This window comes from Corynebacterium sp. KPL4015, from assembly GCF_040225725.1.
Classification (GTDB): Bacteria; Actinomycetota; Actinomycetes; order Mycobacteriales; family Mycobacteriaceae; genus Corynebacterium; species Corynebacterium rhinophilum.
The window spans coordinates 1-105,549 of sequence record NZ_JBEHGF010000006.1 but is presented as its reverse complement, the minus strand read 5'-3'; the positions used below and the strand labels follow the sequence as shown (position 1 = coordinate 105,549).

Annotated in this window: 101 protein-coding genes, 4 tRNA genes and 8 pseudogenes; 78 read left to right on the top strand and 35 right to left on the bottom strand. The window is 59.1% G+C overall.

The features are described from left to right. From ABRP64_RS03950 to ABRP64_RS03940, 3 genes are all read left to right on the top strand, one after another. A partial coding sequence (locus ABRP64_RS03950; RefSeq protein ID WP_349865484.1) for a DUF3592 domain-containing protein occupies positions 1 to 359 on the top strand: 359 nt, incomplete at its 5' end. Between the two features lie 67 nt (positions 360 to 426). Further along, positions 427 to 1,626 carry a glycosyltransferase family 4 protein gene (locus ABRP64_RS03945; RefSeq protein WP_284770886.1) on the top strand — a complete coding sequence of 400 codons (1,200 nt, stop codon included), beginning with the start codon at positions 427 to 429 and terminating at the stop codon, positions 1,624 to 1,626. 11 nt (positions 1,627 to 1,637) lie between these two features. Further along, positions 1,638 to 2,342 (top strand): demethylmenaquinone methyltransferase, encoded by a 705-nt coding sequence (locus ABRP64_RS03940; RefSeq protein ID WP_023016699.1) that lies wholly within the window; start codon positions 1,638 to 1,640, stop codon positions 2,340 to 2,342. A gap of 13 nt (positions 2,343 to 2,355) precedes the next feature. On the opposite strand, the gene ABRP64_RS03935 is transcribed toward ABRP64_RS03940, so the two are convergent. Beyond that, positions 2,356 to 3,624, bottom strand: coding sequence for a geranylgeranyl reductase family protein (locus ABRP64_RS03935; RefSeq protein ID WP_284770887.1), 1,269 nt, complete (start codon positions 3,622 to 3,624; stop codon positions 2,356 to 2,358). Between the two features lie 98 nt (positions 3,625 to 3,722). Here ABRP64_RS03935 and ABRP64_RS03930 point away from each other — a divergent pair, with 98 nt between their 5' ends. The 4 genes from ABRP64_RS03930 to ABRP64_RS03915 all read left to right on the top strand — a co-directional run bounded on the left by ABRP64_RS03930 (position 3,723) and on the right by ABRP64_RS03915 (position 6,060). Next, entirely contained in the window at positions 3,723 to 4,727 is a 1,005-nt protein-coding gene (locus tag ABRP64_RS03930; protein ID WP_284831023.1) for a polyprenyl synthetase family protein, read from the top strand. Positions 4,728 to 4,836: 109 nt separating this feature from the next. Then, positions 4,837 to 4,918, top strand: a tRNA-Tyr gene (locus ABRP64_RS03925). A gap of 170 nt (positions 4,919 to 5,088) precedes the next feature. Further along, on the top strand, positions 5,089 to 5,532 hold the full coding sequence (locus ABRP64_RS03920; RefSeq protein WP_349865481.1) for a hypothetical protein: 444 nt from the start codon (positions 5,089 to 5,091) through the stop codon (positions 5,530 to 5,532). Positions 5,533 to 5,763: 231 nt separating this feature from the next. Then, entirely contained in the window at positions 5,764 to 6,060 is a 297-nt protein-coding gene (locus ABRP64_RS03915; protein ID WP_284849909.1) for a hypothetical protein, read from the top strand. 1 nt (position 6,061) lies between these two features. On the opposite strand, the gene ABRP64_RS03910 is transcribed toward ABRP64_RS03915, so the two are convergent. The 5 genes from ABRP64_RS03910 to ABRP64_RS03890 form a co-directional block, all read right to left on the bottom strand. Beyond that, positions 6,062 to 7,639: a phospho-sugar mutase gene (locus ABRP64_RS03910; protein ID WP_349865479.1), complete on the bottom strand. Its 1,578-nt coding sequence runs from the start codon at positions 7,637 to 7,639 to the stop codon at positions 6,062 to 6,064. Positions 7,640 to 7,642: 3 nt separating this feature from the next. Next, positions 7,643 to 8,302 carry a deoxyribose-phosphate aldolase gene (deoC, locus tag ABRP64_RS03905; RefSeq protein WP_284819192.1) on the bottom strand — a complete coding sequence of 220 codons (660 nt, stop codon included), beginning with the start codon at positions 8,300 to 8,302 and terminating at the stop codon, positions 7,643 to 7,645. 11 nt (positions 8,303 to 8,313) lie between these two features. Beyond that, the gene (locus ABRP64_RS03900; protein ID WP_284819194.1) at positions 8,314 to 9,669 is read right to left on the bottom strand and encodes an MFS transporter; all 1,356 of its coding nucleotides are present in this window, start codon (positions 9,667 to 9,669) and stop codon (positions 8,314 to 8,316) included. Between the two features lie 28 nt (positions 9,670 to 9,697). Then, positions 9,698 to 10,423 (bottom strand): purine-nucleoside phosphorylase, encoded by a 726-nt coding sequence (deoD, locus tag ABRP64_RS03895; RefSeq protein ID WP_349865476.1) that lies wholly within the window; start codon positions 10,421 to 10,423, stop codon positions 9,698 to 9,700. A 92-nt stretch (positions 10,424 to 10,515) separates the two neighbouring features. Further along, positions 10,516 to 11,472, bottom strand: a complete 957-nt coding sequence (locus ABRP64_RS03890) for a sugar-binding transcriptional regulator (RefSeq protein WP_349865474.1) — start codon at positions 11,470 to 11,472, stop codon at positions 10,516 to 10,518. 174 nt (positions 11,473 to 11,646) lie between these two features. Between ABRP64_RS03890 and ABRP64_RS03885 the strand changes: the two genes are divergently transcribed. The 7 genes from ABRP64_RS03885 (at position 11,647) to rplA (ending at position 14,962) form a co-directional block, all read left to right on the top strand. After that, a tRNA-Thr gene (locus tag ABRP64_RS03885) sits at positions 11,647 to 11,722 on the top strand. Positions 11,723 to 11,770: 48 nt separating this feature from the next. Then, a tRNA-Met gene (locus ABRP64_RS03880) sits at positions 11,771 to 11,842 on the top strand. A gap of 137 nt (positions 11,843 to 11,979) precedes the next feature. After that, positions 11,980 to 12,052 (top strand) — tRNA-Trp (locus ABRP64_RS03875). A gap of 173 nt (positions 12,053 to 12,225) precedes the next feature. Then, positions 12,226 to 12,558 carry a preprotein translocase subunit SecE gene (gene secE, locus ABRP64_RS03870; RefSeq protein WP_284770896.1) on the top strand — a complete coding sequence of 111 codons (333 nt, stop codon included), beginning with the start codon at positions 12,226 to 12,228 and terminating at the stop codon, positions 12,556 to 12,558. A 129-nt stretch (positions 12,559 to 12,687) separates the two neighbouring features. Further along, positions 12,688 to 13,575: a transcription termination/antitermination protein NusG gene (nusG, locus tag ABRP64_RS03865; protein WP_284770897.1), complete on the top strand. Its 888-nt coding sequence runs from the start codon at positions 12,688 to 12,690 to the stop codon at positions 13,573 to 13,575. A gap of 170 nt (positions 13,576 to 13,745) precedes the next feature. Next, positions 13,746 to 14,189: a 50S ribosomal protein L11 gene (gene rplK, locus ABRP64_RS03860; RefSeq protein WP_023016714.1), complete on the top strand. Its 444-nt coding sequence runs from the start codon at positions 13,746 to 13,748 to the stop codon at positions 14,187 to 14,189. A gap of 68 nt (positions 14,190 to 14,257) precedes the next feature. Continuing rightward, a complete protein-coding gene (rplA, locus tag ABRP64_RS03855) occupies positions 14,258 to 14,962 on the top strand; it encodes a 50S ribosomal protein L1 (protein ID WP_284770898.1) in 705 nt (234 codons plus the stop codon). Between the two features lie 110 nt (positions 14,963 to 15,072). Here rplA and ABRP64_RS03850 read toward each other — a convergent pair. Then, positions 15,073 to 16,410 (bottom strand): annotated as a pseudogene (locus ABRP64_RS03850) (cryptochrome/photolyase family protein). Between the two features lie 286 nt (positions 16,411 to 16,696). On the opposite strand from ABRP64_RS03850, the gene rplJ reads away from it, so the two are divergent. The 15 genes from rplJ to tuf all read left to right on the top strand — a co-directional run bounded on the left by rplJ (position 16,697) and on the right by tuf (position 36,445). Next, on the top strand, positions 16,697 to 17,218 hold the full coding sequence (rplJ, locus tag ABRP64_RS03845; protein WP_023025159.1) for a 50S ribosomal protein L10: 522 nt from the start codon (positions 16,697 to 16,699) through the stop codon (positions 17,216 to 17,218). 88 nt (positions 17,219 to 17,306) lie between these two features. Further along, positions 17,307 to 17,696 carry a 50S ribosomal protein L7/L12 gene (rplL, locus tag ABRP64_RS03840; RefSeq protein ID WP_005276856.1) on the top strand — a complete coding sequence of 130 codons (390 nt, stop codon included), beginning with the start codon at positions 17,307 to 17,309 and terminating at the stop codon, positions 17,694 to 17,696. Between the two features lie 173 nt (positions 17,697 to 17,869). Next, complete coding sequence (locus ABRP64_RS03835; RefSeq protein ID WP_284642670.1) at positions 17,870 to 18,148, top strand: type II toxin-antitoxin system RelE/ParE family toxin; 279 nt, start codon at positions 17,870 to 17,872, stop codon at positions 18,146 to 18,148. Then, complete coding sequence (locus tag ABRP64_RS03830) at positions 18,123 to 18,467, top strand: HigA family addiction module antitoxin (protein ID WP_349858651.1); 345 nt, start codon at positions 18,123 to 18,125, stop codon at positions 18,465 to 18,467. The genes ABRP64_RS03835 and ABRP64_RS03830 overlap by 26 nt, the downstream gene beginning before the upstream one ends. A 67-nt stretch (positions 18,468 to 18,534) precedes the next feature. After that, positions 18,535 to 19,548 carry a cell envelope lipid trafficking protein PgfA gene (pgfA, locus tag ABRP64_RS03825; protein ID WP_349865471.1) on the top strand — a complete coding sequence of 338 codons (1,014 nt, stop codon included), beginning with the start codon at positions 18,535 to 18,537 and terminating at the stop codon, positions 19,546 to 19,548. A gap of 375 nt (positions 19,549 to 19,923) precedes the next feature. Continuing rightward, entirely contained in the window at positions 19,924 to 23,418 is a 3,495-nt protein-coding gene (rpoB, locus tag ABRP64_RS03820) for a DNA-directed RNA polymerase subunit beta (protein WP_349865470.1), read from the top strand. A 132-nt stretch (positions 23,419 to 23,550) separates the two neighbouring features. Then, positions 23,551 to 27,546, top strand: coding sequence for a DNA-directed RNA polymerase subunit beta' (locus tag ABRP64_RS03815; protein WP_349865469.1), 3,996 nt, complete (start codon positions 23,551 to 23,553; stop codon positions 27,544 to 27,546). Positions 27,547 to 27,910: 364 nt separating this feature from the next. Then, the gene (locus tag ABRP64_RS03810; protein WP_284770904.1) at positions 27,911 to 28,525 is read left to right on the top strand and encodes an ECF transporter S component; all 615 of its coding nucleotides are present in this window, start codon (positions 27,911 to 27,913) and stop codon (positions 28,523 to 28,525) included. A gap of 13 nt (positions 28,526 to 28,538) precedes the next feature. Further along, entirely contained in the window at positions 28,539 to 29,966 is a 1,428-nt protein-coding gene (locus ABRP64_RS03805; protein ID WP_349836970.1) for an ABC transporter ATP-binding protein, read from the top strand. Next, positions 29,959 to 30,729: an energy-coupling factor transporter transmembrane component T family protein gene (locus ABRP64_RS03800; RefSeq protein ID WP_284770906.1), complete on the top strand. Its 771-nt coding sequence runs from the start codon at positions 29,959 to 29,961 to the stop codon at positions 30,727 to 30,729. Before ABRP64_RS03805 ends, ABRP64_RS03800 begins: the two co-directional genes overlap by 8 nt. Positions 30,730 to 30,755: 26 nt before the next feature. Further along, entirely contained in the window at positions 30,756 to 31,307 is a 552-nt protein-coding gene (locus tag ABRP64_RS03795; RefSeq protein ID WP_284770907.1) for a nucleoside/nucleotide kinase family protein, read from the top strand. A gap of 263 nt (positions 31,308 to 31,570) precedes the next feature. After that, on the top strand, positions 31,571 to 31,942 hold the full coding sequence (gene rpsL / locus ABRP64_RS03790; protein WP_005276879.1) for a 30S ribosomal protein S12: 372 nt from the start codon (positions 31,571 to 31,573) through the stop codon (positions 31,940 to 31,942). Between the two features lie 6 nt (positions 31,943 to 31,948). Further along, entirely contained in the window at positions 31,949 to 32,416 is a 468-nt protein-coding gene (gene rpsG, locus ABRP64_RS03785; protein ID WP_023025169.1) for a 30S ribosomal protein S7, read from the top strand. A gap of 318 nt (positions 32,417 to 32,734) precedes the next feature. Beyond that, entirely contained in the window at positions 32,735 to 34,864 is a 2,130-nt protein-coding gene (gene fusA, locus ABRP64_RS03780; RefSeq protein ID WP_023016729.1) for an elongation factor G, read from the top strand. A 390-nt stretch (positions 34,865 to 35,254) separates the two neighbouring features. After that, positions 35,255 to 36,445, top strand: a complete 1,191-nt coding sequence (gene tuf, locus ABRP64_RS03775; protein WP_005276884.1) for an elongation factor Tu — start codon at positions 35,255 to 35,257, stop codon at positions 36,443 to 36,445. Positions 36,446 to 36,987: 542 nt separating this feature from the next. Here tuf and ABRP64_RS03770 read toward each other — a convergent pair. The 4 genes and pseudogenes from ABRP64_RS03770 to ABRP64_RS03755 form a co-directional block, all read right to left on the bottom strand. After that, on the bottom strand, positions 36,988 to 38,688 hold the full coding sequence (locus ABRP64_RS03770; RefSeq protein ID WP_349865467.1) for an ABC transporter family substrate-binding protein: 1,701 nt from the start codon (positions 38,686 to 38,688) through the stop codon (positions 36,988 to 36,990). A gap of 146 nt (positions 38,689 to 38,834) precedes the next feature. After that, the gene (locus ABRP64_RS03765) at positions 38,835 to 40,718 is read right to left on the bottom strand and encodes an ABC transporter ATP-binding protein (RefSeq protein ID WP_349865465.1); all 1,884 of its coding nucleotides are present in this window, start codon (positions 40,716 to 40,718) and stop codon (positions 38,835 to 38,837) included. Next, complete coding sequence (locus ABRP64_RS03760; RefSeq protein WP_349865464.1) at positions 40,715 to 41,707, bottom strand: ABC transporter permease; 993 nt, start codon at positions 41,705 to 41,707, stop codon at positions 40,715 to 40,717. The genes ABRP64_RS03765 and ABRP64_RS03760 overlap by 4 nt, the downstream gene beginning before the upstream one ends. After that, positions 41,708 to 42,691: pseudogene (locus ABRP64_RS03755) on the bottom strand (ABC transporter permease). 347 nt (positions 42,692 to 43,038) lie between these two features. Between ABRP64_RS03755 and ABRP64_RS03750 the strand changes: the two are divergent. Beyond that, positions 43,039 to 43,737, top strand: a complete 699-nt coding sequence (locus ABRP64_RS03750) for a hypothetical protein (protein ID WP_284770912.1) — start codon at positions 43,039 to 43,041, stop codon at positions 43,735 to 43,737. On the opposite strand, the gene amaP is transcribed toward ABRP64_RS03750, so the two are convergent. From amaP to ABRP64_RS03720, 6 genes are read right to left on the bottom strand one after another with little or no spacing between them, the layout of a single operon-like run. Then, on the bottom strand, positions 43,726 to 44,301 hold the full coding sequence (gene amaP, locus ABRP64_RS03745) for an alkaline shock response membrane anchor protein AmaP (protein WP_284770913.1): 576 nt from the start codon (positions 44,299 to 44,301) through the stop codon (positions 43,726 to 43,728). The genes ABRP64_RS03750 and amaP overlap by 12 nt on opposite strands. Further along, on the bottom strand, positions 44,294 to 44,860 hold the full coding sequence (locus tag ABRP64_RS03740) for a DUF6286 domain-containing protein (RefSeq protein WP_284770914.1): 567 nt from the start codon (positions 44,858 to 44,860) through the stop codon (positions 44,294 to 44,296). Before ABRP64_RS03740 ends, amaP begins: the two co-directional genes overlap by 8 nt. After that, positions 44,853 to 45,983, bottom strand: a complete 1,131-nt coding sequence (locus ABRP64_RS03735; RefSeq protein WP_284770915.1) for an Asp23/Gls24 family envelope stress response protein — start codon at positions 45,981 to 45,983, stop codon at positions 44,853 to 44,855. The genes ABRP64_RS03740 and ABRP64_RS03735 overlap by 8 nt, the downstream gene beginning before the upstream one ends. Beyond that, positions 45,983 to 46,177 (bottom strand): hypothetical protein, encoded by a 195-nt coding sequence (locus ABRP64_RS03730; RefSeq protein WP_023025176.1) that lies wholly within the window; start codon positions 46,175 to 46,177, stop codon positions 45,983 to 45,985. The genes ABRP64_RS03735 and ABRP64_RS03730 overlap by 1 nt, the downstream gene beginning before the upstream one ends. 2 nt (positions 46,178 to 46,179) lie before the next feature. Continuing rightward, positions 46,180 to 46,527, bottom strand: coding sequence for a hypothetical protein (locus tag ABRP64_RS03725; RefSeq protein ID WP_284770916.1), 348 nt, complete (start codon positions 46,525 to 46,527; stop codon positions 46,180 to 46,182). Positions 46,528 to 46,532: 5 nt separating this feature from the next. Further along, positions 46,533 to 47,012 carry an Asp23/Gls24 family envelope stress response protein gene (locus ABRP64_RS03720; protein ID WP_005276899.1) on the bottom strand — a complete coding sequence of 160 codons (480 nt, stop codon included), beginning with the start codon at positions 47,010 to 47,012 and terminating at the stop codon, positions 46,533 to 46,535. Between the two features lie 711 nt (positions 47,013 to 47,723). Here ABRP64_RS03720 and rpsJ point away from each other — a divergent pair. The 11 genes from rpsJ to rpsQ are packed head-to-tail and all read left to right on the top strand — an operon-like array spanning position 47,724 to position 52,898. Beyond that, positions 47,724 to 48,029: a 30S ribosomal protein S10 gene (gene rpsJ, locus ABRP64_RS03715; RefSeq protein WP_003848085.1), complete on the top strand. Its 306-nt coding sequence runs from the start codon at positions 47,724 to 47,726 to the stop codon at positions 48,027 to 48,029. Between the two features lie 23 nt (positions 48,030 to 48,052). Next, a complete protein-coding gene (gene rplC, locus ABRP64_RS03710; RefSeq protein WP_284781928.1) occupies positions 48,053 to 48,709 on the top strand; it encodes a 50S ribosomal protein L3 in 657 nt (218 codons plus the stop codon). Continuing rightward, positions 48,706 to 49,359 carry a 50S ribosomal protein L4 gene (gene rplD, locus ABRP64_RS03705; protein ID WP_349865462.1) on the top strand — a complete coding sequence of 218 codons (654 nt, stop codon included), beginning with the start codon at positions 48,706 to 48,708 and terminating at the stop codon, positions 49,357 to 49,359. Before rplC ends, rplD begins: the two co-directional genes overlap by 4 nt. Next, positions 49,359 to 49,661, top strand: coding sequence for a 50S ribosomal protein L23 (gene rplW, locus ABRP64_RS03700; RefSeq protein WP_005276934.1), 303 nt, complete (start codon positions 49,359 to 49,361; stop codon positions 49,659 to 49,661). Before rplD ends, rplW begins: the two co-directional genes overlap by 1 nt. 35 nt (positions 49,662 to 49,696) lie before the next feature. Next, complete coding sequence (rplB, locus tag ABRP64_RS03695; protein WP_005276935.1) at positions 49,697 to 50,533, top strand: 50S ribosomal protein L2; 837 nt, start codon at positions 49,697 to 49,699, stop codon at positions 50,531 to 50,533. Positions 50,534 to 50,546: 13 nt separating this feature from the next. Then, positions 50,547 to 50,825, top strand: coding sequence for a 30S ribosomal protein S19 (gene rpsS / locus ABRP64_RS03690; protein ID WP_005276936.1), 279 nt, complete (start codon positions 50,547 to 50,549; stop codon positions 50,823 to 50,825). Between the two features lie 3 nt (positions 50,826 to 50,828). Continuing rightward, a complete protein-coding gene (gene rplV / locus ABRP64_RS03685; RefSeq protein WP_005276938.1) occupies positions 50,829 to 51,191 on the top strand; it encodes a 50S ribosomal protein L22 in 363 nt (120 codons plus the stop codon). Continuing rightward, positions 51,191 to 51,937, top strand: coding sequence for a 30S ribosomal protein S3 (gene rpsC, locus ABRP64_RS03680; RefSeq protein WP_005276941.1), 747 nt, complete (start codon positions 51,191 to 51,193; stop codon positions 51,935 to 51,937). The genes rplV and rpsC overlap by 1 nt, the downstream gene beginning before the upstream one ends. Before the next feature lie 3 nt (positions 51,938 to 51,940). Further along, positions 51,941 to 52,357: a 50S ribosomal protein L16 gene (gene rplP / locus ABRP64_RS03675; protein WP_005276943.1), complete on the top strand. Its 417-nt coding sequence runs from the start codon at positions 51,941 to 51,943 to the stop codon at positions 52,355 to 52,357. Then, entirely contained in the window at positions 52,357 to 52,587 is a 231-nt protein-coding gene (gene rpmC, locus ABRP64_RS03670) for a 50S ribosomal protein L29 (protein WP_005276944.1), read from the top strand. The genes rplP and rpmC overlap by 1 nt, the downstream gene beginning before the upstream one ends. Before the next feature lie 2 nt (positions 52,588 to 52,589). After that, positions 52,590 to 52,898 carry a 30S ribosomal protein S17 gene (gene rpsQ / locus ABRP64_RS03665; protein ID WP_349865460.1) on the top strand — a complete coding sequence of 103 codons (309 nt, stop codon included), beginning with the start codon at positions 52,590 to 52,592 and terminating at the stop codon, positions 52,896 to 52,898. Between the two features lie 71 nt (positions 52,899 to 52,969). On the opposite strand, the gene ABRP64_RS03660 is transcribed toward rpsQ, so the two are convergent. Beyond that, entirely contained in the window at positions 52,970 to 53,764 is a 795-nt protein-coding gene (locus ABRP64_RS03660) for a siderophore-interacting protein (protein WP_349865453.1), read from the bottom strand. A gap of 128 nt (positions 53,765 to 53,892) precedes the next feature. Between ABRP64_RS03660 and ABRP64_RS03655 the strand changes: the two genes are divergently transcribed. The 4 genes from ABRP64_RS03655 (at position 53,893) to ABRP64_RS03640 (ending at position 57,864) form a co-directional block, all read left to right on the top strand. Continuing rightward, positions 53,893 to 54,840: an ABC transporter substrate-binding protein gene (locus ABRP64_RS03655; protein ID WP_349865451.1), complete on the top strand. Its 948-nt coding sequence runs from the start codon at positions 53,893 to 53,895 to the stop codon at positions 54,838 to 54,840. Between the two features lie 75 nt (positions 54,841 to 54,915). Further along, positions 54,916 to 55,914, top strand: a complete 999-nt coding sequence (locus ABRP64_RS03650) for a FecCD family ABC transporter permease (RefSeq protein WP_349865458.1) — start codon at positions 54,916 to 54,918, stop codon at positions 55,912 to 55,914. A gap of 3 nt (positions 55,915 to 55,917) precedes the next feature. Then, positions 55,918 to 56,952, top strand: coding sequence for a FecCD family ABC transporter permease (locus ABRP64_RS03645; RefSeq protein WP_349865456.1), 1,035 nt, complete (start codon positions 55,918 to 55,920; stop codon positions 56,950 to 56,952). An 84-nt stretch (positions 56,953 to 57,036) separates the two neighbouring features. After that, entirely contained in the window at positions 57,037 to 57,864 is an 828-nt protein-coding gene (locus ABRP64_RS03640; protein ID WP_349865486.1) for an ABC transporter ATP-binding protein, read from the top strand. A gap of 42 nt (positions 57,865 to 57,906) precedes the next feature. On the opposite strand, the gene ABRP64_RS03635 is transcribed toward ABRP64_RS03640, so the two are convergent. Continuing rightward, positions 57,907 to 58,302 carry a multidrug transporter gene (locus ABRP64_RS03635; RefSeq protein ID WP_284771288.1) on the bottom strand — a complete coding sequence of 132 codons (396 nt, stop codon included), beginning with the start codon at positions 58,300 to 58,302 and terminating at the stop codon, positions 57,907 to 57,909. Next, a complete protein-coding gene (locus ABRP64_RS03630; protein ID WP_284852594.1) occupies positions 58,299 to 59,183 on the bottom strand; it encodes a carbohydrate kinase family protein in 885 nt (294 codons plus the stop codon). Before ABRP64_RS03630 ends, ABRP64_RS03635 begins: the two co-directional genes overlap by 4 nt. A gap of 20 nt (positions 59,184 to 59,203) precedes the next feature. Here ABRP64_RS03630 and ABRP64_RS03625 point away from each other — a divergent pair, with 20 nt between their 5' ends. Then, a complete protein-coding gene (locus ABRP64_RS03625; RefSeq protein ID WP_284852593.1) occupies positions 59,204 to 60,412 on the top strand; it encodes a glycoside hydrolase family 32 protein in 1,209 nt (402 codons plus the stop codon). Positions 60,413 to 60,535: 123 nt separating this feature from the next. Further along, positions 60,536 to 62,563 (top strand): sucrose-specific PTS transporter subunit IIBC, encoded by a 2,028-nt coding sequence (locus ABRP64_RS03620; protein ID WP_284771291.1) that lies wholly within the window; start codon positions 60,536 to 60,538, stop codon positions 62,561 to 62,563. A 67-nt stretch (positions 62,564 to 62,630) separates the two neighbouring features. On the opposite strand, the pseudogene ABRP64_RS11690 reads toward ABRP64_RS03620, so the two are convergent. Beyond that, a pseudogene (locus tag ABRP64_RS11690) lies at positions 62,631 to 62,993 on the bottom strand (ABC transporter permease subunit); the annotation flags it as partial. 4 nt (positions 62,994 to 62,997) lie between these two features. Next, positions 62,998 to 63,234 carry an ABC transporter permease family protein gene (locus ABRP64_RS11685; RefSeq protein WP_410755986.1) on the bottom strand — a complete coding sequence of 79 codons (237 nt, stop codon included), beginning with the start codon at positions 63,232 to 63,234 and terminating at the stop codon, positions 62,998 to 63,000. A 403-nt stretch (positions 63,235 to 63,637) separates the two neighbouring features. On the opposite strand from ABRP64_RS11685, the gene rplN reads away from it, so the two are divergent. From rplN to rplE (ABRP64_RS03600), 3 genes are read left to right on the top strand one after another with little or no spacing between them, the layout of a single operon-like run. Further along, on the top strand, positions 63,638 to 64,006 hold the full coding sequence (gene rplN, locus ABRP64_RS03610) for a 50S ribosomal protein L14 (RefSeq protein ID WP_121910625.1): 369 nt from the start codon (positions 63,638 to 63,640) through the stop codon (positions 64,004 to 64,006). Between the two features lie 4 nt (positions 64,007 to 64,010). Further along, entirely contained in the window at positions 64,011 to 64,325 is a 315-nt protein-coding gene (gene rplX, locus ABRP64_RS03605) for a 50S ribosomal protein L24 (protein ID WP_005276967.1), read from the top strand. Positions 64,326 to 64,327: 2 nt separating this feature from the next. After that, positions 64,328 to 64,879 carry a 50S ribosomal protein L5 gene (rplE, locus tag ABRP64_RS03600; protein WP_023025194.1) on the top strand — a complete coding sequence of 184 codons (552 nt, stop codon included), beginning with the start codon at positions 64,328 to 64,330 and terminating at the stop codon, positions 64,877 to 64,879. A 698-nt stretch (positions 64,880 to 65,577) separates the two neighbouring features. Here rplE (ABRP64_RS03600) and ABRP64_RS03595 read toward each other — a convergent pair. The 4 genes from ABRP64_RS03595 to ABRP64_RS03580 form a co-directional block, all read right to left on the bottom strand. Next, positions 65,578 to 66,153: a hypothetical protein gene (locus ABRP64_RS03595; RefSeq protein ID WP_284771292.1), complete on the bottom strand. Its 576-nt coding sequence runs from the start codon at positions 66,151 to 66,153 to the stop codon at positions 65,578 to 65,580. Positions 66,154 to 66,457: 304 nt separating this feature from the next. Beyond that, complete coding sequence (locus ABRP64_RS03590) at positions 66,458 to 69,946, bottom strand: choice-of-anchor M domain-containing protein (RefSeq protein WP_349865454.1); 3,489 nt, start codon at positions 69,944 to 69,946, stop codon at positions 66,458 to 66,460. 485 nt (positions 69,947 to 70,431) lie between these two features. Further along, a complete protein-coding gene (locus tag ABRP64_RS03585; RefSeq protein ID WP_284771294.1) occupies positions 70,432 to 70,581 on the bottom strand; it encodes a hypothetical protein in 150 nt (49 codons plus the stop codon). Between the two features lie 165 nt (positions 70,582 to 70,746). Continuing rightward, a complete protein-coding gene (locus ABRP64_RS03580) occupies positions 70,747 to 71,541 on the bottom strand; it encodes a siderophore-interacting protein (protein WP_349865453.1) in 795 nt (264 codons plus the stop codon). Positions 71,542 to 71,669: 128 nt separating this feature from the next. On the opposite strand from ABRP64_RS03580, the gene ABRP64_RS03575 reads away from it, so the two are divergent. From ABRP64_RS03575 to ABRP64_RS03560, 4 genes and pseudogenes are all read left to right on the top strand, one after another. Next, positions 71,670 to 72,617, top strand: coding sequence for an ABC transporter substrate-binding protein (locus ABRP64_RS03575; RefSeq protein WP_349865451.1), 948 nt, complete (start codon positions 71,670 to 71,672; stop codon positions 72,615 to 72,617). Then, a pseudogene (locus tag ABRP64_RS03570) lies at positions 72,618 to 72,992 on the top strand (iron chelate uptake ABC transporter family permease subunit); the annotation flags it as partial. Further along, positions 72,979 to 73,323, top strand: a pseudogene (gene rplE / locus ABRP64_RS03565) (50S ribosomal protein L5); the annotation flags it as partial. The pseudogenes ABRP64_RS03570 and rplE (ABRP64_RS03565), both read left to right, overlap by 14 nt. 126 nt (positions 73,324 to 73,449) lie before the next feature. After that, a pseudogene (locus tag ABRP64_RS03560) lies at positions 73,450 to 74,232 on the top strand (formate/nitrite transporter family protein). 55 nt (positions 74,233 to 74,287) lie between these two features. On the opposite strand, the gene ABRP64_RS03555 reads toward ABRP64_RS03560, so the two are convergent. Genes ABRP64_RS03555 through ABRP64_RS03545 form a run of 3 tightly spaced genes read right to left on the bottom strand, consistent with a single transcriptional unit; the run spans position 74,288 to position 79,635 of the window. Then, positions 74,288 to 76,756 (bottom strand): GNAT family N-acetyltransferase, encoded by a 2,469-nt coding sequence (locus tag ABRP64_RS03555; protein ID WP_349865450.1) that lies wholly within the window; start codon positions 76,754 to 76,756, stop codon positions 74,288 to 74,290. Next, positions 76,756 to 78,105 (bottom strand): lysine N(6)-hydroxylase/L-ornithine N(5)-oxygenase family protein, encoded by a 1,350-nt coding sequence (locus tag ABRP64_RS03550; RefSeq protein ID WP_284770196.1) that lies wholly within the window; start codon positions 78,103 to 78,105, stop codon positions 76,756 to 76,758. Before ABRP64_RS03550 ends, ABRP64_RS03555 begins: the two co-directional genes overlap by 1 nt. 36 nt (positions 78,106 to 78,141) lie before the next feature. Continuing rightward, entirely contained in the window at positions 78,142 to 79,635 is a 1,494-nt protein-coding gene (locus tag ABRP64_RS03545; protein ID WP_349865448.1) for a pyridoxal phosphate-dependent decarboxylase family protein, read from the bottom strand. 406 nt (positions 79,636 to 80,041) lie between these two features. Between ABRP64_RS03545 and ABRP64_RS03540 the strand changes: the two genes are divergently transcribed. Beyond that, entirely contained in the window at positions 80,042 to 80,404 is a 363-nt protein-coding gene (locus ABRP64_RS03540; protein ID WP_284849838.1) for a hypothetical protein, read from the top strand. 18 nt (positions 80,405 to 80,422) lie between these two features. On the opposite strand, the gene ABRP64_RS03535 is transcribed toward ABRP64_RS03540, so the two are convergent. Both ABRP64_RS03535 and fdhD read right to left on the bottom strand, forming a co-directional pair. Further along, on the bottom strand, positions 80,423 to 80,806 hold the full coding sequence (locus ABRP64_RS03535) for a hypothetical protein (protein WP_284849839.1): 384 nt from the start codon (positions 80,804 to 80,806) through the stop codon (positions 80,423 to 80,425). 154 nt (positions 80,807 to 80,960) lie between these two features. Further along, positions 80,961 to 81,779 carry a formate dehydrogenase accessory sulfurtransferase FdhD gene (fdhD, locus tag ABRP64_RS03530; protein WP_349865446.1) on the bottom strand — a complete coding sequence of 273 codons (819 nt, stop codon included), beginning with the start codon at positions 81,777 to 81,779 and terminating at the stop codon, positions 80,961 to 80,963. 453 nt (positions 81,780 to 82,232) lie between these two features. Between fdhD and rpsH the strand changes: the two genes are divergently transcribed. From rpsH to rplO, 6 genes are read left to right on the top strand one after another with little or no spacing between them, the layout of a single operon-like run. Further along, positions 82,233 to 82,616, top strand: a complete 384-nt coding sequence (rpsH, locus tag ABRP64_RS03525) for a 30S ribosomal protein S8 (RefSeq protein WP_005276990.1) — start codon at positions 82,233 to 82,235, stop codon at positions 82,614 to 82,616. Positions 82,617 to 82,631: 15 nt separating this feature from the next. Further along, positions 82,632 to 83,168, top strand: coding sequence for a 50S ribosomal protein L6 (gene rplF / locus ABRP64_RS03520; protein WP_284849840.1), 537 nt, complete (start codon positions 82,632 to 82,634; stop codon positions 83,166 to 83,168). Positions 83,169 to 83,171: 3 nt separating this feature from the next. Beyond that, positions 83,172 to 83,573: a 50S ribosomal protein L18 gene (gene rplR, locus ABRP64_RS03515; protein ID WP_023016753.1), complete on the top strand. Its 402-nt coding sequence runs from the start codon at positions 83,172 to 83,174 to the stop codon at positions 83,571 to 83,573. Between the two features lie 40 nt (positions 83,574 to 83,613). Continuing rightward, positions 83,614 to 84,237: a 30S ribosomal protein S5 gene (rpsE, locus tag ABRP64_RS03510; RefSeq protein ID WP_005276995.1), complete on the top strand. Its 624-nt coding sequence runs from the start codon at positions 83,614 to 83,616 to the stop codon at positions 84,235 to 84,237. A gap of 3 nt (positions 84,238 to 84,240) precedes the next feature. Next, on the top strand, positions 84,241 to 84,426 hold the full coding sequence (gene rpmD / locus ABRP64_RS03505; protein ID WP_005276997.1) for a 50S ribosomal protein L30: 186 nt from the start codon (positions 84,241 to 84,243) through the stop codon (positions 84,424 to 84,426). A gap of 3 nt (positions 84,427 to 84,429) precedes the next feature. Beyond that, a complete protein-coding gene (gene rplO / locus ABRP64_RS03500) occupies positions 84,430 to 84,876 on the top strand; it encodes a 50S ribosomal protein L15 (protein WP_284770192.1) in 447 nt (148 codons plus the stop codon). A gap of 236 nt (positions 84,877 to 85,112) precedes the next feature. On the opposite strand, the gene ABRP64_RS03495 is transcribed toward rplO, so the two are convergent. Both ABRP64_RS03495 and ABRP64_RS03490 read right to left on the bottom strand, forming a co-directional pair. Continuing rightward, the gene (locus ABRP64_RS03495; RefSeq protein ID WP_284770191.1) at positions 85,113 to 86,615 is read right to left on the bottom strand and encodes an FAD-binding oxidoreductase; all 1,503 of its coding nucleotides are present in this window, start codon (positions 86,613 to 86,615) and stop codon (positions 85,113 to 85,115) included. A 12-nt stretch (positions 86,616 to 86,627) separates the two neighbouring features. Then, complete coding sequence (locus tag ABRP64_RS03490; RefSeq protein WP_284770190.1) at positions 86,628 to 87,935, bottom strand: class I SAM-dependent methyltransferase; 1,308 nt, start codon at positions 87,933 to 87,935, stop codon at positions 86,628 to 86,630. 377 nt (positions 87,936 to 88,312) lie between these two features. Between ABRP64_RS03490 and secY the strand changes: the two genes are divergently transcribed. The 12 genes from secY to eccB all read left to right on the top strand — a co-directional run bounded on the left by secY (position 88,313) and on the right by eccB (position 98,311). Continuing rightward, positions 88,313 to 89,638 carry a preprotein translocase subunit SecY gene (gene secY, locus ABRP64_RS03485; protein WP_284770189.1) on the top strand — a complete coding sequence of 442 codons (1,326 nt, stop codon included), beginning with the start codon at positions 88,313 to 88,315 and terminating at the stop codon, positions 89,636 to 89,638. Next, positions 89,638 to 90,183 carry an adenylate kinase gene (locus tag ABRP64_RS03480; RefSeq protein WP_284770188.1) on the top strand — a complete coding sequence of 182 codons (546 nt, stop codon included), beginning with the start codon at positions 89,638 to 89,640 and terminating at the stop codon, positions 90,181 to 90,183. The genes secY and ABRP64_RS03480 overlap by 1 nt, the downstream gene beginning before the upstream one ends. After that, positions 90,183 to 90,977: a type I methionyl aminopeptidase gene (map, locus tag ABRP64_RS03475; protein WP_284770187.1), complete on the top strand. Its 795-nt coding sequence runs from the start codon at positions 90,183 to 90,185 to the stop codon at positions 90,975 to 90,977. Before ABRP64_RS03480 ends, map begins: the two co-directional genes overlap by 1 nt. Before the next feature lie 66 nt (positions 90,978 to 91,043). Then, entirely contained in the window at positions 91,044 to 91,835 is a 792-nt protein-coding gene (locus ABRP64_RS03470; protein ID WP_284770186.1) for a L,D-transpeptidase, read from the top strand. Between the two features lie 259 nt (positions 91,836 to 92,094). Then, entirely contained in the window at positions 92,095 to 92,313 is a 219-nt protein-coding gene (gene infA, locus ABRP64_RS03465; RefSeq protein ID WP_003854422.1) for a translation initiation factor IF-1, read from the top strand. A gap of 182 nt (positions 92,314 to 92,495) precedes the next feature. Then, complete coding sequence (gene rpsM, locus ABRP64_RS03460) at positions 92,496 to 92,864, top strand: 30S ribosomal protein S13 (protein ID WP_005281309.1); 369 nt, start codon at positions 92,496 to 92,498, stop codon at positions 92,862 to 92,864. A gap of 3 nt (positions 92,865 to 92,867) precedes the next feature. Beyond that, positions 92,868 to 93,272, top strand: a complete 405-nt coding sequence (rpsK, locus tag ABRP64_RS03455) for a 30S ribosomal protein S11 (protein WP_005277076.1) — start codon at positions 92,868 to 92,870, stop codon at positions 93,270 to 93,272. 21 nt (positions 93,273 to 93,293) lie between these two features. Beyond that, positions 93,294 to 93,899 (top strand): 30S ribosomal protein S4, encoded by a 606-nt coding sequence (gene rpsD / locus ABRP64_RS03450; RefSeq protein WP_023016758.1) that lies wholly within the window; start codon positions 93,294 to 93,296, stop codon positions 93,897 to 93,899. Positions 93,900 to 94,013: 114 nt separating this feature from the next. Next, positions 94,014 to 95,024, top strand: a complete 1,011-nt coding sequence (locus tag ABRP64_RS03445; RefSeq protein WP_349865444.1) for a DNA-directed RNA polymerase subunit alpha — start codon at positions 94,014 to 94,016, stop codon at positions 95,022 to 95,024. Positions 95,025 to 95,091: 67 nt separating this feature from the next. Continuing rightward, positions 95,092 to 95,604 (top strand): 50S ribosomal protein L17, encoded by a 513-nt coding sequence (gene rplQ, locus ABRP64_RS03440; protein ID WP_284784405.1) that lies wholly within the window; start codon positions 95,092 to 95,094, stop codon positions 95,602 to 95,604. Positions 95,605 to 96,052: 448 nt separating this feature from the next. Beyond that, complete coding sequence (truA, locus tag ABRP64_RS03435) at positions 96,053 to 96,934, top strand: tRNA pseudouridine(38-40) synthase TruA (protein ID WP_349865442.1); 882 nt, start codon at positions 96,053 to 96,055, stop codon at positions 96,932 to 96,934. Positions 96,935 to 97,027: 93 nt separating this feature from the next. After that, positions 97,028 to 98,311: a type VII secretion protein EccB gene (eccB, locus tag ABRP64_RS03430; protein WP_349865439.1), complete on the top strand. Its 1,284-nt coding sequence runs from the start codon at positions 97,028 to 97,030 to the stop codon at positions 98,309 to 98,311. On the opposite strand, the gene ABRP64_RS03425 is transcribed toward eccB, so the two are convergent. Together ABRP64_RS03425 and ABRP64_RS03420 are read right to left on the bottom strand one after the other, a co-directional pair. After that, the gene (locus tag ABRP64_RS03425) at positions 98,308 to 99,558 is read right to left on the bottom strand and encodes a S8 family serine peptidase (protein ID WP_349865438.1); all 1,251 of its coding nucleotides are present in this window, start codon (positions 99,556 to 99,558) and stop codon (positions 98,308 to 98,310) included. The two genes, eccB and ABRP64_RS03425, sit on opposite strands and share 4 nt — an antisense overlap. After that, on the bottom strand, positions 99,558 to 101,009 hold the full coding sequence (locus tag ABRP64_RS03420) for a ubiquitin family protein (protein WP_349865436.1): 1,452 nt from the start codon (positions 101,007 to 101,009) through the stop codon (positions 99,558 to 99,560). Before ABRP64_RS03420 ends, ABRP64_RS03425 begins: the two co-directional genes overlap by 1 nt. Positions 101,010 to 101,161: 152 nt before the next feature. On the opposite strand from ABRP64_RS03420, the pseudogene ABRP64_RS03415 reads away from it, so the two are divergent. The 5 genes and pseudogenes from ABRP64_RS03415 to ABRP64_RS03395 form a co-directional block, all read left to right on the top strand. Next, positions 101,162 to 102,478: pseudogene (locus ABRP64_RS03415) on the top strand (type VII secretion protein EccC); the annotation flags it as partial. 228 nt (positions 102,479 to 102,706) lie between these two features. Beyond that, positions 102,707 to 103,006: a hypothetical protein gene (locus ABRP64_RS03410; RefSeq protein ID WP_349865433.1), complete on the top strand. Its 300-nt coding sequence runs from the start codon at positions 102,707 to 102,709 to the stop codon at positions 103,004 to 103,006. Between the two features lie 83 nt (positions 103,007 to 103,089). Next, positions 103,090 to 104,433 (top strand): IS256 family transposase, encoded by a 1,344-nt coding sequence (locus tag ABRP64_RS03405; RefSeq protein WP_349865431.1) that lies wholly within the window; start codon positions 103,090 to 103,092, stop codon positions 104,431 to 104,433. 36 nt (positions 104,434 to 104,469) lie between these two features. After that, positions 104,470 to 105,072 (top strand): annotated as a pseudogene (locus tag ABRP64_RS03400) (transposase family protein); the annotation flags it as partial. A 79-nt stretch (positions 105,073 to 105,151) separates the two neighbouring features. Beyond that, positions 105,152 to 105,549: terminase gpP N-terminus-related DNA-binding protein (locus ABRP64_RS03395; protein WP_502880508.1), on the top strand; the 398-nt coding region annotated here is incomplete at its 3' end.

Below are 105,549 nucleotides of genomic sequence, written 5' to 3'. Positions count from 1 at the left end.
CGGTGGGCCTCGTGGTGGGGCCATTCCTCAATGACCGCGCCATTTCCGCACAGCCTAACCGGGCCTTGGCAACGGTCAAGGACGTCGGCGTGCTGCGCACCACCGTGGATTTTCAAGATAGTGACGGGATCTACCATGCCCCGCGGCAAGGATTGCTCTATCCCACCGACCTGGGCGAGGGACAGCAGGTATGGGTGCAGTACGCCGAAGATAACCCGGATTTGGTGAAGGTAGAAGGCCGCGAGTGGACCTTGGCGGTCATACCGGCGCTGTCCGTGGCCATCGTGTCGACGCTTGGCGCAGTGGGGTTGTGGCGGCTTATTAACCTGACCACCCGCCGCGCTGAAAAATCCCGCTGAAAAATAATTTACCTAGATTTTTCATTGGATTCACCAAAGGCCGAGAAAAATAAGCCATTATGGTGGCATGCGAGTTGCAATCGTGGCCGAATCGTTCCTTCCCAATGTCAATGGCGTGACAAACTCGGTGCTGCGCGTTTTGGAGCACCTGCACGAAACCGGACACGATGCGATTGTCATCGCCCCCGGTGCCCGCGAGGGCCAAGAAGAAATCCCCGATTATTTGGGCTTTCCCATCTACCGCGTGCCCACCGTGCGCGTGCCGCTGGTGGATTCGCTGCCGGTGGGCGTGCCTACCACGGCCGTGGATGACGCGCTGCGGAAGTTCAAGCCCGATATCATCCACCTAGCCAGCCCGTTTGTGTTGGGTGCAGCGGGCGCATTTTCGGCCCGCCAACAGCGCATTCCGGCAGTGGCGCTCTATCAAACCGATGTCGCCGGGTTCGCCACCAAGTACCACGCCTCCGCATTGGCCTATGGCGTGTGGGAGTGGCTGCGTACCATCCACAATTCCTGCCAGATGACCCTGGCACCGTCCTCGCTAACCATCCGGGACTTGGAAAAACACCACATCAAGCACGTGCGCCACTGGGGCCGCGGCGTCAATGCCGAGCTATTCCATCCCGAAAAGCGCTCTGCATCCCTGCGCCGCAGCTGGGACCGGAGCGGAAAGAAGAACATAGTCGGCTTCGTCGGCCGCTTGGCCGCGGAAAAGGGCGTGCACCGCCTATCGGCACTCAATGACCGCGAGGATATTCAGCTGGTTATTGTCGGTGACGGCCCCGAGCGCCCGCTATTGGAGGCGCAGCTTCCCAGCGCCGTGTTCACCGGCGCGCTGAGCGGTGAGGAGCTAGCGCAGGCCTATGCCTCGTTCGATGTCTTTGTGCACGCCGGCGAATTTGAAACCTTCTGTCAGTCCATCCAAGAGGCCCAAGCCTCTGGCGTGCCCACCATCGGCCCGCGGGCAGGCGGGCCCGTGGATCTTATCCAGGAAGGCTATAACGGCCTGCTTTTAGACGTGGATAGCTTTGTCGAGGACCTGCCCAATGCCGTCGATGCACTCTTAAACCCAGAGGTGCACGCGGAATTGCGGGATAATGCCCGCGCATCCATTTCTTCGAAGACGTGGACCGCGCTGTGCGAGCAGCTGGTGGGCTACTACGAAGAGGTGCTGGAAGATACCCGGCGGGTGCCGCTGACCATTTTGGGGCAGCGCCCGGAGCTGCCGCGGTGGGCGGCTCGTGCCCTTGGGGCCCGCGTAGCCTAGACTAGGCATTTGTGTCTAAGGCAGATCTGGATAAAAAGCCCTTCGACGTCGCGCGCATGTTTGACGCCGTCGGCGAAAAATACGACCTCACCAATACCGTCTTGTCCTTTGGGCAGGACAAGCGCTGGCGCAAGCGCACCCGCGAGCGCCTGAACCTGCAGCCGGGGGAGAAGGTCCTCGACCTCGCGGCCGGAACCGCGGTATCCACAGAAGAGCTGTCCAAATCCGGTGCATGGTGCGTAGCCTGCGACTTTTCGCGCGGCATGCTCGCCGCCGGAAGCGAGCGCGACGTGCCCAAGGTGGCTGGCGATGGCATGAAATTGCCTTTTGCGGATAATACGTTTGACGCCGTCACCATCTCCTATGGCCTGCGCAATATCCACGATTACGAGCTGGGGCTGCGGGAAATGGCGCGCGTGACCAAGCCGGGCGGGCGCCTGGCGGTGGCGGAATTTTCCACGCCCATCGTCCCGGTATTTGGCACCGTGTACAAGGAATACCTCATGCGCCTGCTGCCCCCGGTTGCGCGCGTGGTCTCCTCCAACCCGGATGCCTATATTTACCTCGCGGAATCCATCCGCGCTTGGCCTGGACAAGAGGAGTTGGCGGCGGCCATCAACCGCAATGGTTGGGCCAACGCGGGCTGGCAAAACCTCACCCTGGGTATCGTTGCCTTGCACTCGGCAACGAAGCCGCTTGCCGATGCCCCACAGTAACCCCTGAAGCTCCCTAGACCGCCGCAGTGGAGGCCCACAGGGGCGTATCGCGCCGGACGGTGCCAACGGTGCGGCCGGCCGTGCGCCACAGGCGGGCGATAAGGTCGCGGTCCTCCTCCGTGATGAGGTTGCCCATAAGGCGGGCTGCCGCGGGCATCAGCAAGCGGCCCACCGGACCGCGCAGCGCCAACGGGCCCGCCACGGGCAGGAATTGCGGGTAGGTCAACAGGCGGGCGGCCGTGCGCGCAAGCAGGAAGGATTCGCCGTAGTGCTCGCGCAGGGTAGCTGGCCACGCGAGGGTGAAATCTTTCGGCCCGAGCATGCCCACCGCGAGCGCTGCGGTCTCGAGGCCGTAGTCGATGCCCTCGCCGTTTAAGGGGTTGACGCAAGCGGCGGCATCGCCAATAAGCATCCAATTGGCCCCCGCCACATTAGAGACCGCCCCGCCCATGGGCAGCAGGGCAGAGGTGACGTGTTCGATGTCCCCAAGGCCCCACTCCGCGCGCTGCTGGGCGGCGTAGAATTCCAGCAACTTTTTGGTATTAATCTTGGCCGGCCGCTGCGCGGTCGAAAGCGCGCCGACGCCGATATTGACCTGCCCAAGCTCTGCTCCCAACGGGAAAATCCACCCGTAGCCGGGCTGGACGGAATCGTCTTCGTCTTTTAATTCCACGTGCGAGTGCATCCACGGCTCGGTTGCCTGAGGGGAGGCGGCATAGGAGCGCGCGGCGATGCCATAGACCTCATCGCGGTGCCAGGTGCGGCCCAATTGCTTGCCAAAGGCAGAACGCACGCCATCGGCCACGATGAGCCATTTCGGCCGAATAATCTGCTCGCCAATGCGAAACGAGGTCACCCGGTTGCCCTCCATCACCGGGGCGCTCGCGGGGGTACCGGATATGAGCGTGGCACCTGCGGCGGTGGCGGCCTCTACCAGCTGCGCATCAAGCCTAAAGCGCGGCAGGGCAGTGCCTGCCTGCGAAGGGTAGGTCTGCGGCCACGGGGCGGTGACGTCCCCGCCGTAGCCGTGCAGTTTAAGCCCGCGATTGCGGTAGGAGGCGTTAACGGTAATGCCGAGCTTATCTAGCTGGTGCATTGCCCGCGGGGTGAGGCCATCGCCGCAGGTTTTATCGCGGGGGAAGGCGGATGAATCAATGAGGACAGTCTCATAGCCAGCGCGGGCGGCGTGGGTGGCCGCGGCACTTCCTGCGGGTCCTGCACCGATGATGGCGACTTCGACAGGGCGGGGGGAATCGATCTGTTCCGACATAGGGACTATCATTGCACTAGTTCAACCCCTCAAGTGTGTTAAGGGGGCTGGTTTGGACTACGGTAGATAAACGATTATCTCTGGCTTTTAATTGCAAGGAACGCTATTTAATGACTCACGGCCACTCGCATGCCACTCACGTGGATCTTGGTGATCCACAGCTTAATGAACGCATTGGCGCGGGCATGGAAGCAGTAGAAGAAAAGCTGCGCAGTGAAACTGACCGCGGCCAGGACTTCTTGAAGGACAAAGTAAGCCATCTGTCCAAGGCAGGTGGCAAGCGCTTTCGTCCGATGATGGCACTGCTTGCCTCTGAGTACGGCGCCAATCCGGGCTGTGAAGAGGTTATTAAGTCCGCCACCGTTGTGGAGATGGTGCACGTTGCTACCCTGTACCACGATGATGTGATGGATGAGGCGGATCGCCGCCGCGGCGTGGAATCCGCCAACTCCCGGTGGAATAACTCTGTGGCCATCCTTGCCGGCGATGCCCTCCTCGCACACGCCTCCCGCCTGATGAGCCAACTAGATACCCATACCGTAGGCCACTTCGCGGATACCTTTGAAGAGCTGGTGACCGGCCAGATGCGCGAGACCATTGGTGCTGGCGAAGCCAACCCCGTGGACCACTATATGGCCGTTATTCAGGAAAAGACCGCGGTGCTTATCGCCTCTGCCGGCTACCTCGGCGCGTACCACTCGGGCGCTTCTGCAGAATACGCTGCTGCGTTGAGCCGCATTGGCGGTGCCATCGGCATGATTTTCCAGATTGTGGACGATGTCATCGATATCTTCTCCGATCCAGAAGAGTCCGGAAAGACTCCGGGCACCGACCTGCGCGAGGGTGTCTTTACCCTCCCCGTCCTCTACGCCTTGGAAGAGGACGGCGAGGTGGGAGACCAGCTGCGTGAGCTGCTGACAGGCCCCCTAGAAACCGATGCTGAGGTCGAGCGTGCCATTGAGCTCCTGCGCCAGTCTGGCGGCCGTCAGCGGGCGCTAGAGGACATTAACGCCTACCTCCGCACGGTAGAAGAACAGCTTTCCGTACTGCCGGAAAATTCCGCTAGCCAAGCGCTGCGCCAGCTCGCGGATTACACCGTTCGCCGCGTGGGCTAGCTGCTTGCCTGCACCCCTCCTACACACCCCATTTCTCCCCGCTGCGCTGGCGATTTGGAGGTAGGTGGGTGCTTCATAGTAAAGTACATACACGCACCACAGAGTGCATGCCAGGTTGCCCGAGCGGCCAAAGGGAGCGGACTGTAAATCCGCCGGCATTGCCTTCAGAAGTTCGAATCTTCTACCTGGCACAACACAGAGCCCCACAAGCACAGGCTTGTGGGGCTTCGTCGTTTTCTCCTGCAGGGCGGATCTGAAAGCTCTATGGGACGCGGCACACCTTGAATAGGACTAACAGATGCTCGTGATAGCCCAGAATAAGGTTAGTTTTCAGTACGTGAACGATTGATAGGGTGTCTGCATGCGGTTGAATAAGCTTGCTATCAGTACTGTTTGCTTACCTTTAATGCTCGTAGGTTGTGGTGTGCAAGACCCTGAGCCCTCTGCAGAATCTGAGGCACCGAATAATGGCGATACTTCTCTGGAGAGTTTTGAGCCCCGTCCCTCAGACGCTCCAATACTTGGGAATGTTACGGCTGAAGGGGAGTGCGATTCGCAAGTGGTGAAAATGGATAACGAGAAGAATACGCCCCACATTCACTATGAAGGTCAACCCGGTGATGAATTAACCATCAAATATATGAATGGCGACGAAGTTGTGCAGGAGGATAGCGTTGAACTGTCCAGCACAACAACTAGTATCCAAACTGGAGCCAGTACCTATAACGGGGATTTGGACCGTGCTGAAATCGTTGCCAAAGGTCGCTCTGGTACCGATGGCACGTGTCATATCACCATTAAATAGTTGATATTCGCTGTTGAGGGAATTCTCTACTCTTGATCTCTTAGCAATCGATAAACCCAGATCCCGGAGTATCGGAATATTGAACATCTCTTGTGCTTGTTCAAGTAGTCGGTTTGGCTCGTCTAATGCTTTTTGAATCGGCTTTTCGTGCCCATTGAGAAGTATCAGGCACCGTCTCATCTTGGGAGAGAGGAGTCTTCCAGCGTTTTATTTTCGCATACGATGAAGGGCATGGAAGAAAGGCGGCTAACAACACTATTTTTTGGCAATGTAGTGCTTGAATCCCAAATCTCGGGTACGTTTCCCAAAATTTACGCTGCGGATATGCAGTCTTATTGGATGAGGCCGAGCAGAGATGTTGCCATTGCTGTTCCACTAGATGATCTTCGCGGACAAATTACTGCGGATAGGGCTAAGGCACTTTCTGAGAAAATCTTTGAATCGGTTGCCTTAGAACTAGAGAAGAATTATGCAGGAGGCAAAAGCCAAGCAGTACAAGAGCTTACTGCTTGGCTTTTGCAAGAGTAGCTTAGAGCCCAAAATAATCGCGCAGGTCGGCCGCGATGGCATCGAGGCGACCGGCGTCGGGGGACTCTAGGTAGCACTTGAGCTTGGGCTCGGTGCCGGAGGAACGAACGATGACGCGGTCATCGTTATCGGTGAAGAACTTCGAGCCTTGTGCGAACTTTTCCACCTTGGACACTGGGGAGCCGGCGAGCTCGGTCGGCGGGGTAGCAGAGACCTTGTCCATTGCTTGGGTAATCAGGCTCAAGTCCTCGACGCGGAAGGTCAGCGGCTGCGTGTGCAGGGCGCCGACCGTGGCGTAGATATCATCCAAGCGGCCTAGGAGGCTGCTTCCGGCTGCCTTGCATTCGGCGGCGAGGCTGGCGAGCACCACGGAGGTAGAGATGCCGTCTTTATCGCGCACTGCGTTGGGATCGGGGCAGAAACCAATAGCTTCTTCGTAGCCGAAGGCCAGTTCCGGGGTGCGGGCGATCCACTTGAAACCGGTCAGGGTTTCCTCGTGGCCGAGGCCGTAGTGCGCGGCGATGCGCCCGAGTAGCCTGGACGATACGAGGGAGTTGGCGAAGTTGCCGGTAGCGCCGCGGCGGGCGAGGTAATCGCCAAGCAAAGCGCCGGTCTCATCGCCACTGAGCTGGCGCCAGGTGCCATCGGTAGGCACGGCGGCGGCGCAGCGGTCGGCGTCGGGATCGTAAGCGATAAGGATATCGGCACCGATTTTCTCGGCATGCTGAATTCCAAGATCAAGCGCGCCGGGCTCTTCCGGGTTGGGGAAGGACACCGTGGGGAAATCTGGGTCAGGAGCGGCCTGTTCTGGCACCAGCGAGACGGAAAAGCCGCAGCGAGACAGCAGTTCCTTACCCAGTTCGGCACCCACGCCGTGCATGGCGGTCAGCGCGATGGTGATATCGGTATTGTCACCGACCAACGTGGCGGCGCGGTCGAGGTACTCCGCGCGGGTATCGACGTCCTCGATGTGATCGGAGGTCAGCGGGATCTCATCGGCGTAGGGGGCCTCAGCGATGGCGGCGGCGATTTCTTTATCGGCTGGGGAGATGAGCTGCACGCCCTCGCCCGGGCCGGTGGCAACGCGGCCACCCAGGTACACCTTGTAGCCATTATCGGCAGGCGGGTTGTGGGAGGCGGTAACCATAATGCCGGCATCCGCGCCCAAAGAACGGACCGTGAAGGCGGTTAGTGGGGTCGGGTTTTGCGCGGGCAGGGCCAGTGCCTTACCACCGGCGGCGGAGATAACCTGCGCGGCATCGCGCTGGAACTGTGCGGATCCGTGGCGGGCATCGCAGCCGATGACAACGACCGGGGTATCGACCTGCTGCTTGAGCCAGGTAATAAGACCGTAGGTGGTGCGAATGACCACCGCGCGGTTCATGCGGGATTCGCCCGCACCCACGGCGGCGCGCAGGCCCGCGGTACCAAAGTTCAGTGGGCCCGCGAAGGCGGCGGCGAGTTCTTCGGAGTTATCTTCCTCGATCCACGTGAGCACCTGACGGGCGGTGTCCGCATCCGGATCGTGTTCGGCCCAGGTGCGGGCGTAGTTGATGTCGAAGGTCTTATCCACAGACATGGCTTAAAGCTCCTCGAGGATCTTGGCAGAGGAGGACAGCCCCAGGCGGCTGGCGCCGGCCTCGATCATGGCGAGAGCATCCTCGGCGGTGCGGATGCCGCCGGAGGCCTTCACGCCCAGCTTGTTGCCTACGGTCTCGCGCATGAGCTTGACTGCGTGGGTGGAGGCACCGCCGGCGGGGTGGAAACCTGTGGAAGTCTTTACAAAGTCCGCCTGAGCGGCAGCGGCGGCCTGGCAGGCGAGGACAATGGAGGCATCGGAAAGCGCGGCAGACTCGATGATGACCTTGAGCACCTTGCCTGGGATGGCATCGCGCACGGCCTGGATTTCTGCCTGCAGCTCCTCGGCGCGGCCCTCGATGGCCAGCGGGATGTTGATGACCATGTCTACTTCCTCGGCGCCATCGGCAACCGCGCGGGCTGCCTCAGCAGCCTTGATTTCCGGCTTGACGGCGCCGGAAGGAAAGCCCACGACCGTGGCGACGTGGAGGGACTCTGGGGTCTCGAGCGGCAGGGCGGAAGGGGAGACGCACACGGCATAGGTGCCAAGCTCGGTGGCCTCTTCTGCCAAGGCGCGGAACTGCTCCGGGGTGGCCTCTGGCTTGAGCAGGGTGTGGTCGATATAGGAGGCAACGTCTGAGCGGGTGAGGTTCTGGGAAGTCATGATTTTCTCCTTTAGGAAACTGGGGCGGGTTCGTTTTTAGCCATCTTCAGATCCGAAATGATGTACAGCGCGGAACCGAAGAGAGCGATGACGGTGAGAATGAGCAGGGTGGTGGTGTAGCTGGTGGACTCCATCAGCTTGGCGGTGTACGCAATGCCCAGCGGGATGGCGATATTGATGGTGAGGTTATAAAAGCCGATGGCGATACCGGACTTGGCTGCGGTGATATTGCGCAGTGCAGTATTGACCAGTGGTGCGTACATCAGGGAAAAGCCGCTGGCAAAGGCAATAATGGTGATAACAAGCACAGCCACGTGAACCTGTGCAAACAGCGCGGCAATGAATAAGGAACCTGCAACCAAAGCAAAAGCGGTATAGATGGTGGCTCGAGACGAGAGCACCGTGCCGATCTTGCCGGACAAAATACCGACGAGCACGGCGCAGGCATAGCCAGGAATGAGCAACAACGAAGCACGGTCCAGGCTCATACCGTGCATGTCTTGGGCTGCATAGGGAAGCAGGAAGATAAAGCCCAGCTGGGTGGAATAGACAAAGAGCACCATGACGATGGTCCACACGTAGCGTCCATTGGTGAAGAATTCCGGGGTGACCACGGGGTTCTTTGCGTTCTTGATGTGCACGATGAACAGGACTAAGCCAATGGCTGCCAAGACGAGCCAGTACCAGGCGTAATCCTGCATAAACATGATGAGAGCGCTGGCGAAGACGGCGACAAAGAACAGGCCAAGTGCGTCCAGGTGGCCCTCCACGGCCTCATCTTCCGGCACATTTTTAATGATGGGCGGAATGGTGAGCAGGAGGATAAGGGGGATGAGGAACATCGCCGTCCAGGACACGTAGGTGGAGATGAACCCAGAGGTCAGCGCACCAATGAGCAGGCCGGCCTGGAAGGCAGCGGTGGAAAAGCCGAGGTAGGTCTTTTGATCATCCTCACTCAAGTGCTTGGTCACGTAGATGACATAGAGCGTCTCAGCGGCGGCCAAACCGGTGGTCTGAATCAAACGCCCAGTCAACACCATGGCCCACGAACCAGAGAAAATGAAAGCCAGGATGGAACCCACGGCCACAAACCCGATACCGGTAAGCATGAGCTTCCGAATAGAGATGGAGTCCGCCAAGGCGGCGTAGACGACGGCGCCGATACCAATGATGACGCCGGCCAGCGAGGCCTGCAGCGAAGCGGTTTTATCGGAGATCTCCAGCGCTTCCGCGATCGGCATGGTCATCGTCTTGAATCCATTGTCAATGATGAGGGAGAAGACGAAGACGAAAAGGAGGATAGGGACGGCCGCCTTGGGGTTAACCTGGGTGCGATCCCCCGGCATGGCCTTAACTTTTTTCAGCATGGAAGTTGTCCTTTGTGGGAAGAGGAGCTTAGTCGACTGCGTTAAGTGGCAAGGCGAGTTTCATCATGGTGTGGAATGCGCTCTGGCGGTCCTCGGCAGAAAGCTGGGTGCCGTTGACCACATTGTCTGAGACAGTGAATAGGCCCAAGGCGTCGACACCGGCCTCGGCGGCGGTGGCATAGAGTGCGGCGGATTCCATTTCCACACCAAGCACGCCCATGTGCGCCCAGCGGCCGTTGACGGTCTTATCCATGTGGTAGAACATGTCAGAACTTAGGATATTGCCCACGTGAATCGGGGTATCTTGGCGCTCGGCCTCATCTACCAGCGCCTTGAGTAGCTTCCAGGATGCGGTGGGGGCGTAGGTGCCCGGCAGGTCATACTGTGACAGGAAGTTGGAATCGGTAGAAGCAGAAGATGCCACGATGACATCGTGCAATTCGATGTCTTCTTGCATAGCACCGATGGAGCCGACGCGGATGAGCTTTTTCGCACCGAACTTATGGATCAATTCCCAGGAGTAGATACCGATAGAGGGAATTCCCATACCGGTGCCCATAACGGAGATGGGCTTGCCGTTGTAGGTGCCGGTAAAGCCCAGCATGTTGCGGATTTCATTGAATTGGACGACATCTTCCAAGAAGGTATCCGCGATGAATTTGGCGCGGAGGGGATCGCCGGGCAGCAAAACGGTCTCTGCGATGGGGGCGCCGTGCGGGTTGATGTGCGGGGTGGAAATCTCGGTCTGAGACATGGAGTACTCCTCAACGTGGACTGGTGGACTGTGTCACCAGTCAGTTTAGCCCCCGTGGCACCAATGTCAATGAAATAATTAACAAATGTGCATTAATGGTGAGGAAGGCGACTCTCTGTAGAGTTCACCAGTTTGTGCGCCGTGGTTTGATCCGTGACTAGGTGGGTGGCAAGGCCCATATCCAAGGCGACCTGTAGTGCCTCGGCCTTCTGGGCACCGCCGGCTACTAAGACGCGGGTGGGACGCGTTGCTAAATCGCTCAGGCTAATGCCAACGGTGCGCTCATCCACCGCCTGGCTGGCAACATCGCCATGGGTGGTGAAAAAGCGCGAGCATACATCTCCCACCGCATTGGTGAGCAATTCTTCCTCTTCGCTTTCGGTGAGGTATCCCAAGTTAAGCGCGAGCGATTCTTTCTTCATCGCGCCGACGGTAAATACCGCCACGCTTACTGATGCCCCCATCTGCAAAATCTTGGCAATATGCCTATCGCGGGAGACCCACTCTTTGGCCTCGACGGAATCGAAGATCACCGGGAGGGGAAGCAGGTGTGCCTCGGCATTAAAGGCCTGGGTAAATGCCTGCATAGTCTGCAGATCCTTGGTGGAGCGCTCCGAGTGAGAATGCCCGCCCTTGAGCTGGATGATGTCCACACCCTCCAGTGGCCGCTTGCGCAAATGGGAGGCCACCGCGGACATGGTTTCGCCCCAGGACAAGCCCACCGAGGTGTGATCGGTAATGAGCTCCTCCAATAGGGCGGCGCCAGCGCTGCCCAAATCCGCGAGCAGGGATCCGCCGGGAGGGGTGGCGGTGACGCGGGCATCGGCTAGCGAAAAGCGCTCGCAGAGCGCAGAAACCAGCTCATCGGACTGCTCGCGGGGATCGGTAATACTTACGGTGACAAAGCCGCGCTCGGCGGCATGAGTGAGCAATTTGGAGACCGTCGGCCTGGAAATCCCCAGGTGAGATGCCACCTCCGCCTGTGAAAACCCGGAGTTGTAGTAGAGCTTCGCGGCGTCGATAGAAAGACAGTCTTTATGATCCAGCATGCCTTTCATTCAAACACACCGGGTGGCGAGGACCAGCATCGAATAAGCCCCGGAAATTTCTTCACTTATGGGTGCTGACGTGGCGATTTGTGCAAAGTGGAGGTGTCAGGTTACATTATTGAAGTCCGCAACGGAGAGCACAACGAAATATTGATGTGCTTGATGCTGGGATGTGCCCCCTTAGCTCAGTCGGCAGAGCGTTTCCATGGTAAGGAAAAGGTCGACAGTTCGATTCTGTCAGGGGGCTCCATTCATGTCTGGAGGAAATATCTTCCTGCAGGATGAAGGTGTTCACCATGGCGGTGTAGCTCAGTGGTAGAGCAAGCGACTCATAATCGCTGTGTCGCGAGTTCAATTCTCGCCATCGCTACCGGGAAAGAAAAGCGCCATTACGGCGCTTTTTTACTACCGTGCCTATGGCCTTAGCGGTGTACTGGTTTCCGTGAGGAATTAGGTATCTGGTAAGGTCATCGGCGCGTGACGTTCTAGAGTCACGAAAAATAAAATAGGGGCGTGGCGCAATTGGTAGCGCAACGGTCTCCAAAACCGTAGGTTGCAGGTTCGAGTCCTGTCGCCCCTGCAAGGATCCCCGGCATCTGCTTTCCAGATGGCGGGGATATTTTTGTCACAGATGCGGCTCACCCGCCCTGGCATGCTTTCCTGCCCGTGCACCTTTTGCTAGGGTTGACAAAGTTATGTCTGGGCGGAGGTTCATGCCTAGAAAAAGATTTCACTTCCCAAGGAGGGTTAGCTGTGAGCGATGAGCAGCAGCCGAAGGACTCGGCGGCCCCGCGTCCTACCGGTAAGCGCCAGCTTTCTGGTGCGGCTTCCACGACCTCCACGGACTCGGCGAAGAAGAACGTGGTCCGCGTTGAGGATAAAAACAGCACCGAGAGCCCGGGTGGCGGCGTCGCCGCATTCCCCGGCGAGGTTGTCTCTGAAATGAAGAAGGTGGTCTGGCCCACCCGTGGAGAGATGCTGCAGTACACCCTCATCACGTTCGCCTTCTTGATCGTCATCACCGCGCTTGTTTGGGGCGTCGATACCCTGGCTGGCCTCGGAGTTGAGAAGATTCTGACTAATTAGCTAGAATGACCCCACAATCTTTTATCCCGCTGTTTCCGCACTCCGGAACGGCGGGATACTTTTTGCCCACACGCGCCGCGGGTAGGCTGGTTCTACAACACGCGCCGATGACATTTTGGAGTACCACTCATGAGCGACGAAAATAACGTCGAAAACCCAGGAACCTCCCTAGAGGAGGCCATGCAGTCCAACGTGCAGGAGCAGGCTGCAGAGCACGCCAGCGCAGTCGAGGACGCCCAAGAGGAGGCCGCAGCACCGGCTCAGGCTGACATCGCTGGCGCAGAAGACGCTGCGCTTGCCGATGCCCCCGCGGCGGAGGCCGAGTCCGCCGAAGAGAGCGCCGCCGAAACCGAGGAAGAAGCTGAGGACGCCGCTTACCGCAAGCGCCTGCGCGAATTCACCCGCGAGCTGAAGAAGCAGCCGGGCCAGTGGTACATCATCCAGTGCTACTCCGGCTACGAAAACAAGGTGCGCACAAACCTCGACATGCGTGCGCAGACCCTTGAGGTGGAAGACTCCATCTTCGAGGTCGTCGTCCCCATCGAGCAGATCATGGAAAACAAGGACGGCAAGAAGAAGATTGTAAAGCGCAAGCTGCTGCCGGGCTATGTTCTGGTACGTGCTGAGCTTAACGATGCCGCCTGGTCGGTCATCCGCGAAACCCCCGGCGTGACCTCCTTCGTGGGCAATGAAGGCAACGCGACGCCGGTGAAGACCCGCGACGTGGCTAAGTTCCTCATGCCGAATGAAGCTCCCGCCACCAAGGGCGAGGCCGCCCCGAACGAGCAAGAGGGCGAGCAGGTCGTTGAAATGCCGGAGAAGGAAGTGGCCAAGAAGTACGCCCACGACTTCGAGGTGGGCGAGGCCGTTACCATCCTGTCCGGCCCGCTGGCTGCCGTGTCCGCTACCATCTCCGAAATTGACCCGGAGACCGGCAAGATGCAGGGCCTAGTCTCCATCTTCGGCCGCGAAACCCCAGTGGAGTTGTCGCCGACGGAAATCGAGCGCATTTCTTAAAAAATGATTTTGTGCAGGGCGTACGGTGTTCTAGACTGGAACGCCGTGCGCCTTTTGCGTGCGCACACGTAAATCGTTTCATCCTCCGGTGGCCCACTGAGGTGAGCATCCGGACGGGCCGCGTTATTCATCGTGACGCAGGTTCGGTACCACAGGAAAGAGGTAATTCGATGGCTCCAAAGAAGAAGGTATCTGGCTTCATCAAGCTGCAGATCGAGGCTGGCGCCGCTAACCCGGCACCGCCAGTTGGCCCGGCACTGGGTGCCCACGGCGTCAACATCATGGAATTCTGCAAGGCTTATAACGCCGCTACCGAGAACCAGCGTGGCAACGTGGTTCCTGTTGAGATCACCGTCTACGAAGACCGCTCCTTCGACTTCAAGCTGAAGACCCCGCCGGCAGCCAAGCTGCTGCTGAAGGCCGCTGGCGTCCAGAAGGGTTCCGGTGTTCCGCACACCGATAAGGTCGGCACCGTCACCTGGGATCAGTGCAAGGAAATTGCACAGACCAAGTTCGAGGACCTCAACGCCCGCGACATCGAGGCCGGCGCACACATCATCGCTGGTACCGCCCGTTCCATGGGCCTTAACATCGATGGCGCACCGGAGAAGTAAAAACTTTATGTGGTAGGGCCAGCTTCGGCCCGCCAAATACCACGCCAATCCAGAAAAGGAATTGTTAAATGAGCACCAAGTCTAAGGCTTATAAGGCCGCTGCGGAACTTGTAGATAAGTCCCGCCTGTACCGTCCGATCGAGGCCGCAAAGCTGGCCAAGGAGACCTCCTCCAAGAACTTCGACGCCACCGTTGACGTCGTCTTCCGCTTGGGCGTTGACCCACGCAAGGCTGACCAGCTGGTGCGCGGCACCGTTTCCCTGCCTAACGGCACCGGTAAGGACGTTCGCGTCGCCGTTTTCGCAGAGGGCGAAAAGGCTACCGCAGCTCAGGAAGCTGGCGCTGACATCGTCGGCACCTCCGAGTTGATCGAGCAGATCAACGAGGGCAACCTGAACTTCGACGTTGCCATCGCTACCCCCGACCAGATGGCCAAGGTTGGCCGCGTCGCCCGCGTCTTGGGCCCACGTGGTCTGATGCCTAACCCGAAGACCGGTACCGTGACCAATGACGTTGCTAAGGCAATTAGCGAGGTTAAGGGCGGTAAGATCTCCTTCCGCGTGGACAAGGCTGCAAACCTGCACGCCATCCTTGGTAAGGCTTCCTTCGATGCTGAGAAGCTCGCTGAGAACTACGGCGCCCTCATGGATGAGATCCAGCGCCTGAAGCCCGCTTCCGCTAAGGGCATCTACATCAAGCGTGCCACCATCTCCACCACCTCCGGTCCAGGCATTCCTGTGGACGGCTCCGTGCAGAAGGGCTACACCGACTAAGACGGTGATAGCGCATAGCGCGTGAATGAAGACCCCGAGGATTTTCCTTGGGGTCTTTTGCATCGTTCAACAGGCCTTGCGGTGTGAACGAAAAGTCTAGGTATTGAGCGTTAGTCTGCGCCTTTGATCTCGGCGTAGGCATCTAGGGCCGCCTGTCGCGACTGCCTGAGATCCACGATGGGTGGGGCGGATAACGTGGGAGCTCAGCGGCGGATATAGGCGCCTTCGGGGTCGAAGCGCTGTGCCTGGGTTTCAGGGTTGAAGATGCGGAAGAAGGGCGCGGCATCATCGCCGCAGCCGGCCACCCATTGCCAGTTAAATGGGTTGGACGCGGCATCGGCATCCACCAGGGTGTCCCAAAACCATTCCTCGCCTAGGCGCCAATGGATTCCCAGGTTCTTGGTAAGAAACGAACCCACCACCATGCGCACGCGGTTGTGCATGTAGCCGGTGTGCCAGAGCTCGCGCATACCGGCATCGACAAGTGGGATGCCCGTCGTACCCTCCTGCCAATCCTTTAGCCGCGGGTCATCCCAGGATCAGTCGAAGCGGTTGAATTTTTTCCGCACGTTGCGGGTGGCCAGATCGGGCAGGTGGTAGAGCCGGTGCCAGGCAAAGTCGCGCCGCAGCAACTCGGACTGAAATTTCTCCGCGTCGGGCTCCTCGGCGGCGGCCACCCAAACTTCGCGTGGGGATACCTCGCCAAAGCGCAGGTGCGGCGATAGCAGAGAGGTGGCGTTGTGCGCGGGTATATCGCGTTCTCTGGCATAGTGAGTTAAGTCGAGCTGGGCTAGGCGTTCGCGCGCACCTGCCTCCCCTGGCGTCCAATACTGGGCGAGCGACGCAGCCCACTGCGGTTCAGCGGCGCTGGGATCGGGCCAGCTGCTGCTTGCCGATGCCCCCATCTCCCGCCGCGACAGCAATTCCGGCACGGGCAGCGGTTCGTCATCAGCGAGTTGGGACCGCGCGGCGGCCCCAAAGGGAGTAAAGACCTTATAAGGCTTGCCCTGGCCATTAGTTACCTCCCATGGCTCCACGAGGGTGAAACCGGGGTAGGAGGTGGCGTTAATTCCGGAATCTGCGAGCGCTGCTTTTACTGTGGCGTCGACTTCGCGCAGCGGGCCGTGGTAGCGGCGGGTCCAGGTGACGGTATCGGCGCCAACCTCGTGGGCGATACGGGGAATGACGGTGCGGGCATCGCCGGTAGCGCGCAGAAGCTTCACCCCACGGGAGGCAAGCTCCTGCGCTAGGGCATGGAGCGAACGCTCCCGCCACCAGTGAGTGGCGCCACCGAGCGGCCGGGTGCTGGGGTAGGCGGGCTCATCGAGGACAACGGCCACTAACTCTGGCTTTGAACCGTTTTTATCGGTGGCGGCCTCCGCGGCGCGGGTAAGGGCCTGGTTATCGGATAAGCGCAGGTCATCGCGAAACCACATGAGGGAAGTCATACTAGATAGCCTATGCGGCTGGGCAATTTGGGAATACGAGGAAAGCACGGTATTATCCCTTATGAAGTTTGAACGGCCTTGTGGCCGAGTCAAAGTTCACCGAAGACCGTTGGTTATCCATTAAGGATTGAAAGTTCTCCACCATGGAGGCGGCCCACGCAGGAGACACTTTGCGCATTCCGCGGCATTTCTCATGTCGCACGCCCTGTGCTCTTGCACGGGGCTTTTCTTTTTGGAAGGCCCCGGCGGAAAATAAAAGAGATGTTTTGGAAGGAGGCGAGAGACAATGGCAAACCCAAAGAACACTGCAGACTTGGCAGAGCTGAAGGAAAAGCTGGCCGATTCTAGCTCCGTCGTTTTGACTGAGTACCGCGGCCTGACCGTATCCCAGCTGCAGGAGCTGCGTAACAACCTGGGCTTTGACGTTGACTACTCCGTCGCCAAGAACACCCTCTTCAAGATCGCTGCCAACGAAGCTGGCATCGAAGGTCTTGATGATTTGCTGACTGGCCCGACCGCAATTGCGTTCATCAAGGGCGAGGCAGTGGATGCTGCGAAGGTCATCACCAAGTTTGCTGATGACAACAAGGCACTCGTCATCAAGGGTGGCTACATGGACGGCGACGCATTGTCTGCGGAGCAGGTTCAGGCCATCGCCAAGCTGGACAACCGCGAGACCACCCTCGCAAAGCTGGCTGGCGCTATGAAGGGTTCTATGGCGAAGGCAGCCGCTGTCTTCAACGCTCCTGCAACCAAGGCGGTTCGTACCGTTGTTGCTTTGCAGGACAAGAAGGAAGCAGAAGCTTAAGTCGTCACAACAGACGCACACATAAAACACCGTGTTTGCTACCTCATTACCGGGGAACAAGCACACAACACAGAAAGGACTTGCCATCATGGCTAAGCTCACCAAGGACGAGCTCATTGAAGCTTTCAAGGAAATGACCCTCATCGAACTGTCTGAGTTCGTTAAGGAATTCGAGGACGTCTTCGACGTTGAGGCTGCTGCACCGGTTGCCGCTGCTGCACCGGGCGCCCCGGCTGAGGGCGGCGCTTCCGCTGCTGAGGAGCAGACCGAGTTCGACGTCGTTCTGACCGACGCTGGCGCTAAGAAGATCGGCGTTATTAAGGCTGTCCGCGAGCTCGTCTCCGGCCTGGGCCTGAAGGAAGCTAAGGAAATGGTTGAGGGTGCACCTAAGGCCATCATCGAAGGCGCTTCCAAGGACGACGCTGAGGCTGCTAAGACCAAGCTGGAAGAGGCTGGCGCTTCCGTCGAGCTCAAGTAATTTTACTGAGCTTCACGCTTTCGAAGCCCCCACTCTTACCGCGCTATACGCGGTGGGAGATGGGGGTTTCTCCCGTTTTACGGGTTCCTTGGATTCAAGGGGGCGTTGCGACGACTCTAATAAGGGTGGTCTCAGCGGTAGACTCAAGTTTCAAAGTGTGACACTATAGGATTGTGGAATTTAGGAGAGATAGCTTAGAGCTGTTTCACATTAATGGTAAATCGCCCAAGTACGTACCTCCTGAATTACGGAAAGTATTACGCCGGAAGTTGATCATGATTGATCGATCTGCGACAGTTTCTGATTTAAGAGTTCCACCAGCGAATCACCTGGAAAAGCTCAGAGGTCAGTTCGAAGGCTTTTATTCGATTCGAGTGAATGCACAGTGGAGGATAATTTTCCGGTGGACAGAGAAGGGAGCTATCGATGTTGACTTCATCGATTACCACTAATGACTCAGAAGGAGCACTGGATACAGTCCCTGTGCCGCACCCAGGAGAGGTATTAAGCGAAGAGTTTTTGGCGCCTTTAGGCATTACTCAATATCGCTTGGCGCAGGACGTTTTCAGCAGCAAATCCCAGATTTCGAAGCTTGTCCGAGGGCGAATCGGATTGAGCGCGGATATGGCTTTGCGTCTTTCGGCGTATTTTGGCAATTCCGCCGAATTCTGGTTGGGATTGCAAGAAGAATATGACCTTTGGTGTGCTCGGTGCACGACGGATACGAGCGGCATTATCGCGTGGGATAAGCACACGGCGGAGGAATCTTAGGCTTAGTCCGCTCGAGCCCGCCTTTAGAAACTAGGATTCGAGGGCTAGCGCTGTAGAATTAGCCCCCATGCTGCCCAAGTCCCGCATCTTTTCCGTCCTTTTACTAGGTCTCGGTGTAGCGCTGGTGGCCGCCGGAATAGCGGCGCCGGCGTTTTTGAATTTCTCGCCGCGGTTGCCGTTGGAACTCAAAAACACCACGTGGACCCTTAAGGATGACTCCGCTGATTCCAAAGTGGTTAATAAAGATGGAACGTCGCCGTATTCCGGGCCGATGACCTACCAGATTAATGCGGGCATCCAAGAGCCTTCGGATGAAGATACTGCGACGCTGCGCATAGGGGAGACGCGCCTGCGCGGCGATGGCCAAGGGTTCGACGATTTAAGCCAAGCGCAGGTCTGGACCTATCCCATTGACCGCCTGAGCGGTGAGGCAGAGGCAGAAGCTAGCCTCAGTCACACCTTGGCCAGCCCCGAAGAGAAGGTTGCTATCGATGGCTACTGGCTGAAATTCCCGGCGGATGCGGAGAAAACGAATTACCCGGTCTTTGACCCCACCCTACGTAAGGCGGTGGACGCGGTCTTTGAAGAAGAGACCGAAGTAGAAGGCCGCACAGTGTATCGGTATCACCAGGAAATCGAGCCGACGAACGTAGCGCAGCTTTATGCGGCCGATGGCAATACCACCTCCTTTCCCAAGGAAGATGGGGGCCAGGAACCTGGTTATTTGATGCATTCGGGCAGCCGGGACTTTTATGTTGACCAAGCCACGGGCCTGGTGGTGGGCATGGATATGGATATCGATGATTACTATGCGGACCGCGAGGGGGTAGAGCGCGAGCGGGCCTTCGTCTTTAATGGTGCTACCTCAGAGGAAAGCCGCGCAGCTCTCATCGCGGAAGCGAAATCGTTCCCACGCAACCACGTCGCGGAGATCGCGCGCTGGGCGGCCCTGGGCATCGGGATCGTGCTCACCTTTATCGGAGTCATTGGGGCGCTTGGAATATGGGACCGCAAAAACAAGCATGTTCGCCGGCGAGGCAAGAAGGACAAAGCCAAAGTCAATAGCGAAAGTGCCAGCTAAAAGCCTTAAGCGCGGTTCGGGTTGCGGTGGAATGACTTTTTAGTGGTACGGTGCTTGTGGTTGCCCCGATAGATGCGGCGCAACATTATTGCCGCGTTGGCGCAGCGGCGAGCGAGAGCTTGCCCCCGAACGCGGAATGAAAAAGCCTTAAGAGTGGTGTGTCTTTACATACCTGAGTTTTTCCTATACACTAATTCGTTGCGCTGGAATCTGGATCTTCGGTGCACATTTAGCCTTTCGGGTTGGTGATGGCAAAACCGACTTGACAAGGTGATTTTGTGCATTCTGAACCCAGACACTCCACAGCAGACCGAATGCTAAAATTACCAGCGGTTTTGCTGCTCGTCGGCCAGGGCGAGTAGCAATCCGCGTGAGGTGCTGGAAGGACCCATCTTGGCAGTCTCCCGCCAGACCAAGTCAGTGGCCAATATCCCCGGAGCCCCGAAGCGATACTCGTTTGCGAAAATTAGCGAGCCTATCGCCCTGCCGGGCCTCCTTGACGTACAACTCGATTCCTTTGCTTGGCTCGTCGGCTCGCCGGAATGGCGCGAGCGTGAGCAGGCTGAGCGCGGCGATGACGCACGCGTGACGAGTGGCCTTGAGGATATCCTCGAAGAGCTCTCGCCGATTCAGGACTACTCGGGCAATATGTCCCTGTCCTTGTCGGAGCCACGCTTCGAGCCGGTGAAAAACACCGTCGATGAGTGTAAAGAAAAGGACATCAATTACTCCGCGCCGCTGTACGTGACCGCAGAGTTTATTAATAACGACACCCAAGAGATTAAGTCGCAGACCGTCTTCATCGGCGACTTCCCGATCATGACGGATATGGGTACCTTCATCGTGAACGGTACCGAGCGCGTCATCGTCTCCCAGCTGGTGCGTTCCCCGGGCGTGTATTTCGATCGTTCCATCGATAAGTCCACCGAACGCCCGCTGCACTCCGTGAAGATTATTCCTTCCCGCGGTGCTTGGCTGGAGTTTGACGTGGACAAGCGCGATACCGTCGGCGTGCGCATTGACCGCAAGCGCCGCCAGCCGGTGACCGTCCTGTTGAAGGCGCTGGGTTGGACCGAGGAGCAGATCAGGGAGCGCTTCAGCTTCTCTGAGCTCATGATGTCCACCCTGGAATCTGACGGCGTTTCCAATACCGATGAAGCGCTGCTGGAGATCTACCGCAAGCAGCGCCCGGGCGAGCAGCCTACCCGTGAGCTGGCGCAGTCCTTGTTGGATAACTCCTTCTTCCGCGCTAAGCGCTATGACCTCGCCAAGGTTGGCCGCTACAAGGCCAACCGCAAGCTGGGCCTTGGCGGCGACCACGACGGTCTGATGACCCTGACTGAAGAAGACATCGCCGTCACCTTGGAGTACCTGGTACGCCTGCACGTTGGCGAGCGTGAGATGAAGGCGCCAAACGGCGAGATGATCTCACTGAACACCGACGATATCGACCACTTTGGTAACCGTCGTCTGCGCACCGTGGGTGAGCTCATCCAGAACCAGGTCCGCGTGGGCCTGTCCCGCATGGAGCGCGTCGTGCGCGAGCGCATGACCACCCAGGACGCCGAGTCCATTACGCCGACGTCCCTGATTAACGTGCGTCCGGTCTCTGCTGCCATCCGCGAGTTCTTTGGTACCTCGCAGCTCTCGCAGTTCATGGACCACAACAACTCCCTGTCCGGCCTGACCCACAAGCGCCGCCTGTCTGCGCTGGGCCCAGGCGGTCTGTCCCGTGAGCGCGCCGGCATTGAGGTGCGAGACGTGCACGCTTCGCACTACGGCCGCATGTGCCCGATTGAGACCCCTGAGGGTCCGAACATTGGCCTGATTGGTGCGCTGGCGTCCTACGCCCGCGTGAACTCCTTCGGCTTCATCGAGACCCCGTATCGCAAGGTCGTTGACGGCAAGGTTACGGATCAGGTTGAGTACCTCACCGCTGATGAGGAGGATCGCTTCGCTATTGCTCAGGCCGAGGTGGAGCAGGACGAGGAAGGCCGTCTGATCGGTGAGCGCATCGAGGTCCGTTTGAAGGAGGGTGACATCGGAGTGACCGATGCCTCCGGTGTGGACTACGTTGACGTTTCCCCGCGCCAGATGGTCTCCGTTGGTACCGCCATGATTCCGTTCTTGGAGCATGACGATGCTAACCGTGCCTTGATGGGTGCGAACATGCAGAAGCAGGCGGTTCCGCTGGTTCGTTCCGAGGCCCCACTGGTGGGTACCGGTATGGAGCAGCGCGCTGCTTATGACGCTGGCGACGTCGTCATCACGCCAAAGGCCGGTGTGGTGGAAAACGTCACCGCTGATGTCATCACCATCATGGACGATGAGGGCCAGCGCGATACCTACATCCTGCGCAAGTTCGAGCGCACTAACCAGGGCACCAACTACAACCAGACCCCGCTGGTGTCCATGGGTCAGCGCGTAGAGGCCGGCCAGGTTTTGGCCGATGGCCCGGGTACCCACAACGGCGAGATGTCGCTTGGCCGCAACCTGCTGGTTGCGTTCATGCCGTGGGAAGGCCACAACTACGAGGACGCCATCATCCTCAACCAGCGCATCGTGGAAGAGGACATCCTGACATCCGTCCACATCGAGGAGCACGAGATCGATGCTCGTGACACCAAGCTGGGCGCCGAGGAAATCACCCGCGAGATTCCAAACGTCTCCGAGGACGTCTTGAGCGACCTCGACGAGCGCGGCATCATCCGCATCGGTGCTGACGTCCGTGCCGGCGATATCCTGGTGGGTAAGGTCACCCCGAAGGGTGAGACCGAGCTGACTCCGGAAGAGCGCCTGTTGCGCGCCATCTTCGGTGAGAAGGCCCGCGAGGTTCGCGATACCTCCATGAAGGTTCCGCACGGTGAGGTGGGCAAGGTCATTGGCGTTGCTCGCTTCTCCCGCGATGATGATGACGACTTGGCACCTGGCGTCAACGAGATGATCCGCGTCTATGTTGCGCAAAAGCGCAAGATCCAGGACGGCGATAAGATGGCCGGCCGCCACGGCAACAAGGGTGTTGTGGGCAAGATTTTGCCGCCAGAGGATATGCCGTTCATGGAGGACGGCACCCCGGTGGACATCCTGCTGAACACCCACGGTGTGCCGCGCCGTATGAACATCGGCCAGGTGCTTGAGCTGCACTTGGGTTGGTTGGCTCACGCCGGCTGGAAGGTCGATACCGAGGATCCGGCTAACGCTGAGCTCCTCAAGACCTTGCCGGAAGAGCTTTACGATGTCCCAGGGGACTCCCTGACCGCCACCCCGGTCTTCGATGGTGCTACCAACCACGAGATCGAGCGCCTGTTGGCATCGTCCCGCCCGAACCGCGACGGCGACGTCTTGGTCAACGAGCACGGTAAGGCCACGCTTTTCGATGGCCGCTCGGGCGAGCCGTACAAGTACCCCATCTCTGTGGGCTACATGTACATGCTCAAGCTGCACCACTTGGTGGATGAGAAGATTCACGCTCGTTCCACTGGTCCTTACTCCATGATTACCCAGCAGCCACTGGGTGGTAAGGCTCAGTTCGGTGGCCAGCGCTTCGGCGAGATGGAGGTGTGGGCAATGCAGGCTTATGGTGCTGCTTACACCCTGCAGGAGCTGCTGACCATCAAGTCCGATGACGTGGTAGGCCGCGTGAAGGTCTACGAGGCCATCGTGAAGGGCGACAACATTCCAGATCCGGGCATCCCTGAGTCCTTCAAGGTGTTGCTCAAGGAGCTGCAGTCCCTGTGCCTGAACGTGGAAGTTCTTTCCACCGACGGCACCCCGATGGAGCTGTCTGGCTCTGATGACGATGACATGGATAGCCCATCGCTTGGCATTAACTTGTCCCGCGATGAGGGTTCTTCCGCTGACATCGCCTAAATAGATTCTCGGTCCACCGCGGAATGCACGGTTTCGGTGTTTATCACCGGGGCCGCCGCGAGCGGGCAATAAAGATTAATTCATTAAAAGCCATCAATTCCTCATAAAACGAGGATGAAAGGGAGACATTACGTGTTTGACGTAAATCTCTTCGACGAGCTCCGCATCGGTCTGGCCACTGCTGACGATATCCGTCGCTGGTCTAAGGGCGAGGTTAAAAAGCCCGAGACCATTAACTACCGCACGCTGAAGCCGGAAAAGGACGGCCTGTTCTGCGAGCGCATTTTCGGACCCACCCGTGACTGGGAGTGTGCTTGCGGTAAGTACAAGCGCGTCCGTTACAAGGGCATCATCTGTGAGCGCTGCGGCGTTGAGGTCACCAAGTCCAAGGTGCGCCGTGAGCGCATGGGCCACATCGAGCTGGCTGCTCCGGTAACCCACATCTGGTACTTCAAGGGCGTTCCTTCCCGCTTGGGCTATCTGCTGGACCTGGCTCCGAAGGACCTTGAGCGCATCATCTACTTCGCTGCCAACATCATCACCTCCGTTGATGAAGAGGCTCGCCACAACGATCAGTCCACCCTGGAAGCGGAAATGCTGCTGGAGAAGAAGGACGTTGAGGACGATACCGAGTCCGAGATCGCAGAGCGCGCTTCCAAGCTCGAGTCCGACCTGGCTGAGCTGGAGGCAGCCGGTGCGCGTGCCGATGCCCGCAAGAAGGTACAAAACGCTGCCGATAAGGAAATGCAGCACATCCGCGAGCGCGGCGAGCGCGAAGTCGCACGCCTGGATGAAATCTGGACCACCTTCCTGAAGCTTGCTCCGAAGCAGATGGTCATCGATGAGACCATCTACGAAGAGCTGGTTGACCGCTACGAGGATTACTTCACCGGCGGCATGGGTGCAGAAGCCATCCAGACCTTGGTACGCAACTTCGACCTCGAGGCAGAGGCCGAGGAGCTGCGTGAGATCATCAACAACGGCAAGGGCCAGAAGAAGATGCGCGCGCTTAAGCGCCTCAAGGTTGTTGCCGCATTCCTCAACTCCGGCAATGACCCGGCAGGCATGGTGCTGGACGCTATTCCGGTTATCCCGCCTGAGCTGCGCCCGATGGTGCAACTGGACGGTGGCCGCTTCGCCACCTCGGACCTGAATGACCTGTACCGCCGCGTTATCAACCGCAATAACCGCCTGAAGCGCATGATCGACTTGGGTGCACCAGAGATCATCGTGAATAACGAGAAGCGCATGCTGCAGGAGTCTGTGGACGCGCTCTTCGATAACGGCCGTCGTGGCCGTCCGGTTACCGGCCCGGGCAACCGCCCGTTGAAGTCTCTGTCTGACTTGCTGAAGGGTAAGCAGGGTCGTTTCCGCCAGAACCTGCTGGGTAAGCGCGTGGACTACTCCGGTCGTTCCGTTATTATCGTCGGCCCCCAGCTCAAGCTGCACGAGTGTGGTCTGCCGAAGCTCATGGCACTCGAGCTGTTCAAGCCCTTCGTTATGAAGCGCTTGGTCGAAAACGACTACGCCCAGAACATCAAGTCTGCAAAGCGCATGGTGGAGCGCCAGCGCCCAGAGGTGTGGGACGTGCTGGAGCAGGCCATTTCTGAGCACCCTGTGATGCTCAACCGTGCACCTACGCTGCACCGCCTGGGTATTCAGGCTTTCGAGCCGAAGCTGGTTGAGGGTAAGGCTATTCAGCTGCACCCGCTGGCCTGTGAGGCCTTCAACGCCGACTTCGACGGTGACCAGATGGCAGTTCACCTGCCGCTATCCGCAGAAGCACAGGCAGAGGCTCGCGTGCTGATGCTGGCTTCCAACAACATTCTGTCCCCGGCATCCGGTAAGCCGCTGGCTATGCCGCGTCTGGACATGGTGACCGGCCTGTACTACCTCACCATGGACAAGGCAGAGGACGAGATCGGCGGCAACGGTCGCTACCGCGAGGCTGGCGAGGATTACCCGGCTACTGGCGTGTACTCCTCCTACGCCGAGGCCCTAATGGCCTACGACCGTGGCACGGTTGGTCTTCAGGCACCGATCAAGGTCCGCATCGATCACCTGCGCCCGCCAGAGGACATCGAGGCAGAGCTCTTCCCCGATGGCTGGTCCAAGGGCCAGGCATGGTTGGGCTACACCACCATCGGCCGCATCATGTTCAACGAGCTGCTGCCGTGGAACTACCCGTACCTTGAGGGCATCATGGTCCGCAAGGGCGGCGGCACCGACGGCAAGGTGCTCATTGGTGACGTGGTCAATGACTTGGCCACCAAGTACCCAATGATCACCGTGGCCCAGGTTCTGGACAACATGAAGGACGCTGGCTTCTACTGGGCAACCCGTTCCGGTGTGACCATTACGATGTCTGACGTGCTGGTGCTGCCGAATAAGACCGAGATCCTCGAGTCTTATGAGAAGGAAGCAGAGCGCATCGAGCGTAAGTACTGGGAGCAGGGTGCTCTCACGGAGCGCGAGCGTTATGACCGCCTGGTTGAGCTGTGGAAGGATGCTACCGACACCGTTGGTGAGGCCGTCGAGAGCATCTACCCGGATTACAACCCAATTCCGATGATTGTGAAGTCGGGTGCTGCCGGTAACATGCGTCAGATCTGGACGCTGGCCGGTATGAAGGGCATGGTTGTGAACTCGCACGGTGATTACATCACCCGTCCGATTAAGACCTCCTTCCGCGAAGGCCTGTCCGTGCTGGAGTACTTCAACAACTCCCACGGTTCCCGCAAGGGTCTGGCCGATACCGCGCTGCGTACCGCTGACTCTGGCTACCTCACCCGTCGTCTGGTGGACGTCGCTCAGGACGTCATCGTCCGCGAAGAGGACTGTGGCACCCGCCAGGGCGTGCGCGTTCCTATCGGCGAGGTATCAGGCGACAAGGTCGTCCTCTCCGAGCTGTGGGAGACCTCCGCTTCCGGTCGCGTGCTTGCCACCGACGTCAAGGACGAGAACGGCGAAGTCGTCGCAGAGGCTGGTGCAGACTTGACCGAGGAGCTTACGCAGAAGCTTCTCGATGCCAAGGTCACCGACGTCAAGGTTCGCTCCGTGCTGACCTGCCAGACCCCGGCTGGTGTCTGTGCTAAGTGCTACGGCAAGTCCATGGCATCTGGTCAATTGGTCGACATCGGCGAGGCCGTCGGCATCGTGGCTGCACAGTCCATTGGTGAACCTGGTACCCAGCTGACCATGCGTACCTTCCACCAGGGTGGTGTCGGTGGCGACATTACCGGTGGCCTGCCGCGTGTTCAGGAGCTCTTCGAGGCCCGTAACCCGAAGAACCGCGCACCGATTGCCGCCGTGGACGGCACCGTGTCCCTGTCCGATGAGGGTAACTTCTGGACCATGACCATCACCCCGGATGACGGCTCTGATGACGTGGTTTACGAGAAGCTGTCCAAGCGCCAGGGCCTGGCCCAGGTGCGTCGCCCGATGGAGTCCAACCCGGATGCGATGATCGAGCGTTCCTTGCGGGACGGCGACCACGTTGAGACCGGTGACCGGTTGATGCGTGGTGCGGCTGACCCGCACGACGTGCTCGAGGTCCTGGGCCGTCGCGGCGTGGAGCAGCACCTCATCAACGAGGTGCAGGCCGTGTACCGCACCCAGGGTGTGGCCATCCACGACAAGCACATTGAGATCATCATCCGCCAGATGCTGCGCCGCGGTACCGTCATCGACGCCGGTACCACGGAGCTGCTGCCGGGTAACCTGATCGACCTTTCTGAGGCCAAGCAGATGAACGCTGCACAGGTCGCAGAAGGCGGCGAGCCGGCACAGCTGCGCTCGGAAATTATGGGTATTACCAAGGCCTCCTTGGCTACCGAGTCCTGGCTGTCCGCAGCTTCGTTCCAGGAGACCACGCGTGTGCTTACCGATGCCGCTATTAACAAGCGCTCCGATAAGCTCATCGGTCTCAAGGAGAACGTCATCATCGGTAAGCTGATCCCGGCCGGTACCGGTATCTCGCGCTACCGCAATATCTCCGTCAAGCCGACCGAGGCTGCGCGCAACGCCGCATACTCGATTCCGACTTACGGCGATTCCATCTACGGCGATGATGGCTTCGGTGAATTCACCGGCGCTTCCGTCCCGCTAGATGAGGACTTCACCTTCTAAGTCCTAGAGCGCGTGTGCCCCGCGGTACCGCGTCCAGTCAGAGCCCCCGCTTCCGTGCGTAACGGTAAGCGGGGGCTCGTGTCGTTGAGGTTCGTTGTCGCGGTTGCGTATGCCAATTCGGCCGCGGAATCGATTGCGGGGACTGGTATATGTGCCTGCTAGTATGAGTAAAGCCTGTGGCCCAGATAAGTAAAATATGGGCCTTGGACTACTTGATTTACACCATTACACGGGAGCTTTCAGAATCTGTGGGCCCGCGGGCGCACAAGCCGCACAGGCACAGAAATGAAGGCTGAGATACTGCGATATAACGCGGTGAACCGTTGAACCTGATCCGGGTAATTCCGGCGAGAGGGAGAAAACAATGACTGCTAATACTGCTGGGGCCGCAACACCAAAGCGCAACTTGGACTGGCGCGTGGTGGATATTGTGGTGGCATCCGTCTTGGGTGTTGCCTGTGGTTTCGTATTCTTGGGCTGGAATGCCGTGGGCTATGCCTGGTACGAGGCCATGGATGCGCTCACGCCGGGGCTTGGTGGCTTGGCCACCGGTATCTGGCTGCTTGGTGGCATTCTGGGTGGATTGGTCATCCGCAAGCCGGGTGCAGCGGTGTACGTGGAGGTTCTCGCCGCTACCGTGTCTGCCGTCTTGGGTTCGCAGTGGGGCATTAGCACCCTGTACTCGGGCCTGGCGCAGGGTATTGGTGTGGAAATCATCCTCGCTATCTTCATGTACCGCCAGTTCAACCTTGGCGTTACCATCCTGGCCGGTATGGCAGCAGGCTGGGGTGCCTTCGTCCTAGAGCTGTTTACCTCCGGTAACCTCGCGAAGTCCTTCGAGTTCAATGTGATCTACTTGGTCACGTTGACCATTTCCGGTGCCATCTTGGCCGGCGCCCTGGGCTTTTACCTGGTGAAGGCATTGGCTAAGACCGGTGCCCTTGACCGCTTTGCAGTAGGCCGCGAACAGCGCGCTTAGGGCTTAGACCGCTGTGACTGATTTTTCACACTTCACGGGAAATGCCACAAAAATCTCGGCTCGCGGCTATGGGTGGACCCACGCTGGGCGCTCCCAACCGGCGCTGCAGGACATAGACCTCGTCATCGATCCCGGTGAGAAGATCCTGCTTTGCGGGGACTCCGGTTCCGGTAAGTCGACGCTATTGGCGGCGATGGCAGGTGTCTTGGGCTCTGATGAGGAAGGCACGCGCACCGGCGAGATTACCTTGGAGGATTCTGCGGGCACGGTGGAAGAGCCGGGGCGGACCATTCCGGTGGGGCTGGTCCTCCAGGATCCGGATTCGCAGGTCATTTCCGCGCGCGTGGGCGATGATATCGCCTTTGGCTGCGAGAACCTGGCGTATCCGCGCGAGGAGATCTGGCGCAGGGTGCAACAGGCTCAAGACCTAGTTGGCCCCTATGTGGACCTGGATTTTCTCACCGAGCATCTGTCCGGCGGGCAAAAGCAACGCTTGGCGCTCGCCGGGGTTATCGCCATGGGCGCGGGCGTGGTCCTATTGGATGAGCCGACCGCTAACCTGGATCCGGAAGGCGCGCAGGACGTGGTGCGGGCCGTCGGCAAGCTAGTGGAGCACACCGGTGCCACCTTGGTGGTAGTCGAGCATCAGCATGCGGCGTGGGAAAGCGTGCTGGACCGCGCGGTAGAGCTGAAGGATGGGCGCATTATTTCTGATGGCCCCTTTGCTGACGTCGCCCGCAAGCGCCAGGTCACCGGTCTCCCGCGGGCGCGGTCGCTGGGAAGCGATGCGCTCGCAGAGTCCACTGCGGCGCTGTGGAGCAAGGACTTGGTCACCCGCTATGGGCCGCCGCGGTCTATCTCCCTGCCGGCGGGCGCCTCGACCGTCATCACTGGCCGCAATGGCGTGGGAAAATCCACGTGGCTGATGACAATGGCGGGGCTGTTGCCTGCCGAGTCCGGGGAAATCGGGGTTGCTGATTTCATCCGCCGCGGCGTGAAGGGCCCTCCTTCCCGGTGGAAATCCCGCGAATTGGCTGACCGCATTGGCTTCGTATTCCAAAATCCGGAACACCAATTTGTCTCGCGCACCGTGGAAGAAGAACTGCGGGTCGCTCCTAAGGTCATGCGCGTTGATCCCCCAGAAAAACGCATCGCGCAACTGGTGGAATCGTTGCGCTTGGGGCATTTGCTGAAGGCCAATCCCTTCACGCTTTCCGGGGGCGAAAAACGCCGGCTTTCGGTAGCAACGGCTCTGGTCACCGCGCCGGAGGTGCTGCTTTTGGACGAGCCGACCTTTGGCCAGGATCCCGGCACCTTTGTGGAATTGGTGGGCCTTTTGCGCCAATTGGCCGATGACGGCACCACCATTGCCTCCATTACCCATGACCCACAATTCATGGCGGCCTTGGGCGATTATCAGGTGGAGGTGCGCGGTGCCTAATCTCTTGCGCAATGTAAACCCGCTGACCCGCATCTTCTTGATGTTCGTCTGGGTCACGCCGCTGCTTGCCTCCATCGACTGGGTATCGGCGGCGATATCGCTAAGCCTGACGCTCATCTTGGCGCCGCTGTGTGGCGTTTCCTGGGTGCGCTTGTGGAAGGCCGGCTGGTTCTTATTCCTCATCGCCCCGCTCTCGGGCATTTCCATGCTGCTCTATGGCGCGCCCGGTGGAGAGGAGTACTTCAGCTGGTGGCTTATTACGGTGACGGAAAATTCGGTCACCTTGGCCATCGCGATCACGCTGCGTGTGCTCGCGGTCGCGCTACCAACGGTGGTGCTCGCACGCGATATCGATCCCACCGAGCTTGGCGATGCCCTCTCGCAGATCCTCCGCCTTCCCTCCCGCTTCGTCATCGGCGCCGTGGCCGGCGTGCGCATGATGACGCTCTTGAAATCGGATTGGCAATCGCTCAGCATGGCGCGCCGAGCCCGTGGGCTCACGGATGAAGGGCGCTTCAAGCACTTGCTCACGATGTCCTTTGGCCTGTTGGTGATTGCCCTGCGCCGCGGCGGCAAGCTCGCGACGGCGATGGAAGCGCGCGGTTTCGGGCGCACCCCACCCGGAGGAGGGGAGCGGACCTGGGCCCGAGAATCCAGGTTGCACGCCCGCGATGGGTGGGTGATGGCCTGCGGCCTCGCCCTTGCTTGTGTACCGGTGGTAACTTCGGTACTTACTGGGGCCTGGAGATTCTTTGGCCTTTAATCCGCGAAAGCAGTGATTCAAGCACTATGGACATTGATGCCGAACAAGAGCGCCTCTTGGAGGACATCGTTAAGCTAGCAGCCTCGCGAAAGCGTGCGTTTAAACCCATCACGGTGCTTATCGATGGCCCCTCGGGCTCCGGCAAAACCTGGACCTCCGCCGCCTTGGCGGATCGCACCAATTGGCGGGTGGTTCACCTCGATGAATTCTATCCCGGCTGGCATGGCCTGGAAAAGGGCTCCGAGATGGTGGGCGAGCAGGTCTTGCGCACCATGAACCCTGGCTATTGGCGCTGGGATTGGGAGGCCAATTGCCCCGGGGACTGGGCAAGCCTCGACGTTCGTGATGACCTCATTGTTGAAGGCGTTGGCTCCGTGACCGCGGATAATATCGCGGCGGCGAAAAAGCGCGGCGCGGTGGTGACCGTGCGCATCGATGGCCCCCGCGAGCAGCGCTATGAGCGCGCGATTGCGCGGGAGCCGGCCTACGAGAAGTGGTTTAGCACTTGGGAAGAGCAGGAGAAATCCTACTTTTATGATAAGGCCGCAGAGCCGGACCTGACGTGGGAGTGGGAGTAGCTCCTCCGCGCCGCCGGCAGGATACATTCCCTGTTTTGTATTCATAGCGCTGGCTTTGCTAGTCTTATCTCTAGTTCACTATGTATTGTGCACCCTGTGTGAATATGGCGCGCAAAGAACATAGTGAAAAGTCTGATCCTTAACAAGGCACCCGCCTTGGGAAGAGTTCTGGACATGCGGAAGCGCCCCGGGAAAGAGCGCCTATTTTTGCATGTTTGGTTCCCTTCTTAAGAAGTGGTGCAATTCGACAGAAAGACTGTTTAATGCCAACTATTCAACAGCTGGTCCGCAAGGGCCGCCAGACCAAGCGCAAAGAGGTTTCTACCGCTGCGCTGAAGGGTTCCCCGCAGCGTCGTGGCGTGTGCACCCGCGTGTACACCACCACCCCGAAGAAGCCGAACTCCGCTCTTCGTAAGGTTGCTCGTGTGCGCCTTACCAGCGGTATCGAGGTTTCGGCCTACATCCCAGGTGAGGGCCACAATCTGCAGGAGCACTCCATGGTCCTCGTTCGCGGCGGCCGTGTAAAGGACCTTCCAGGTGTTCGTTACAAGATCATCCGCGGCTCCCTGGATGCCCAGGGCGTCAAGGACCGTAAGCAGGCTCGTTCCCGTTACGGCGCAAAGAAGGGACAGTAATAAACAATGCGTAAGAATGCTGCTCCGAAGCGTCCTGTAGTAAAGGACCCGGTATACAACTCCGAGCAGGTAACCATGCTCGTCAACAAGATCCTCCAGGACGGCAAGAAGTCCACCGCAGAGCGCATCGTCTACGGCGCGCTTGAGGCTTGCCGCGAGAAGACCGGCACCGACCCGGTTGGCACCCTGGAAAAGGCCCTGGGCAACATCCGCCCAGACCTCGAGGTTCGCTCCCGCCGCGTGGGTGGCGCTACCTACCAGGTGCCGGTCGAGGTTCGCCCGGACCGTGCCAACACCCTGGCACTGCGTTGGATGGTGACTTTCACCCGCCAGCGTCGCGAGAACTCCATGATCGAGCGTCTCTCCAACGAGATCCTGGATGCCTCCAACGGCCTCGGCGCTTCCGTGAAGCGCCGCGAGGATACCCACAAGATGGCTGAGGCTAACCGCGCCTTCGCTCACTACCGCTGGTAATTTTCAGCACCTGCATCATTGGCCTAAGCAACGAGAAACGAGTTTCGCGCTGATTTCCGGGTTTCCCGGCGGCGACACAAAACTTCATATCTCTTGCTTGGGCCATTTTGGTGGCACCGGGTGTGATTTAGACCAGCGCAGCTGGCCTAGTCCAGCGCATTCGCTTTATGTCCAGTACACTGAAGCGATGGAAGTCTAGGAGCCACTGGGCACCTAGCACGGCCACTCAATGGCAAACTTTTCAAGAACTTATCCATGCAGGCGTCTTAGCCAGGTTTCTGGTCACGGCGTCGACGACTATTAAGTTGGGGTATAAACGTGGCACAAGAAGTGCTCAAGGATCTGAACAAGGTCCGCAACATTGGCATCATGGCCCACATCGATGCTGGTAAGACGACCACTACCGAGCGTATTCTCTTCTACACCGGTATCAACCGTAAGGTGGGCGAGACCCACGACGGTGCATCCACCACTGACTGGATGGCACAGGAGAAGGAACGCGGCATCACCATTACCTCCGCTGCCGTGACCTGTTTCTGGAACAACAACCAGATCAACATCATTGACACCCCGGGTCACGTTGACTTCACCGTTGAGGTTGAGCGCTCCCTGCGTGTCCTCGATGGCGCCGTCGCCGTCTTCGACGGTAAGGAAGGCGTGGAGCCACAGTCCGAGCAGGTGTGGCGCCAGGCTGCTAAGTACGACGTTCCGCGTATCTGCTTCGTCAACAAGATGGACAAGCTGGGCGCAGACTTCTACTACACCGTTGACACCATCGTTGAGCGCCTGGGCGCTAAGCCGCTCGTTATGCAGCTGCCTATCGGCGCTGAGGATGACTTCGACGGCGTTGTTGACCTGCTGAACATGCAGGCCATCACCTGGCGCGGCAAGGTCGAGACCGGTGCAGAGCCAACCTACGAGGAGATCCCCGAGGACCTCAAGGAAAAGGCTGAGCAGTACCGCGAGCAGCTGGTTGAGGCCGTTGCAGAGTCTGACGAAGAACTCATGGAGAAGTACTTCGGCGGCGAAGAGCTTTCCATCGACGAGCTGAAGGCCGGCATCCGCAAGCTGACCATCAACTCTGAGATTTACCCGGTCTACTGTGGTACCGCTTACCGCAACAAGGGTGTCCAGCCACTGCTGGATGCTGTTGTGGACTTCCTGCCTAACCCGCTGGACGTGGGCGAGGTTATCGGCCACGCTGTGGGCGATGAGGACCAGCAGCTTACCCGTAAGCCTTCCGTTGAGTCTTCCTTCTCCGCACTGTCCTTCAAGATTGCAGCTCACCCGTTCTTCGGTCAGCTCAACTTCGTGCGCGTGTACTCCGGCCAGGTCACCCCTGGTACCGAGGTCATGAACTCCACCAAGGGCAAGAAGGAGCGCATCGGTAAGCTCTTCCAGATGCACGCCAACAAGGAGAACCCGGTGGAGCAGGCTGACGCCGGCAACATCTACGCCGTTGTTGGTCTGAAGGAAACCACCACCGGTGACACCCTGTGTGACAAGAATGACCAGATCATTCTTGAGTCCATGGACTTCCCGGACCCGGTTATCAAGGTCTCCATCGAGCCGAAGACCAAGGCCGACCAGGAGAAGCTGGGTAACGCCATCCAGAAGCTCGCTGCCGAGGACCCAACCTTCACTGTTGAGTTGGATGATGAGACCGGCCAGACCGTCATCGGTGGTATGGGCGAGCTCCACCTCGACGTGCTGGTTGACCGCATGAAGCGCGAGTTCAAGGTCGAGGCAAACATCGGTAACCCACAGGTTGCTTACCGCGAGACCATTCGCCGCAAGGTGGAGTCCATCGACTACACCCACAAGAAGCAGACTGGTGGTTCCGGTCAGTTCGCAAAGGTTATCTGCACCATCGAGCCGTACAACCCGGACCCAGAGACCTTGGAAGAGGGCGAGTCCGCAACCTACGCTTTCGAGAACGCCGTGACCGGTGGCCGCGTGCCGAAGGAATACATCCCTTCCGTCGATGCTGGTATCCAGGACGCAATGCAGTACGGCTACCTGGCTGGCTTCCCGATGGTCAACATCAAGGCAACGCTGGAAGACGGCGCTTACCACGACGTTGACTCCTCTGAGATGGCCTTCAAGCTGGCCGGCTCCCAGGTATTCAAGGAAGCTATGGCCAAGGCAAAGCCGGTTCTGCTGGAGCCAATGATGGCCGTTGAGGTTGTTACCCCTGAGGAGTACATGGGTACCGTTAACGGTGACATCTCCTCCCGTCGTGGTCAGGTCTTCGCCATGGAAGACCGCTCCGGTGCCAAGGTCGTCAAGGCTAAGGTTCCGCTGTCTGAGATGTTCGGCTACATCGGTGACCTGCGTTCTTCCACCGCAGGCCGCGCTAACTTCACCATGGTCTTCGACTCCTACGCTGAGGTCCCTTCCTCCGTGGCTCAGGAGATCATCGAAGAGCGCACCGGCGGCGCTAACTAATAGCGACGCCCCGCCCGTTCAGCGGTGGCTAAGGGCTGGTAGTCTCTGCCAGTAGATGCCAGCCTCACCGCTAAATGTGGCAACTGGGCCAGGGTAGCGGCGGGCTGAGTTTGCAGCTAAAACCAGTGGTTGTGAATTGAGCCGGCCGTTACCCTCCCAGGATCCTTTATTTGAGACTCTTGTTGAGGGAAATGGCCGCGAAGATTCGCGGGGTTACCTCCTATAATGGCGGTTTGAAAAAACCGCGGGATAAATCTAGGATCGTGTAACTGGCACGTAAAGAAAGCGTCATTAGCGCTTTGTCCCAGATAGTGGGTCAGGTGCCAATGACAACTGTCAACCACGTGGCTGCGAAGGTCGTAGCCACCATATAGTCCAGGAGGACATACAGTGGCAAAGGAGAAGTTCGAGCGTACGAAGCCGCATGTAAACATCGGCACCATCGGACACGTCGACCACGGCAAGACCACCACCACCGCAGCGATCACCAAGGTTCTGGCTGACCAGTACCCTGAGGAGAACCAGGCATTCGCGTTCGACATGATCGACAAGGCTCCTGAGGAGAAGGAGCGCGGTATTACCATTAACATCTCCCACGTGGAGTACTCCACCCCGAAGCGTCACTACGCACACGTTGACGCCCCGGGCCACGCCGACTACATCAAGAACATGATTACCGGCGCAGCTCAGATGGACGGCGCTATCCTGGTTGTTGCTGCAACCGATGGCCCGATGCCGCAGACCCGCGAGCACGTTCTGCTTGCTCGCCAGGTTGGCGTTCCTTACATCCTCGTTGCACTGAACAAGTGCGACATGGTTGATGATGAGGAAATCATCGAGCTCGTGGAGATGGAGATCTCCGAGCTGCTCGCAGAGCAGGACTACGATGAGGAAGCTCCTATCGTTCACATCTCCGCTCTGAAGGCACTCGAGGGTGACGAGAAGTGGGTACAGTCCATCGTTGACCTGATGGATGCCTGCGACAACTCCATCCCTGACCCGGAGCGCGCTACCGATCAGCCGTTCCTGATGCCTATCGAGGACATCTTCACCATTACCGGCCGCGGTACCGTTGTTACCGGCCGTGTTGAGCGTGGTCGTCTGAACGTCAACGAGGACGTTGAGATCATCGGTATCCAGGAGAAGTCCCAGAACACCACCGTTACCGGTATCGAGATGTTCCGCAAGATGATGGACTACACCGAGGCTGGCGACAACTGTGGTCTGCTTCTGCGTGGTACCAAGCGTGAGGACGTTGAGCGTGGCCAGGTTGTTATCAAGCCGGGCGCTTACACCCCTCACACCAAGTTCGAGGGTTCCGTCTACGTCCTGAAGAAGGAAGAGGGCGGCCGCCACACCCCGTTCATGAACAACTACCGTCCTCAGTTCTACTTCCGCACCACCGACGTTACCGGTGTTGTGAACCTGCCTGAGGGCACCGAGATGGTCATGCCTGGCGACAACGTTGAGATGTCCGTTGAGCTCATCCAGCCTGTTGCTATGGACGAGGGCCTGCGCTTCGCTATCCGCGAGGGCTCCCGCACCGTCGGCGCTGGCCGCGTTACCAAGGTTCTCGACTAATCGAGGCTACGTAACCGCTCAGTAGAGCTTTAAGAGTCCGCTGCACCGCATACCGGTGTGGCGGACTCTTTTGATCCCTACTCGCGCCTTGATTTGGAGAGGTCGTTGGCTACAGGCAGTGCTGGTGCTTTAGTGGCTTTTTGCGGCACTCCGAGGGAACTGTAGGGCCAGCTTAAGACCTACTCACGCCGTTAGAGGCCTGAACGCAGCGATATGGCTGTGCCAGGGTAGAGGCCATCTCGGAGGCTTTTAGCTGCAAGCGCCATAGGCGCGGGCCGCCCTTAGGTAGGAGTCGCAATGTGGTGGCTCTAGGGCACCCGTGTAGTAGCGAGTCCGATAAGCTGCAGGACGGTCTGCGCTGACGGCTAATGGGCCGCCAACGCGAGCCTGTCTCGCTGCCCTCGCGTGGGCAGCGAGTTTGTTTCCTTAAGTTGGGTCCTGTGTGTTGTTTGCAGAGTTCAACATACCCAAAACATAGGAAGACCTGCCACACACCTGCAGGCAGGTAGTGGAAGGCCTTTACCTAGTGAGGGAAGTAGTTATTACTTCTCCCAGCCGATGTTTTCCTTAGGGATGACGGCGAATCCAGGGGCGCCCATGTTGGCGATGCCCTTCTTCAAACCGACCATCTGTGGGCCGTTGGCGAACGGAAGCATTCCGTATTCTGCGAAGGCTTCGGACTCGAGCTCGTTGATGCGCTCGATCTGCTCATCGCGGGTCGGCAGCTTCTGCATCTCTTCAATCTTCTTATCGAATTCCTCGGTACCAGTGCCGGACTTGTTGAGGGTGGAGTCGCTGGCGTAGGTCTGACCAAAGAATGCTGGGCCGAATGGGTCACTTGCGGCGATACCGGAGAGGAAGAGGTCAAAGTCGCGCTCGTTGCTGATCTTGGAGAAGTCAGAGCTCGGGCGCTCCTCAATCTTCAGCTCGATGCCGGCGTCCTTCAGCATCTTTTGGACTGCGGTAGCCGTTGACTTGGAGACCTCGTCATCGCCGATAAGAACGTAGCGCAGAGACAGCTTGTCGCCGTCCTTTGCGTAGTAGCCATCATCGCCCTCAGAGTAGCCGGCGTCCTCCAGCAGGCTCTTGGCCTCTTCAACGTCGTACTCGAGAACCTCAGAAAGGTTGTCCTTGTAGTCTTCCTGGGTTGGGTACAGGGTCAGGGAGCCAGGCATTTCCTCTTCATAGCCCAGGCCGTTGTAGCGGATCTCTGCGAGCTGGTCGCGGTCGATGGCTGCAAAGACTGCGTGGCGAACATCCTTATCAGCCAGCTGTGGGGCCTTGGAGTTCAAGGTGAACAGGACGCTGGCCGGGCGGGTGGCTGCGCGGACGTCGATGGAATCGCCCATGTCGGCGGCGATGGTGAGGTTGTTCTTGCTGCCCACGCCGGCGGCGTCGATTTCGCCAGCCTGGAAAGCGTTGATGGTTGCCTGGGACTCCATCGCGCGGTAGCTGACCTTGTCCAGCTTTGGCTCATCGCCCCACCACTTTTCGTTGGGCACGAAGGACACGGTGCCGCCGCGGAAGTCGGAGTTTTCCACCTTGAATGGGCCCGCGCCGTACTGTGGGTTGAGCTTGCCCAAGTATTCCTGGTCAAATTTCTCGGCGGTATCGATCGCTGGGTGCAGGATGTCGTTGAAAAGTCCCTGCCACCATGGGTATGGGCTCTCGAAGGTGACCACGGCTTCCTTGTCGCTTTCACCCTTCTCCACGGATTCGATTAACTCGTAACCGTCGGTGGAATTGACCTGGACGTCCATGTCCTTGCCGTTATTGAAACGCCAGGTGTTCTCGAAAGCGGTCCAGTCAATGGGAGTGCCATCATTGAAGGTGGCGTCGTCGTTGATGTCATAGGTCACGACGGTCTTATCGCCCTCGGTGGACTCGTCTACTGAGTCCAGGTACGCGGGGTTCGGGGTGTAGTGACCCTCGCCGTCAAAGAGCGCCATTTGCGGGTTGTACCAGCTCCATACGGTGCGGGTATCCGTGGTCATATTGGCGTGGAAGCTGTTTTGCTGTTCAGTCAGCTCGCCAAGGGCGAGGGTCAGCTCGCCGCCGTCTTTGATCTCATCGCGTTCTTTTTCGTTGTAGTCACCGGTGGGCTTGACGTCGATTTCGAGACCGCCGACAGCCTTGTTGGAGGAGTCGCCACCGTCACCAGAACCCGAGCAGGCGGTGAGTGCGAGCGCGGTGGCGGAGAGAGTGGCAACAGTTGCTATGCGGAAGCGACCGAACTTTTTCATGGGGATTACTCCTTGCGTGAGATGAAGACGAAGTTGGCATAGACGGCCGAATAGGTAACCGTCTACTGCAACTATGTGAATTACTTTACAATATTTATATTTGTGTCCGCAATCACTTTATGGAAAGAGTGCGGGGCTCGAAGGAGCTAGGCCCGGGACTTTTCCCTGCGTGCGCGGGCAACCTTGGGATCCGGATTCGGGATGGCATCCAGAAGCTTCTTGGTGTAGTCATCCTGCGGGTTATCGAAAATCTCATCCGTCGAGCCGGACTCGACGAACTTGCCCTTGTACATCACCGCAACGCGGTCCGAAAGGTGGCGCACAACGGAAAGGTCGTGGGCGACGAAGAGATAGGACAGGCCCAGCTTTCGTTTGAGGTCCTCGAGGAGGTTAATGACACCCGCTTGGATGGACACGTCCAAGGCGGAGACTGGCTCATCCAGCACAAGGACCGAAGGGCGCGTGGCCAGGGCGCGTGCCAAGCCGATGCGCTGGCGCTGGCCGCCGGAGAAGTGGCTAGGGAAGCGGTCCAGCTGCGAGGAGTCGAGGCCGACCAGTCCCATGAGCTCGTTCACGCGGGCATCGACATCGCCATCAAAGCCCAGCGAGTTGAGCGGCTCCGCAATGACTTCGCGTACGGTCAGACGGGGGTTGAGCGAGCTCATTGGGTCCTGGAAGACGATCTGGATGTCTTTGCGGGCCTCGCGGCGCTCGGACCCACTCATGCCATTGGCATCCTTGCCATTGAGGACAACGGCACCGTTTTCAGGGTCCAGATCCATGATCTCCAGCAACGTGGTGGTCTTACCACAGCCAGATTCGCCAACGATGGCCATGCACTCGCCTTCGCGGATATCGAAGGTGAGGCCGTCAACGGCCTTGACGGTGCCTACCTTGCGCTTAATCAAAGCGCCCTTGGTAAGCGGGAACTGCTTACGCAAGTCGTTCACGGCGAGGGTGGTCTTGCGATCCGCGCGGGGAACGTCGGCCAAGATGCCATCGGCAAGCTGCGGCGGCTTGAACATCAGCTCGCCGTCGATCTTGCGGTCGTGGATCTCCGGCGCGCGGAGGCAAGCGCTGCGGTGGGATACGGATTCATCCTTGAGCGGAAGCAGCTTCGGCTCGCCGGACAGGCAAGCCTCCTGCGCTACGGGGCAGCGCGGGGCGAATTGGCAGCGATCCTTTAGGTTCACCAAGACCGGTGGGTTGCCCTCAATGGGGGTCAGAGGTTCCGAGGCCGAGGAATCAGGGCGCGGCGTAGAACCAAGTAGTCCTACAGTGTAGGGCATGCGGGGGTTGGAGAAGATGGTATCGACATCGCCGTGTTCTACCGGTTGGCCGGCGTACATGACCATGACATCGTCAGCGGTTTCTGCCACCACGCCCATATCGTGGGTAATCATGATGGTGGCGGCGCCGGTTTCGCGCTGCGCCAGACGGATGACGTCCAGGATTTGCGCCTGGATGGTGACGTCGAGGGCCGTCGTCGGCTCATCCGCGATGAGCACGCGCGGGTTATTCGCAATCGCAATGGCGATGACCACGCGCTGGCGCATACCGCCGGAAAACTCGTGCGGGAAGGACTTCAGGCGCAGGTGGGGCTCGGGGATGCCCACCAGATCCAGCAGCTCGGTGGCTTGCTTCAGGGCTTCTTTCTTGCCGATGTCCTGGTGGGCCTGAATGGCCTCTACCAGCTGCGAGCCAATATCGAAGACCGGGGTCAGCGCGGAGAGCGGATCCTGGAAGATCATGCCGATGCCATTGCCGCGGATGCTCGACATTTCCTTATCAGAAAGCCCGAGGAGTTCGCGGTCCTCGAATTTCACGGATCCTTCAACCTTGGCGTATTCCGGCAGTAGACCCATGATGGACATGGAAGTCACGGACTTACCGGAACCGGATTCGCCGACGATGCCCAGGGTGCGGCCGGGGTGCAAATCAAAGCTCACACCGCGCACCGCAGAGACGGTACCTGCTTCAGAAGGAAAGCTGACGCGTAAGTCATTGACGGACAAGATAGGCGAAGTCATAGTTTACCTCCGGAATTGGAGTTGGGATCGAGTGCGTCGCGCAGACCATCGCCAATAAATGCCATGGAGACGGTCAGCAGCGTCAAGGTAGCGGCGGGGAAGTAGAACTGCCATGGGGCGGATTGCAGGGAGGCAGTACCGCCCTGCAGCAAGGTACCGAGGGAGACATCGGGAAGCTTCACGCCCAAGCCCAGGAAGGACAGTGCGGTCTCAGAGCCCACGGTGCCCACAACGCCGAAGACGAACTGGATGATAAGCAGCGAACCAATGTTTGGAATGACGTGGCGGACGATGGTGCGCATCTTGGATACACCCATGTAGCTTGCAGCGCGGACATAGTCCTGCTCGCGGACGGTAAGTGCTAGGGACCAAATCACGCGGGCCTGGTACATCCAGCCGAAGGCGATAAGGACGACCATCAGAAGCTTCCAGTCACCGCCGGAGTCTGCCACCACAAGGGCGATGAGCAGGAAGGTTGGGATGGAAAGCAGGAAGTGGATAACCGCGAGGACGGCCTTTTCTGCAAATCCGCCCCACAGGGCTGCGGCGCAGCCGACGAAGGCCGAAATGACCAGCGTGGCGAAGGACACCACGATTGCAATGGTCAGGGACCTGCCCAGGCCGTGGATGGTTTGGGCATAGAGGTCATTGCCGGAATCGTTGGTACCAAACCAATGCTCGGGGCTCGGTGGCTCAGATAGGGCGAGGAAGTCCGGTTCCGTGTAGTCCCACTGGGCAAAGAAATTGCCAAAAAGGGCGGCAAAGATGAGAAAGCCCAGGATGATGACGCCAACGGTGGCTAGCTTGTTGCGGAAGAAGCGGCGAATATACAGCTTGTACCGGGAAGTACCGCGGGGGACCTCCGGCAGCGTGGCCATGCGCTCGGCTTCCTCATTGCTTAAAGGATCCTCGGAGACGACCTCGGTGCGCGTAGAAACCTCGCCACGGGGCTGTTTCTTGGACATCTTTGGTTCTTTGGGATTTGTCATTTAGCTCACCCTTACTCGTGGATCCAAGGCGACAACAACGAGGTCTGCCAGGACGGCGGACACGGCCGTCATCGCGGCGCCGAATGCCGCTACGGCTACCGCGCCATTGATGTCGTTCTTACTAATGGTCTGGATGAAGTACTGGCCCATACCGTTCCAGCCGAAGATGCGCTCCGTCATCACGGCACCGGTGAAAATGCCGGGTACGGAGAATGCGACGGAGGTGGCCACCGGGATGATGGAGGTGCGCAGTGCGTGCTTGCGGATGGCCTGCTGGCGGGTAAGTCCCTTTGCGCGTGAGGTGCGGACATAATCCGCATCGAGGTTATCGAGCAATAGCGTGCGCTGGGTCATGTGGTAGCTGGCGTAGCTGATGATCACCAGGGAAATCGTGGGCAGGACGAGGTGCTGTGCGGAATCTAGGAGCTTGGGGAAGAATCCCTCGACCCCTAGGGACTTGGAACCGACGACGTAGAAGATCTTTTTGCCGGTCAGATCGTTGATTTCCAGCGCGACCCACACGACGGCGATGGAAGCAACAACCACGTGGGTATTCATCGCAATGATGGAAATTCCCTGCCACACGCGGTCACCGGTCTTGTACTGGCGGGAGGCGGTGTATACACCAACCGCTACACCAATAACGATGGACAGGATGGTCGCAAGCAAGAGTAGCTGCGCGGACACCCAAATGCGGTAGCTGATCTCCTCGTTCACCATCTCACCTACCGGAGACTGACCCCAATCCCACTTCGTGATGATGTTGGTCAGCTAGGTCCACCAGCGCTCCAAAAGTGGGGTTTCTGGGCTGAGGTTATAGGGCTCGAGGAGGTTATTGATTTCCTCATCTGAAAGTGGTGGACGGCGCTCGGTGTAGTTCGAACGCGGGTCCAAAAACGAGGCTGCCAAGAAATAAGCCAAGTTAGTGGCTAAAAAGATCATGAGTAACCAGCCCAAGATCTTTTTGATCAAATACTTTGTCATGGGGAAATTCTCCGTGCGCGGTTAAGCAGGAAACAGTGCGAATAAATATGAAGCCAACGATGGAGTCGTTGTATGTGACCAATCTAATAAGATATAAGCAAGGGCACAATTCACATAGCCCCGTGATGTACATCGCCAATCAACCAATAGGTATTTTTTCAGTGTAGACACTTAAGGCGCTAAAAAGAAAAATGGGATTCAGCTGCAGATTTAAAAACCTAAATTGTTCAACAGTTATAAGACACGATTAACTGAAAATAAGTGACAACGGGGGTAACCAATCAGCCCGAGTGGGGTGATCCTCCGCGGCTGTATTAGGGCGGAAGGGCTCGGTAGGCTAGTTGCTTATGGAAGATCCCACTCGCATTGACCCGACCTTGGCAGCGCTGCGCAAGGCGTGGGAGGGGCAACCCGATTTGAGCCTGCCTACGCTTTTTGCCTTATTGGCCAACCGGGGCATCGGCTGGGGCGTGAGCGACGCGGAGTTGGTCGCTGAGTTGGAGCGACAGGCCGAAGTTCATCCGCCGTTATTGCCCCTTGAGGATGGTCGCGTGGGCACAGGTGAGTGGCTCGTGCTTAGCGATGCCCCCACCTGCCGCATCACCGCCGATGCCTCCCGCATCATTGTTCGCCGCGCGAATACACAGCCGGTTGTGTGGGCATATAGTGCGATTAGGCCAACAGGGCCTGGCCGGCCCTTCGTGGTTACGGATACTGAGGGCTTTGAACACCGCCTTGGAATCGTCTCCAGTATCATGCGTCTGTCTGAACAGCTACCAGAACTCAGCGGTCTTAAACGCTACGAGTTGGGAGACTTTGTCTATGTTCTTCGATTCGAGGACGAGATTGCAGTTCTAGACCACGGATTGCATCTCTTTCATAAGGGAAATCGGCGGGTGGTGGCCCACGATTATGCGTGGAAAAGGATAGAAAAATGCCGCCCTGGCGAGGAGCTGAAAGTACTCCTCGAGGGCGGCGATTATGCGCGGCTCGGTAAGGTGGTTGAGGTCCTTGCTGCAGAGACCCCAAACCCCTTATTCAGCTAAATCCTTCATCGGCTTAACCTTGGTGAAGTGCAGCTTATAGCTGGTATCCAGGTCAGCATTCGGGAATGCCTCACGGAAGTCGCGTTCATTAGTTTCCACAGCGTTGGTCAAGCGCTCCAGCGGCGTATCTGGGTTAGCAACCACCGTGTACTGCAGCGTTGGGCGGGCGCGGTCGTACGCAACCAAGCGGTCCACGCGTTCCACACCATCTCGCGAGTCCAGATCCTTGGCCACCGCGGTGGCGATGGCGTTCATGGATGCAGAGATTGCGCCTTGTTCATTGGAGGCTGCGGAGTCCACATTATTAAACCGGCGGTGACGCAGGTTCACGACGATGAGCCACAAGCCAATGATGAGCAGCAGGGCAGAGGCACCAGCCAAGACCCAGACCCACCAACTATTTTCGCTTAAAGTGCGCCACGTATCGTGGTCTACCCACTCGGCCAAGTACTCAGCAAATTCCACATTGAAGTTAATGAGGATTGGCCATACGCCTAGCGCGATGAGGATAATTCCGAGCAGGCCGAGGAGGATTCGGTCAAAGGTAGCAAGCTTTTTAGACATGATTATCCATCTCCGGAATCTTCTCTACGGCTACGGTGACCTTTGGTGGGTCTGCAAGGACCTCTAAAGCGCTGTTGACAGCCTTTTCCACGCGCCCAGGCAAATCGGAGTCTTGCTCATCGCCATTGACGGTGACCTTCGCGCTCTTGGTATCAGCCGAAGTCTGCGCGGAAGCGACTCCCGGAACACGGCGTGCTGCAGCAGAGCTCAATCGTGCGACATCAACTGGCCGCATCCACATGGAAGCGGACTCAGAAGTGATCTGAGTGTGGGTATTGCGACGGGTCTTTACCGCAGCGAATACAAAGATGAGACCAACCACGATGGAACCCACGCCCGCCCAGATCATCCACGTCTCTAATTGCTCGGTGGCAATAAGATCGAGGACCGGCTGGACCCACGATTGGGCATTAGCGTCCGCGCCGACAAGCCAGGTTTCGCGTACCCCCACAACGCCAATGACAAGCAGCACAAAACCCAGGATTACGGTCCACGTGCGAACTGCAGGAGACGCCTTGGGCTGCTGCCCGAAATGCTCAGGCAAATTCATTTCAGCCATTATTGCCTCCTTGCTCGTGGTACGGGGTAATGGAAATAGCACGCAGCGGCTCGGGCCGTGGCGCATAGACGTGCAACGGGCGCTGGCTAGCTGGCGATACCTCGATGCGCTTTAGCGATTCCTGGCGCGGGGCCTGAACCTTGCGCAGTGACGCGGGTCTAGCGGTTCGCACGCGCTGCTCGCTACGGGAATTATCGATCTCGATCTTGCGCAGTGGCTGCGGGCGCGGCGGCTGCACTTTACGAAGGGGAGCCGGGCGGGCAACGCGAACGCGCTTTTTCTGTTCAGTATTGTCGATCTCGATTTTGCGCAAAGGCTGCGGACGGGGGACAGAGACCTTTGCCTTTTTGACAAAGGGGCGTACCTGTCCGCTCGGAAGCAACCTGCCAGGGCGCGGAGCGCGAACGCTTCGTACGTGCTCTGGGCGCGGTTCGACGATACGGCGTAGTTCGTGATCTTCTGGAGCGCTAATTTCTAGCAGCTGATGGTCCGGAAGATCAGCGGAAATACTGCGCACCGGTGCCTCCCGCGGCGTATCGACGGAGCGCACTGGCGTGTCACCAGAGGGCACCGATACTCCGCGAACCGCAACTTCCTTTCCAGAAGAAATTTCGCGGATTTCCGCCTCTTGCGGGGTGTCGACATTGCGGACTGCGGCTTCTTCCGGAGTCTCGATGCTTCGCACTTCGACCGAGTCCTGAGTAACAGGCTGGGTCACGGTAGAAGGTGTGACCTCAGGGGTAAAAGCTGAAGCGGCAGGACGCTGCGCAAGCTGTTCTGCGGTAACGCGAGTACCCGGAATCGATTCACCGACGGTGACATTAACGCGGGTGGTGGAATAGCCGGTATGGGCAGCAATAGCCTCTGAAATGGCGGCACGCGTACTTTCCGCGACTGCGGTAACCGGAGATGGCCACACCACAGCGATGGTCGCGCTCACGGCGGCGACCTCACGCTCTGGATCCATCTGTACCGAAACCCGTGGATAACCGCGTCCGCCAATGCCAGCAAGCTTGGCATCTAAATCTTTTGTGCCAGGCACGCTAGCAATTGCGGCGGTCACGATTCGTTCCATGGTCCGCAGCGAGAAACGCGTGTGGCCCTGAGTGGAACCTTCTGACATTAGCCTTGGCCTTTCTCCTTGCCAATGAGGCCATTCCACACGGCGCTGAGGTCGATCCGGCCATCAAAGTGGGAACCCAAGAGGCCACCGACGGCAGCAAGCAGCACGGCGAGCAGCGTCCAACCCCAACCTAAGTACAAAAAGAAGGCAAGTAGCAGGCCGATAACAATGCCCAATGTGGTGTAATTTTTCATATCTAATCCTTCGAGGGAGCAGCGGATAAGCCATCTACGGCGTCAGAAAACTCAACGTCGACGCGTTCTAGCTCCGTACATGCCTTGCGGGCTGCCGAGCGGATTTCTTCCGCTAGGCGGTACAGATCAGGCTGCGCACTGATATCAACACGGACGTTGATTTGCAGGTGGCGATCGTCGCGGGGATCGGGCCGGCGCATGCCGGTAACCCTTTCGCCCGGGAAGAGTAGGCTCACCGAGCCGTAGGATCCGCCGTCAAGGCCCGCGACACCGTTGAGCTTTTGCACCGCTTCCGCAATTGCGTGAGCGTGGCTTACCTCGAGCTCAAATTGTGCTCGGGGTTCAGGCATTGTTCTTATGCCTGGCCCTGGTTCAGTGCAGCCTGCTCCTCAGACTCGGAGTCTTCCTTCGGCAGCTTGACGTTGTGAACAACAACGTCAACGCGCTCTACGGTCAGGCCGGTCATGCGCTCGACAGCGTTCATGATGTTGCGGCGGATTGCCTCAGCCAGCTCGTGGATAGCAACACCGTACTCAGCGGTGATGGCAATCTCGATCTTTGCGGAGCCGTTTTCTACCTCTACGTCAACACCCTGGCGTACGTCCTCGGATGCACCGAAGGACTCGCGGATGGTGCCCATCATGCGAGCGCCGCCGCCACCGAGGGAGTCAACGCCGGAAACCTCGCGGGCTGCAATGCCGGCGATCTTGGAAACAACGACGTCATCAATGGTGGTGGTGCCGTACTGAGTCTCCAGGTTGTTGTTTACCTCGCGCTCTTCAGAAGCGGCAACGTTGTTCTCAGAGTGCTTTGCAGGAGTGTTGTTCTCAGACATCGTCTTTAAGGCCTTTCCCTAAATATTGACTTGCATGGTCGCAATACGAAATTGAAGGACCAAGAACCAACGGTTCAAAATCCTTCCTTGAGCATACCTACCGCCCAAGCTGAAGTGGGGTCTGTGACAACAATATTTACCAAAACGTGATTATTGGCACTATTGCCAGGTTGGTTTGAAAAACACCAGCCCATCGTGCTTAAATACTTAGGTTGCTTTAACAGGGCAGCGCGAACCGATAACGGACCGTCTTAAATACGGTGCGCATCGGGGAGACGCTGAGCTGGTAAAGCGAACATGACACCTTCGTTGTCACCGTGACTCAGGGCTTTCCTGAAACACAGACTGGAAGGTCATCCGATCGGGCTAGGTCCGCGCTAGAGCAGAGGCACCCCGAGACGATGGACCGGAGAAGGGGCATGGCAAATAAACAGCGGCAGTTAGCGAATAGGACACTCTCCACGTGTAATGCGTGAAAACCGTCCTCTTCACAATACTTTGACTACGGGTCTTGTACCCCGTCAGGAGCACTGCAGACTGGCATTTGCCATGTGCTGTATCTCTTGGTTGTCATGACAGTCAGACCACTGGCGTTGTGTCAGGCCCCAGGCCCGGACAACGTTATAGAGAAATCGAGAAGCAATTTCCCACCGCTTCACGCCCCGGAAACGCCGGGAATGTGAAAGTGGGGAAGCGAGGAAGAGGATAAGCGTGGCGGGACAAAAGATCCGCATTCGGCTGAAGGCCTATGACCACGAGGCAATCGACGCTTCTGCAAAGAAGATCGTCGAGACCGTTACCCGTACGGGTGCTCGTGTAGTTGGCCCAGTGCCGCTCCCAACCGAGAAGAACGTGTACGCAGTTATTCGTTCTCCGCACAAGTACAAGGACTCTCGCGAGCACTTCGAAATGCGCACGCACAAGCGCCTGATCGATATTCTCGACCCGACCCCGAAGACCGTTGATGCTTTGATGCGCATCGATCTTCCGGCAAGCGTCGACGTGAACATCCAGTAAGCGACTTTGGTGGAGAACTAATAATGAGTGAAAACGAGATCAAGGGCATTCTGGGCAAGAAGCTCGGCATGACCCAGGTCTTCGACGATGACAACCGCGTTGTTCCGGTTACCGTCGTTGAAGCAGGGCCATGCGTTGTCACCCAGATTCGCACCCCCGAAACCGATGGCTACAGTGCCATCCAAATCGCCTTTGGCGAGATTGACCCACGCAAGGCAAACAAGCCTGAGGGTGGTCACTTCAAGAAGGCTGGCGTAACCCCACGTCGTCACGTTGCGGAAATCCGCATGGATGACACCTCCGCATACGAGGTTGGCCAAGAGGTCAAGGTAGACATCTTCGAAGACATCACCTTCGTTGACGTCACCGGCCAGACCAAGGGCCACGGCTACGCTGGTGCTATGAAGCGCCACGGCTTCCAGGGTCAGGGCGCAGCTCACGGTAACCAGGCCGCTCACCGCCGCGTTGGTGGTATCGGTGGCGCTGCTACCCCGGGCCGCGTCTTCAAGGGCAAGCGCATGGCTGGCCGCATGGGCCACGACCGCGTGACGACCCAAAACCTGAAGATTCAGAAAGTCGATGTCGAGTCCAACCTGCTGCTCATCAAGGGTGCTATCCCTGGTGCGCGCGGTGGCCTCGTCACCGTTAAGACCGCAGTGAAGGGCGGTGCACACGCATGAGCAACCTCAAGCTAGACGTCCACACCTCCGAAGGTAAGACCAATGGCTCCGTGGACCTGCCGGCTGAAATCTTTGACACCGAGGCATCCGTTGCTTTGATGCACCAGGTTGTCAACGCACAGCTTGCTGCTGCTCGTCAGGGCACCCACGCCACCAAGACCCGCGGCGCTGTCCGCGGTGGTGGTCGCAAGCCTTTCCGCCAGAAGGGCACCGGTCGTGCGCGCCAGGGTTCCATCCGTGCGCCGCACTACACCGGCGGTGGCACCGTCCACGGCCCGCAGCCACGTAGCTACGCACAGCGCACCCCTAAGAAGATGATCAAGGCTGCTCTCTTCGGTGCGTTGTCTGACCGTGCTCGCAACGAGCGCATCCATGTCATCGAAGAGTTGGTTCCAGGCCAGAAGCCGTCCACCAAGGCGGCCAAGGCTTTCCTCGAGTCCCTGACCGAGCGCGACAACGTGCTGCTGGTTATCGGCCGCGAGGACATCAACGCCCGTCGTAGCGCTAATAACCTGCCGAACGTTCAGATCTTGGACGCCGGTCAGCTCAACACCTACGACGTTCTCTACTCCGATGACGTTGTGTTCTCCGTTGAGGCGCTACACACCTTCATCACTCGCGCTATCGGCGCGGATAAGGAGGAGAACTAATGGCTAAGATTTCTAACCCGCGCGATGTCATCATCGCCCCGGTTGTATCTGAGAAGTCCTATGGTCTGATGGAGCAGAACGTCTACACGTTCTTCGTCTCCCCAGACTCCAACAAGTCCCAGATTAAAGATGCCGTCGAGCAGATCTTTGACGTGAAGGTCGACTCCGTGAATACCGTAAACCGTGCAGGTAAGCGTAAGCGCACCCGCACCGGTTTCGGTCAGCGTAAGTCCACCAAGCGCGCATACGTGACGCTCCGTGAAGGCAGCGACTCCATCGACGTCTTCGGCGCAGGCGCTTAAGCGCCACCGGAGAGCCGAAAGGAAAAGGAAGAATTATGGCTATTCGTAAGTACAAGCCGACAACTCCGGGTCGCCGCGCATCCTCCGTATCTGAGTTCGACGAGATCACTCGCTCGACTCCGGAGAAGTCCCTGCTGCGCCCGCTGAGCAAAACCGGTGGTCGTAATAACTACGGCCGCATCACCACCCGCCACATTGGCGGTGGCCACAAGCGCCGTTACCGTCTGATCGACTTCCGTCGTAACGACAAGGACGGCATTCCGGCAAAGGTCGCTCACATCGAGTACGACCCGAACCGCACCGCAAACATTGCATTGCTGCACTACGTAGATGGCGAGAAGCGCTACATCATCGCGCCGAAGGGCCTGAAGCAGGGTGCTGTTGTCGAGTCCGGCCCGAACGCAGATATCAAGGTGGGCAACAACCTGCCGCTGCGCAACATCCCGACCGGTTCGACCATCCACGCTGTTGAGCTCAAGCCGGGCGCTGGCGCTAAGCTGGCTCGCTCTGCTGGTGCTTCCATCCAGCTGCTGGGTAAGGAAGGCAAGTACGCCGTTCTGCGTATGCCGTCTTCTGAAATCCGCCGCGTGGACATCCGTTGCCGCGCAACGGTTGGTGAAGTTGGCAACGCCGAGCAGATGAACATCCGCTGGGGCAAGGCCGGCCGCATGCGTTGGAAGGGCGTTCGCCCGACCGTCCGTGGTGTGGTTATGAACCCGGTTGACCACCCACACGGTGGTGGTGAGGGTAAGACCTCCGGTGGTCGCCACCCAGTGTCCCCATGGGGTCACAAGGAGGGTCGCACCCGCAACCCGAACCGTTACTCCAACAACATGATCGTGCGCCGTCGTCGCCCGAACAAGAAGCGCTAAGAGGAGGTAAACAATGCCACGCAGCCTTAAGAAAGGCCCGTTCGTCGATGAGCACCTCCTCAACAAGGTGGATGCTCAAAACGATGCAGGCACCAAGCAGGTCATCAAGACCTGGTCTCGCCGCTCGACCATTCTCCCCGATTTCATCGGACACACCTTCGCCGTCCACGACGGCCGCAAGCATGTGCCGGTCTTCATCGAGGACTCCATGGTCGGCCACAAGTTGGGCGAGTTTGCACCAACCAAGACCTTTAAGGGTCACGTCAAGGATGACAAGAAGGGACGTCGATAAGCGATGAGTGAGACCATCACCTCCGCATCCGCCACGGCCCGCTACGTCCGCGTTACCCCGATGAAGGCACGTCGTGTGCTCGATCTGGTCCGCGGCAAGTCCGTAAGCGAAGCTTTGGCAATCCTGAAGTACGCACCGCAGGGTGCTTCCAAGCCAGTTGCAAAGGTCGTTGCTTCCGCAGCCGCTAACGCTGAGAACAACTTCGGCCTCGACCCACGCACCCTGGTCATCTCCGAGGCATACGCCAACGAGGGGCCGACCATGCGTCGTTTCCAGCCGCGTGCACAGGGTCGTGCATTCATGATTCGTAAGCGCACCAGCCACATCACCGTGGTTGTCGAAAGCCAGCAGGAAGGGGCCAAGTAATGGGCCAGAAGATCCATCCTCACGGCCTACGTTTGGGCATCACTTCCGACTGGAAGACCCACTGGTTCGCGGATAAGGACTACGCGAACTACGTAGCCGAAGACATCAAGATTCGTAACTACCTCAACAAGGGCCTCGAGCGCGCCGGCATCGCCGACATCGTTATCGAGCGCACCCGTGACCGCGTCCGCGTGGACATTCACACCGCCCGTCCGGGCATCGTGATTGGCCGCCGTGGTGCTGAGGCTGACCGCATCCGCCGCGAGTTGGAAAAGCTCACCGGCAAGATGGTTGCCCTCAACATCCTCGAGGTCAAGCAGGTAGACGCAAACGCAACCCTGGTTGCTCACTCCATCGCGGAGCAGCTGGTTAACCGCGTCGCATTCCGTCGTGCAATGCGCAAGGCTATCCAGTCCGCTATGCGCCAGCCACAGGTTAAGGGCATCAAGATTTTGCTGTCCGGCCGCTTGGGCGGTGCAGAAATGTCCCGCGTCGAGCGCTACCACGAGGGCCGCGTTCCGCTGCACACTCTTCGCGCCGAGATCGACTACGGCACCGCAGAGGCCCACACCACCTTCGGCCGCATCGGCATCAAGGTGTGGATCTACAAGGGTGACGTCGTCGGTGGCGTACGCGAGTCCGAACTGAACGCTCCGGCACAGGGCCGTGGCCGCGGTGACCGCAATGGTCGCTCCCGCCGCGGTGGCCAGCGCCGCCAGCGTGCACAGCAGAAGCAGGAGGGCTAATCCATGCTGATTCCTAAGCGTGTTAAGTACCGCCGTCAGCACCGCCCGAGCCGTCGTGGCGTGTCCAAGGGCGGAAACCGCATTAACTTCGGCGATTACGCAATCCAGGCACTGGAGCCTGCGTACATCACCAACCGTCAGATTGAGGCCGCACGTATTGCCATCAACCGCCACGTTAAGCGTGGTGGCAAGGTGTGGATCAACATCTTCCCGGACCGTCCGTTGACCCAGAAGCCACTCGGTGTTCGTATGGGTTCCGGTAAGGGCCCGGTTGAGAAGTGGGTGGCTAACGTGAAGCCTGGCCGCGTACTTTTCGAGATGAGCTACCCAACTGAGGCTGTTGCAATCGAGGCTCTGCGCCGCGCTGGCCAGAAGCTTCCTTGCAAGGTCCGCATCATCAAGAAGGAGGACCAGTTCTAATGGCAACCGGTACCCCCGCCCACGAGTTCCGTGAGCTCGACAACGCAGAGCTGGAAACCCGTCTGAAGGATGCGAAGGAAGAACTGTTCAACCTTCGTTTCCAGAAGGCCACCGGCCAGCTGACCAACAACCGCCGCATCGGCACGGTTAAGCGCGACATTGCCCGCATCTACACCGTTCTGCGCGAGCGCGAGCTGGGCCTGTCTGTCGCTCCGGGAGCTGAGGCTTAATCATGAGTGAGGCTAACGTGACTGAATCCAAGAAGGGACCAACTCCGAAGAAGGAGAAGGTCAAGGGTGCTCCTAAGGTCCGCACCGGCTACGTCGTCTCGGACAAGATGTCCAAGACCATCGTCGTCGAGTTGGAAGACCGCAAGCAGCACGCTCTGTACGGCAAGATCATGCGCTCTAACAAGAAGGTTAAGGCGCACGATGAGGAAGAAACCGCAGGCGTAGGCGATCTCGTACGTATCACTGAGACCCGCCCGCTGTCCAAGGACAAGCACTTCCGTCTCGTAAAGATCATCGAGAAGGCTAAGTAAACCCTAGCCAGCGCAGCCCCTGTACCGGACCATTTGGTTCGATACAGGGGCCCTTCGCTGTTTTAGAGCCCTTAAGGCCGGGCTCTTCCATAGAACCAGTAGGGCACCCAGGTGACGTCGTCTGAAGAAAGGCCCCAGTCTTTCACCGCGAGGCCCCGAACCTTCTTCGCCAAGTCCCCTTCGCCGGAAACCCACACGTAGCCTGGTGCCGGCGCACCGGCATAATCTGCTTTCAGCGCGGCAACAACAGATTCCGCTTCCTGGTGCGGCTCGGTGCGAATCACGCGAAGGCTGCGTACGCTCGCCTCCCACCTGGCCGCGAGCCCAGGCTCTACCTCGTCATCGCTAGTTACCACGGCCATAACGTCAGTACGGGCGAGCATCGCCGGGTCATGGCCCTCTTGGTGGGCGAGGATATGTCGCAGGGCCGGCAGTGCGGAGGCATCGGCGACCAATAGTTGTGGTGCTTCGGTTGGCTGCCACAGCTCGTTGCAGGTAAAGAACCCCGCTGTATCGCCGGGCTGCGCGTTCCGAATCCATCGCGAGCCGGGCCCGGAATCGCCGTGGGTCACCACGTCGACATCGACTGTGGCGTCCTCAGGGTGGAGCGCGCGAATGGTGTACCAGCGCAGATCGGGCCTAGTTTCTTCGCCTATAGCGGCAACGGCTGCCCGGATATTGACCCCGTCGACGGGGAAGGGTGAGAATTCTTGCCCGGCTTGCGGCATGACGAGGCCAAAGAATTCATCAGGGCCGACGAGCTGATACGTCCGGAAGACCTCGGCGTGAAACGTCAAACGGTGCAGGCGCGGGCGGATCTGTTTATTGGCGGCCAAGGTAACGGGAATCAGTTGGTGTTCAGGCATCGGCGACGATTGTAGGGAGGAGTTCATGCACCCAACATACTCCTGCAAAGCTAAGCCTTGCCTAGGCACTGGGCCGGCGTCTAAGATGAGCAACGTTATTTTCCTCCTTGATTGAAAGGGCTAGCCTCATGAAGATTTTTGGGCGCCGTACCATGGGTGTTGTGGCACTGCTGTCCGTCGGAGCCGTCGCATTAGCCGGTTGCTCGCGCGGTGAGGGCGATGAGAGCACGCAGTCCACCGATGCAGCCAGCGAGGAGCGGGTGGCTAGCCTGGGCTTGGGTGATGCCGATACGCTGCTCGCCCTGGGTATTACTCCCGTGACGGTGGCGCCGTGGGGCGCTGAGGGCGATGGCGATCCTTCCGGCGTTGGCCCGTGGGCAAAGAAGCTTCTGGGCGATGCAAAGCCGGAGGTCATCTACAACACCGCAACGGGCTTTACCGCGGAGACCTTTGAGCAGATCACCGCTGCAGACCCCACCAAGATCATTGCGGTGAACCAGGCAGTGGATGCGCGCACGAAGGAATCCTTGGAAGAGATCGCGCCGACCACCGTCAAGCCGGATGAGTATGAAGACTGGCAGGTTCCCTGGGAAGACCAGGTAGAGGCCATCGCGGACGCCGTTGACAAGGAAGACGAAGGCGATAAGCTTATCGCTGATACCGAGAAGGCCTTCGAGGAATTCCGCCGCGAGCACACCGAATTGCAGGGCAAGTCCGCGGCCATCGTCATGCCTTATGACGGCAAGATTGGCCTGTACACCGATGAGGACGGGCGCGGACAGTTCATCGAGGATCTAGGCATGGAGATCCCGGATGAGCTGCAGGGCGATGGCAGCAGCTTCTTCGTTGACATTGCCCCGGAAAACTACGCGAAGCTCAACCAGGTTGATCACCTCTTCGTCTTGGACTACAACGGCTCCGCGGATGTCTTGAAGAAGGATAAGACCTTCCAGGGCCTGGATATTGTCAAGGATGGGCGCGTGCGCTACCTGGACACGGATACCGGCAACGCCATGAGCATGCCGAACCCAGTGACCATTCCGTGGGCAATGGATAAGTTTGAAGAGAAGCTGTAATTGTCAGCAACCACGCAAGGCGGCCAGAAAATCCAGACGGGGTCCACAACGGAAAGCCACACAGCCACACCGGTGATGACGCGGGGAAAGGGTCGCAAGACGTTCCTCGTTGCCCTCATCCTCGCCAGCCTCGTGCTGGCGGTGGCGTCCTTGGTGCTAGGTTCGCGTTCGATTCCGCCCGATGAGGTCATCGCCGCGCTACGCGGAGCGGGGGAGCAGGATATCCGCGATATCGTGTGGAACCTGCGCATGCCGCGCACCTTCTTGGCCTATTTCGCCGGCGCGGCCCTTGCCGTCGCCGGTGTCTTGGCGCAATCGTGGACCAGGAACCCGCTAGCGGACCCCGGATTTATCGGCATTACCGCAGGCGCGTCGTTCTTCGTTGCCCTAGGCACGGCCATTGGCATTGCTACCACCACCGGCATGCGCACCTCCCTCGCGCTTGTCGGCGCGGGCATTACCACGCTGCTGGTCCTGGCCGTCTCCCGGCGGTTTCAGGATCCGCTAACGCTCATTCTGGTCGGCGCTGGCGTCTCCGCCGCTCTGGGATCGGGAGCGGTGATCATCGGCCTGTATTCCACGGACGTCCTCGATAGCATGCGGCGCTGGACCATCGGCTCAACCTTCGGGCGCGGCCCAGAAGACGTCACCATCGCGGGCATAGGCCTGCTCATTGGCCTAGCGTGCGCGGCGATGGCGGCCAGGCCGCTTGACCTTTTGGCCATGGGGGAGGAGTCCTCGCTCGCCTTGGGCGGATCCCCCACCACCGCGCGGGTGGGCGCGGCGCTGAGCGTCGTGGTACTAGCCGGCAGCGCAACGGCGGCAACGGGTCCCATCGCCTTCGTTGGCTTCGCCATTCCCCACATCGTGCGGCGGGTGGTTGGCCCCAGCGTTGCCACGATGATCCTGCCCTCCGCGCTCCTGGGCAGTTGCGCCGTGCTTGCCGCCGACATCATCGGCCGCCTCATTGTGGGTAACTCGGAGCTAGAGATGTCCATCGTGCTTGCCATCGTGGGCGCGCCCTTCCTCATTTGGGGCGCTCACCGCGGCGTGGGCAGAGCGTGGGGGCGATAACGCATGACAACAATAAGCAGTACCCTGCAAGCGCAGCAGCGTCGCAGGCACGTCCGCGTGCTCGCATCGACGCTGGTATTCGGCCTTATCGCCTTTGGCGCCTACCTGGTGTTGCTGGGGCAAGGGCCTTTGGAGTTGAGCCCGCGGCAGGTCCTCGATGTGCTCACCGGCGGCGGCAGCGAGAGCCACATCAGGGTGGTCTGGGACTTACGCCTGCCTGTTGCCATCGCCACCGTCATCGTCGGCGCCGCCCTCGGCGTGGCCGGTTCATGGACGCAGACCATGGCCCGCAACCCGCTGGCATCGCCAGATATCCTGGGCGTGACCGGCGGCGCATCGGTCCTGGTAGTGCTGGGCACCGTGCATTCGCGCCCCGGTTTCGCAGACGGCATCCCGGACTTCTGGTGGCGGGCATGCTTGGCGATGACCGGTGCCCTCCTCGTCGTCATCCTCCTCGCCGTCCTGGGTGGCATCGGCACGAGCAACCGCATCGTCATCGTCGGCATTGCCTTATCGCTGATGTTTCAAGCCGTCGTGGCGTATTTGATGCGCAGCGCGCAGATCCAGCGCGCGGCCGAGGCGCAAACGTGGCTGGCGGGCTCGACCGGGTTTGTGCGCATGGAGGTCATCGTGCCCTTACTCGTGGCATTAGCGCCGTTTCTCGCCATAGGCATCTGGTGTGCGCGGGAGCTGCCGCTGCTTGCCCACGATGATTCTTCTGCGACCACCCTGGGCGTGAATATCTCCCGCCAGCGCGCCCTGCTGCTCATCGCGGCGACCGGTATCTGCGCCGTGGTGGTCTCGGTGGTTGGTCCCATTGGATTTATCGCCCTGTTAGCCCCGCACCTGGCGCGGATGGTGGCGCGCACACCCACGCCATCGCCGGTGGCATCGGCAGCCGCGGGCGCGGCGCTGCTGACCGTGTGCGCCGTTATCGCCGGCGCGATTCCGGTCAACGCCCCGGTGGGTGCGGTCTCCTCGGTCATCGGCGGCTGCGCCCTGGTGGTATTGGTGTGGAATGCGGCCCGGCGCACCTAAACGCTGTGGCGCGCCACAGCGAGGATCAGACAAACGAGCCAACCACAAAGTGCTACACACTCGTACGTGGATGAAGGAAAAGATATGACGGATAATCAGCCCACGCGTTCGAAGCGCCGGTGCAACCTCCAGGCCACCGGCGTCCATGCGGGATATAAGGACGGCGAGGATATCCTCGCCGGCGTCGATCTGCATGCACGCGCCGGTGAGGTCACCACGCTCATCGGGCCCAATGGCTGCGGCAAGTCCACGCTGCTCAAGACGCTGTCTAAAATCCTGGCCCCGCGGCAGGGCAGCGTTATGGTCGGGGACGTCGACCTGCATGCGATGAACGCGAAGGAAGCCGCGCAGCAGGTGGCGCTGCTGCCACAGCACCCCGTGGCCCCCGATGGATTGCGGGTGGGCGAGTTGGTCGCGCGCGGGCGTCACCCCTATCAGGGCAGGATGCGCGGCCTTTCTCCTATGGACCGAGAAATCATCGCCCAGGCCTGCGAAGCCACGGAGATTGTGGACTTCCTCGATCGAGATATCGCCTCCCTATCGGGTGGGCAGCGCCAGCGCGTCTGGCTAGCGCTAGCGTTGGCGCAAGATACGCCGGTGCTGCTTCTCGATGAACCCACGACCTTCCTCGACCCCGCCCACGCCATGAGCATGCTGGAGCTGGCTCGAACACAGGCGCGCGCCGGCAAAACGGTGGTTGTGGTCCTGCACGATCTCATGCTCGCGGGCCACTACTCCGATTCCATGGTGGTGATGAAGGTCGGCGATATCATCGCGCGCGGCGCACCTAAGCAAGCGCTGGCCCCCAAGGTCTTGGCGCAGGCCTATGGCATCGAGGCGGAAGCCTGGGACGACCCGCTTGGTGATGCCCCCATTATCGTCCCTCGCCGCGTCCTCCCCAGCGACAAGTAAGCGCTCCCCCGCTAAGCGCGGGGAGCGTGTTGCTCAGATCGGCTACTGCCGCGCCAACCGGCGGATATCCAAAACCGAAATCGCGATGATGAAGAGGCTGAGCACGCAGCCGACGCTGAGGAGGAAATTGCCAATGCGGTAGGTTCCCGTGCCTACCTCCGCCATATTGCCGTAGATGTAGATCCAGATTCCCCAGCCCACCAGCAGCACGATGCCGGCGATTCCGGAGAGCAGCTTGAGACTGCGTGGGGAAGCGGGAGCGAAGAACTTAAAGGCGGCATCGATAAGCGCGGCCGCTGCCAGGGCGATGCTTAATCCACCCGAGAGCCACAGCGGGAGCAGGGCTGCGGTGCCGACGACAACGGGGAGGATGAAGGCGAGGAACGCTAAGAGGAATAACCCCAGGTGTATCCACATCGTGCGCTTGGTGTAGCTCATAGGGCAGACTCTACTTCCTTGCGCAGTGGGGGATTGGCGCCGGTGCGGGAGACGGTGATGCCGGCCGCGGTGGCGGCGAAGTGGAGGATATCGCGCCACTGTTCGGCGCTTAGTGCTGCGGCCTTGTCCGCATCGAGGTCGCGTTCATCCAGTTGCGTCAAAAGGGCTGCCATGATGGTGTCGCCGGCGCCGATGGTATCGGTGACCTCAACCGCGGCTGCGGGAACGTCGAGGGAAATATCCCCAGCCCTGACGCTAATTCCATCGCCGCCGCGGGTGGTGACCACGATGGGTACCTGGTGGGTGAAGTCTTCGCCTAAAAAGTCCACCTCTTCATCCGATAACTTCAGCACCGAGATGTGAGGCAGCAAATCCGTCAGGAATTTCTTATGCGCCTCGGTGGCATAAAAGGGCCGGATATTGGGATCTAGGGCCACGAGCGTTCCCTGTGCGGCGAAGTCCTTGAGCAGCTGCGCGTAGCGGGAAGCACCCGGCTCCAAGGCCAAGGAAACGGTGCCGAAGCAGGCAATATCTGCCGGAACTAGTTTGGGTTCAACGAAGCGATCCGCAGTGCCTTCCACATAAAAGTTATAGGAGGCCGTGCCGTTATCCGCGATGGTGGTCACCGCCAGGGTGGTCGGTTCCTCGCCGCGCTGCACGTGGGCGGTCTCGACGCCTTCTTCCTCAAGGCGCCGGAATAATTCCTGGCCAAACCCATCGGTAGAAATCCGTGATTGGAACTCCACGTCCGCGCCCAAGCGTGCCGCGGCGATGGCCACGTTGAAGGGGCCGCCGCCCAACGCCGGGGTGAGGTCATTCAAGCGGCCGGGGGATACCGGAACCAAGTCCACGAGGCCTTCGCCGCACACATGAATAGTCATAGTTCCATAGTATCGGGGACATGAACCACCGACCGAACTTTCACCTCGCCCCGCCACTGGGCCGCCTCAATGACCCCAATGGCCTTTTTGTGGATGGCGATATTCTGCACGCGTATTACCAGCATGACCCTGTCTTTCCGCACGAGCCCAAGCGGACTGGCTGGGGTCACGCCACCACGACGGTGTCCGCGCCCGCTCCGTGGCGACATTACCCCGATGCGCTCTATCCTGACCTGCCCTATGACAAGGATGGGTGCTACTCCGGCGGGGCCGTGGTTGACGGCACTGACGTGTGGCTTTTTTATACCGGAAACCTGAAAGAAGCCGGGCGCCGCATCCCCTCACAGAATCGCGTGCGGGTCATGGACCCCTCCGGGCCGGAAGGCGGGATTTATGTCCGCGATGCCGCTAACCCGCTTATTGCTGATTCCCCGGAGGGATATACCGGCCACTTCCGCGATCCCCATATTTCTCGCGCTGGGGAGGGATGGCGCATGGTCATTGGTGCGCAAACGGAAGATGAACGCGGAACCATCGTGCTGTATTACTCGCGGGATTTAAAGCAGTGGGATTTCCAGGGAGAGCTTGTTTTTGATGATCCCGCGCAGCTTCCCGGTGGCTATATGTGGGAGTGCCCCAACCTGCTGACCTTTGGGGATAAGCACGTGCTCATTTTCTGTCCACAGGATGAGACGGACCGTTGCGGCTACGTCGTCGGGACCTTGGATGGGCTTAATTTCCACGTTGAGCGCGGCTTTACCCTGCTGGATCACGGCACGCAGTTCTATGCGCCGCAGGCAACCGAGGAAAACATCCTGCTGGGCTGGATAGGCATGCCCGCTCATGATGAGACTCCAACGCAGGGATGGGTGCATACCTTGACTATTCCGCGGCGGCTGTGGCTGGAGGATAACTACCTGTGCCAAGAACCGCTGTGGTCTGCACTGCCGGAAACCCGCGGCAGGGAGGGCTTTGGCTCGACCATTGATGTCACGGGGGAGGGGGCATATGCGCTTGTCGATGCCACTGGCAACGAAGCGTTCCGCGTGGTGCAAGGCGGTGGCACCATCTCTTTCAATGGTGGCGAGCCGATCGCGTGCCCCGATGGAGAAATGCGGTTGATTGCTGATGGCTGCGCCGTAGAAGTCTTTGCCGGTGGCGGGCGCATCGCCGCGGCTTTCGCGGTCTTTGGCGATGCTCCCTGGCAGGCATGGGAGCCGCTGGACTAAGACCCTGCGGAACTAGGGCCGACAGCTTTTGCTTTGTGGACATTTAGGTACAAACAGACTTAAATAGGAAGTAGTCAATCACATTCGGTCATTTAATGTGACCTAAATAACAAAGGTTGGTCCATGGAGCATAAAGAGGTCGCCGCCCGCACCCTCAAGGCATTAGGCGGCGAAGATAATATTATTGCCCTTGCCCACTGCGCCACGCGCTTGCGCATGGTCTTGGATGATTCGGACAGGGTAGATACCGCAGCGCTAGACAACGATCCAGATCTGAAGGGCACCTTCGAAGCCGGTGGCATGTTCCAGGTCATCGTGGGCCCGGGCGATGTCAATATCGTCTTTCAGGAAATGACCAAGTCCATTTCCAAGGACGTCGCCGTGTCCACCGATCGCCTCAAGGATATTGCCGCGGAATCAGGGAACTGGTTCTCCCGTGCGGTCAAGGTCTTGGCCGATATCTTTGTTCCGCTAATCCCAATCCTGCTCGGCGGCGGTCTATTGATGGCATTAAATAATGTGCTGACCGCGCCGGGACTATTTGGGGATCAATCAGTCATCGAAATGTATCCCTCGTGGGAAGGGTTTGCCGGGCTGGTCAACCTCCTGGCATCCGCCCCCTTTGCCTTCCTTCCTATCCTCGTGGGCTTTACTGCTACTAAGCGCTTTGGCGGTAATGAATTCCTCGGTGCGGGCATGGCCATGGCGATGGTCATGCCAGATTTGGTTAGCGGCTATAACGTTGCTGAGGCTATTGAAAATGGCGAGATGCCCTACTGGGATATCTTTGGCTTAGACGTTGCCCAGGCCGGCTACCAGGGGTCCATCTTGCCTATTTTGGTCATCGCCTGGATTTTGGCGACGATTGAAAAGTTCCTACACAAGCACCTCAAGGGCACCGTGGACTTCATGCTCACGCCCCTGCTTACCCTGCTGGTGACCGGCTTTATTACCTTTATGGGACTGGGTCCAATCTTGCGTACCGCCGGTGAATGGTTGGGCATGGGGCTGGCCAACCTGTATGACTTTGCAGGTCCTGTGGCCGGCTTCCTTTTCGGTCTGGTTTATTCACCGATCGTCATTACCGGTCTACACCAATCCTTCCCGCCCATTGAGACGATGCTGTGGAATGAGGGCGGTTCCTTCATCTTCCCCATTGCCTCGATGGCCAATATCGCCCAGGGTGGTGTGGCCTTGGCCGTGTACTTCCTGGCGCGTTCCGAAAAGCTCAAGGGCTTGGCCGGTGCCTCCGGTATCTCGGCGCTGTTTGGTATTACTGAGCCCGCGATCTTCGGTGTTAACCTGCGCCTGCGTTGGCCGTTTTATATCGGTATGGCGGCATCAGCCATCGCCTCTACGTTCATCGCCATTTTTGGCGTGCTTGCGGATGCCCTCGGTGCCGCCGGCTTCATTGGCTTCGTCTCCGTTCCCCGCTTTGTCCCGACCTTCTTGTTGTGTGGTGTCATCGCCTTCGCCGTAGCCTTCATCGGGGCTTACCTGTACGGGCGCGTGCTCATTCATCGCAATGGCACTATTGATCCGGATGAGGTCAATCCTCCCGCCGCGCAGGCTTTGGCCGACGAGGCCGCTGAAGAGTCTGCTGCCAGCGCTGCCGCCGCCGCAGATGCCGCGACGATCTTTTCCCCGCTAGAGGGAAATGCCGTGCCCTTATCCAAAGTTGAGGACCCCATGTTTGCCGGGGGCAAGCTGGGTACAGGCGTTGCTATCGAACCGACCGTCGGCAAGCTCGTTGCGCCTGCCGATGGCACCATCACCGTGACCTTCCCCTCCCACCACGCCTACGCCCTGCGCGTGGAGGACCCAGCGGTGGGGCCGATTGACATCCTTATGCACATTGGCTTCGATACGGTAAACCTCAAGGGCGAACACTTCACCTCGCATGTCAATAAGGGCGATACCGTCAAGCAAGGCGAGGTCTTGGCTGAATTCGATATCGAGGCTATCAAGGAAGCGGGCCTGCCGGTAACGACGCCAGTCGTTGTGTCAAATGCCAAGAAGACTGGCCCCGTTATTCCCACCGCGGCCTTCCGCGAGGGCGAGCTCATCGGTTCTGGGACGGACCTATTTACCGTGGATCCAAAGGCTGGGCAGGAGACTGCGGAGACTACTGCGAAGAAAGCTACGTCTTAAGGGCTGGGCTTTCTGATACAAGAAAGGGCTGGGGATAAACCCCAGCCTTTTTACTTGTTGGTATTCATTAGGCGCCGTTGCGCGCCCGACGGGCGAGCGCATTGCCCAAGCCTTGGATTGCTTGTACCACCACGATGAGGATAATCACGGTGAAGATAATGGCTACGGTGTCGAATTGCTGATAACCATAGGAGACCGCCAAGTCACCGACGCCTCCACCACCGATGGTGCCCGCCATCGCGGCGGCAGAAATCAAGGTGATGGTGGATGTAGTCAGTGCCAAGATTATCGAAGCCCTAGCCTCCGGCAGCAAGAAATAGCGGATGGTTTGCCATAGGGAAGCGCCCATGGATTCCGCTGCTTCTAGGATGCCTTCACCAACTTCCAGCACCGATTGCTCGATGAGGCGAGCCATAAACGGCGCTATGAAGGCGCTATGAAGATGGTAAGCGGCACCAGCGCACCGTATTGACTAGGAAGTCTGTGATCCTGAACAGCACACGGTTGGGGTACATGCCTTGCGGGTGAGCAAGGGCCAGGATGATTCCCAGGGTAACTCCGCCTATTGTCCCCAGGAAGAGGGAAATGCCCACCATATAAAGGGTTTGCCAGCCGGCCTCTAGATACTGATCGATAGAAACCTTGGTATCGAAAATTTCGGTTAAGTCCATTAGTTCACTACTTCTGCATTGAGCTGACCCTGCCGCTGGAAGATGCCGTGGAAGCACGGTCTTTACCAACTGCTGAGTCAGGGGTTGCTGAGGGGCAGAGGAAAGGCTGGATTCAAAGAGTACGAGGTTTACCACGGGCTACAGATGCACCCCGCTAAAGGACGCAACCGCTGTGAAGTGAAAACCCTGCTTTTTGTGTTTTGGAAGTAGCTAGTTCATGTGGTTCAATATGTTAGTTGCGAGAGCTGGTCGGTCCGCAGTGGTGCGTTTCCGAATCGCCGGTCCGAGACCCATCGACGCCGTACGGTGTTCGTTGTAAAAGTTCGCGCACAGCAAGTTTGTAGACCGCGTGTGGCAAGGACGGAAATCTTGTCGCACATCAATCCAGGTCAGGAGACCCATAGTGATTCAGCAGGAATCGCGTCTGCGCGTCGCCGACAACTCTGGTGCACGTGAACTTTTGTGCATCCGCGTTCTCGGTGGCTCAGTCCGACGCTTCGCTGGCATCGGCGACGTAATTGTCGCCACCGTCAAGGACGCTGTTCCAGGCGGCAGCGTAAAAGAAGGCGATGTAGTTAAGGCAGTTATCGTCCGCGCGAAGAAGGAAACCCGTCGTCCGGACGGCTCCTACATCCGCTTTGATGAGAATGCTGCAGTTATTCTGAAGGGCGATAGCGAACCTCGCGGTACCCGTATCTTCGGCCCGGTTGCTCGTGAACTCCGTGATAAGCGTTTCATGAAGATCGTTTCTCTAGCACCGGAGGTGATCTAATCTTATGAAGATCCATAAGGGAGATATGGTGATTGTCATTTCGGGCCCAGATAAGGGTGCGAAGGGCAAAGTCATCGAGGCGTACCCGAAGCGCGAAAAGGTCCTCGTTGAGGGCGTTAACCGCATCAAGAAGCACGTCGCAAACTCCGCTACTGAGCGTGGCGCCGAGTCCGGCGGAATTGTTACCCAAGAAGCCCCGATCCACGTGTCCAACGTAGCGATCGTTGACTCTGAGGGTAACCCGACCCGCGTGGGCTACCGTTTCGACGAGAACGGCAAAAAAGTCCGCATCGCGCGTAGCAACGGGAAGGACATCTAAAAATGAGCGAGAACTACACCCCGCGTCTGAAGACTCGCTACCGCGAGGAAATCCGCAAAAACCTGAATGAAGAGTTCAAGTATGACAACGTCATGCAGATCCCTGGCGTCACCAAGGTCGTAGTCAACATGGGTGTTGGCGAAGCCGCTCGTGACTCCAAGGTTATCAATGGTGCTCTCGAGGACCTGACCGCTATCACCGGTCAGAAGCCACAGCTGCGTCGTGCTAAGAAGTCCATCGCGAACTTCAAGCTGCGCGAAGGCATGCCCATCGGCGCACGCGTTACCCTACGTGGCGACCGTATGTGGGAGTTCCTGGACCGCCTGTTGACCATCGCGCTGCCACGTATTCGTGACTTCCGCGGTCTGTCTGACCAGCAGTTTGACGGCCACGGTAACTACACCTTCGGCCTGTCCGAGCAGTCTATGTTCTACGAAATCGACATTGACAAGATCGATCGTCCCCGTGGTATGGACATCACCGTCGTTACCAGCGCTACCAACGACGAGGAGGGCCGTAAGCTTCTGCGCGAGCTCGGCTTCCCGTTCAAGTAAATAGAGATAGAGCGCTAAAAGGTCCCAACTCCATGGAAGGAGTTGGGACCTTTTAATTTTGTTGTCATCTGTGGATTCTAGGGGTCATTGCAACGATGACGGTTACTTGGGTGTGATACTACCGGTTTGTGTCAGGGCGTTGGTCAGGACTTCGGCTGATGTGCGCCAGTTGAGTGCTTTGCATGGTTTGTGATTGGTGGCGATCATCTCTAGGTTCTCGGCGCTGTAGATGGACAGGTCACTGTTTTGGCAAGGTTTCTTCTGAGCCTGCCGTTGGTGTTTTCGTTGCTGCCGCGTTCCCACGGCGGTCCTGGGTGGCAGAAGTAGATGGGAATATCAGTGGCCATGGTAAAGGCTATACGGCCAGACACTTCACTTTCTTGGTCCGGTCGTGTCCTCCTTATTAAGCTTTAAAAACATAAGGAACGTCGAAGCTATCATTAGCCCAACGGCGAATGTGTAGTTTGAAGCATTCATTAATCCACCAAAAATGGATAGTACAAATCCGACGATAAAAGCCCCAGATTCCGATCTTGGGTAAGAATCTCTACGTATAAAGGCGTAGTGCAGGGCCATGTATATTACTGCCATAACAAGAGGGAAAAGCCTTAATTCTCCCCAGAAAAAACCCGCTACACAAGTGGATACAAGAATGCTGGCAGGAAGTAAAATAGATTTCGATATGCGACTAAACAAAGCTAATCGCACTTCTCACGGGGAGCTTTCTCCCATCCAATGTTCATGAATTGGCTTAGGTCATAACATTGATCGTCATGGGCCCATTTTCGCTTAGCAGTCAATTTATTCCACGCTGCGGTTGCAGCAACGCTACATGCGGTGCCGAACTTTACTGACTTTCCTAAGAGCCCGCAGACAGTACCTGCGAACCCAGAAGCACCAAGGCTCCAAAACTCCTCGCCCGTCATGTAAATACGGGGACCCCAGTCCCATTCGAACCTTACGAATGAAGCCGGTGAAGCTTTCACAGGATCGCCCAGTACGTCGTACTCGACAGAAATTCCTTCCGGGAAAACCTTTTTGTAGGTTTCCACCTTTCTTCCGTAGAGGACTACTTCAGATGTTTTTTGGAAATCATCACGCTTTAGTTGGGATCGCCGTTTATGAGGGTCGTGAGAATACTCATCTCCAAAGTTGAACAATTCAACATAGTTTTCGGACGTGACGGCGGAAGGTTCCTGAGCAGTGGCTGGAGCTATAGCTCCACTGGTGATCAAAAGTGCGGACAAGGCGATTGAGCTAAATTTACTTCGCATAATGTTTCTTCGTTAATTGGGGATGAATCAGGAAGCTTGGTAAAACCCAGGCTATCCCATTGAACTATGTCAATGCAGCGCTTCAGTTTAGCTTCCACCCCTATTCGGGGAGAGAATTAAAGGCTTGTGGTGTAAATAACCACTTTAAAACGCAAAATGAGCCCGGCCCGAGCTGGTACTCGACCCTTTTCAAGGCTCAGATCTGCGGTATAGGTTGATGCTTATTGGTTTTTAAGGTCGTGGATCAGTTCCAATTGAGAGGCCGTCGCAATGGGGTGGTGCAACGGTCTCTGGAGTCAAAGGGCTACTGACTGTTCTTGGAGCGCTTTTTCATCAGGGCTATGCCGGCGCCAATAAAGACTGCAGCGAGCACGAGTACCCAACCGACATTGGCACCCGTGGAAGCCAGCGAACCTTTGTGGGAGTTGGAGGAACCTCCGCCGGATCCGGAGCCAGGTCCAGAGCCCCCGTTCGTTGCGCCCTTAGCGGTAGTGGATTTGCTGGAGCCTTCTGACTTCCCAGCGCTATTGCCCTTGGCCGCCTTGGCGCCCGCATTTGATCCAGATGAGTTAGAGGCGTTGGACTTATCGGATCCCGGCTTAGTAGTGCCGGTGCTATTCGGGCCGTTATCCGGTTTGGTAGCACCTGGTTGCTTATTCTTCGAGGAGTCTGCGGGCTTGCCCTCTTCCTTATCGCCTTCTTCGGCAGCGCCTTTTCCGCCGGGCTGGGTGGTTGAATCACCCACGAGGAAGGTAACGGTGTGCCAGTCGGTGAGTTTGTCGCCGTTGTGGTTGACGGCACGCATGTCCATCTCATAGCGGCCTGGTTCTGTAAAAATCCAGTGCGCGTGGACATGGAAAGGCCCGTCCTCAACGCCCTTAATCGTATGGGTACCGTTGCTATCGGCCAAGGTTCGTTCCGGTGTATTCAGGGAGGCAGTGTGGCCGGCCCACCATTTTCCGTCCGTAGGTGCCGACTTGGGGCGAACCTCGATAGCAGCGTCACGGTAGTCTTGCCCGACCTTGATCGTGTCCCATCCCGGCCACACAGCATTGTGATCCTGTTGTAATGGCAGGTGGTAAATCGTCGAGCCAGTCTTTACCATTCCGGTAAAGGACAGGGTCTTAGCCAGAGAGTCAGCGACCGGCACGCGTTGCGTATCGTGAACGCGTAGCGCTACGTCTTCAGGCACGTTGTGGCGGTCGTCTTCGTTGACATAGAAGCCGAGCTTATTGTCCACAACCTTTGGCCCGAAGTCGATGTGGCCCTTGGTAATCTCGCGCTTCTGGGACGGTGTTGCGCTGGGAGCAGGTTCCGTTGTCTCTGGGTTTCGTTCTTTCGACGGCGCGGTGCTTTCCGTGCCGTTATCGGCGGAGCTTCCGGCATCGTTCTCGGTCGTGCCATCGGTACTGTCGTTGGATCCGCCTTCAGACGCATTGTCGTTTCCCTTAGTTGGTGGGGTAGCAGATGATGAATCCTCGCTAGCTACCTTGAAACGCAGAATGGCCTTTTTCGCGGTTTTGCCGTCTTTTTCGGCTACCGTGACACCAACTTCATACGTACCGGGCTTGTTGAATGCCCAGTTAAGGTGCATGTGGTCTGGGCCTTCGGTGGTATAGGAATGCGTACCATCGCTGCCGGCAAGGCGCTGGTCCAGGCCGGTTTGATCAGCCAGGTATGCCAACCATTCGCCGTCCTTCGGGGCTTTGACGGGGGTAAAGGTAAAGGTGTAATTCTTCTTGGTGTCCTGGTAGGCATCTTCGGTGCTTATCCCAGGCCACACCACGCCGGTGCGCTGTGTCTCTGGCAGGACGTAGGCAGCGCTGCCTTTCTTTCCAAAGTGGGGGATGTCTTTGTCCAAGGTGGTCTTGACCTGCTTGGGAACGCTGAAAAAGACATCGGATGGCTTACGCCAGATTGCACCAATGTGGTAGAGGTTCGTCTCGTCCTTGATGCCCAGGTGTAGCTCACCATCCTCGTGGATAGGGGCGATATCGACGTGACCCCGGTGCAGATTGAGCTCCTTGTTGGGGGCGTCCTTATCCTTCGGGCCCTGCGGTTTGGGCTTGGGGACACTGGGAACCGAAGGCTTTGGGGTCGTGGAAGGTGCCTCAGGGGAAGACTCTTCGGTTGGGGCGGAACCCTCTGACTCTTCTGCTTCTTCCGAGTCCTGCGGCTTCTCTGGTGCGTTGGAGTCTTCTGGCTTCTCCGATCCTTCTTGTTCCGGTGCATCCCCGGAAGCGGAAGCCTCCGGGAACGAGACGGTGGTCTCAGCTACCGGCTTATAAGCGTCTTTATGGGTATGGCTAAATAGCGTGGCGCCGCCGGCATTGGAGCGCGAATCAGGAACGATGCGTAGCATGAGCTGGTAGCCGGGCTGCTTACAGCCCTCGATGAGTTGCTTGCTCGTCCTTAGCCCCGGCCCAGAAGTAAAGCCGATTTCGCAATCTGCAACAGCGTTCTGCGGCAGGCTAGTCATCGGTTCGCCATTTACTTTGTAGAAGCCGCCGGTAACGCGCACCGTGGTACGGTCATCCTTGGGAGCTACGGTGATGTCGATATTACGGTCGTCCTCGCCGTACACTTTACTGGTGGAAACGGTGATATTTGGGCTCGTGATCTCAAGGGGATCGGTCTCAAACGGCTCTAACTCTTCCATCTCTGGGGTAGGAAGCTCGCCGCTTTTCGTTGTGTAAGCTTCCGCATCTTTACCGTCTTTTTCCCCGTCGGTGCTGGTCCAGAACTTTATGGGTTCGGATACCCAGCGTGGGCTTGGGGAATTATTGTCGGGAATGAAGATGGCTTGGAAGTTGGATTCTTCATCACCAATCATTTCATCCCACGAAGCCTTACCGCCTTCTACCTTGCGCTCGGCTAGATAGTGGCCGTTGATGGTGAATACGGCGCGGCCGGAGTCCTTGGCATTGCCGGTATCGAGGGAGAGCGTGGTGAGGATGCCTTCCTTCGCGCCCTTGGTATCAGCCGTGGAGGGCGCCATCTTAAACATAGGGGTGTTGGACTCGGAATCTTCGCCTGCGGAGCCTTCAGACTTGGCGTCGTTAAAGGCAGCTTCAAGGTCGGTAATCGTGCGCTCGGCGGGGTTGGTGCCGCCTACCTGCCATACCAGGGTTTGTGGCTCGGAGTGGATGAAGGTGCCATCCTTCTTTCGAGCCGAAGCGCGGTAGGTTACTTCGTAGTGGCCAGGACGGGTAAACGTCGTGGCGTTATGCGTATGCGTGCCTGCATTAACCCAGGTGGTACGGAATCCTGGGTCGTGAGAGGACCAGAGGCGGTTGAGGGGATAGTTCTCGTCGCTGTAGGTAAACAATTCCATGCGGCCGGGGCCCTTGAAATCAACGATTTCCATGTTGAAGGATTTATCGCGGAATTGATCGGTGGGAAGATCTGCGGCGGCACCGAACCCAGCCCAGATGGGCATGGTGTTTTTGGGAAAGCCGACCGCGGGGCCGCCGTAGTACATGAGCTGGTTTTTCTCGGCATTGAGAAACTCGAAGCGCGGGTCATCAGGAACGCGCCAGGCATAGGCCCCCAAGCCTCCATCGACGCGGCCGTGGCTGACCCAGTTGATCGTGTCCTCGATGGGGACTAGGCCCGCACTATTGGACATGAGTTTGAAGTTTCCGTCCTTCCACACCGCGTGCGGGGAATCCACGTGCGTTTGGGTGCGGACAAGGGGGGCTTCCTTAGCGAGGGCGAAGGGAGCGTAGAATAACGCGAGCGCCAAGGCCACGACTATGGTGGCAAGGCGGGTTAATGAGTTGGGCAAGGGCATAAGGTTCTCCCAAGGTTAAGTGCAGTGAACTTTTATACAGCTGGGGCGAATATTACACTGTTGCAAACAGTTATCGTTAACACTGTTGAAAAATAGTGAGCCTTTGCCCGAGAGCTGGGAAAGAAGATATAGAAATTTCCCACCTCCGGTTGCGGAAGCGGGGACGGTGTAAGGCTGAGGAAAAGGAGCGGATAAGCGAAAGGCGGGCGAGTGACCGCAGTGTTGCTGAGCAGTGAAGCTCTGTCGTCTGCGGTGCGGGTAGTTCCCTCGTGTCCCCATACGCTTGAGTCCCCGGCTAGGCCTTGTTTACCGGAGTCATAGAGATCGGTTGCGGTATAGATGAGCCAGTTCTGGGCAGAGTTTCCAGTGCGCACACATAGCTTGTCGCCGATGGTGGCCTTGTGCCCGTTAGTTGACCCATCGTAGAGATTATTGGAACCGGCAGGTACGGCGGCGCCGGTGTGCCCAGCGATAACGACGATATCTTAGGCATTTGTTCCGGGCAGGGAGTAGGGGCGGTCTGCGGCAGTATAAGTGCAGGCCTTGTCCATGGTGTCGGGGTCTATAGCGCCATCGACTACCCGGCATGCGCCCGCGGCAAATTGCGCATGGACGTCAATGGCAAGGATAAACATTTCTACACCTGCAGACGGTTCGATTACGGGAGCATTTTCTGCAGAAACTTCGTTAGTATCTAGTCCTTGAGGCGAGCTGATGCTGCGTTCGGGCGTATTGAGGCTGCGATCGATCGTGCTGATGATGGGAATCGTTGCAACGACCCTCTGAACTCAAGTTCTTCTTTACGGCCGGGCTCTTCCATAGAACCAGTAGGGCACCCAGGTGACGTCGTCTGAAGAAAGGCCCCAGTCTTTCACCGCGAGGCCCCGAACCTTCTTCGCCAAGTCCCCTTCGCCGGAAACCCACACGTAGCCTGGTGCCGGCGCACCGGCATAATCTGCTTTCAGCGCGGCAACAACAGATTCCGCTTCCTGGTGCGGCTCGGTGCGAATCACGCGAAGGCTGCGTACGCTCGCCTCCCACCTGGCCGCGAGCCCAGGCTCTACCTCGTCATCGCTAGTTACCACGGCCATAACGTCAGTACGGGCGAGCATCGCCGGGTCATGGCCCTCTTGGTGGGCGAGGATATGTCGCAGGGCCGGCAGTGCGGAGGCATCGGCGACCAATAGTTGTGGTGCTTCGGTTGGCTGCCACAGCTCGTTGCAGGTAAAGAACCCCGCTGTATCGCCGGGCTGCGCGTTCCGAATCCATCGCGAGCCGGGCCCGGAATCGCCGTGGGTCACCACGTCGACATCGACTGTGGCGTCCTCAGGGTGGAGCGCGCGAATGGTGTACCAGCGCAGATCGGGCCTAGTTTCTTCGCCTATAGCGGCAACGGCTGCCCGGATATTGACCCCGTCGACGGGGAAGGGTGAGAATTCTTGCCCGGCTTGCGGCATGACGAGGCCAAAGAATTCATCAGGGCCGACGAGCTGATACGTCCGGAAGACCTCGGCGTGAAACGTCAAACGGTGCAGGCGCGGGCGGATCTGTTTATTGGCGGCCAAGGTAACGGGAATCAGTTGGTGTTCAGGCATCGGCGACGATTGTAGGGAGGAGTTCATGCACCCAACATACTCCTGCAAAGCTAAGCCTTGCCTAGGCACTGGGCCGGCGTCTAAGATGAGCAACGTTATTTTCCTCCTTGATTGAAAGGGCTAGCCTCATGAAGATTTTTGGGCGCCGTACCATGGGTGTTGTGGCACTGCTGTCCGTCGGAGCCGTCGCATTAGCCGGTTGCTCGCGCGGTGAGGGCGATGAGAGCACGCAGTCCACCGATGCAGCCAGCGAGGAGCGGGTGGCTAGCCTGGGCTTGGGTGATGCCGATACGCTGCTCGCCCTGGGTATTACTCCCGTGACGGTGGCGCCGTGGGGCGCTGAGGGCGATGGCGATCCTTCCGGCGTTGGCCCGTGGGCAAAGAAGCTTCTGGGCGATGCAAAGCCGGAGGTCATCTACAACACCGCAACGGGCTTTACCGCGGAGACCTTTGAGCAGATCACCGCTGCAGACCCCACCAAGATCATTGCGGTGAACCAGGCAGTGGATGCGCGCACGAAGGAATCCTTGGAAGAGATCGCGCCGACCACCGTCAAGCCGGATGAGTATGAAGACTGGCAGGTTCCCTGGGAAGACCAGGTAGAGGCCATCGCGGACGCCGTTGACAAGGAAGACGAAGGCGATAAGCTTATCGCTGATACCGAGAAGGCCTTCGAGGAATTCCGCCGCGAGCACACCGAATTGCAGGGCAAGTCCGCGGCCATCGTCATGCCTTATGACGGCAAGATTGGCCTGTACACCGATGAGGACGGGCGCGGACAGTTCATCGAGGATCTAGGCATGGAGATCCCGGATGAGCTGCAGGGCGATGGCAGCAGCTTCTTCGTTGACATTGCCCCGGAAAACTACGCGAAGCTCAACCAGGTTGATCACCTCTTCGTCTTGGACTACAACGGCTCCGCGGATGTCTTGAAGAAGGATAAGACCTTCCAGGGCCTGGATATTGTCAAGGATGGGCGCGTGCGCTACCTGGACACGGATACCGGCAACGCCATGAGCATGCCGAACCCAGTGACCATTCCGTGGGCAATGGATAAGTTTGAAGAGAAGCTGTAATTGTCAGCAACCACGCAAGGCGGCCAGAAAATCCAGACGGGGTCCACAACGGAAAGCCACACAGCCACACCGGTGATGACGCGGGGAAAGGGTCGCAAGACGTTCCTCGTTGCCCTCATCCTCGCCAGCCTCGTGCTGGCGGTGGCGTCCTTGGTGCTAGGTTCGCGTTCGATTCCGCCCGATGAGGTCATCGCCGCGCTACGCGGAGCGGGGGAGCAGGATATCCGCGATATCGTGTGGAACCTGCGCATGCCGCGCACCTTCTTGGCCTATTTCGCCGGCGCGGCCCTTGCCGTCGCCGGTGTCTTGGCGCAATCGTGGACCAGGAACCCGCTAGCGGACCCCGGATTTATCGGCATTACCGCAGGCGCGTCGTGCTAAGAAGTCCATCGCGAACTTCAAGCTTCGTGAGCGCATGCCCATCGGCGCACGCGTTACCCTGCGCGGCGACCGTATGTGGGAGTTCCTGGACCGCCTGCTGACCATCGCGCTGCCACGTATTCGTGACTTCCGCGGTCTCTCTGATCAGCAGTTCGACGGCCATGTCAACTACACCTTCGGCCTGTCCGAGCAGTCTATGTTCTACGAGACCGACATTGACAAGATCGATCGTCCCCGTGGTATGGACATCACCGTCGTTACCACCGCTACCAACGACGAGGAGGGCCGCAAGCTCCTGCGCGAGCTCGGCTTCCCGTTCAAGTAAGCACTCGCTTACGGCCTTAAGCCCCAGCTTTCCGATGCCCCCTTTCGGGCACCGCAGGCTGGGGTTTTCGCATGCGTGGGGTACCATGTATGGGTCGATTTTGCTCCTCTTTCAAGGATTGTCTGCATGTCCCTCAATGAGTCCGTGGCCGCCGCGGTCACGAAGAAAACCGCTCTGCTTGACCAGTCGCCGTCGCGCTTTATCGTGCGCGCCATCCTGTGGCGTGTACCTGCTCATCGGCACGGCCTTTGCCTGCGCCGTGGCACAAGCGGTGGAAAAGAACTTCGAAGGCTTGGGCAGCGTCGCCTTCGCCTTCCTCTTCGGCCTCGGCCTGTTTGCCATCATCATCTTGGGCGCTGACCTTGCGACCGGCAACATGCTGTTCATGGTCTACGGAGCCGCCAATAAGCAGGTGACATGGGCAAAGGCATTCTGGCTCATTATCGTGACCACGGTGTTCAACCTCGTGGGTGCGGCGAACCTCGCCGTCGCGTTGGGGTCTCCGCGAAGTTCGGCAACCTGCCGGTCGATCACATCATCGTCACGCTCACCGACGCCAAGCTGGCGAAGGGGCCGGCGGGCATGCTCGTCGAGGGCATCCTGGCCAACTTCGTGGTCAACATGTCCATCGTGGGTGGCATCTTCGCCAAGGAGATCATCTCGAAGTTCATCGTCATCGTCCCGTTCATCGCGGCGTTCGTGGGCATGGGCCTCGAGCACGTCATCGCGAACTTCTGCCTAGTGTGCCTCACGTTCTTTGACGCGGGCGCGTTCCCGGAGCACTTCACGCTCGGCGCGGTGCTGACCAACTGGGTCATCGTTTGGGTGGGCAACGTCATTGGCGGCGGCTTCCTCATCGGCGGCGTGTACGCCTGGCTCAACAAGGGCCCGGAGGCATACCGCGACTAGGCTGCGGCGTAGTACGCGAGAAGGCCAACCCCGCACGAGCGGGGTTGGCCTTTACTTATCGCGCCGTCGATTCTGAAGAATGCAACGGGTTGTCCATGTCCCCGGCGTAGATGAGCGAGGACTCCTGGTCGCCCAGGTTTACCATCGATAGCGGGTTGCGCAACTGCAAGCGGTTGAGGCAGGAGTGCTTGAACTGCGACGCGAGCACCGGGAGTTTCTCTAGCGTGCCGGGGAAGCGGCGTTCGTAATCCAGCACGACTGCACGGCAGCTGAGCCAAAACTCGGTCTCAGTGAGCAATCCCTTCCGGTCGAAGAGCGCGGCGAGGTGGCGCAGCACGCCGTCGAGGACGTCGGTGTGGATAGATAGCGCGCGCTGGGCGCCGGTGAAGTCGCCGTGATCGACCTGCAGGCGCTCCAGTCCCGCAGGCACGTCCACGCGGGCGTCGACGACCGCGGCCTCTTCTCCTAGGTCCTTGAAGAACGCGCCGACGGGCGCGCCGTTGTCGAGCTCGAGGATCACGTTCTCGCTGTGCGGCATGAACACGATTCCGTACTGGGCGAGCGCGTGGAGGACTGGGACAAGGTACACGTCGAGCAGCCGGCGCAGCCATTCTTGCGGCGGCAGACCCGATTGTGCGATCCACTCGGCGGCGAGTGACTCGCCTGCCGGGTCGACGTAGAGGCAGCCCGCCAGAGTCACGGCCACGCTCGTGGCGGATAGCTGCGGCATGGGCGAGTCGCGCCACAGCGCGGAGAGCATTTTCTCACGCTCGCTTGTTGAGCCCGCGGGCAGCGGGTGGCGGTGGTAGGTGTCGCCGCGGTAGCCCACGGCGACGATTTCTTTGAGCAGACGCACGTTGCGGGCCTGGAATTCCGGATCGACATTGAGCTGTTGGGCTAACCAATCGTTGATGGCGGGCGTGGTTTCCATGTACGCCGGCGAGAGCCCGCGGACGAACCCCATGTTGCGAATGCCCACGGCCGTCTTGACATACGGCAGCGCCGGGCGCGAGTGGTTGAAGAACGTCCGCAGCGACTGCTGGGGACGGAATAGGTCGCTGCTGGTGCCGATGTACACCAGATCCCGGGAAATGAGCTGGTCAAAAAAGATCGTGGAGATGCAATTGTCCCACTGCCACGGGTGCAGCGGCAGCGGCACATAGTCATCCGGTGCGCAGCCCAATTCTGCGAGCGCCTGTTCATAGCGCGGACCGAGGTCCCCGAGCTGCTCGGCGAAGAACCCGGCTAGGTCCGCGACGTCTTCTGATGCCGCCACCACGCAGTGCTCCCGCTTGGCGGCGAGCCACACGATGTGTATGTCGGCTCCCGCCTCCGGCGCGTAGGCGCGCAGCTCGGTAAGGCTCATCCCGCCGCGCCCCGAATTCGCGAGGAACCCGGGGTGCCCCTCATACATTGCTGACTCAGCGGTCACGAGATAGTCCGCCTGGGCATTCGCACGCTCCTGGGCGCTGGCGGCGAGCTGCGGTGCGCGCAAGCTTTGCGCGGCGGGGCGCGTCGCGAGGGCGCGGGCACGGCCGACGAGGGTCGCCTGAATCTCCTCGATGTAGGTGTGCAGGAACCCCGGTTGTATGCCCAGCTGTTCTGCGGCCCCGGCGATGAGCTCGGCCAGGTGCAGCGGGGCGGCATCGGCAGCTTCGATGCTTTCGGGGACGACTTCGAGATGCGCCAGCCCGTACTGGTGGGCCGAAAAGCTCAGCTCCCGCGGCCCAAAGTGGACCGACCATCGTTCGGAGTCCGGGTGAAAGCTTGGCGTCAGCAGTCTTTCATGGCTAAATTCGCGGATGGCCTTGGCGATGAGCTGGCGCTCAGCGGTCTCGGCCGCGCACAGCGCATTCGCCACCGGCGACAGCGAGGCGCGCGCGGCAGCCGCTGAGGAATAGAAGTCTGAGGCGGTACAACGCTGCACCCGTGCCGTCTTCGTGTGCCCGCCTTGGAGCAGGCGGATCTCGTTAAGTCCCGGAACATCGAGGAAGCCGGCCTCGGCGTTCTTGCGGTGAATCGCGCCATTGGCTACGTCGGGCTCCACGAGGAGTTCGCGGAAACCCCGGCAATCGATGAGCCAGCGGATGACCGCGGCGAAAAGGCTACTGGTTAGCCCAGAAACGTGGGCACCGGCCGGCGGGGCGACGAGGAAGTGCAGTCCGCGTAGTGGCTCTTCCAGCGTCAACTCCCTGATACCAGCAGCCTCCGAGCTAGCAGCCTCGGCCAACACCGAGTCCAGCACCACGCGGCGCGGGTCGTAGTCCTCGACGATGCCCATCGGTCTGTGCGGGGCGGCAGGGTGCGGGTGCAGCTCGAGGATCCAGGCTTCTTCGTGCGGGGAGGCGCGGAGCCGGTCGTATTCGACGGCGACGTCGTTGACGCTGGCCTGTTGCATACCCCAGAATGCGCAGTGAGGATCGGTGAGCCACCCGTGGACAAGCTCGGTGTCGGCGGGGGTGAGCGGGCGAAGGCGCACCGTGCCGTGGGGAGTGAAGATGTCGTCACGTTCGGTATTGAGCATTACTGACCCCCGAAGGTCTGGAAGGCGACGGAACGCTCGATGGGATAGTACTCGCGGCCGGTGATGGCCTTGAGAATAATGGAGTTCCTCCACGGTCCCATCCCGAGGTCGGGCGCGATGAGCGAATGAAGGTGTTCCTCGGCGTTTTGGACGAAGAGCGACTGGGCGGCGTCGATGGCGAATCCGGGATCGATGGCCAGGCGCCCGGCCGTGTCGAACTGGACTTCTTCGCGTGCGGTCTCCAGGAAGCTGGGGAAGAGCGGGGCCTTGTAGCCGGTGGCGAGCACCAGCGCGTTTGTCGCGTGCGTGCGGGTTTCGCCGGTCTCGCCGTGGGTCAACGTCAGCTGGAACGGGGCGGACGCGTCTGTGTCGCACAGTGCCGCGCTCCAGCCGGCCAGGAGCGTCGAGGCGAATGGGCGCGGCAGGCCCTTCGTGATGGACAACCGGTAGTAGGTGTCGTAGATGTGATTGACGAGCTGGCCGGAGATTCCCTTGTAAAGATTGCGCTGCTCGCGGTTGAGCCGGTCGCGCGTCGCGGCGTCCAGGCCGCGGAAGAACTGCGCGTACTCGGGGCTAGTCATCTCGAGGGTGAGCTTGGTGTATTCCATGGGGAAGAAGCGCCCCGAGCGGGTGACCCAGTCCAGCCGCGTGCCCCGGTACGCGGCAGGTTCCATGAGATCGGCGTAAATCTCGGCCGCGGACTGCCCCGACCCGATGAGGGTGACGGACTCCTGGGCGAGCAACTCCTTCTTGTGCTCAAGATAGTCCGCCGAGTGCACGGCGAGCCCGGCTTCCGGCGCAGCCCGCAGCTCGCCGGGGATAAACGGCGTGGTGCCCACTCCGACCACGACGTTGCGGCTGAGCACCGTGCAGGTGCCCCGCGGCCCGTTGACGGTGACCTCCCACAGATCGTCGACGCGGCGCACCGACGTCACCGTGGAGTTCCACTCGAGCGTGCTCAGCTGCTGGGAGACCCAGGCGCAGTAATCGGAGTATTCCTCGCGCAGCGGGTTGAAATCCTCCTTGATGTAGAACTGGTGGATGCGCCCTTGCTGCTTGCAGTAGTTGAGGAAACTGTACGGGCTCGTGGGATCGGCGAGGGTGACCAGATCGGCCATGAACGGAACCTGGATCGTCGTCCCAGGAATCATCATCCCGGGGTGCCAGCAAAATTCCGCGCGCGAATCGAAGAACGCCGCGCGCAGCACGCCGCCGTCAACCAGCGGCTGGCTCAGCGCCGCCAAGCCCAGGTTGAACGGCCCGATCCCGATGCCCACCAGATCATAGGGCTTAATGCTAGATTCGGCATCAGCGACGGCGGCAGTGCGGGCGGTGGTGGAAGAAGACATGACAAACTCCTGTTTTAAGTTTCTGTGGGTCGTGGTCTAGCGCGCGGGTTGTACCGCGAGAACGCTGGGGCTCGGTTGAGCGTTGGCTTGGTCGACGGCGTTCATCTCGCGCTCGATGAGCCCGAGGATCGCGTCGATATCTGTGCCACGCAGCTGCGGATCGAGAATGGTGAACTTCCAGCACGGCGCGCCTTCGAAGGTGGTGGTCGCGATAATTACGTCGCCCCGCTCGAGCAAGCGCTGGCGGACGATCTGGACGAGGCTGGCGGGGGCATCGGCAGGCGTAAACAGCACCGTGGAAAGCTCCGGTGTGGCGCGCAGTGCAAAGCGTGGATGGGCGTCGACGCGCCGGGCGGCATCGCGGGCCGCGGCGCAGCAGGCGTCGAAGGCCTCCCCGAGGGCGTCGGCGCCGTGGGTGCGCAGCGTCATCCAGAGCTTGAGCGCGTCGAAGCGACGCGTGGTTTGGAGCGAGAAGTCCGCGAGATTGTGGTCGGTGGCGTCTTCGGGGTTGAGGTAGTCCGCGTGCCACGACACGAGGGCGCAGTCAGCGGGATCGCGCAAGAGAATCGCGCTGCAGGCCACCGGCTGGAAGTAGCCCTTGTGGAAGTCGACGGTGACGCTATCGGCTGCGTCGATGCCGCGCAGACGGTGTCGACGCGTGGGCGAGAGCAGCAGGATACCCCCGTACGCGGCGTCGACATGCAAGTGCACCCCAGCGTGGAGGCAGACCTTGGCGATGGTCTCTAGCGGATCGATGGTGCCGCGGTCGGTTGCCCCAGCGGTGGCCACGACGGCCATCGGCGTGTAGCCGTCCGCCACGTCGGCCGCGATGCGCCGGGCGAGATCAGCCGGGTCGAGTCGGTGTGCGGCATCCGAGTCGATAGTGATGACGGCGGTATCCGCAAGCCCAAGGAGGTGGGCAGCGCGCAGCACGGAGTAGTGGGCGTGGCTGCTGGTGTAGAGGCGCAACTGGGAAAGTCCCTGCACGCCCTGGGCGCCCAGCGCCTTTTCGCGCGCAATATAGAGCGCCTGCAGGTTGGATTGCGTACCACCGGAGGTAAAGACCCCGCGGGTGCGGGAATGCGGGTCTTGCGGCCAGCGCAGCTTGCGCGCGAAGAACTCGAGGAGGTGGCCTTCGATTGCGGCGGCACTCGAGGCCTGATCCCAGCTTTCGACCGCGGTGTTAACTGTGGTGGCGAGCAGGTCCGCGCCCACGGCGGTGGCGGTGATCGGACAGTTGAGGTGGGCGATGTAGCGCGGGTGGTGGTACCACACGGCGTGGTCGAGCCAGAGTTCGCGAAGCTCAGCCAACGCGGCGTCAAATGTACCAATTGGGTGCTCGAGGTCAACGCGTGTGACGGCCGCTGCTGTCTCATGGGCGTTGCGACCGGAGCGTGGCGCGTCGCCCTCGGCGAGATACTGCGTGAGGGTGTGCTGGCTGTGGTGGATGATTGTGTTTAATGCAGTCGGATCGGCTCCTACGAAGGAATCGACGAACGGGGCCGGTCTCTCCTGACGAATTTTGTGCATGTTAGGAGACGCTAACATAAGTTAGGCTACGGTAAAAGTATCTAATGAAAAGTGGTGCTGCGCGCGGGCATGCTGCTGTTATCCGTGGTCACGGCGGGATGTGTTTGCTGCACCGGCTCGGGGAAGGGTGTGAAAGCGCTGGTCTGATGCGCAGTGCGCGGGGTCGACAGCCGAGGTCTCGGGCGTAGCAGGAGTGGCACAGGGGTGAGTGCAAAGAATGGGCGTGCGGTGCATTTTCTACGGGTTAGTTGCGGGCGCAGGGCGGGGCGAGGTCGGGGTGTAAAAACGCGTCTTTCGCTCCGGGCAAGGCTGAGGCGGGATAAATTAATTCTTGTAGACCTTTTGTGTGGCGGTGGCCATACAGCAAACCGTGTGGCCGCGAGCCAAGAGGCTTAGGCTAGAAAACATGAAGACAGCATTGCTTGTAGGTGGCGGCCTGATCGGTTTCTCGTTTGCCCAGCGCTTCGTCGACGCGGGGTGGCAGGTGCGCATGACGGACGTGCGCGCAGAACTCGCCGACGCGGCCACAGGCCCGTTCGAGTCCAACCGCTTGGGCGGCGGCCCCGAGGGCATCAAGTCGATTATCGAACATATCGCGGGAGCTTGGGACACCGAGCTTGTCGCCGGAGTGCCCGACATGTCGCATCTCGACGAGGTGTACGCGCAAGTCGATGCCGCCTACGGCAACGACGCCGAGACCTTCGAGTCCGGCACCCGCCGCCGCAATGCGCTGCTGCGCGGGTTCCTCGACGTGCGCGCTGCACACTAGCGCTTACTCGGCGCGGAGTTATTCGGGGCGCAGGATGCGCTGGGCGACCTCGACATCAGGGTTCGCCGTGCGCAGGGCGTCGAGGATGTCATCGGCCGCCAGGCGCAAATCGTCGTCCGTGAGCGGATCCAGAGCCTCGAGGATATAGAGCACGCTGGTGATCTCCGGCGTGGGCTGGACTCGGTGCTCGGGCCGGAAGCGCCGCGCGGCACTACCCGCGGCATCGCGCACGGTAGCGGTTCCTACCTCGATGCGCACTGGGCCCTCGAAGCCATCGAGGGCAAACGTCGTGATCGGCAGCTCGAAACGGCGGGCGACGGCGTTGCCGAGGGCAACCACGGGGGCATCGGAAGGCTGGGCGCCCAGCTCAAAAGCGCGGGATCGAGCCCGGCGTTCTGCCACGCCGTGCGCCACGCGGCGACATGGGGCTGGAACGCTGACGGGGCGGCGGGGGTGTCGGCAGCCGGGGAAGTGACGTTGCGTGCGGTGATGAGCAGCGCGCGGTAGTCGGGGCGCGGGGTGTCCAGCTCGACGTTGACGAGGAAATCGATAAGGCTCATTTCAGGTCTCCCGAGTAGAGGTTGAAGCGGTCGCCGCGTGCGAAGCCGACGAGCGCCATGCCGGTTTTGCGGGCAGTGTCCACGGCGAGCGAGGAGGCTGCCGATGCCGCCACGAGCTGGCCGAAGCCCGCCATCGCAGCCTTCTGCACGAGCTCGAAGCTGGCGCGCGAGCTCATCACGAGGATGAGATCGCTGGCCGGAAGCAAGCCCTCCATGAGCAGGTGGCCGATGACCTTGTCCGCGGCGTTGTGGCGGCCGACGTCTTCGCGGATGACTACCGGTTCGCCCGCGAGGGTAAACGCGCCGGCAGCGTGGATTCCGCCGGTTTTGCGGAATTCCTTCTGGGCGGCCCGTAGCTTCTCTGGCAACTGGACTACCAGCTGTGGATCTACAGGGATCTGCGGGATGGGGTAGCGCGACTGCTTTGTCAGCGCCGCAATGGATGATGTACCGCATACGCCGCAGGCAGACGTCGTCGTAGTCAGGCGGAGATCGCTCAAACTCAGCGGCGTATTCTTCACCAGATCTAGGTCCAGTAGGTTATAGGTATTCATGCCTTGGGCGGTGGCACCTGAACAGTAGCGGGCTGTGGTGACATCGGAAAGCGCAGCGATATGCCCCTCGGAGTGGAGGAACCCGTGTGCCAGCTCGATATCGTGGCCTGGGGTGCGCATGGTGGTGGTGATGGTCTGTCCGCCCACGCGAATCTCAAGCGGTTCCTCGCCAGCAACGGTATCGGCGCGGGTATCAACCTGCGCGTGTTCACCCAGGCGGACCTTAGTGACAGCAAAGGTAGCATTCTTGCGGCTGGCCATTATTTCAACGCTTCCTCGTGTGGTTCGAGTTTTAATAGTTGCGCGGCTTCTTCACGCCACTGGTGGGCGGTGCGGATCGAACCATCGTTATCGGTACTCATCTAACTATTCCTCAATCATGTGGCGCTGTATTCGACAATAATGAATGTCGGGGTTCTATTTGGAAAACCGCAGGATATACCGTAGGATATTTCGGCGTGCCTGCGGTTCACCCGGTATGCACGCAAAGTTTATTGTATTTGCGTGTTGAACTGGCAAAACGCAGAGCCGAAAAAGAATTGAACATCAACTTTGTTGTAGGCCCCTCGCCGGCTACAGCGGACCGTTGTCTGAATCAAAGGGTGGCGAGCGCCTTGCGGTATTGACCGTGAGGAGCGTGAGTAGCCCGAAATCACACGGAAAACGCTTTGGTGAGCACGGGAACCGCAACGAGAAAGGTACACGGTCACTCATATGACTATGACTGATCCTATTGCCGACATGCTGTCGCGCGTGCGTAACGCAAGTAACGCACACCACGACGTCGTGTCGATGCCTACCTCCAAGTTGAAGGCAAACATTGCTGACATCTTGAAGCAGGAAGGCTACATCGCTGACTACACCGTTGAGGGCCACACTCTGTCCCTCGAGCTGAAGTACAACAACCGCGAGCGTTCCCTGTCTGGTCTGCGTCGCGTGTCTAAGCCGGGTCTGCGTGTGTATGCAAAGTCCACCGAACTGCCACAGGTCTTGGGCGGCCTGGGCGTGGCTATCATTTCCACGTCCCACGGTGTGCTGACTGACCGTCAGGCTGAGGAGAAGGGCGTAGGCGGAGAAGTTCTCGCCTACGTCTGGTAAAGGGAGGTTTGACACATGTCTCGAGTCGGTCTAGCACCGATCGCCGTACCAAACGGCGTCGAAATCAACATCAACGGCCAAGACGTTGAGGTCAAGGGTCCTAAGGGTACCCAGAGCGTAAACGTTCCGGATCCGATCACCATCAACGTGGAAGACGGCATCTTGACCGTTTCCCGCCCTGATGATCACCGCAAGCACCGTGCACTGCACGGCCTGTCCCGCTCGCTGCTCAACAGCGCCGTCATCGGCGTGACCGAGGGCTTCACCACCAAGATGGAAATCTTTGGTGTCGGCTACCGTGTGCAGCAAAAGGGCCAGGACCTGGAATTCAGCCTGGGCTATTCCCACCCGATCCTCATCAAGGCTCCGGAGGGAATCACCTTCGCAGTGGACGGCAACACCAAGCTGTCCATTACCGGTATTGACAAGCAACTAGTCGGACAGATCGCCGCTAATATCCGTCGCCTGCGTAAGGACGATCCTTATAAGGGCAAGGGTATTCGCTACGAAGGCGAGCAGATCCGTCGCAAGGTCGGAAAGACGGGTAAGTAAGCAATGGCAAACACTGAAAACACGAAGCGCACTCCAGTCGGCAAGGACATTTCTTCTCGTCGTCGCGAAGCACGCGCACGCCGCCACTTCCGTATCCGTAAGACCCTGCGTGGCACCCCTGAGTCCCCGCGCTTGGTCCTTCACCGCTCTTCGCGCCACATGCACGTCCAGGTCATCGATGACCTGGCAGGCCACACCCTGGCTTCCGCATCCTCCATGGAAGCGGACATCCGTGCACTCGAGGGCGATAAGAAGGCAAAGGCTGCCAAGGTGGGCGAACTGATTGCTGAGCGCGCCAAGGCCGCTGGCATTGAGCAGGTCGTCTTTGACCGCGCAGGCTACAAGTACCACGGCCGCGTCGCTGCGCTGGCAGACGCCGCACGTGAAGGTGGTCTGAAGTTCTAATGATCATCGTCAACGGAAACATCAACGGAAGGATCGCGTAATGTCGGACCGTGAACAGCGTGACGGCGGACGCTCCGCCGAGAACAACAAGAACAACCGCGGCGGCAACGGCCGTCGCAACGATCGTCGTAACCAGCAGGACAACGAGCGCGATAAGTACATCGAGCGCGTTGTGACCATCAACCGCGTCTCCAAGACCGTTAAGGGTGGCCGCAACATGTCCTTCACCGCTCTCGTCGTCGTTGGTGACGGCCAGGGCCAGGTAGGCGTTGGCTACGGCAAGGCTAAGGAAGTTCCGGCTGCAATCCAGAAGGGTGCAGAAGAGGCTCGCAAGAACTTCTTCCGCGTACCTATGGTTGCCGGCACCATCACCCACCCGGTAGAGGGTCGCGACGCAGCGGGCATCGTCATGATGAAGCCTGCCGCTCCTGGTACTGGTGTCATCGCCGGCGGTGCTGCTCGTCCGGTGCTCGAATGCGCTGGCGTGCAGGACATTCTGTCGAAGTCCCTGGGCTCCGACAATGCACTCAACGTCGTCCGCGCTACCGTGGACGGCCTCAAGCAGCTGGTCCGCCCCGAAGAGGTTGCCGCACGCCGTGGCAAGTCCATCGAAGAGGTCACCCCGGCCCGTATGCTGCGCAAGCGCGCAGGTCAGGAGGCATAAACAATGGCTCTGAAGATTACACAGGTAAAGGGACTGGTGGGCACCAAGCCGAACCACCGCAAGAACATTGAGGCCCTGGGCCTCAAGCGCATCGGTCAGTCCGTTGTTAAGCAGGACACTCCGATCATTCGCGGCATGGTTCACAAGGTTCGCCACCTGGTCACCGTCGAAGAAGTGGCAGGGGAGTAAACCATGGCTGATATCATCAAGCTGCACGACCTGCGCCCAACCGCAGGAGCAAATAAGCCCAAGACCCGCGTCGGCCGCGGTGAGGCATCCAAGGGTAAGACCGCTGGTCGCGGTACCAAGGGTACCGGCGCTCGTAAGCAGGTTCCCGCTGCTTTCGAGGGTGGACAGATGCCCATCCACATGCGTCTGCCTAAGCTCAAGGGATTCAAGAACCCGAACCACGTTGAGTACCAGGTTGTTAACGTGGCTGACTTGGCTGAGAAGTTTGCCGAAGGCGGCGACATCACCGTCGCTGACATCGCTGCTGCTGGCCTCGTCCGCGCTAACCAGCCGGTCAAGGTTCTGGGCAGCGGCGACATCAACGTTAAGTTGAACGTCACCGCAGACAAGTTCTCCAAGTCCGCTGTAGAAAAGATTGAGGCTGCTGGCGGTTCCGCCAACACCAAGTAATCTGGACTAGAGAATAGCTACACCCCCTTTCCTCGCACCTAGCGTGCGGGGCGAGGGGGTGTAGTCGATCTCTGCCGCTGTCATCTCCGCCGGATAACGCGAAGACCGCGCAGGTAGCCCAGACCAATTAGTTGCCTGCGCGCGCCGTGGAATCAGCTCGAGATCGTATTCAAGATATAGAAGAAGGGTGGAACGCTCGTGAAAGCGTTCCACCCTTCAGTGATTGTGGGACCGTCTTAAGCCTCGTCCACGGTCTTTTCAAAGAGTCCGGGGAAGCGGTCGTCCGGGTCCGTTACCGCCTTGATGGCATCCGGGAGCTTTCCGCCATAGAGCTCTTCGAACCTCTCGCGGGAGTAGAAGGCCTCGGAATACAGCGACTTGTGGCCGCCCAAGTCATTGACCTTTTCTTCAATGACACGGTTGAATGCGCCATTGCCCGGGGCACTGGGATCGACGTGATCGCCATCCACGCCGGACCAGAAGCCAACGTTGACCCACGTCTTTCCGGGACGCAGCGGATAAAGCGGCCAGGGGTCCTTGGCCTCGGCGGCAATATCGCCGGTGCCCACGAGCTCGCCCACGACATCGCGCAGGCGGATGGGGCACAGCCACACAGGCTGGATATCGGAGGCTTGGAAGAACCAGTGGAGAAACTCCGGAAGGTTTTCCGGGGTGACCTCAATATCTTGCACGACGCGCTCAGCGCGCGGCTTGCCGTGCGGCTTTTTGATGAAGTTGTACTCCAACTCGTACTTGCGGTCCAAACGCACTAGCTTCCAATAGAAGGAGCTGCGGCGCAGCTCGCGCGGCCATACCTTGCGGACCTTGGGGTTTTGGGCGCCAAACGCGCGTGAGCACCAGAACCAGTCAGTATCCCAGCGCCAGATATAGTCGCGGATGGCAAGACGGTCGCGCCGCATGCCTTGGGCGTGCTGCAGGCTGCGGTAGTAGATCTTATCCCGCGTGTAATCGGAGGTAGGGCCCTCCTCATCGGTAAAGCGGGCAAAGACGAGGTAAGCCTCGTCCTCAGAAAAGACCACGCCGTCTAGCCCATCGACGGTCTCACCCTCGTGGGTGTGGTGAACGGAGACATCGGCAAGCACGCGGCTCGCCTCTTCTACCGAGTGGAAGCGCTGCTCGCGCAGCTCCACGTAGGGAGGCACGGGCTCGAGCTCAATCTTGAGGCGTACCGCGTAGCCCAAAGAACCATAGGAATTGGGAAAGAGGCGGAAGAGATCGACGTTCTCCTCGCGCGAGCAGGTAAGGATCTCGCCGGTGCCGGTGAGGATATCCATCTCGATGACGGACTCGTGCGGTAGACCGTTGCGGAAGCTGGTGGACTCCACGCCCATGCCGGTCACAGCGCCACCTAGGGTGATGGTCTTCAGCTGCGGCACTACAAACGGCATGAGGCCGTGCGCCAGGGTGGCATCGACCAAATCCTCGTAGGTACACATACCCTGCACATCGGCGGTGCGGGCGAGGGGATCGATTTCGATGACCCCGCCCAATCCGGAGACATCGAGGCCTACCTGATTCTCGCTGCGGCCGCGGAAGAGGTTAGAGGTCTTCTTGGCCAGGCGCACGCGCTTGCCAGCGGGAACCTCGCGGAAGCTGCGTAGCAGGGTGTCTACGCCTGCGCGGTGGGCATGCCAGCCCACGGGCTCGATGCGCACGGCGTCGACTGGGCGTGGTTGCAGGGCAGAAACGCGCTCGCGCAATTGGTCCAAAAGGGTCATAGTGGGCTCCTTTTAAAAGCGGCTGTCTTCCCACCACCGGCGCTCAGGCACGCCGGCGCGGGAGCCGGCCTCACCGAGCTTGATGCCCAAGAAGTGGTAGAGGTTAATGATATTGCGTTCGAAGCCCCACTCCGAGCCGGCCATGTAGATGCCGTAGAGGCGAGCGGTGGGCAGGCCGACCAGATCGCAGGCCTCCTCCCAGTTTTCCTTCAAGTTCTCGCACCATTCGTGCAGGGTGCGCATGTAATCAAAGCGCAGGGACTCGGTGTGGAAGACCTCGAAGCCATTGTCCTGCATGGCCTTGGTGACGTTGCCAGAGCCGGTGAGCTCGCCATCGGGGAAGATGTAGCGGTCAATGAACCCGCCCTTGGGCGTCTTGTGGTTATCCGGGTAGGTGATGTTGTGGTTCAACATCAGCCCGCCGACCTTGAGCTTGCTGTACATGAACTTGAAGAAGTCATCGTAGTTCTGCACGCCGATGTGCTCGATGATGCCGATGGCGGAGATGGCATCGAAGCCTTCTTCTTTGACATCGCGGTAGTCCATGAAGCGGATCTCGGCCAGATCCTGCATGCCTTCTTCTTCGATCTTCTTTTGGCCCCATTCGGCCTGCTCTTGCGACAAGGTCACGCCGATGGATTTCACGCCGCGGCGTGCAGCGTAGCGCACCATGCCGCCCCAGCCACAGCCCACATCCAGGTGGGTGTCACCTTCCTTTAGGCGCAGCTTGTCAAAGATGAGCCGGTACTTGTTTTCCTGCGCTTCCTCCAAAGTGGCATCCGGGGTGGGGAAGTAGGCGCAGGTATAAGTCATGGAATCGCCCAAGAAGAGCTCGTAGAAGTCATTGCCCACGTCGTAGTGATCAGAAATGACGTCGGCATCGCGCTCCTTGGAGTGCTTAGACAGGCCATCGTGGAGCTTACGGCGCAGCCAAGAGGCGCGCTCTACCTCAGGCACCGGCTGGATGTGGAAGGCGCCCATGGAAGCCAGCGAACGAATCACGCGCGCCATATCCTTAGCACTGGGCTTTTCGAACTTGTCATACATGGCGTGCAGGGCATTGAAGACGCCGTACGGGTGGGCAGGGTGCTCACCTTCTACAGAGATGCCATCAGTGACATAAGCGCGGGCGAATCCGACATCGCCTGGGTGGGTGGCGATATAAGCAAGTCCGCCAAGGCTATTGATGGTGACCTTGTACTCGGCATCGGCAGGGCCGGTGGCCGAGCCATCAAAAGCCTCCCAGCGGAAGGGGTTGGGACTAGGGATGAAGACGTCGATGATCTCAGCAACGGTCATCGGCGTGAATTTTTTGCTCATTCAGACTTCTTTCGCAATGTTGGGTTCACACCAATAACGACCTTGGTGTTTAGGGATCGCAAGGCCGAAATGTTACGGGTAGAAAATTGCGCAGGGCAATAATTAACATGGTAAACCCCCAGTGGAATAAGCGCGAAAGAATGGGCAATCATTGTCACATAATGCGGGTTAGATGTGGCGCGCAGATATTTGGCTGGTAGGATTATGGGGTCAAAAGTGTTCCACCGTTCCTTTGGGACTCCTTGTCTTTACTTCTTAACGCCAAGTGAGAAAGATGTGGAGCCCTACGGGAGCCATAGAGTGTCCACCTCCGTGTGTTGCTGCGTTAGGAATCCATAGATTCGCGCGTGACAGCGGTAGGCCAGGAGGATTTTGTAGTGTCCGCCATTTTGCAGGCTTTTAAGGATGCCGACCTACGCAAGAAGATCGTCTTCACCATCGTGATGATCATTGCGTACCGCATCGGTGCACAGATCCCGTCGCCGGGTGTAGATTACGCGTCAATTGCAGGACGCCTGCGTCAGCTGACAGAAGAATCCGGAGACCTGTACTCCGTGATTAACCTGTTTTCTGGTGGCGCCTTATTGCAGCTGTCGATCTTCGCCATCGGCATCATGCCCTACATTACGGCTTCCATCATCGTGCAGCTGCTGACCGTGGTCATCCCGCGCTTTGAGCAGCTAAAGAAGGAAGGCCAGTCTGGGCAGGCGAAAATGACCCAGTACACCCGCTACCTCACGCTCGCCTTGGCGCTGCTGCAATCCTCCGGCATCGTCGCATTGGCGGATCGCGAGCAGCTCTTGGGCCAGGGCGTGCCGGTCTTGGCGGAAGACCGCAACTTCTTCACCCTGATCCTGCTTGTGGTGACGATGACCTCCGGCGCCGTCCTCGTGATGTGGATGGGCGAGCTGATTACGGAAAAGGGCATTGGCAACGGCATGTCCCTGCTCATTTTCGCCGGTATTGCGACACGCCTGCCTACCGATGGCATGAACATCCTGCAAAACAACGGCGGTATGGTATTCGCCATGGTGCTGGCCGGTCTCATTGTTCTGGTCGTCGGCATTACCTTCATCGAGCAGGGCCAGCGCCGCATACCGGTGCAATACGCCAAGCGCATGGTGGGCCGGCGCCAGTACGGTGGTTCTTCTACCTACCTGCCGCTCAAGGTCAACCAGGCCGGCGTTATCCCGGTCATCTTCGCCTCCTCGCTTATCTATATGCCGGTGCTGATTACGCAGATCGTAAACTCCAGCTCCGTACACACCCCGGATAACTGGTGGCAGCGCAATGTCATCGCGCACCTGCAGGCGCCGTCGTCCTGGCAGTACATCGTCTTGTACTTCCTGCTGACCATCTTCTTCGCGTACTTCTACGTCTCGGTGCAGTACGACCCCGCCGAGCAAGCCGATAACATGAAGAAGTACGGTGGCTTCATCCCAGGAATCCGCCCGGGCCGCCCCACCGCGGAGTACCTCGGCTTTGTCATGAACCGCCTGCTGAGCGTCGGTGCCCTGTACTTGGCGTTGATCGCCATCCTGCCGAATATCCTGCTGGACCTTGGCGTTGGTCACTCTTCTGCCAACGGCACCTCCGCCTTTGGCGGTACGGCCATCTTGATTATGGTCTCCGTGGCCTTGACCACGGTCAAGCAAATTGAATCCCAACTTCTCCAATCCAACTACGAAGGACTACTGAAATAATGCGTCTTGTACTTCTCGGCCCTCCCGGTGCTGGCAAAGGCACCCAAGCGGCAATCCTGAGCGAAAAGCTCGGCGTCCCGCACATCTCCACCGGCGATCTCTTCCGTGCCAATATCGGCGATGGAACTCCTCTCGGTATTGAGGCGAAGTCCTATATTGATGCCGGCAAGCTCGTGCCTACCGATGTCACCGCGCGCATGGTGGAAGAGCGCCTCAGCCAAGACGACGCCAAGAACGGCTTCCTCTTGGACGGTTTCCCGCGCACTACCGAGCAGGCAGACATCTTGGAAGAGCTGTTGTCCAAGAAGGGTGAAAAGCTCGATGGCGTATTGAACTTCGAGGTTTCTGAAGACGTCGTTGTTGAGCGCATGATGGCCCGCGGCCGCGCCGATGATAACGAGGAAACCATCCGCACCCGTCTTGGCGTCTACCGCGATGAGACCTTCCCGCTCATCGAGCACTACGGCGATGCCATCATCCCCATTAAAGCAGAAGGCTCCGTCGAAGAGATCAACGCCCGCGCCATGGAAGCGCTGGGCAAGTAATGGCTTTTCGGCGCCGCACCAAGCGCATCCCCGCCCGCACCGCAGGCGAGCTGGATGCCATGCAGGCGGCTGGCGAGATCGTCGGCAAGGCGCTGCAGGCAGTTCGCGCCGCCGCGGCGCCGGGAGTGAGCACGCTGGAGCTCGATGCGGTGGCGGAACAGACCATCCGCGAAGCCGGTGCCATCCCTACCTTTAAGGGCTACGAGGGCTTTCCGGGCTCGATTTGTTCCTCCGTTAATGATGTCATCGTGCACGGGATTCCAGATGCGAAGACCGTGCTTGCCGATGGCGACCTCCTCTCCATCGACTGCGGTGCCACGCTCGATGGGTGGGTAGGAGATAGCGCGTGGTCCTTTCCCATCGGTGAACCGAAACCAGACGTTGCGGCGTTGAACGCGGCGACCGAGTGGGTGCTCATGGAAGGACTGCAAGCGATGGTCCCGGGCAACCGCCTCACGGATGTTTCCCACGCCTTGGAGCAGGCAACCTACCGCGCCGAAGAAAAGTTTGGCGTGTCCCTCTATATCGTGGACGGTTATGGCGGCCATGGAATTGGCCGGACCATGCACGAAGAACCCTATTTGGAAAATGAGGGAAAGCCTGGCCGCGGGCCCCTCATTCAGGAAGGCTCTGTGCTAGCCATCGAACCCATGCTCACCTTGGGCACCGTCGATAGTGCGGTGCTGGAAGATGATTGGACGGTGGTCACGCTGGATGGCTCGACTGCCGCCCATTGGGAGCATACGGTAGCCGCGACGGCGGACGGCCCCCGCATTCTCACTAGGCGCTCCTGATAAACATTCCTAGAAATCGCCTCTTAAACTAGGCGATAATCCCCTGAAAGGTTTATACTCACCACTATGTCTAAATTCAGCCTCCGCAAGTTAAGTGCCACCGTTGCTGCACCAGCAGTGGCTGGTGTCATGGCATTGAGCACCATTGCCGGCGCCCCGGCAGCTTCTGCTCAGCAACTCCCTAATCTTGATCAGCTCACCGCGCATGCCCAGCAGCAGGTTGATAACTTCCAGGGCCAGACCCGTGACCAGGCATGGCAGACCCGCACTGACATCCTGGACCAGGCTGAGAAGTACGCCCCAGAATTGGCGCCGAATGTGCAGTCCGCAGTGGACAGCGCACTGGAGTTCCTTTTCCCGGGCCTCGTAGCGCAGAAGAACGAGGAAGCACGCCAAGCTCGCGAGGATGCTGAGCGTGCACACGCACAGCAGATTGCGGAAGAAAAGGCGAAGGCTGAAGAAGCGGCACGCCGTGCGGAGGAGCAGCGCCGCGCCAACGAATTCGACCGCGGCTCCTGCCCAGCAGACGCCAAGATCTGCGTCGACCTTGATGGACGCCGCACCTGGCTGCAGGAAGGCGGCGATGTTTCCTACATTTCCCCATCCATGTCCGCTGGCATGGTGGGCGAGGAAACCCCGCGCGGTACCTTCCACGTCAACCGCAAGGTGAAGGACGAAATCTCCCGCGAGTTCAACAACGCGCCGATGCCTTACTCCATCTACTTCACCAACAACGGCCACGCTTTCCACTTGGACAACACCAATGTTGACTCCAACGGTTGCGTCCACCTGCCGTACGATGCAGCGGTTCGCTACTGGAACGACGTCCAGATTGGTGACAAGGTTTACATCTACTAATTCGGTATAGTTCACCGCGTGAGTGCACCCCGCCCTCGTGCTTAGTTCCGAAAGCTGGAACCGAGTACGAGGGTATTTTTAGTATTCTGCTGCAGGTTGGGAAATTAGGAAAGTGCGTGCGGTTTGGAAATCGTGTCGCTGCAGCGTATGCTGGTTTGACGGTGTATGGCGCCAGTAGGTCTGGTTGGCTTGCACCACCGCAGTAGACAACAAACATGCAGGTGACAGGTACTTGTCTGTCACCAGAAAAGTAGAGGTTATGGCTAAGGAAGGCGCAATTGAGGTAGAGGGTCGCATCGTCGAGCCTTTGCCAAACGCAATGTTCCGTGTCGAGCTCGACAATGGGCACAAGGTTCTTGCACACATTTCCGGTAAGATGCGTCAGCACTACATCCGCATCCTCCCGGAGGATCGCGTCGTCGTAGAGCTGTCTCCTTATGACCTGACCCGCGGACGCATCGTCTACCGCTACAAGTAAACACAGTCAGCCTCCTCACCCAAGGGCGAAGCACGGCTTTGTCCTGTACACCTCAGGCTACGGTGGCCTGAGCCCGCACTGGTAAGCAACCCAAGGATTCCCGGCACGGTCCGGGCGAAGCGTTGCATGGAGCGGGACGGATGGGGAGAAAACCGCCGTAACAACCCGAAAGGACACGCCTTATGGCACGTCTAGCTGGTGTTGACCTCCCACGCAATAAGCGTATGGAGGTCGCTCTCACCTACATCTACGGCATCGGTCCAACCCGTGCCAAGGAATTGCTAGAAAAGACTGGCATTTCTCCTGACCTGCGCACCGACAACCTGGAAGATGAACAGGTTTCGGCACTGCGTGACGCAATTGAAGGCTCCTGGAAGGTAGAGGGTGACCTCCGCCGCCAGGTTCAGGCTGATATTCGTCGCAAGATTGAAATCGGAAGCTACAAGGGTCTGCGCCACCGTCGCGGTCTGCCGGTACGCGGTCAGCGTACGAAGACCAACGCGCGTACTCGTAAGGGCCCGAAGAAGACGATCGCAGGAAAGAAGAAGTAGTTCATGCCTCCAAAGACTCGTTCCGGCGCACGCCGTTCCGGCCGTCGCGTCGTCAAGAAGAATGTGGCTCTGGGCCACGCATACATCAAGTCCACCTTCAACAACACCATCGTCTCGATCACCGATCAGACCGGTGCTGTTATCTCCTGGGCATCCTCTGGTCACGTTGGCTTCAAGGGTTCCCGTAAGTCCACTCCGTTCGCTGCGCAGATGGCCGCTGAAAGCGCCGCACGCAAGGCAATGGACCACGGCATGAAGAAGGTTGACGTATTCGTTAAGGGTCCGGGCTCCGGCCGCGAGACCGCCATCCGTTCCCTGCAGGCTGCAGGCCTCGAGGTTTCCTCGATCACGGATGCAACTCCACAGCCGCACAACGGCTGCCGTCCGACCAAGCGTCGCAAGGTTTAAGGGAAGGAAAGAGGTAAGAAAATGGCTCGTTACACTGGCCCCGCTACCCGCGTATCCCGCCGTCTTCGCGTCGACTTGGTCGGCGGAGACATGGCATTCGAGCGCCGCCCGTACCCTCCGGGACAGGCTGGCCGCAACCGCATCAAGGAATCTGAGTACCTGCTGCAGCTCCAGGAGAAGCAGAAGGCAAAGTACACCTACGGTGTGCTGGAGCGTCAGTTCCGCCGCTACTACACCGAGGCTAACCGCCTCCCAGGCAAGACCGGTGACAACCTGGTCATCCTTCTGGAAACCCGCCTGGACAACGTAGTCTACCGCGCAGGTCTGGCACGCACCCGCCGCCAGGCTCGCCAGCTCGTTTCTCACGGTCACTTCACCGTGAACGGCAAGAACATCAACATCCCGTCCTACCGGGTTACGCAGTACGACATCATCGATGTCCGCCCGCGTTCCCAGAAGATGGAATGGTTCGAAGACGCTCAGGACGCTCTTATCGATGCCAACGTACCGGCATGGTTGCAGGTCGTTCCTGATACGCTGCGCATCCTCGTGCACCAGTTGCCCGAGCGCGCTCAGATCGACATTCCGCTGCAAGAGCAGCTCATCGTCGAGCTTTACTCGAAGTAAACTGTTATACCGCACGGCCCTTCAAGGCCACGCGGTCCATCAGGAATCTTCAACCTCAAGATTTTTACCCCCTCTACCGGCGTCAAATAGCGGTCGCCGAAAAGGAGAATTGCAATGCTCATTTCCCAGCGTCCTCAGCTCACCGAGGAATTCATCGACTCGTCTCGTTCGAAGTTCGTCATCGAACCGCTCGAGCCGGGCTTTGGCTACACCCTCGGTAACTCGCTGCGTCGCACCCTGCTGTCGTCCATCCCAGGCGCAGCGGTAACCTCCATCAAGATTGATGGTGTGCTCCACGAGTTCACCACCATCAACGGTGTGAAGGAAGACGTTTCCGAGATCATCTTGAACATCAAGAGCATGGTCCTGTCCTCCGACTCCGATGAGCCGGTGGTTATGTACCTGAGCAAGGAAGGCCCTGGTGATGTCACCGCGGGCGATATCCAGCCGCCGGCTGGCGTGGAGATCCACAACCCGGATCTGCACATCGCCTCGCTGAATGACACCGCTAAGCTGGACATTGAGCTCGTCGTCGAGCGCGGCCGTGGCTACGTCCCGGCTACCGCAACCTCTGGGGAAATCGGCCGTATTCCAATCGACCAGATTTACTCCCCAGTGCTGAAGGTCTCCTACAAGGTCGAAGCTACTCGTGTTGAGCAGCGCACCGACTTTGACAAGCTGACCATCGACGTCGAAACCAAGAACTCGATTTCCGCCCGCGACGCCCTGGCTTCTGCCGGCGGCACCTTGGTCGAACTCTTCGGCCTGGCACGCGAGCTGAACAACGCAGCCGAAGGCATCGAGATTGGTCCCTCCCCGCAGGAGACCGAGTACATCGCCGCCTACGGCATGCCTATCGAGGACTTGAACTTCTCCGTTCGCTCCTACAACTGCCTGAAGCGTCAGGAAATCCACACCGTCGGCGAGCTTGCAGAATGCACCGAGTCCGACCTGCTGGATATCCGCAACTTCGGCCAGAAGTCGATTAATGAGGTAAAGATCAAGCTGGCTAACTTGGGCCTTGCTCTGAAGGACACCCCTGAGGACTTCGACCCCACCCAGCTCGAGGGCTACGACGCAGAAACCGGTGACTTCAAGGACCCGGCTGCGGACGATTCCGAGTAAAGAATCACCCTGAACTGCGGCACTCGTTGCCGCGCGCTCAACTTTTACCGCACACGAGGAGTAAACAATGCCTACCCCGAAGAAGGGTGCCCGTCTCGGTGGCTCCGCCAAGCAGCAAGCTCACATGCTGAGCAACTTGGCAGCTAGCCTGATCGAGCACGGCGCCATCAAGACCACCGATGCCAAGGCGAAGGTTCTTCGCCCGTACGTCGAAAAGATCATCACCAAGGCTAAGTCCGGCACCATTGCTGACCGCCGCGCAGTGCTGAAGCTCATCCCGCGCAAGGATGTTGTTTCCCACCTGTTCGACGAGGTTGGACCGAAGTTTGAGAACCGTGAGGGTGGCTACACCCGCACGATCAAGCTGGACAACCGCTCCGGTGACAACGCCCCGATGTCCCAGATCTCCCTCGTTCTTGAGGAGACCGTGACCTCCGAGGCTAACCGCGCTACCCGCGCTGCCGCTTCCAAGGCCGCTGAGGCTGAAGAAGCTCAGGCAGACGAGGCTGCGGAGACCGAAGCTCCGGCCGAGGACACCGCTGCTGAGAACACCTCTGCTGAGGAGTCCGAGGAGAAGTAATCTCCCTCGGCCACTGAATTCGCGCAGGCCCTAACGCCCTGCGTGGATTGCAGTTCCTACTCGCAGAAGTAGCGCATAATCGCTGCCTTCCCATTCTCTTTACGAAGAGACAGGGGGAGGCGGCTTTTGTCGTTTTGAACTTGAAGCCTCAGGTACTTGGTCCCGCCCCTTCGTCCCGCTTCGTCGTCCCACTCCCTCGTCCCGCTCCATCGTGCGACTTCGCCATGCAGCGGACCACGCAACTTCCAATCCACAACGACAACTATGTACAACCTCCTACGCTCAACCTCCCACGCTCAACCTCCTATGCGCATCCTCCACTGCAATAACTGAGCGAATACGGCCTTCAGATATTGCATTTTCTGCTCAAAACGAACAGGGGAGGTGTAGCAGGAGAGGTTGCACATTTCGGGAACTCGCCGATGCCTCCGGTAGCATTAGGTCCACCATGACTGAAGCAGCACCGATCGCAGATGAGGGACCAGCAGAAGGATTCGCTCGGCTCCGGTTAGATCTGGCCTATGACGGCACCGATTTCCACGGCTGGGCCAGGCAAAAAGGCGGACTGCGTACCGTCCAAGGCGTGCTCGAGGAGCAGCTAGCAATGATCGCTCGCACGGAGGTACCGCTGACGGTAGCTGGGCGTACGGATGCGGGCGTCCATGCTCGCGGGCAAGTGGCGCACGTGGATGTGCCGCAGGAGTTGCTGGAGCAACGGTCCGTAGCAAATGATCCCGGGAAGTTGGTGCGCAGGCTTGCCAAGTTGTTGCCGGAAGACCTTCGGGTGCATGGCTGCGAGTTCGCGCCAGACGGTTTTGATGCCCGATTTTCCGCGCTGCGCAGGCATTATGTGTACCGGATAACCACTAGCCAGCGGGGTGCGTTGCCGACAAGGGCGCGCGATACGGCCGAATGGTTCAAACCGGTAGATATCGATGCCATGCAGGACGCGGCCAACGTCTTGGTGGGCTTGCACGATTTTGCGGCCTTTTGCAAGGCCAAGCCAAATGCCACCACCATTCGCGAATTACAGGAATTTAGCTGGCGGGATGTATCGACGTCGGAAGAACCGCAGCTCTTTGAAGCCCGGGTGACCGCGGATGCCTTCTGCTGGTCGATGGTCCGCTCCTTAGTAGGCTGTTGCTTAAGCGTTGGGGAAGGCCGCAGGAACGTAGACTTCGCCGCGGCCTTGCTGCAGGAGACAAAGCGCTCCTCCCGCATCCCGGTGGCACCAGCGAAGGGCCTGTCCTTAGTCCAGGTGGATTACCCGGAACCCAGCGAAATGTCCGCGCGGGCAGACGTGACGCGAGAAAAGCGCACCGTTCTGTGAGCACACGCTGCCAAGTGGCAGGGCCGTGGCGCCTGCGCTAGCCTGAGGTCTGGGTTTATTTAGACTTTTCGGGGAATTTTCGGGGGGAAATTCATGGCACGTCCATTGCCAACGACCAAGGCCCAAGTCTCGGGCCATAAATTTTTACGCCGCCGCGTGGAACACGGGCTCGTATTGGGCGATACCCGCATGATCCACGATCCGCTGGCCCGCCGCCGCAAGGCGATGATGTTCGGCGGAGTAGGCGTGGCCTTTTTGGCGGTCGGCTCTGGCCTTTTGGCCTGGTTGCAGCCGAGCCCGCAGCCAGGGGATGTGCCCATCGTGCGCTCGGAGCAGGGCCAGCTCTTCGTGGACGTCAACGATACGTATCACCCCGTCTACAACCTCTCTTCCGCGCGAATCATCGCCGGCGAGGCGGCCGAGGCGAAGACCATTGGGGACGAGCATTTGCGCGAGGCCTCGTTAGGCACGCCGGTGGGGATTTCGGATGCGCCCGGGTATCTGGCTGCCCCGGGCGAGACACCGCAGCGCTCGTGGGCGGCGTGCCTTGCCGAGCACGATGAGCAGCCCGCGGATAATCCCACCAGCATCGATGGCCAACAAGTAGCCAAAGAAGAGGTCATCGTGGTGGCGGATCCGCCACAGGAAGGCTTTGGGGAGAAGCGCGCCGCGCTCGCAGAAAAGGATGGCACGCAGTGGCTGCTCACAGCGGACGGGCGGGTACGCTTGCCCGATGCGCAGAGCACGGAGGGCCGCGTCATCCGGCGCGGGATTGGTATTGACGGGAGCACCCATGCCTGGCCCGTTCCCGCGGAGTTGCTCAATGCCTTTGCGGAACAGCCGCCGCTGACGTTTCCCGATCCGTTGCCGGACATCATGGACACGGGGCAGGACCAGTGGGCCCGGACGGACGACGGGGTAGCCGAGCTCTCCGCCACCCAGGCAGACATGCTGGTTAGCTACGGCGCAACGCGCGTGGAGGCCACACCGCACGAAGTAGGCGCGCTTGCCGATGCCCCCTTAAACTTCCGTCTGCCCACCACCACCTTCAACTTCGTTGGCCCAGATGAGGGCTGGGTGTGCGCCGATAGTGAGGGCGGGGCAGCGATGGTGACAGAGAACCCCGGGACGGTAGCGCTCGCCGGAGAGGGAATAGCGGATCGTTTTGGTGGGTTATCGGCAGGCGGCGTCGGCGTGGATACCGGTCATGGCTATCACGTTGTCTCGCCGACGGGGCAGCGCCATGCAGTCGATAACAAAGAACTCTTGGAGGCCCTAGGCACAGGCATTGGAGCCGAGGTTCCGTGGGAAATCATCCGGCTATTGCCAGAGGCCTCGCGCTTGGACCGAGACGAAGCACTACAGGTCAGCCGCTAGGCCGACTTGGGCCGGCGAAGCCCGCAGGCAACCGCCAGGCCGGTCAGCAGCAGGACTAACCCGCCGAGCACCCAACCGGCACGGCTCGCTGCGGAGGAGTGTTCCTCTTTGGTGGGGTGGATGGTGAGATCGCGCGCGGGTGCGGCGTACTCGCCATCGATATGGGTAAGGGCGTCGAGCGGATCGATGAAACCGTTGCCGGGTTCGCCGGCAGAGAGGAGCCGTTGGCGTATATCGGCAGCGCTGGCTTCTGGATAGCGCTCGGCTATTAAGGCGGCGGTGCCGCTGACTACTGGGGCCGCGAATGAGGCGCCGTGGAACTGCGCCAGGGAATCCTCTTGGTTCTTCCCGTCTGCCCAGCCACCGGCGGGGTTCAGCGCTAACGGCACAAATCCGTGGGCGGATAGTTGTGGGCCATCGGCGGGCGTGAGCGAGTATTCTGCAAGTGCGTGGGCATTCTCTTGGGCGCTAATGGATAGTACGGTCGGTGAGTCCGCGGGAAAGACGTGGTCGCCTTCTTCGCAGGTACCGGAGGAAATATTGCCGGAGGCAGCGATGACTACGGCACCGGCATCTTCTGCGCGGTTAAGTGCCTCATCTAACCGGGAACTATCGATGCGTTGAGCGGTACTCTCTGGAACGCAGGATACGATGGAAATATTGATCACCCGGGCGTTGTCTTCCACGGCACGATCGATGGCGCGGGCCAGCGTGTCGAGCGAACCGGTGGTGTTGTCTTCATCGGCGTCGCCGGCCGTGTCACCGTATTGGCGATAATGCGCGCTGGTTTGGCGGATGGCGCGGATCTCGGCGCGCGGGGCGATACCAATATCGTGGCCTGCAATGACGCCGGCTACGACGGTGCCGTGTAGGTCGCAATCCCGGTGCGGATCCGGTTCTTCCGGAGTGACCAGGTCCGCGCCGGCGGTGAGATTCGGCAGCTGTTCGTGGTGGGCAACCCCAGTATCGATGACGGCTACCGTTACACCTTGGCCCGTGGCAAAGGAATGCAGTTGGGAGCGGTAGGCGCGCTGGTCCTCGGAAGGTTCTGGCGCTAGGGGAGATGGATGCGCGGTGGCGCATTCCCGGTCCGGTTCCCGTGCGCTCGCGATAGGAGCGGTGGGAGCTCCTGTGATGAAGCCTCCGGTTCCGGCGAGGACACACGCGGTAAGCGCGCAAGCAGTAATTCCAGAATTGCCGCTAAACCTAGATAGTGCAAAAGAACGGCGTGAGTGAGTGTGGTGCATTATCCCAGCCCCCGAATGAGTTCGAAGATCCCGGCGAGGTGCGCGGCAAGCGGCAGGCAGGCGGCGATGGTCAGGGACTCAAGGCGTTCAAACCAGGCGATGGTCGTTGGTTCCACCTCGCTCATTTTGGCCGCCCATAGTGGGGCGCTGAGCATCGCGGCAAGCAGGAGAGTGGCGACCACCGTCGGCGCCCAGGCGCCGGCAAGCCCATCGGCGGCAATCGCGTGCACGGCGCACAGACAGGCAGTGAGGCAGGCAACCATGGCGACGAGCATGAGCGCCCAGCTGGCAAGCACGCGCCCGTGTCGCGCGGCGTGCATGACCACCGTTCCGGCAACAGAGACGCAGAGCGCTTGGACGAAGCCGAGCCCGGTTAAACCGGTGCCGAAAAGCACGGCGATGCGAGAGCCGATGGTATGAGCAGCGGACCCCGCGTCACCCACGGTGCCGTTTGTGGCTACGAGGGTGCCCGTGCCGGTGAAACTGAGCGCGATTAGAGCTGGAATGAGGCAAAGCGCGATTCCACAGCAGATGCCCTCGTAGGCGTACCCGGCGCGGGTGGCGCGATCGGCCACGTCGGGCTGGCGCTCATCCGAGACGGCGAGGTCTTGGCCCGCAGTGGGCAATTGCGGCACCTTGAGCCCCGCGGTGGCAATGGTGAGCGCGGGGGCGGTGGCAAGCAAAATGACCCCCGCGATAACGGTGCCCGCGGCCGCTGCGGTGCCGTGGCTCGTGCCGATGCCCGAATTGCCACTCAGTCCAGGAAGCAGGTAGCTCACGGCCGCTATGAGCACTAACCCGGCGATGGTGAGCGCGCCAGAGGTTATCCGTACGGTGCTCAGCCGGGTGAGGTGGCAGGCTAATAAGGCCACGAGGAGGGTGGCGCTGGCGGTGAGGGCGGCATAGGGGGCATCGGCAAGCGCGGGCGAAATAAGTGCCCATCCGCTCGCCGCCCCTGCCGTCAGGGTCAGCATGACGAGGGATAGCGCCCGCGTCCACAGGGCGAGCACGAAGGCCGCGATGGCAAGCCCGGCGCAGGCCACTGCCGGGAGCGAGAGTACCCAGGCCACGGCGAAGGCAGCGGCGAGCCCGGTCCATGCCCAGACGATGGGAATAGCGGAGGTAGTGTCGTCGTGGCTTTGGGCTGCAAGGGATTCGGCGGCATCGCGGATGACGGGCGCGGGCCGCTCCTCGCGCGGGGCGAGCACCAGGATGGAGCCTTCCGCAAGCGGCGTGGCGGCAAGCGGTGCGGTGAGGTCGATGGTGCGCCCGGAGGCCGTGCTGGCGCGCCAGGGTGAGGCGATCGTGGGTGCATCGACAAGATCGGTAAGTTCTGCCATGAGCTCGCCCAGGCTGGAGCTTAACGGCAATGCTACGTCTGCTTCCTTGTGGAAGGAATCTGCGTGGATGCGGATGGTAAGGCGCAGGTGATGCGCCGTTGGAGCGGTCATAATTCCCCCGAATTGTCTCATGATGGTGGGCGTCCCCCTTGCCCAATGCCACATATTGTGGCTTACTGGTGGCGTCGTGTCCACCGCAGCGCGGGGAATCTTGGCAGGGGGCCAAGAGCGCTAAGCGTGTGGATCGGGGGAGGATTTTACCCATGCTTGGGATCGGGGAAACCCACATCGTGGAGTCATTGACCGTGCCGCTCAGGGACGCGCCACCGCCGCTTCCCACCGGCACCATCGAGGCAGAAGAAGTTCCAGAAGCGGTGCGCCCACAGCCGGTGCCCTTGGTACGCTTGCTACTGCCCATCGTGATGATTGCCGCAATGTTGGGCATGGTGGCGTTGATGGTGCTGGGCGCGGGGGACTCGCGGCATATCAGCCCGGTATCCCTGATGTTTCCGCTCATGATGCTGGCCAGCATGGCCATGATGTTTGGGCCGCAAAATAGCGGGCAGGACCCGGATGAAACCCGGCGGACCTACTTGCGTCACATTAAGGCGCTGCGGGAAAAGGCCCTGGACAATGCCGGTGCGCAGCGCGCGCACGAGCTGTACCGGCACCCGGATCCGGCGGGGCTGGAACCGCTGGTGGGCTCGCGGCGCATGTGGGAGCGCGGGCCCGATGATCCAGATGCCTTGGAGGTGCGCGTGGGCACCGGTCCCACCACCTTGTGCACGCCCATCAACGTCCCGGATTCCGGCGCGACCGAGGACCTAGACCCGGTCTGTGCGGTGAGCATGCGCCAGGCCATCAAGGCGGTGGGCACCGTGCCCGATATGCCGGTGGTTATCCAATTGCAGGCTTTTAGGTTTTTATCCTTTACCGGCGATAATGCTCGCGATACGGTGCGCGCCCTCGTCATGCAGTTAGCCCTGGTGCACGGCCCCGAGACCATCGGGATCGAGGCTATTGGCGGCGAGTGGGAGTGGCTAAAATGGCTGCCGCACACCCGGGAGCCGGACAAGGCGCGGTTTCGCATTGTGCTTGTCGATGCCCTCCTGACCACCGGCACCGAAGACTTCTTCCACGGCGATTCTTATACCACCGTTATTGAAGTAGGCGGTGCGCCATCGTCTGCGTTGAGCCTGCGCGCAGAACAAGAGGGCTTGTGCCTCGTCGCGGCGGATACCCTGCAGGCGGTAACGGCAGCGGGCGTGGAAGAACTGGGCACACCCGATTATTTGGGCACTGCCGCGGCCACGATTATGGCCCGCCGGATGGCGGTCTTTCGCCGACCCGATAGCACCTCCGGGCGCCGAGGCAATGATTTGCTGGGGCTGCTCGGCTATAGCGGCGTGGATGAGTTGGCCGCCAGCGGCATGTGGCACGGGCGCGACGGCACCTCTCGGCTCATGGTGCCTATCGGCATCGATTCCATTGGGCAGCCGGTGACCGTGGACCTCAAAGAATCCGCGCATGGAGGAATGGGGCCACATGGCCTGTGCATCGGGGCAACGGGCAGTGGTAAGTAATAACCAATTGGTGCAGTGTTTTCTGGTCTCGGGTGAAGTATTATCGTTTATTTATGCAGGCGTTGCTGTGCTTTCGGAAGACTATAGTAGTTTAATTCTTCCTGCGGTGGTAGCTATTATGTTTCTTCTTTTTCCCCAGGCAAGACAATGGATAGAGACAAGTTCTGAATCGAGTGAGAGTTAGAGAAACAAACTGCAGAATATTATTTCTATAGAATTAGGCTCATGGAAGAAAAACGACTGTCCTCATTATTCTTTGGCAATGTTGTTCTTGAGTCCCAGGTATTAGGAACATTCCCAATAATCTACGCTGATGATATGCACTCGTATTGGATGCGTCCGAGTAGGGATGGCATGCTTTCTGTACCGCTAGATGATCTACGCGGAAGCATCAGCTCCGATAAGGCTGAGAAACTCTCCAACAAAATACTTGAATCTGTGTCCGCAGAATTGAACGCTAATTATCCAGGAGGCAAAAGCCAAGCAGTAAAAGAACTGACTGCCTGGCTTTTACAGGACTCCTAAACATCGCAGGGGAGATGCACTTCCTTGAGAGTGTCTGATGGTTTGTGTGTGGGTACCTAACCTGCATGAGGAGATGGACCAGAATGACTACTGTGGCGAGACGAGATCCGGCTGATAAGGCCAAGATTGATGCGATTGAAAAGAAGCTGCTTGCTAATCCTGACATCGCGAAACTGATTGATGACCTAGGCACGTCCACAACGGATGCCAACGACCTAGTTCGCGGCATGTTACAAGCCTCGATTACCAGGGGACTCAACGCTGAAATGGATGCCCACCTGGGCTACGAGTCTGGCGACAGGAGCGCTAAAGCTGCAGCTAGAACAGACAATTACCGCAACGGGTCGTATCCAAAGACCGTGGATTCTAACTACGGGCCAGTCACCGTTGATGTCCCTCGGGATCGGGCTGGAACATTCTTTCCGACTATGGTCCCTAAAGGTTCTAGGCGCTTGACTGATGTTGATGACATGATCGTCAGCTTGTATGCCGGTGGGATGACAATTAGGGATATCCAGCATCATATGGCAACGGCGATGCGTGTCGATATTTCCCATGAGACGATTTCTGCGGTTACTGACGCCGTGCTCGATGAGGTTATGGTCTGGCAAAACCGCCAGCTAGACGAGTTCTACCCCGTGGTTTTCCTGGACGCGTTGCGCATTAAAGTCCGCGACGACGGCCGAGTAGTCAACAAATCTGCGTACATGGCAATCGGCGTGGATCTCGACGGTATTAAGCACATTTTAGGATTGTGGATTGCCAAGGAAGAAGGCGCTTCATTCTGGGCGCAGGTATGCGCCAACTTTTCTAACCGTGGGGTCAAGGACGTCTTTATCGTCTGCTGTGACGGGCTGAAAGGCCTGCCAGAGGCAGTTGAGGCAACCTGGCCGAACTCTATGGTGCAAACCTGTATCGTGCACCTGATTCGCGCCGCTAACCGGTGGGTAGCCTACGGGGATCGCCGGGGCGTATCAGCCGCGTTGAAAAAGATTTACACTGCCACGGACGAGCCCACAGCACAGGTTGCTTTAGACGAATATGCAGCCTCCGAGCTGGGTGAGAAATATCCCCGCTCAGTCAAGGTCTGGCGTGATGCGTGGGCGCGTTTCGTACCGTTTCTGCAGTTCCCACCAGCAGCCAGAAAGGTCATCTATACGACGAATTCCATTGAGTCGTTTAACAACCAGCTGCGTAAAGCTACCCGCAACAGGGTGCAGTTCACCAACGATGAATCAGCGATAAAGACGCTGTGGTTGATGATCTGCACTATTGAAGACAAACGAGCCGCAAAGAGGGCAAAGCAAGGCAAACGAGTCTCAGCGACAGCCGGCAGACTCATGGAAGGAGCCCGAGTTTCCGGCTGGAAACAAGCCATTAACCAAATGGCCGTGGCCTACCCCGACAGCTTCGACAAATACCTATAAACCTAGCCCCACACACAAACAACTTGACACCCTCCCGGCAAAACCATCTACGCACTGGCGCTGAAACTAACCCGTGTCACCACACTCGAACAGGCACGGGAGTGGACGCTACGTCTGCACGACTTCGGTCAGGTATTCAAAACATTCCTCAACGAGAAAACACCCGTGCCAAAGGAACGCCGAACACTCAATAACCAGTGGGAATGGACTCATCTGCGAATACGCAAAGCCTACAACTCACTGCTGCACCTATCGCGCAACAATTGGTTGTTTACTTACCTTAAGCCACCACCGAATGTGCCTGATCCTAAGCGCTGGGCTTCAACGACAAACAGTCTTGAAGGCGGCATAAACGCCCAGCTCAAACGCATCGCCGATGCGCACCGAGGCAGGTCAGGGGAACGCCAACGAAAAATGCTCGAGTGGTACCTCCACACCAAAAAGCAACTGCCTGACGATCCGCTAAATATCGCCAGGCAGTGCAATTATGGCCAAGATCAACTCGCCAAAGTCAACGATCTTGCCGAAGAAAACCACAACAAAGCCGACCAAGAAACAGGCCGACCAGCCTTCTACGACAACGCTATCCCAACCGAGTACGAACACTCGATAGGAATCAGAAAAGACCCCATGAAGTAACTAACCGTGTACCCGCCCCGCAACACGCCGAACGGACACACATTCGGGGATGCGGACGAAATCTTGGAGGATTTTCCGTATGTCTAATATTCGATACACGAATGCGCAACGACTTAAGGCGTTAGAGGTATTCGACAGGACTCAATCTGTCACAAAGACTGTCCGCGAGTTGGGTTACCCAGGCCGTTGGACGCTCCACCTCTGGATTAGACAGCGGTCTGAACCACCATCTTCTCCTATTCGGCGGACAACGCTGAAACGCTACCCGTTTACGACAAAGCTTAAAGCAGTCGAGCTTTTCAACTCCGGTATGTCTCCTGATGCCGTTGCAGCCGAGTTGTCGCTGAACTCGAAAATGAGCGTCTATGCTTGGGCCCAACGATTCCGTGAGGAAGGAAAGTGGGGCTTGATGAGCGCAACTGAACGCAAACAGTCAGCTGGCATCGTAACTCACAAAGCCTTGGAGAAGTCGCTTCC

Bases quoted from the DNA above. Each gene is read 5' to 3' on its own strand.
- ABRP64_RS03945 (WP_284770886.1), top strand. From the start codon at position 427: ATGCGAGTTGCAATCGTGGCCGAATCGTTCCTTCCCAATGTCAATGGC.
- ABRP64_RS03935 (WP_284770887.1), bottom strand. From the start codon at position 3,624: ATGATAGTCCCTATGTCGGAACAGATCGATTCCCCCCGCCCTGTCGAA.
- ABRP64_RS03930 (WP_284831023.1), top strand. From the start codon at position 3,723: ATGACTCACGGCCACTCGCATGCCACTCACGTGGATCTTGGTGATCCA.
- ABRP64_RS03920 (WP_349865481.1), top strand. From the start codon at position 5,089: ATGCGGTTGAATAAGCTTGCTATCAGTACTGTTTGCTTACCTTTAATG.
- ABRP64_RS03915 (WP_284849909.1), top strand. From the start codon at position 5,764: ATGGAAGAAAGGCGGCTAACAACACTATTTTTTGGCAATGTAGTGCTT.
- ABRP64_RS03910 (WP_349865479.1), bottom strand. From the start codon at position 7,639: ATGTCTGTGGATAAGACCTTCGACATCAACTACGCCCGCACCTGGGCC.
- deoC (WP_284819192.1), bottom strand. From the start codon at position 8,302: ATGACTTCCCAGAACCTCACCCGCTCAGACGTTGCCTCCTATATCGAC.
- ABRP64_RS03900 (WP_284819194.1), bottom strand. From the start codon at position 9,669: ATGCTGAAAAAAGTTAAGGCCATGCCGGGGGATCGCACCCAGGTTAAC.
- deoD (WP_349865476.1), bottom strand. From the start codon at position 10,423: ATGTCTCAGACCGAGATTTCCACCCCGCACATCAACCCGCACGGCGCC.
- ABRP64_RS03890 (WP_349865474.1), bottom strand. From the start codon at position 11,472: ATGCTGGATCATAAAGACTGTCTTTCTATCGACGCCGCGAAGCTCTAC.
- nusG (WP_284770897.1), top strand. From the start codon at position 12,688: ATGAGCGACGAAAATAACGTCGAAAACCCAGGAACCTCCCTAGAGGAG.
- rplK (WP_023016714.1), top strand. From the start codon at position 13,746: ATGGCTCCAAAGAAGAAGGTATCTGGCTTCATCAAGCTGCAGATCGAG.
- rplA (WP_284770898.1), top strand. From the start codon at position 14,258: ATGAGCACCAAGTCTAAGGCTTATAAGGCCGCTGCGGAACTTGTAGAT.
- rplJ (WP_023025159.1), top strand. From the start codon at position 16,697: ATGGCAAACCCAAAGAACACTGCAGACTTGGCAGAGCTGAAGGAAAAG.
- rplL (WP_005276856.1), top strand. From the start codon at position 17,307: ATGGCTAAGCTCACCAAGGACGAGCTCATTGAAGCTTTCAAGGAAATG.
- ABRP64_RS03830 (WP_349858651.1), top strand. From the start codon at position 18,123: ATGTTGACTTCATCGATTACCACTAATGACTCAGAAGGAGCACTGGAT.
- pgfA (WP_349865471.1), top strand. From the start codon at position 18,535: ATGCTGCCCAAGTCCCGCATCTTTTCCGTCCTTTTACTAGGTCTCGGT.
- ABRP64_RS03810 (WP_284770904.1), top strand. From the start codon at position 27,911: ATGACTGCTAATACTGCTGGGGCCGCAACACCAAAGCGCAACTTGGAC.
- ABRP64_RS03795 (WP_284770907.1), top strand. From the start codon at position 30,756: ATGGACATTGATGCCGAACAAGAGCGCCTCTTGGAGGACATCGTTAAG.
- rpsL (WP_005276879.1), top strand. From the start codon at position 31,571: ATGCCAACTATTCAACAGCTGGTCCGCAAGGGCCGCCAGACCAAGCGC.
- rpsG (WP_023025169.1), top strand. From the start codon at position 31,949: ATGCGTAAGAATGCTGCTCCGAAGCGTCCTGTAGTAAAGGACCCGGTA.
- ABRP64_RS03770 (WP_349865467.1), bottom strand. From the start codon at position 38,688: ATGAAAAAGTTCGGTCGCTTCCGCATAGCAACTGTTGCCACTCTCTCC.
- ABRP64_RS03765 (WP_349865465.1), bottom strand. From the start codon at position 40,718: ATGACTTCGCCTATCTTGTCCGTCAATGACTTACGCGTCAGCTTTCCT.
- ABRP64_RS03760 (WP_349865464.1), bottom strand. From the start codon at position 41,707: ATGACAAATCCCAAAGAACCAAAGATGTCCAAGAAACAGCCCCGTGGC.
- ABRP64_RS03750 (WP_284770912.1), top strand. From the start codon at position 43,039: ATGGAAGATCCCACTCGCATTGACCCGACCTTGGCAGCGCTGCGCAAG.
- amaP (WP_284770913.1), bottom strand. From the start codon at position 44,301: ATGTCTAAAAAGCTTGCTACCTTTGACCGAATCCTCCTCGGCCTGCTC.
- ABRP64_RS03740 (WP_284770914.1), bottom strand. From the start codon at position 44,860: ATGGCTGAAATGAATTTGCCTGAGCATTTCGGGCAGCAGCCCAAGGCG.
- ABRP64_RS03735 (WP_284770915.1), bottom strand. From the start codon at position 45,983: ATGTCAGAAGGTTCCACTCAGGGCCACACGCGTTTCTCGCTGCGGACC.
- ABRP64_RS03730 (WP_023025176.1), bottom strand. From the start codon at position 46,177: ATGAAAAATTACACCACATTGGGCATTGTTATCGGCCTGCTACTTGCC.
- ABRP64_RS03725 (WP_284770916.1), bottom strand. From the start codon at position 46,527: ATGCCTGAACCCCGAGCACAATTTGAGCTCGAGGTAAGCCACGCTCAC.
- ABRP64_RS03720 (WP_005276899.1), bottom strand. From the start codon at position 47,012: ATGTCTGAGAACAACACTCCTGCAAAGCACTCTGAGAACAACGTTGCC.
- rplC (WP_284781928.1), top strand. From the start codon at position 48,053: ATGAGTGAAAACGAGATCAAGGGCATTCTGGGCAAGAAGCTCGGCATG.
- rplD (WP_349865462.1), top strand. From the start codon at position 48,706: ATGAGCAACCTCAAGCTAGACGTCCACACCTCCGAAGGTAAGACCAAT.
- rplW (WP_005276934.1), top strand. From the start codon at position 49,359: ATGGCTAAGATTTCTAACCCGCGCGATGTCATCATCGCCCCGGTTGTA.
- rplB (WP_005276935.1), top strand. From the start codon at position 49,697: ATGGCTATTCGTAAGTACAAGCCGACAACTCCGGGTCGCCGCGCATCC.
- rpsS (WP_005276936.1), top strand. From the start codon at position 50,547: ATGCCACGCAGCCTTAAGAAAGGCCCGTTCGTCGATGAGCACCTCCTC.
- rplV (WP_005276938.1), top strand. From the start codon at position 50,829: ATGAGTGAGACCATCACCTCCGCATCCGCCACGGCCCGCTACGTCCGC.
- rpsC (WP_005276941.1), top strand. From the start codon at position 51,191: ATGGGCCAGAAGATCCATCCTCACGGCCTACGTTTGGGCATCACTTCC.
- rplP (WP_005276943.1), top strand. From the start codon at position 51,941: ATGCTGATTCCTAAGCGTGTTAAGTACCGCCGTCAGCACCGCCCGAGC.
- rpmC (WP_005276944.1), top strand. From the start codon at position 52,357: ATGGCAACCGGTACCCCCGCCCACGAGTTCCGTGAGCTCGACAACGCA.
- rpsQ (WP_349865460.1), top strand. From the start codon at position 52,590: ATGAGTGAGGCTAACGTGACTGAATCCAAGAAGGGACCAACTCCGAAG.
- ABRP64_RS03660 (WP_349865453.1), bottom strand. From the start codon at position 53,764: ATGCCTGAACACCAACTGATTCCCGTTACCTTGGCCGCCAATAAACAG.
- ABRP64_RS03655 (WP_349865451.1), top strand. From the start codon at position 53,893: ATGAAGATTTTTGGGCGCCGTACCATGGGTGTTGTGGCACTGCTGTCC.
- ABRP64_RS03650 (WP_349865458.1), top strand. From the start codon at position 54,916: ATGACGCGGGGAAAGGGTCGCAAGACGTTCCTCGTTGCCCTCATCCTC.
- ABRP64_RS03645 (WP_349865456.1), top strand. From the start codon at position 55,918: ATGACAACAATAAGCAGTACCCTGCAAGCGCAGCAGCGTCGCAGGCAC.
- ABRP64_RS03640 (WP_349865486.1), top strand. From the start codon at position 57,037: ATGACGGATAATCAGCCCACGCGTTCGAAGCGCCGGTGCAACCTCCAG.
- ABRP64_RS03635 (WP_284771288.1), bottom strand. From the start codon at position 58,302: ATGAGCTACACCAAGCGCACGATGTGGATACACCTGGGGTTATTCCTC.
- ABRP64_RS03630 (WP_284852594.1), bottom strand. From the start codon at position 59,183: ATGACTATTCATGTGTGCGGCGAAGGCCTCGTGGACTTGGTTCCGGTA.
- ABRP64_RS03625 (WP_284852593.1), top strand. From the start codon at position 59,204: ATGAACCACCGACCGAACTTTCACCTCGCCCCGCCACTGGGCCGCCTC.
- ABRP64_RS03620 (WP_284771291.1), top strand. From the start codon at position 60,536: ATGGAGCATAAAGAGGTCGCCGCCCGCACCCTCAAGGCATTAGGCGGC.
- ABRP64_RS11685 (WP_410755986.1), bottom strand. From the start codon at position 63,234: ATGGACTTAACCGAAATTTTCGATACCAAGGTTTCTATCGATCAGTAT.
- rplX (WP_005276967.1), top strand. From the start codon at position 64,011: ATGAAGATCCATAAGGGAGATATGGTGATTGTCATTTCGGGCCCAGAT.
- rplE (WP_023025194.1), top strand. From the start codon at position 64,328: ATGAGCGAGAACTACACCCCGCGTCTGAAGACTCGCTACCGCGAGGAA.
- ABRP64_RS03595 (WP_284771292.1), bottom strand. From the start codon at position 66,153: ATGCGAAGTAAATTTAGCTCAATCGCCTTGTCCGCACTTTTGATCACC.
- ABRP64_RS03590 (WP_349865454.1), bottom strand. From the start codon at position 69,946: ATGCCCTTGCCCAACTCATTAACCCGCCTTGCCACCATAGTCGTGGCC.
- ABRP64_RS03585 (WP_284771294.1), bottom strand. From the start codon at position 70,581: ATGTTTATCCTTGCCATTGACGTCCATGCGCAATTTGCCGCGGGCGCA.
- ABRP64_RS03580 (WP_349865453.1), bottom strand. From the start codon at position 71,541: ATGCCTGAACACCAACTGATTCCCGTTACCTTGGCCGCCAATAAACAG.
- ABRP64_RS03575 (WP_349865451.1), top strand. From the start codon at position 71,670: ATGAAGATTTTTGGGCGCCGTACCATGGGTGTTGTGGCACTGCTGTCC.
- ABRP64_RS03555 (WP_349865450.1), bottom strand. From the start codon at position 76,756: ATGCTCAATACCGAACGTGACGACATCTTCACTCCCCACGGCACGGTG.
- ABRP64_RS03550 (WP_284770196.1), bottom strand. From the start codon at position 78,105: ATGTCTTCTTCCACCACCGCCCGCACTGCCGCCGTCGCTGATGCCGAA.
- ABRP64_RS03545 (WP_349865448.1), bottom strand. From the start codon at position 79,635: ATGCACAAAATTCGTCAGGAGAGACCGGCCCCGTTCGTCGATTCCTTC.
- ABRP64_RS03540 (WP_284849838.1), top strand. From the start codon at position 80,042: ATGAAGACAGCATTGCTTGTAGGTGGCGGCCTGATCGGTTTCTCGTTT.
- fdhD (WP_349865446.1), bottom strand. From the start codon at position 81,779: ATGGCCAGCCGCAAGAATGCTACCTTTGCTGTCACTAAGGTCCGCCTG.
- rpsH (WP_005276990.1), top strand. From the start codon at position 82,233: ATGACTATGACTGATCCTATTGCCGACATGCTGTCGCGCGTGCGTAAC.
- rplF (WP_284849840.1), top strand. From the start codon at position 82,632: ATGTCTCGAGTCGGTCTAGCACCGATCGCCGTACCAAACGGCGTCGAA.
- rplR (WP_023016753.1), top strand. From the start codon at position 83,172: ATGGCAAACACTGAAAACACGAAGCGCACTCCAGTCGGCAAGGACATT.
- rpsE (WP_005276995.1), top strand. From the start codon at position 83,614: ATGTCGGACCGTGAACAGCGTGACGGCGGACGCTCCGCCGAGAACAAC.
- rpmD (WP_005276997.1), top strand. From the start codon at position 84,241: ATGGCTCTGAAGATTACACAGGTAAAGGGACTGGTGGGCACCAAGCCG.
- rplO (WP_284770192.1), top strand. From the start codon at position 84,430: ATGGCTGATATCATCAAGCTGCACGACCTGCGCCCAACCGCAGGAGCA.
- ABRP64_RS03495 (WP_284770191.1), bottom strand. From the start codon at position 86,615: ATGACCCTTTTGGACCAATTGCGCGAGCGCGTTTCTGCCCTGCAACCA.
- ABRP64_RS03490 (WP_284770190.1), bottom strand. From the start codon at position 87,935: ATGAGCAAAAAATTCACGCCGATGACCGTTGCTGAGATCATCGACGTC.
- ABRP64_RS03480 (WP_284770188.1), top strand. From the start codon at position 89,638: ATGCGTCTTGTACTTCTCGGCCCTCCCGGTGCTGGCAAAGGCACCCAA.
- map (WP_284770187.1), top strand. From the start codon at position 90,183: ATGGCTTTTCGGCGCCGCACCAAGCGCATCCCCGCCCGCACCGCAGGC.
- ABRP64_RS03470 (WP_284770186.1), top strand. From the start codon at position 91,044: ATGTCTAAATTCAGCCTCCGCAAGTTAAGTGCCACCGTTGCTGCACCA.
- infA (WP_003854422.1), top strand. From the start codon at position 92,095: ATGGCTAAGGAAGGCGCAATTGAGGTAGAGGGTCGCATCGTCGAGCCT.
- rpsM (WP_005281309.1), top strand. From the start codon at position 92,496: ATGGCACGTCTAGCTGGTGTTGACCTCCCACGCAATAAGCGTATGGAG.
- rpsK (WP_005277076.1), top strand. From the start codon at position 92,868: ATGCCTCCAAAGACTCGTTCCGGCGCACGCCGTTCCGGCCGTCGCGTC.
- rpsD (WP_023016758.1), top strand. From the start codon at position 93,294: ATGGCTCGTTACACTGGCCCCGCTACCCGCGTATCCCGCCGTCTTCGC.
- ABRP64_RS03445 (WP_349865444.1), top strand. From the start codon at position 94,014: ATGCTCATTTCCCAGCGTCCTCAGCTCACCGAGGAATTCATCGACTCG.
- rplQ (WP_284784405.1), top strand. From the start codon at position 95,092: ATGCCTACCCCGAAGAAGGGTGCCCGTCTCGGTGGCTCCGCCAAGCAG.
- truA (WP_349865442.1), top strand. From the start codon at position 96,053: ATGACTGAAGCAGCACCGATCGCAGATGAGGGACCAGCAGAAGGATTC.
- eccB (WP_349865439.1), top strand. From the start codon at position 97,028: ATGGCACGTCCATTGCCAACGACCAAGGCCCAAGTCTCGGGCCATAAA.
- ABRP64_RS03425 (WP_349865438.1), bottom strand. From the start codon at position 99,558: ATGCACCACACTCACTCACGCCGTTCTTTTGCACTATCTAGGTTTAGC.
- ABRP64_RS03420 (WP_349865436.1), bottom strand. From the start codon at position 101,009: ATGACCGCTCCAACGGCGCATCACCTGCGCCTTACCATCCGCATCCAC.
- ABRP64_RS03410 (WP_349865433.1), top strand. From the start codon at position 102,707: ATGGAAGAAAAACGACTGTCCTCATTATTCTTTGGCAATGTTGTTCTT.
- ABRP64_RS03405 (WP_349865431.1), top strand. From the start codon at position 103,090: ATGACTACTGTGGCGAGACGAGATCCGGCTGATAAGGCCAAGATTGAT.